Origin of the sequence: Streptomyces sp. NBC_00442 (assembly GCF_036014195.1) — a bacterium.
GTDB lineage: Bacteria > Actinomycetota > Actinomycetes > Streptomycetales > Streptomycetaceae > Streptomyces.
Window position 1 is genome coordinate 1,885,056 of the sequence record NZ_CP107918.1, and the last position, 115,343, is coordinate 2,000,398.

Here is a 115,343-nt window from a genome sequence, read left to right on the forward strand (position 1 = left end):
GACCAGCGCATCTTCTCCAGACCGCCCTCGTACATGAGGTCCACGATCAGCTTCAGCTCGTGGAGGCACTCGAAGTACGCGATCTCCGGCTGGTAGCCGGCCTCGGTCAGCGTCTCGAAGCCCGCCTTGACCAGCGCCGCGGTGCCACCGCAGAGCACGGCCTGCTCGCCGAAGAGGTCGGTCTCGGTCTCCTCGGTGAAGGTCGTCCTGATGACGCCCGCCCGGCTGCCGCCGATGCCCTTGGCGTACGAGAGCGCCAGCGCCAGGCCGTTGCCCTGCGGGTCCTGCTCGACGGCCACGAGGCACGGAACGCCGCGGCCCTCTTCGTACTGGCGGCGCACCAGGTGGCCGGGGCCCTTGGGCGCGACCATGGCGACGGTCACGTCGGCCGGGGGCTTGATGAAGCCGAAGCGGATGTTGAGGCCGTGGCCGAAGAACAGCGCGTCGCCGTCCTTGAGGTTGTCCTTGATGGACTCCTCGTAGACCTGGGACTGGATCGGGTCCGGAACCAGGATCATGATGACGTCGGCCTCGGCGGCCGCCTCGGCGGGCGTCACCACGCGCAGGCCCTGCTCCTCGGCCTTCGCCTTGGACTTGGAGCCCTCGTGCAGACCGACGCGGACGTCGACACCCGAGTCACGGAGCGACAGCGCGTGGGCGTGGCCCTGGCTGCCGTACCCGATCACCGCGACCTTGCGGCCCTGGATGATGGACAGGTCGGCATCGTCGTCGTAGAACAGCTCGGCCACTGGGTTTTCTCCTTGGTGTGCTGGTGTTGCGTCCACCGTATCGGTGGGGGTGAGTAAGGAACGGGTGAGTCTCGCGATACGGGCGGGTCGGAGCCCGTGCCGCGGGGCTCAGGCGCTGCGGTCCAGGGCGCGCAGCGAGCGGTCCGTGATGGACCGGGCGCCGCGCCCTATGGCGATCGTGCCGGACTGGACGAGCTCCTTGATGCCGAACTGCTCCAGCATCTTCAGCATCGCCTCCAGCTTGTCGGCGCCGCCGGTGGCCTCGATGGTCACGGCCTCGGGCGAGACGTCCACGGTCTTGGCGCGGAACAGCTGGACGATCTCGACGATCTGGGAGCGCGTTTCGTTGTCGGCACGCACCTTCACCAGGACGAGCTCGCGCTGGATCGCAGCGCTGGGCTCGAGTTCGACGATCTTCAGGACGTTGACCAGCTTGTTGAGCTGCTTGGTCACCTGCTCCAGGGGCAGGTCCTCGACACTGACCACGATGGTGATGCGGGAGATGTCGGGGTGTTCGGTGACACCGACCGCGAGCGAGTCGATGTTGAAGCCGCGGCGGGAGAACAGCGCGGCGATCCGGGCCAGGATGCCGGGGGTGTTCTCGACCAGGACCGAGAGCGTGTGCTTGGTGGACATGAGCCTCTTACCTCTTCCTACAGCTCTCAGTCGTCTTCGTTGTCGCCGAAGTCGGGACGGACTCCGCGGGCGGCCATGACCTCGTCGTTGGAGGTGCCGGCGGCGACCATCGGCCACACCTGGGCGTCCTCGTGGACGATGAAGTCGATCACGACGGGGCGGTCGTTGATGGAGTTGGCCTCCTGGATCGCCTTGTCGAGGTCCTCGGGGCGCTCGCAGCGGATCGCGTAACAGCCCATCGCCTCGGACAGCTTGACGAAGTCGGGGACGCGGGTGCCGCCGCTCGGCTTGCCGTCGGCGGCGATGCCGTTCTCGGGCCCGGAGTGCAGCACGGTGTTGGAGTAGCGCTGGTTGTAGAACAGGGTCTGCCACTGGCGGACCATCCCGAGGGCGCCGTTGTTGATGATGGCGACCTTGATCGGGATGTTGTTGAGCGCGCAGGTGGTCAGTTCCTGGTTGGTCATCTGGAAGCAGCCGTCGCCGTCGATCGCCCAGACCATCCGGTCCGGCTGACCGGCCTTGGCGCCCATGGCGGCGGGGACCGCGTAGCCCATGGTTCCGGCGCCGCCCGAGTTCAGCCAGGTGGCGGGCAGTTCGTAGTTCACGAAGTGCGCGGCCCACATCTGGTGCTGGCCGACGCCGGCCGCGTAGATGGTGTCCGCGTCCGCGAGTTCGCCGATGCGCTGGATGACGCGCTGCGGGGACAGCGTGCCGTCGTTCGGCTCGTCGTAGCCCAGCGGGTAGGTCTCGCGCCAGCGGTTGAGGTCCTTCCACCAGGCGGTGTAGTCGCTCTTGTGGCCCTCGGAGTACTCGGCCTGGACGGCCTGGACCAGGTCGGCGATGACCTCGCGGGCGTCGCCCACGATCGGGACGTCGACCTCGCGGTTCTTGCCGATCTCGGCCGGGTCGATGTCCGCGTGGATGACCTTGGCGAACGGCGCGAAGCTGTCCAGCTTGCCGGTGACGCGGTCGTCGAAGCGCGTGCCGAGCGCGATGAGCAGGTCCGACTTCTGCAGTGCGGTGACGGCGGTGACCGCACCGTGCATGCCGGGCATTCCCACGTGCAGCGGGTGGCTGTCGGGGAAGGCGCCGAGCGCCATCAGGGTGGTGGTGACGGGCGCTCCGGTGAGCTCGGCGAGGACCTTCAGCTCGGCGGTCGCGCCGGACTTCAGGACGCCGCCGCCGACGTACAGGACCGGGCGCTTGGACGCCACGATCAGCTTGGCGGCCTCGCGGATCTGCTTGGCGTGCGGCTTGGTGACGGGCCGGTAGCCGGGCAGGTCGGTCTGCGGCGGCCAGGCGAAGGTGGTCTGCGCCTGGAGGGCGTCCTTGGCGATATCCACGAGGACGGGGCCCGGCCGGCCGGTCGAGGCGATGTGGAAGGCCTCGGCGATGGTGCGCGGGATGTCCTCGGCCTTGGTGACCAGGAAGTTGTGCTTGGTGATCGGCATCGTGATGCCGACGATGTCCGCCTCCTGGAAGGCGTCCGTACCGATGGCCTTGGAGGAGACCTGGCCGGTGATCGCGACCAGCGGCACCGAGTCCATGTGCGCGTCGGCGATCGGGGTGACCAGGTTGGTGGCGCCGGGACCCGAGGTCGCCATGCACACGCCGACCTTGCCGGTGGCCTGCGCGTATCCGGTGGCGGCGTGGCCCGCGCCCTGCTCGTGGCGGACCAGGACGTGACGGACCCGGGTGGAGTCCATCATCGGGTCGTACGCCGGCAGGATGGCGCCGCCGGGGATGCCGAACACGACCTCCGCCCCGACTTCCTCGAGAGAACGGATGAGGGACTTCGCGCCCGTGACGTGCTCAACGGTCGCGGACTGGTGTCCGCCGTTACGGGGCCGCGGCTGCGGATGGTGGGCCCCGGTGGCCTGCTCGGTCATCGGCATTCTCTTCTCGAAGCTGAGGGTTTTTGCGGGGGTTCGGTCGAGACTTCGGTGGTGCTTGAGGGGTGCCAGTGCAACAAAAAACCCCTCGTGCCGTGAGGCAAGCGAGGGGAGCGCGTCGGGTGCGGTCTGCGGGGCCTGCAGGGGCTCCGCTTCAGCCGACGCGCTTTCCAAGTACGAGAATTCGGGTGCGCATGGCATTGACCCTCCCTCCGGCGCGCGGGTGGTGTCAAGTAGGTGGGACGGGCGTCTCATTATGTGAGCCGAGCAGGGGTCGGCTCCGGCCACTGAACACGGGGAGTGCGGCGGCCCCGCCCGGCACCGGGAATTCGCCGCGCGCCAGGGACCGCCGCAGCCGGTACTCGTCGAGCGGGCCGGAGAACGCCATGCCCTGTCCGTGCGTGCACCCCATGGCCCGCAGCGCCAAGACCTGCTCCGGCACGTCGAGCCCGTCGGCCACGGACTGCATGCCGAGATCGCAGGCGATCCGGAGCAACCCCGCGGTGATCTTGTGCAGCCGGGCCGATTCGACGACGCCCTCGACGAGCCCCCTGTCCAGTTTCAGCAGGTCGATGGGGAGTCTGCGCAGCGCGTTGATGGCCGCGTAGCCGCTGCCGAACCCGTCGAGCGCGATCCGTACGCCCAGCCTGCGCAGCCCCACCAGGCGCCGCTCCAGCTCGTCGAAGGAGATCCTTGGGTCGCTGTCGCCCAGCTCGATGATCAGCGCGCCGGAGGGCAGCCCGTGCCGGGCGAGGAGGGCTTCCAGGACGCCGATCGGCAGCGACTTGTCCAGCAGCCGCCGGGCCGACAGACGCACCGATACGGGCGCCGCGAAGCCCGCGCGCCTGCGTTCGGCGGCCAGTTCCACGGCCTCTTCGAGCAGCCAGCGCCCCAGCTCGGCGGCGCGCTCGCTCTCGTCGGCGACCCGCAGGAACTCCGCCGGGGTGAACAGGATGCCCTGGGCCGACCTCCAGCGGGCCTGGGCGGCGACGGCCGCGACCGCGCCGGTGGTGAGGTCGACGACCGGCTGGTGCAGCACGACGAACTCTCCGTCGCTCAAGGCCGTGCGCAGCCGGGCCGCGAGCTCGGACTTGCGGACGACCTCGGCCTGCATCTGCGGGGCGTACAGCTCGACCCGGTTCTTGCCGCCCTTCTTGGCGCGGTACATCGCGAGGTCGGCGTTGCGCAGCAGCTCACCGGCGCCGACGCCCGGGTCGGCGAAGGCGACGCCGATGGAGGCCGCGACCCGGACCTCGTGGCCGTCGATCCGGTAGGGCTGCGACAGGGTCAGGCGCAGCCGGTCGGCGATCTCGCGGACGTGGTACTCGCGGGCCGCCCGGTCGCGGGTACCGTCGCCGAGGATCAGCGCGGCGAACTCGTCGCCGCCGAACCGGGCGGCGGTGTCGCCCGCGCGTACGGATTCGTGGAGGCGGCGGGCGGCCTGGATGAGCAGTTCGTCGCCGGCCTGGTGGCCGATGGTGTCGTTGACCTGTTTGAAGCCGTCGAGGTCGATGAAGAGCACGGCGGTGCCGGGGTCGGTGGTGCGCCGGCCGCCGAGCGCCTTGCGCACCCGCTTGGTGAACAGGGCGCGGTTGGGCAGGTCGGTCAGCGGGTCGTGCTCGGCGTTGTGCTCCAACTGCGCCTGGAGGCGCACGCGTTCGGTCACGTCACGGCTGTTGAGGATGAGCCCGCCCTGATGGCGGTTGACGGTCGACTCCACGTTGAGCCACTCGCCGGTGCCCGACCTGAAGCGGCATTCGATCCGCGTCGTGGGCTCCTCGGCGGGTGGCGCCGCCAGAAACCGGCGCACCTCGTGCACCACCCGGCCGAGGTCCTCGGGGTGGATGAGCGAGGCGAGTTCGGAGCCGACCAGTTCCTCCGCGTCCCGTCCGTAGACCCCGGCGGCGGCCGGGCTGACGTAGCGCAGCATTCCGGTGGGCGCGGCGATCATGATGACGTCGCTCGATCCCTGCACCAGGGAGCGGAAGTGGTTCTCCTTCTGGGCCAGTTCATGGGTGAGCGCGATGTTGTCGAGCAGCATGATCCCCTGGCGGACCACCAGGGCGAGCACCACGGTGCAGCCGGTGAAGACGACCATCCGGTCGACCCTGTGGCCCTCGATGACGTTGTAGAGGATGCCCAGGGTGCAGACGGCGGCCGCGAGGTACGGCGTGAGCGCGGCGAGCGAGCTGGCGAGCGGCCGGGTCGTCGGCAGGGGGTGCGGGCGGCCTCGGCCGGCGGCGGGCCGCGCGCCGGGCGGGGCCGCGGCCGGCCCGCGCGGCGGCGCGGCGGGGAGCCTGCGGGCGCCCCAGGGTGCGTAGGCGAGCAGCAGGGAGCCGGCGAACCATCCCGCATCGAGGAGCTGGCCCGAGCGGTAGTGCTCGCGCAGCAGCGGCGAGGTGAACAAGGCGTCGCACAGCACGGTCAGGGCGAGCGCCGCGATCGCGGTGTTCACCGCGGACCGGTTGGCCGACGAGCGCCGGAAGTGCAGCGCGAGCACCATGCTGACCAGCACGATGTCGAGCAGCGGGTAGGCGAGGGTGAGGGTGGCGTGGGCCACTCCCTCGCCCTCGCCCTCGTGTGCCGTGCGGGCGAGGGCCAGGCTCCAGGACAGGGTGAGCAGGGAACCGCCGATCAGCCAGGAGTCGAGGCCGAGGCAGACCCAGCCCGCCCTGGTGACGGGGCGTTTGGCGAGGACGAGAAGGCCCACGATGGCGGGCGGCGCGAAGCAGAGGAAGAAGAAGTCGGCGGGCGAGGGGGTGGGCACCTGGCGCCGCAGCACCACCTCGTACCAGCCCCAGACGCCGTTGCCGCAGGCGGCCATGGCGGAGGAGAAGGAGAACAGCAGCCAGGCCGGCCGGAAGCTGCTCTCGCTCTCCGCGTCCCGTGCGTACAGGAAGCAGGAGACCGCGGCGATCAGGGCCGCGCAGGCGAGCCCGAAGTCGCCCATGATCAGCGCGAGTTCCTCGGAACCCCAGCCCAGGAATGCGCCGGTGGCATATCCCGCACAGATCAGTGCGAGGACCAGTTGGGAGACCATGCCGGGCCCGCCGCCGGCGATCGGGGGACGGGTCAGAACCGCACCCGGGGCGCTCACCGGACCGCTCCCCGCCACCGGGCCCGCAGCGGGGTCCGGGCCGGAAGGGGCCGGCCGTCGAAATCGCCGGCCCGCGAGCCGTGTTTCCGGGCGCCGTTCGTCGTTGTTCCGCTTATCGCCCCGGCGGTCGCCGCTCCACCGCGGTGCATCGCTGTGCGGTGTGCGCGGCGGGCTTGCCGCAGGCGGCTCCGCCGCGTCGGATCGTTCGTCCATTGGCCGTGCATCGCCCGTCGCCCCCCTCGCAGTGATCGCTCGCCCGCGCCGTAGACGCACGGCGCCGGCCCCCGGTCGGGACGATACACCAGTCTCGTCACTCAGGGACATAGTCCCTATACGCTCAGTGACAGTGCGCAGTCGTGAGGGCACCCGGTGCACCCGAACCGCTGCGGAGCGTTACTGATCCGTCGTCAGAACCACGTTGGCGAGCGGCTCTTGGGCCACGAAGCGGGTGAGCTGAGCGACGAGCAGGCGCTTGGCCCGGGGCAGGAAGGCCGAGCTCGAACCGCCCACGTGGGGGCTGATGAGAACGTTCGGAGCGGTCCACAACGGGTGCCCGGCGGGCAGGGGTTCGGGGTCGGTGACATCCAGTGCCGCGTGCAGGCGTCCGGACTTCAGTTCGGCCAGCAGCGCCTCGGTGTCCACGACCGGCCCGCGCGCGACGTTCACCAGGAGCGCTCCGTCCTTCATCCGGCCCAGGAACGCGGCGTCCACCAGGCCCTTCGTCCGTTCGGTCAGGGGGGTGCAGACGATGACGACGTCCGCCGGCGGGAGCAGTGCGGGCAGATCGGTCCACGCGTGCACGGCACCGCGCTCCGTGGTGCGCGAGGAGCGCGCGACGCGCGCCACCCGCGCGCACTCGAAGGGCGCGAGCCGGTCCTCGACGGCGGCGCCGATCGATCCGTACCCCACGATCAGGACCGACTTGTCGGCGAGGGCGGGATAGAACCCCGCACGCCATTCGTGCCGCTCCTGCCCCCGGACGAACCCCGGGATCCCGCGCAGCGAGGCGAGCACGAGGGCCAGGGTCAGTTCGGCGGTGGACGCCTCGTGGACCCCGCGTGCGTTGCACAGGCGTACGCCGGGCGGCAGCAGGCCGATGCCGGGCTGTACGTGGTCGATGCCGGCGGTCAGCGTCTGCACGACGCGCAGGCCCGTCATGGCGGCCAGGGGGCGCACCGCGGTCTCGGACGGCTTCATGTACGGGACCACGTAGACGGCGCACTCGGCCGGGTCCGCGGGGAAGTCGGGGCCGCCGTCCCAGACCCGGTAGTCCAGGGAGTCGGGAAGGCCGGGGACATCGGCCGGGTCGAAGGGGATCCACACGTCTGCGCTCATGGTCGGGAGGCTATGCGAAGAGCCGCGGAGGCCAGAGGTTAGTTTGGGGAGCGACGAGGGAGGGGATCCGGCCAGGTGGAGCGCAGGACAATCGGGGCGGGGGCTCTGCGGGCGGGCGCGATCGGGCTCGGCTGCATGCCGATGAGCTGGGGCTACACCCGCTCGCAACAGGACCTGGAACGCTCCGTCGCAGCCCTGCACGCCGCCCTGGACACCGGCGCGAATCTGCTGGACACCGCCGACATGTACGGCCCGTTCACCAACGAGCTCCTGATCGGGCGGGTCCTCAAGGAGCGCAGGGGCGAGGCGTTCGTCGCCACCAAGTGCGGGCTCCTGGTGGGCGGTGACCAGCACGTGGTCGCCAACGGCCGCCCCGGGTACGTGCGTCGGGCGTGCGACGCCTCGCTGCGCCGCCTGGGGACCGAGGTCATCGACCTCTATCTGCTGCACCGCGCGGACCCCGAGGTCCCCGTCGAGGAGACCTGGGGCGCGATGGCCGGGCTCGTGACGGCGGGCAAGGTTCGGGCGCTCGGGCTCAGCGCGATGGGCGCGCGGGCGGTGCGGCGCACGACGCCGGTGGCCGGGGTGCACGGGCTGCACGTGGGCCGCTACGAGTCGACGGTGCGGCTGCTCCAGCGCGTGCAGCAGGTCTTCCCGGTCGCGGCCGTGCAGGCGGAGTTGTCCGTCTGGTCGCGTGAGGCCCTCGACGCGCTGCTGCCGTGGTGCACGCCGCGGGGCGTGGCCCTGCTCGCCGCGATGCCGCTGGGCAACGGGTTCCTGACCGGCACGCTCACCCCCGGGCAGGGCTTCGAGCCGGACGACATCCGGGCCCGGCACCCCCGTTTCACGGCGGAGATGATGGCGGCCAACCAGCCCGTGGTGGCGGGCCTGCGCCGGGTCGCCGAGCGGCACGGGGCGACGCCGGGGCAGGTGGCGCTCGCCTGGCTGCTGCGCCTCGGCCCCCAGGTCATTCCCGTTCCCGGCGCCAAGCGCGAGGAGTGGGTGCGCGAGAACGCCCGCGCGGCGGAGCTCTCCCTCACCCCGCGCGACCTGGCGGACCTGGCGGCGCTTCCCGCGGCTCGCGACTGAGCGGGGCGGCCGCACCGGCCCGGACCCGCAGAATGGGGCCAGCGCATCGACCCCGTCGAAGGGAACCACCACCGTGCGACGAACCACCGTGGCCACCGCCCTGGCCGCAGCCGCGCTCGTGCTCGCGGCCGGCTGCTCCTCCGGCTCCCCGCAGCCGCAGGGCCGGGGCGCGGCATCCGGGACGGGGGCGAGCACCCCGGCCGCGACGCCCACCGTCCGACTGCCGCCCGCCAAGGGCTCGGTCAAGGTGGTCAGGACCGTCGCCCAGGACCTGAAGTCGCCCTGGGGCATCGCCGCGCTGCCCGAGGGCGGACTCCTCGTCGGCTCCCGGGACGACGGCTCCGTCCTGCACGTGGACACCACGACCGGCAAGAAGACCGCCGTGGGCAGCGTGCCGGGCGTCGACCACCAGGGCGAGGGCGGTCTGCTGGGGCTCGCCCTCTCCCCCACGTACGGCGCCGACCACCTGGTCTACGCGTACTTCACCACCGAGTCCGACAACCGCATCGCCCGCATGATCTACGACCCGAAGCGGCCCGCGGGCGAGCAGTTGGGGGCGCCCGACACGATCCTGCGCGCGATCCCCAAGGGCGCCGTCCACAACGGAGGGCAGATCGCCTTCGGCCCCGACCGGATGCTCTACGCCGGGACCGGCGAGACCGGTGACCGCGGGCTCGCCCAGGACAACAAGTCGCTCGGCGGGAAGATCCTGCGGATGACGCCCGACGGCCAGCCCGCGTACGGCAATCCGGACGCGGACTCCGTCGTCTACTCCCCCGGGCACCGCAACGTCCAGGGCCTCGCCTGGGACGGCGCGAACCGGCTGTGGGCCTCGGAGTTCGGGCAGGACACCTGGGACGAGCTCAACTTCATCGAGCCCGGCAAGAACTACGGCTGGCCCGTCGTGGAGGGCCAGGGCGGCAAGCCGGGGTACGTCGATCCCGTCGCCCAGTGGAAGACCTCGGAGGCATCGCCCAGCGGGATCGCGTTCAGCGACGGCTCGGTGTGGCTGGCCGCGCTCAAGGGTGAGCGGCTGTGGCGCGTCCCGCTGAACGGCACCAAGGCGCTCGCCGCCCCCGAGGCATTCCTCACCGGGCAGTACGGGCGGCTGCGCACCGTGCTCGCGGCGGGCGCGGGAAAGCTCTGGGTCCTCACCAACAACACCGATTCGCGCGGCACCCCGAAGCCCGGCGACGACCGCATCCTGGAGCTGGACGTCACGTAGGCGGCACGGCCGGGGCCCTGGGGCCCCGGGGGTGCGCGGTCAGGGGACGGGGGTGACCGCCTCCCCGTCCTGGAAGAGGTTGAGCCGGTGGGCGAGGGCCGCCGCCTCACCGCGGCCCGAAACCCCCAGCTTGGCCAGGATGTTGGAGACGTGCACGCTCGCCGTTTTCGGCGCGATGTAGAGCTCCTCGGCGATCTGGCGGTTGCTGTGCCCCGCCGACACCAGGCGCAGGACGTCCTGCTCGCGGCTGGTCAGGCCGAGCGCCTCCACCGGGTCGGCGGGGTCGTCGGGCACCACCGGGTCCGGGGCCGCGAGCGGAACGCGGGCCCGGCGGGCCAGCAGCTCCAGCTGTTCGCGCAGCGGGCGGGCGCCCAGGCGCTCGGCCTCGGTGTGGGCCTGGCGCAGCAAGGAGGCGACGGTCTCGCGGTCGCCGCCCTCGGCGAGGAGGGCCGCGGCCCAGCGGTGGCAGACCACGGCCAGCTCGTAGGGGCGGTCCAGGGGCCTGAGCACCCGGGCGGCTGCCTCCCACGAGCTCGCCGCGTCGCGGCCGTCGGCGCGGTCGAGTTCCGCGGCGACGACGAGGGCGGACGCCTCCCATGCGGGGGACCCGGTCGGGAGCCTCTTGGCCGCCGTGCGGATGAGGTCGAGGGCGGCGGCCCGGCCCGGCCCGGCCGAGGGAAGGCCCCGTACGTCGGCCTCCATCGTGGCGGCCGCGGCCAGCAGCGGCCAGGCGTAGCGCTGGGTGCCGGGCGGGAAGCCGGGCCCGGTGGCGCGGGCGAGCTCGGCGCGGGCCTCGTCGATGCGGCCCTGGGCAGCCGCGCATTCCAGGGCGATCCGGCTGAGCGGGATGGCGTGCTGGGCCATCAGGTCGTCCTTGCCGAACGCGGCGCGCGCGTCGGCGAGGCAGGCCGCGGCCTGCTCCAGCTCGCCCTGCCACAGGGCGACAAGGGCCCGGTGCCTGAGGGCGCCGCCGAGCGGCTTGGTGCTCACCGCGGTGCGCTGGACCCGCTCGATGGAGTCGAGCGCCTCGTCCCAGTGGCCGAGCGTGAGCAGGGACTCGGCGCGGTTGGTCTGCACCCAGGCCTCGTTGTCGAGCAGGCCGTACTGCTGGGTGAGGCGCACCCCGTCGTCGGCGACGCGCACGGCCTGCGCCGAACGGCCGACGGCCTCCAGGCCGGAGGCGAGGTTCACATGACCGCGGGTCGCCTCGCCCACCAGGCCGAGTTCGAGGGAGCGGTCGATGACCGTACGCATCGTGGCGAGCCCCTCCTCGACCGATCCCGAGTCGAGCTGGAGGGTGCCGAGGGTGAGCTTGACGTTGAGCTCGATCTCCTCGGTCCGCACCAACTGGGCGTAGGCGACGGCCTGTTCGGCCTCGGCGAGGGATTCCCCGCCGGGCTTGCGCAGCATGCGCCAGCCGGCCGCGGTGGCGAGCACCTCGGCATGGACGGGCGACGGCGGAAGGCCGCGCACCAGCTCCTGGGCGGTGACGATCTCGGCCCAGCCGTCGCCGCGCCCCAGGCTCTGCACGAGGCGGGACAACTGGATCCAGAACCAGGCCGCGCGCAGCGGGTCGCTCCCCGCGTGCTGGTCGCTCCCGGAGGACCGGTCGCTCTCGGCGTCGATGAGCCGCAGGGCCTTCTTGGCGAACTTCAGCGCGCGTTCGCGGTCGCCGCTGAGCCGGGCCGCCTCGACCGACTCGGCGAGCAGATCGAGATGGCGCAGCGGCGCCGCGCTGTCGGGGGCGCAGCCGCAGGGCGGGTACGAACCCGCGTGGTCCAGCGGCCTGAGCCCGGCGCGAATCTCCTCGGGGACGCCGTCCCACAGCTCCATCGCCCGCAGGAGCAGCCGCAGTTGCTCCGCGTAGGCGTGCCGGCCGCGGGCCTCGACGGAGGCGCGCAGCACCACGGGCAGCGCCTTGGCGGCGTCGTGCGCGCGGTACCAGTAGGTGGCGAGACGGGTGGTCTGTTCGTCGGGCCGCACCAGCGACGTGTCGGCCTCGAGGGCCTCGGCGTAGCGCCGGTTCAGACGGGAGCTCTCGCCGGGCAGCAGGTCGTCGCTGACCGCCTCGCGCATCAGCGAGTGACGGAAGCGGTAGCCGTCGCCGTCCGGCGCGGGGAGCAGGATGTTGGCGCCGACGGCGGCCCGCAGGGCTTCGATGAGCTTGTCCTCGGGGAGCCGGGTGACCGCGGCGAGCAGCGGGTACTCGACGGTGGAGCCGCCCTCGGCGGCGATCCGCACCACCTGCTGGGCGTCCTCGGGCAGACTCTCGACGCGGACCAGCAGGAGGTCGCGCAGCGAGTCGCTCAGGCCGCGGCAGGCGGTGCCCGCCTCCCCGCACACGACGAGTTCCTCGACGAAGAAGGCGTTGCCGTCGGAGCGCTCGAAGATCTCGTCCACCAGGCGCTGTTCGGGTTCGGCGGCGCGGATCCCGGCGAGCTGGTGGCGGACCTCGGCGCGGGTGAAGCGGGGAAGCTCGATGCGGCGCACGCTGCGCAGCCGGTCGAGCTCGGCGAGCAGCGGGCGCAGCGGGTGACGGCGGTGGATGTCGTCGGCGCGGTAGGTGGCGACGACGACGAGACGGCCGCGCCGCAGCGTGCGGAAGAGGTAGGCGAGCAGATGGCGGGTGGAGGTGTCGGCCCAGTGCAGGTCTTCGAGGACGAGGACGACGGTGCGCTCGGCGGCGATCCGCTCCAGCATCCGCACCGTGAGCTCGAAGAGGCGGGCCGTGCCGTCCTCGCGTGCGGGGACGGGGCCCGGCTTGGCCAGCTCGGGCAGGAGCAGGGCGAGCTCCTCCTCCTGGCCATCGGCCGCGGCGGCCAGCTCGTCGGGCAGCTGGCGGCGCAGCGCGCGCAGCGCGGCCGAGAAGGGGGCGAAGGGCAGCCCGTCCGCGCCGACTTCGACGCAGCCGCCGATGGCGATCACGGCGCCGGCCGCACGGGCCGCGTCGGTGAACTCCTCGACGAGGCGGCTCTTGCCGACACCCGCCTCGCCGCCGATGAGCAGCGCCTGAGGCTCTCCCTGGGCCACCGCGGCGCGGGCGAGTGCTTCGTTCAACGTCCGCAGCTCGTCGGCGCGGCCGACGAATACGGGACTGACTGACCTGGTCTCCACGCCGCCGAGCATCGCACAGGCCGCCGACAGCGGGGCGGACGGTCCGTCCCCGGCAGGGGTGACGGCCCCGGAGGAGGTCGGGGCCGCGGCCGGGGACGGCGTCCGGTCGGCGGTGGCGGGACGGATGACGGGACGGCCCGCGGTCGAGGTGACCGGGCGGGCCGTCGCGGGGGTGAAGGGGCGGGCTGCCGTGGAGGTGACGGGGTGGGGCGGGTGGGTGGCCATCGCGGCGGTCCGGACCGTTCAGGCGGCCCGAGCGAACCGGTTCCGCGGTGAATTCACCTGCCCCTTGGGGTCGTTGTCCCCACTGCGGCGTCCTGCGCGGCGCTCGTCCCGGCGTACCTGGCGTACCTGGCGTGCCAGGCGCTCCTGGTCGGCGCGGCGCAGCAGCTCGGCCTGGCGGTTCTTGTAGATCTCGTAGTCGTACATCTCGGTGCTCCTGGGGTGGTGTGTCGAGGTGGTTCGCCGGGCCCGGTGTTCCGGGCTCCTTGCGATGCCTCAACTCTCGTCTCCCAGGGGTCACTCCCACATCGGGCGAGTGCCGCATCTGTACGGGGGTGCCGCCTTAGGCGGTCCGGATGGTGGACCGGAGCCGTCTAAGGCGGGGGCGCGGGCGCCTTAGGCGGGCTCGGCCCGCCCTGGGCACCCGCGAGAGGGCCGGCCGGGTCTCAGCCCTTGGTGCTGGGCAGGGCCGCGAACAGGTCGAAGTACATGCCCGCCGAGATCAGCAGGCCGACGACGCCGAGGACGACCCCGGCCAGGGCGACGGCCTTGACCCATACCGGCTGCTCGGAGCGGCCCGGCGTCCCGAACGCGGGGCGGGCGAGCACGGCGGCGCCGACGATCAGGGCGAGCAGCGCGAAGACGCCGTTGACCAGGGCGGTGGTGTGCCAGGAGTTGCCGTAGATCTCCTGGATCTGCTGGGCCGCGGTGCCGGTCTGGGAGGTCTTGATCTGCCCGACGAGGGTGGCGCGCTCGGACAGGGTCTTTCCCATCCAGGTGCCGCTGAGCGAGACCGCGCCGAGCGCGGCGGCCACCACGGCGGCGGCGCCCGCGCCGAACCCCGCGCGGGCGGGGAGCGCCGGGGCGTCGAACTCGGCGTCGTGGTCGTCGTGGGCGTCGTCGAGCGCGTCCTCGTCCTGGAGGCGCTCCGACCCGCCGGTGTCCGGGGTGCCGGTGGCGCCGGGGGCCGTTTCGGCGGGCGCTCCCCCGGTGGTGGACACGGCCTCGGTGGTGGACGCGCCCTCGGTCTCGGCGTGCGTCGTGGGCTCGGTCTCGGCGTCGGTCTTCGTCGTGGCGGGGGTGGCGTTCATGCCAGCACGCTAGGGGCCGTTTCTGAGAGCCCGCTGAGAGCCTCCTTAACGCGCCGCCCCCGCACGCGCCCTCGCGCCCGCACGCGCCCCGCGGCCCCCGCGCCCCGTCAGCGTCCCGCGCGGGCCGCCCGCCAGTCGGGGGCGAGCACCGCCCAGATCTCGCTGTCGTGGCGCTCGCCGCGGTAGAGGTAGCTCTCGCGGAGCACCCCGTCCCTGGTCATGCCGAGCCGCTTGGCCACGTCGGTGCTCGGGGTGTTCTCCGCGGAGGCCCGCCACTCGATCCGGTGGATGCCGCGTACGTCCACGGCCCAGTCGATGAGGAGGGTGGTCGCGCGGGTGATCAGGCCGCGCCCGACCGCGGCCGGCTCCAGCCAGCAGCCGACCTCACAGGTGCCCTGCGCCGCGTCGAAGGTCCGGAACAGGACCCCGCCGACGAGGGTGCCGTCGAGCCGGATGCCGTACAGCCGCCCGGTGTCCGTGGCCGCCTTGTCCGCGTAGACCTGCAGGTAGGAGCGGGCCGAGGCCGGGTCGGCCACGAACTCGGGCAGGGGGATGTAGGTGCCGATGAACTCGCGGCCCCGGTCCATGTGCGCGAGGAACTCCTCGGCCTGCCACGGCTCCAGCGGACACAGTTCGGCCCCGTCGTCACCCAGCGATCGTGCGAACATCCCCGCTCCTCCACCCGCGTGCGCCCGCCCGGTCACGGCACGGACGGCTCGGCCCGTTCGGCCGCACCGGAATCTTCGCACGGTCGCACGGGCCCGCTCGGCGCCGGCGGGCCTCGGCGGGGTTCCGCCCAGCCCCCGGCGCCCCCGGGGATCAGCCCGAGACGCTGGGGCGGCCGTTCTCGATGTGCCCCATCAGGCGCCTGCGGAACGCGGTGCCGCCGTCCGCGGTCACTTCGAGGTCGTACCAGCCGTGCGCGTCGGCGGCGGAGTGCACCACGGTGCGGCTGCGCCCCGGCTTGACCGTGACGGTCCGCCGCCAGTCACGCAGGTCGGCCTCGTCCGCGTAGCCGAGCGGCCGGACGGTGAAGGTGACCGGCGCCCGGCCGCGGTTGCGCAGCGTCAGATGGACGTCGCGGTCGTGATGGTCGAGATACGTGGTCACCTCTGCGGCGTCCGTGGCCGCGGCGCCCTCGAACTCCCTCCGGAACCCGTTGGGCCCGGTCACCGTGAACTTGTAGGCCCCGTCGGTCCCGGCGGCCGGGGGCACGCTCCAGTGCGCGGTGCCCCGGACGTCCTTGTGCTGCGGCGCGGCGAACTCCTGGGCGTACGGGTAGAGCGCGAAGTGGGCGCTGGCCCGGCCGTTGTTGCTGAGCTGCACCTGGAGCGCACCCCGGGTGACGCGCGCGCAGGCGTCCGGCTGGTACGGCAGCGGCCGGGCGGGCCGGGTGCCCTCCTCCTGTACGGGCATGTGCTGCTCGACGGGCGGCACGGGCTTCCAGCGTCCGCTCAGCGGCGGGATGGGGCCGGGGTGGGTCACGGCGGGCTGCGGCCTGCCTCGGGTGAAGTCGAAGGCAGAGGTCAGATCGCCGGTGACGGTGCGGCGCCACTTGCTGATGTTGGGCTCGCGCACTCCGGTCCGGTGCTCGAGGAAGCGGATCACGGAGGTGTGGTCGAAGACCTCGGAGCAGACGTAGCCTCCGACGCTCCACGGCGACACGACGAGCATCGGCACGCGCGCGCCGAGCCCGGTCGGGTGCCCCTGCCACTGCTCGTCGGTCACCTCGGGCGGGGCGACGGGCGGCGGGACGTGGTCGAAGAAGCCGTCGTTCTCGTCGTAGTTGATGAGGACGACGGTGTGCCGCCAGACGTCCGGGTGCTTGCCGAGTGCGTCGAGCACCTTGTAGACGATGGTGGCGCTGTGCACGGGCGAGGAGACGCTCGGGTGCTCGGAGTCGAGCGCGGAGGGCACCAGGTAGGAGACCTCGGGCAGGGTGCCGGCGGCCACGTCCTTGCCGAAGGCTTCGGCGAGCGTGCCGGTCGGCACGCGCCTCAACGCCCGCTCGAACAGGCTGCGTTCGGCCTTGGTGAGGGTGGCGACGCCCTGGTCGAGCAGGGCGAGCAGCCGCTGCCGCTCGGCGTCGCCGGGAGCGTCCCGCACGGCCCCGTAGAAGGACTCCATGAACGTGTGCCCACCGGTCTTGGCGAGCGCCTTGCGGGCGATCGCCTTGAACGTGGTGAAGAACTCGATCTGGTTGTCGGTGAAGTTCTCCCACTCGGTGTACGTCTTCCAGCTGCGCCCGGCCTTTTCGAGCCGCTCGGCATAGGTGCCCCAGTCGTACCCCGGGTGGGTGCCCTCGTCGTACGCGTCGTTGCCGACGGCCCGCGCGCCGCCCGGCTCGAACCCGGTCTTCCCGCTCCACAGGTGGTTGCGGTTGGGGCTGGTGGAGCTGTGGATGGAGGAGTGGTAGGCGTCGCAGACGGTGAAGGTGTCGGCGAGCTCGTAGTGCAGCGGGATGTCCTGGCGGTCGTAGTACGCCATGGTCGCCGAGGTCTTGGCGGAGACCCAGTTGTTCATCCAGCCGTCGTTCCAGGCACGGGCGCCGCCGCTCCAGGAGTGGTCGAGGGCGCCTATGTACTGGAGGTCCTTGTGCTGGGCTGCCGCGGCACCGCGCACGGGGAAGGGCAGCACGGTGCTGCCGAGCGGGCCGGGCTGCTCGAACACGGTCTTGCCGTCCGGGAGTTGGAGGGCGTTGCGGTCGCCGAAGCCGCGGACGCCGCGCAGGGTGCCGAAGTAGTGGTCGAACGACCGGTTCTCCTGCATGAGGATCACGACGTGCTTGACCGCGCTCATGCCTCCGGCGGGCGGCCCCGCGGCCATCGCCGCCTGCAGCGAGGGCGGCAGCAGCGAGCCGGCGGCGACCGCGCCGAGGGCTCCGCCGCCCAGGGCGAGCAGGCGTCGCCGCGAGATGCCGTCGCTTGCGTTGTCCGTGGTCAAGTTGACCCTCCCGAGCCGTGTGGTGCGTACGGGGTGAACGGTAATGACCCGGGGTGTCCCCCAGAAGGCCCCGCCCCTTCCCCTCGATGAACGTCCAACCCTTCCTTGCGGAAAGTCCAACTCGGTTTTCCGTTGGAGGGTGGGGCTGGCCCTGCGGGCCGGTCGGGGATGGTGGGGTCGATGGGCCCCGCGGGCCGGTCGGGGCTTGTCGCGCAGTTCCCCGCGCCCCCAACCCCCCTTTCGTGTGCGGACCGTGCCCGCGTCCCCGCGCAGTTCCCCGCGCCCCTTACGGGCGCGGCAGAGGCCACCTCAGCCCGTCACGGGGGGGGGTCCCCTGGCCCTTAAGGCCTTGGGGGAAATTGAGGACGAGCGCCCTTAAGGCGCGAACGGGGTCTGGGGCGGAGCCCCAAGGTGTGGACCTCAGCGCGCTCGCACCCCCGGAGGGTCTCGGGAAGGGGCGGGGTGGGGAGGAAAAACGGAGCGGCCCCCGCCGGGCTCGCTGCCGGCGGGGGCCGCCCCTTCGCGGGGTCGCGGAGACCTAGCCCTCCACGCCCAGCTTCGCCAGAATCAGCTGCTTCACACGACCCGCGTCGGCCTGACCACGCGTGGTCTTCATGACCGCACCGACCAGCGCCCCCACCGCCGCGACCTTTCCGCCCCGGATCTTGTCGGCGATCGCCGCGTTGGACGCGATCGCCTCGTCCACGGCGGCGCCCAGCGCCCCCTCGTCGGAGACGACCTTCAGGCCGCGCTTCTCGACGACCGCGTCGGGGTCGCCCTCGCCCGCGAGGACACCCTCGATGACCTGGCGAGCCAGCTTGTCGTTGAGGTCACCGGCCGCGACCAGCGCCACGACCCGCGCGACCTGCGCCGGCGTGACGGGCAGCTCGTCGAGCGCGACGCCCTGCTCGTTGGCGTTGCGGGCGAGCTCGCCCATCCACCACTTGCGGGCACCGGCCGCGTCCGCCCCGGCCGAGATCGTCGCGACGATCGGGTCGACCGCGCCGGCGTTGAGCATCGACTGCATGTCGTGCTCGGTGACGCCCCACTCCTCGCGGAGCCGGTTGCGGCGCACCCGCGGCATCTCGGGCAGCGCGGAGCGCAGCTCCTCGACCCAGGCGCGCGCGGGAGCCACCGGCACCAGGTCCGGCTCGGGGAAGTAGCGGTAGTCCTCGGCGTTGTCCTTGATGCGGCCCGAGGTGGTGGACCCGTCCTCCTCGTGGAAGTGACGGGTCTCCTGCACGATCGTGCCGCCCGTGGACAGCACGGCCGCATGCCGCTGGATCTCGAAGCGGGCGGCCCGCTCCACCGAGCGCAGCGAGTTGACGTTCTTCGTCTCCGACCGGGTGCCGAACTTCTCGGTGCCGTGCGGACGCAGCGACAGGTTCACGTCGCAGCGCATCTGGCCCTTGTCCATGCGGGCCTCGGAGACGTCGAGCGCCTTGATGACCTCGCGCAGCTCGGCCACGTACGCCTTGGCGACCTCGGGGGCCCGCTCGCCCGCGCCCTCGATCGGCTTGGTGACGATCTCGATGAGCGGGATGCCCGCGCGGTTGTAGTCGAGCAGCGAGTGCGAGGCGCCGTGGATACGGCCCGTCGCGCCACCGACGTGCAGCGACTTGCCGGTGTCCTCCTCCATGTGGGCGCGCTCGATCTCCACGCGGAAGATCTCGCCGTCCTCCAGCTGGACGTCCAGATAGCCGTTGAAGGCGATCGGCTCGTCGTACTGCGAGGTCTGGAAGTTCTTCGGCATGTCCGGATAGAAGTAGTTCTTCCGGGCGAAGCGGCACCACTCGGCGATCTCGCAGTTCAGCGCGAGGCCGATCTTGACGGCCGACTCGACGCCGATCGCGTTGACGACCGGGAGCGAGCCGGGCAGGCCGAGACAGGTGGGGCAGGTCTGCGAGTTGGGCTCGGCGCCCAGCTCGGTCGAACAGCCGCAGAACATCTTGGTTTTGGTGCCGAGTTCGACATGGACCTCGAGGCCCATGACGGGGTCGTACGACGCGAGGGCGTCCTCGTACGAGACCAGATCAATGACGGTCACGGTGAAAAACTTCCCTCTCAGCCCAACAGGACGTCGTCGTCACCGATGCGCTTGAGCTCGCGCAGCAGGAGGGCGACACCGGTGGCGATGGCGGCGGCGGAGACGATGGCGTCCAGGAGCTTCAGCGTGTCGTTGTCGGTGCGGGCCTTCTTGGCCTGCTTCGCGACGCTGATGGCACCGAAGGCGGTGGTGCCGATGGACAGGTACGTACCGGCCTTGGACTTCTTGAAGCCTTTGGCCTTGGTCAGTGCACTCACAGCGACGGAGCCTCCTCGAGCAGCGGGTGTCCCCACTTTTCCACGAAGGCGGCCTCGACGGCGGCACCCACCTTGTACAGGCGGTCGTCCTTCATGGCGGGGGCGATGATCTGGAGCCCGACCGGCAGGCCGTCCTCCGGCGCGAGGCCGCAGGGCAGCGACATGGCGGCGTTGCCCGCCATGTTGGTCGGGATGGTGCACAGGTCCGCGAGGTACATCGCCATCGGGTCGTCGGCGCGCTCGCCGATCGGGAAGGCGGTGGTGGGCGTGGTCGGCGAGACGATCACGTCGACCTGCTCGAAGGCCTTCTCGAAGTCGCGCGTGATGAGGGTGCGGACCTTCTGGGCGGAGCCGTAGTACGCGTCGTAGTAGCCGGAGCTCAGCGCGTACGTACCGAGGATGATGCGGCGCTTGACCTCGTCGCCGAAGCCGGCCTCGCGGGTCAGCGCGGTGACGTCCTCGGCGGACTTCGTGCCGTCGTCGCCGACGCGCAGGCCGTAGCGCATGGCGTCGAAGCGGGCCAGGTTGGAGGAGCACTCCGACGGCGCGATCAGGTAGTACGCGGAGAGCGCCAGGTCGAAGGACGGGCAGTCCAGCTCGACGATCTCGGCGCCGAGCGACGTGAGCAGCTCGACCGACTCGTTGAAGCGCTGGACGACACCGGCCTGGTAGCCCTCGCCCGAGAACTGCTTGACGACGCCGACGCGCATCCCGGCCACCGAGCCGTTGCGGGCGGCCTCGACGACCGGCGGGACCGGCGCGTCGATGGACGTCGAGTCGAGCGGGTCGTGTCCGGCGATGACCTCGTGGAGCAGCGCCGCGTCCAGGACCGTACGGGCGCAGGGCCCGCCCTGGTCGAGCGAGGACGAGAAGGCGACCATGCCGTAGCGGGAGACCGCGCCGTAGGTCGGCTTGACGCCGACGGTGCCGGTGACGGCGGCGGGCTGGCGGATGGAGCCGCCGGTGTCCGTGCCGATGGCGAGCGGCGCCTCGTAGGAGGCGAGGGCCGCGGAGGATCCGCCGCCGGAGCCGCCGGGGATACGGGTCAGGTCCCACGGGTTGCCGGTCGGCCCGTACGCGCTGTTCTCCGTCGACGACCCCATGGCGAATTCGTCCATGTTGGTCTTGCCGAGGATGACGACGTCGGCGGCCTTGAGGCGCTTGGTGAGCGTCGCGTCGTACGGCGGGATCCAGCCTTCGAGGATCTTCGAGCCGACGGTGGTCGGGATGCCCTCGGTGGTGAAGATGTCCTTCAGCGCCAGGGGCACGCCGGCCAGCGGGCCGAGCTTCTCGCCGGCCGCGCGCTTGGCGTCGACGGCACGGGCCTGCGCGAGGGCGCCCTCGCGGTCGACGTGCAGGAAGGCGTGGACCTTCTCGTCCACGGCCTCGATGCGCGCCAGGTGGGCCTCGGTGACCTCGACGGCGGTGAGCTCGCCGGACGTGATCTTCGCGGCGATCTCGGCCGCGGTGAGCTTGATGATGTCCGTCATGGTGATTAGTCCTCCCCCAGGATCTGCGGCACCTTGAAACGCTGCTGCTCCTGGGCCGGGGCGCCGGAGAGCGCCTGCGCGGGGGTGAGCGACGGACGGACCTCGTCCGCGCGCATGACGTTGGTCAGCGGCAGCGGGTGGGAGGTCGGGGGTACGTCTTGGTCGGCGACCTCGGAGACGCGGGCGACCGCGCCGATGATGTCGTCGAGCTGTCCGGCGAAGTGGTCGAGCTCTTCGCCCTTCAGCTCAAGACGCGCCAGCCGGGCGAGGTGGGCGACCTCCTCGCGCGTAATGCCAGGCATGCAGCGATCCTCAGGGGTGAGTGAGTGTGGTGTGGGCCCAATCCTATGGGGCGGGGCACCCTCACCACGAAACGGATTGCCCCTCCCCCCGCATCACCGCCCCGCGCCGCACCCCGGCCCCCTTCACTCCGCCGCCGTTGCACGGCCGGTCAGACAGGTTCCCGCGCCCCTGACCCGCCTCTGCGGACCGTGCCCGCTCCTCGCGCAGTCACCCGCGCCCCTGGAAACCCCGGTTCGTCCGCGGTCCCCAGGAGGTTGGGCCGCGGCAATCCCGTCGGCCCCGGGGGTTCACTGGACGGGCTGGCCCGAGGCTCGGCCTGCCTCGGCCTCGGCCTGGGCGGCCGCCGCGGCGATCTCGGCCGGCCGATGCCACCCCGTGTCTCCCCGGGCAAGCAGCCACGCCGTCGCCTCGGCCGGCGGCATAGCCGCGGCCACCAGCCACCCCTGCACCGCGTCGCACCCCAGATCCCGCAGCCGCTCCCACGTCTCGTCGTCCTCGACCCCCTCCGCGACCACCAGCAGGCCGAGCGAATGGGCGAGATCGACGGTGCACCGCACGATCTCGGCGTCCTCGTTGTCGACGGCGAGCCGGGCGACGAACGACCGGTCGATCTTCAGCTCGCTGACCGGCAGGCGCCGCAGGTGCACCAGCGAGGAGTAGCCCGTGCCGAAGTCGTCGAGGGACATCTTCACGCCGTGCCCGGTCAGCCCGGCCAGGGTGTCGGCGGCCCGCTGCGGGTCTTCGAGCAGGACGTGTTCCGTTATCTCCAGCTGCAGCGCGCCGGCCGGTACGCCGTGCCGGGCGAGCCGGGCGGCGACGGCCCCCGCGAACCCCGGGGTGTGGACGTCGCGCGGGGAGACGTTGACGGCGACGGGCACATTGAGCCCCTGCGCCCGCCACCGCGCCACCTGCGCGAGCGCGGTGTCCAGGACGTACTCGGTGAGGTGCGGCATGAGCCCGCTGGATTCGGCGATGGCGATGAACTCGTCCGGCGCGACCCGTCCGCGCTCGGGGTGCACCCAGCGCACCAGCGCTTCGAGCCCCGCGACCTGCCCGTCGAACTGGACCTTCGGCTGGTAGTGCAGCTCCACGTCGCCGGCGTCGAGCGCCCGCCGCAGATCGCCCAACAGGCCAAGGCGGTCGGGGGTGTTGGAGTCCCGCTTGGACTCGTAGATCTCCACGCCCGTACGGTCCCGCTTGGCCTGGTACATCGCGATGTCGGCGCGGCGCAGCAGCCCTTCGGCGTCGAGCGCGTGGTCGGGGAAGAGGGCGACACCGGCGCTGGCTTCGAGGACGAGGGTGAGCCCGTCCAGGTCGAGGGGCGAGGACAGCTCGGCGACCAGCCCGCGGGCGGTGCGCATCGCGCTGGTCGCGGACTCGCAGACGGGCAGCAGCACGGCGAACTCGTCGCCGCCCAGCCTGGCCGCCTCGGCGCCGCGCGGCAGAGCCGTCTTGAGCCGTTCGGCTATTTGGAGGAGGAGGCGGTCACCGGCGAGGTGTCCGAGGGTGTCGTTCACCGACCGGAAGCGGTCGAGGTCGATCAGGACGAGCGCGGATCGGGTGGCGGTGTTCTCCGCCTCCTCCAGGGCCGTCCAGGTGCGCTCCAGGAGCCACTGGCGGTTGGGGAGCCCGGTCAGCGGGTCGCGCAGCTGCTCCTCGGCGCGGGCGCGGGCGATCCACAGCGTCGAGTCGAGGGCGACGAGCGGCACCGCGAACAGCGGCAGCAGCACCGGCACGGACATGGCGACGACGCAGATCAGCGGGGCGATGCCGAGCAGCGCGACGGCCACGAGGCCCTGCCTGAGCAGGGCGGTGCGGGCCACCGTCCGCAGGCCGCCGCGGGGTGCGAGCGCGTACCAGAGCAGCGTCCTGGTGCACAGCAGATAGGCGCCCGCGGCGAGGACGATCTGGGGGGCGGTGGCGACGCTCCACTGGGTGGGCCACCAGGGATCGGCGACGGAGGGGACGGTGCCGAAGGCGGCCAGGACCAGGCCCGCGGTTCCGATGCCGACGACGTCGACGGCGCCGTGCAGCACGCCCTGGCGCCAGCGGTTGCGCCGGGCCGCGCCGACCAGGACCACCACGGCGAGGCTGACCAGGGCGGCCGGCAGCCAGCCGTAGAGGAGGAGCACGGCGATGGTGAGGGCGGCTCCGGAGCCCGTGCCGCCCCACCAGCGCTCACGGCCGAGCGCGACGAGATGGCCGACGATGATGCCGCTGAGGACGGCGAGCGACCAGCCCGTCGTGCCGCCGGGGAACAGGGCGGTGCCCTGCTGCGCGGCCCGGTAGGCGCCGGTGGCGAGGACCCCGCCCGCGAGGCCGGTGACGACGGCCGTCAGCGTGGACGAAAAGCCCGTGAACCCGCGCAGCCTCACGGCCGGGGCGGTGCTCTCGGTCGGTTTCATTCCCGTCCCTCTCACAGCCGGCTGTGCCCGTGCTCGCGTCGGCCCCCGCTGTCATGCCACCACGACCGGTGTTCCGCCCCCACTTCTCCATGGGCGGGGTCCATCGGCCGTGCACGGCGGGCGCGCATCTCAACAGTAGGCCGCAGAAGGGTCCCTGGGGCAGCGGTCTACAGCTCTTGCCCGAATGCGACCCAGCCACCCGCATCGGTCTGCTATGCGCCGAACGGGTGACTCCGCGCAGCCTCCAGGCCCCCTGTTATTACCCTTGTTTCAGTGTCATTCCCCCTCTGGGGCGTTGGGCACCGCGGCTTCCCCAGCTGCTTCAGGCCCTTGTTCCAGCAAAATGGCGAAGCCGTCCTCGTCGAGAACCGGAACCTTCAGCTGCATCGCCTTGTCGTACTTCGAACCGGGGCTGTCCCCGACGACAACGAAGGATGTCTTTTTGGAGACGGAGCCGGTGACCTTGGCTCCGCGGCTTTGCAGCGCCTCTTTCGCGCCATCTCTGGTGTGCCGCTCAAGCGTTCCGGTCACGACGACGGTGAGACCCTCCAGCGGGCGCGGCCCCTCGTCCTCGCCGCTGCTCTCGTCCTCCATGCGGACACCTGCGGCCTTCCACTTGCGCAGGATCTCCTGGTGCCACTCCTCGGTGAACCACTGCTTGAGGGACGCGGCGATGATGCCTCCCACGCCCTCGACCGCCGCGAGTTCCTCCTCGGTGGCCTGCTCGATGCGGTCCATGGAGCGGAATGCGCGGGCGAGCGCCTCGGCGGCGACCGGGCCGACGTGACGGATGGAGAGCCCCGTGAGGATGCGGGCGAGCGGGCGCTCCTTGGCCGCGGCGATGTTCTCCAGCATCGAGACGGCGTTCTTGCGGGGCTCGCCGTTCATGTTGGCGAAGACGAGTGCGGTCTTCTCCTCACCGGTCTTGGGGTCGCGCTTGGGCAGCCCGCTGTCCTGGTCCAGGACATAGGCCCGGATGGGCAGGAGTTGATCCATCGTCAGGTCGAAGAGGTCGCCCTCGTCGAGCAGCGGGGGCGCCGAGGGTTCGAGCGGCTTGGTGAGGGCGGCCGCGGCGACGTATCCGAAGTTCTCGATGTCGAGGCTCTTGCGGCCTCCGAGGTAGAACAGCCGCTCCCTCAACTGGGCGGGACAGGACTGCGCGTTGGGGCAGCGCAGGTCGATGTCGCCCTCCTTCATCGGACGCAGGGCGGTGCCGCACTCCGGGCACTCGGCGGGCATCTCGAAGGGGTACTCGCTGCCGTCCCGCAGGTCGGCGACGGGGCCGAGGATCTCGGGGATGACGTCGCCCGCCTTGCGCAGCACCACGGTGTCGCCGATGAGGACGCCCTTGGCCTTGACCACCTCCTGGTTGTGCAGGGTGGCGAACTCGACCTCGGAGCCGGCCACGGTGACCGGCTCGACCTGGGCGTACGGGGTGACGCGGCCGGTGCGGCCCACGCCCACCCGGATGTTGACGAGCTTGGTGTTGACCTCTTCGGGCGCGTACTTCCAGGCGATGGCCCAGCGCGGGGCGCGTGCGGTGGAGCCGAGGCGGCCCTGGAGGGGGATCTCGTCGAGCTTGACGACGACGCCGTCGATCTCGTGCTCCACCACCGAGTGCCGGTTCTCGCCCATGTAGGCGATGAACTGCCGTACTTCTTCGAGGGACTTGACGGCCTTGCTGTGCCGGGCGGTGGGCAGGCCCCATCCGCGCAGCAGGTCGTACGCCTGTGAGAGGCGGTCGATGTCGAAGCCCTCGCGGGCGCCGATGCCGTGCACCACCATGTGCAGCGGCCGGGTGGCGGTGACCTTGGGGTCCTTCTGGCGCAGTGAACCGGCCGCCGCGTTGCGGGGGTTGGCGAACGGCTTGTCGCCCGCTTCGACGAGGCGCGCGTTGAGGCCTTCGAAGGCCTCCATCGGGAAGTAGACCTCGCCCCGGATCTCCACGAGGGCGGGGATGCGGTCGCCCTTGAGGCGGGTGGGGATGTCGGCGATGGTGCGCACGTTGGGCGTGATGTCCTCGCCGGTGCGGCCGTCGCCGCGGGTGGCGGCGCGGGTCAGCCTGCCGTGCTCGTACGTCAGGTTCACGGCGAGGCCGTCGACCTTCAGCTCGCACAGGTAGTGGAACGCGGCCGTGCCCACGTCCTTGGCGACCCGCTCCGACCAGGCCGCCAGTTCTTCGTCGTCGAAGGCGTTGTCCAGGGACAGCATCCGCTCGCGGTGCTCGACCGAGGCGAAGTCCGTCGCGTAGGGGCCCGCCACCTTCTGGGTGGGCGAATCGGGAGTGCGGAGCTCCGGGTGCTCGTCCTCCAGGGCTTCGAGGGAGCGGAGCAGCTTGTCGAAGTCGCCGTCGCTGATGACCGGCTGGTCCCGGACGTAGTACCGGAAACGGTGCTCCTCGATCTGCTCGGCGAGGAGCGCGTGCTGCTCCCGTGCCTCCGCCGGCACCACCGCGTTCTGTTCGCCAGCCACCGTCATGTCCTCCCGTTTCCCGTTGTCCCCGTCACTCAGGGTTGTCCGCGAGCGATCTCGCCGCCCGGACGCAGTGGGCGAGCGCGGCCCGAGCGTGGGCCGGGGACGCGCCCGCCATGCCGCATGCGGGGGTGATCACCACGGACTCGCCCACAGTCCCCGGATTCAGCCCCAGCCTGCGCCACAGCGTCCTGACACCCATGACGCTACCGGCAGGGTCTGACAATGGGCCGTCGGTGGCGGGCACCACTCCGACGAAGAGCTTGACGCCGCTCTCGGCGGCCTCACCGATCTGCTCGTCGTCACGCTCGGTGAGCAGGTCGAAATCGAACGACACCCCTGCCGCGCCGGTCCGCCTCAGCAGCGCGAACGGGACGTCGGGGGCGCAGGAGTGGACGACGACGGGCCCGTCGTGCACGGCGACCACGTCGCGCAGGGCGGCCTCGACGACCTGCCGGTCGACGGCCCGGTGGGTGCGGTATCCGCTGGCGGTACGGATCTGTCCGCGCAGCACGGAGGTGAGTGAGGGCTCGTCGAGCTGGAGGACGACGCGGGCGCCGGGCACCCGACGGCGTACGTCGGCGAGGTGGCCGCGCAGGCCCTCGGCGAGCGATCCGGCGAGGTCGCGGCAGGCTCCGGGATCGCCGAGCGAGAGCTCGCCGCTCCTGAGCTCCAGGGCGGCGGCCAGCGTCCAGGGCCCGACGGCCTGCACCTTCAGGGGCCCGGTGTAGCCCTGGGTGAATTCCTCGAGGGCGTCGAGGTCCTCGCCGAGCCAGGACCTGGCCCGCCGGGTGTCCCGGCCCGGCCGGTCGCTGACGCGCCAGCCGCTGGGTTCCACGTGTCCGTACATCTCGACGAGGAGCCCGATGGTCCGGCCGATCATGTCGGCGCCGGGGCCGCGCGCGGGCAGCTCCGCGAGGTGCGGGAAGTCTCCGCCCGCCCCCTCGGCGCCGATCAGCGATCCGGTGACGGTCCGTGCGGTCTCCCGCGCGTCGCCGCCCGGCATCGAACCGACCCCGGTGGCGGGCCCCCAGGGGAAAATGCTCTGTTCGCTCACCCCGGAAGCCTACGCAACCGGGGCCGGGGCCCGGCCCCTGGCCGCTACTTGCCGGGGCGCACGGTGAGGTCGTTGACCTCGGCGTCGGCCGGCAGGTCGATGGCCATGACGATGGTCGTGGCCACGGACTCGGGGTCGATGAACCGGGACGGCACGTACTCCTTGCCCTCCTGCGAGTGCACCTTGGCCTGCATGGGGCTGGCGGTGCGGCCCGGGTAGACCGAGGTCACGCGGACGCCGTTGGGGTGCTCCTCGTTGCGCAGCGCGTCGGCGAGCGCCTTGAGGCCGTGCTTGGAGGCTGCGTACGCGCCCCATTCGGCGTGGGCGCTGAGCCCGGCGCCGGAGTTCACGAAGACCACGTGGCCGCGCGAGGCGCGCAGTTGGGGCAGCATGTGGCGGGTGATTTCGGCGGGCGCGATCAGGTTGACGTTGAGCTGCTGGTGCCAGGTCCTGGGCCGCAGCTCGCCGACCGGGCCGAGGTCGACGACGCCCGCGATGTGCAGCAGCGAGTCGAGATGGTCGGGCATCGGCTGCTTGTCGAAGGCCCAGGTCAGGCGGTCTGGATCGGCGAGGTCGCCGACGAGGGTGCGGGCGCCCGGGTGGCGGGCGGCGAGCTCCTTGGCGCGTGCGGCGTCGCGCGCGAGCAGGATGAGCTCGTCGCCGCGCTCGTGCAGCCGGCGCGCGACGGCCGCGCCGATGCCGGAACCGGCGCCGGTGATCAGGTGAGTAGCCATACCCGCCATGCTCGCACTGGTCGACGCGGCCGTCGTCGCGCCCGTCGTCGCCCTACTGGATGCCGCGGGACTCTTCGAGGTAGGCGAGGGCCGCGACGCCGTCCTCGGCGAAGAACACCAGCTCGGTGAGGGGGACGGGCAGGAATCCCTCGTCCTCCATGCGGCGGAACTGCTGCTTGAGGCCGTCGTAGAAGCCCGCCGTGTTCAGGAGGACGACCGGCTTGGTGGTCTTGCCGTGCTTCTTCAGTTCCAGGATCTCGGTGGCCTCGTCGAGGGTGCCGGTCCCGCCGACCATGATCACGACGGCCTCGGACTTCGCGAGCAGGAGCGCCTTGCGCTCGGCGAGGTCCTTGGCGATGACCATCTCGTCGGCGTTCTCGCGGGCCTTGGCCGCGAGGAAGTCGACCGAGACCCCGACGAGCCTGCCGCCCGCCTGCTGCACCCCGTCGGCGACGACCTGCATGAGGCCGCTCTCGGAGCCGCCCCACACCAGGGTGTGACCGCCCTTTCCGAGGAGTTCGGCGAACTCGCGGGCCGGCCCGGTGTAGCGCTCGTCGAGGTCGGCCGCGGACAGGAAGACGCAGATATTCATGCGACCACCCTACGAGGGAAGAACGGCGGGCCCGCGGGCGCTGCACCTCTTATGACGACAGGACATCGCATCACCATCGAGCAGGGCAGCGAGCATGTGCGGGTCGTTCAGGGCGGGCAGGTGCTCGCCGAGAGCCGGCGCCCGCTGCTCCTTCACGAGACCGGCCTCCCCGTCCGCTACTACCTGCCGCCCGAGGACGTACGGACCGACCTCTTGACGGCGTCGGACACCCACACCTATTGCCCGTTCAAGGGAACGGCCTCCTATTGGTCGCTGCCCGGGACGCCCGACCTGGTCTGGTACTACCCCGACCCGAAGGCGGAGGTCGCCGAGATCAAGGATCACCTCTGCTTCTACGAGGTGGAGAAGGTCGCGGAGTAGCCCCGCGCGCTCAGGCCCGCGCGGCGACCTGGAAGGTGCGCCGGTAGGCCACCGGCGAGACACCGAGCACGGAACGCATGTGCTGGCGCAGCGAGTTGGCCGTGCCGAAGCCCGCCCGGTGGGCCACCAGGTCCACCGGGAGGTCGCTGGACTCCAAGAGCTGGCGGGCCAGTTCGAGCCGTTGCGCGGTGAGCCAGTTGCCCGGCGTCAGCCCCGCCTCCTCGCGGAATCGGCGGGTGAAGGTGCGCAGGCTCATCCGGGCGTGGTCGGCCATCTCGCCGAGCGAGAGCGGCTCCTGGAGGCGTTCGAGGGCCCACGCCCGGGTCGCCGCGGTGCTGGCGAGGGTCGGCTCGGGGACCGGGCGCTCGATGTACTGGGCCTGGCCGCCGTCGCGGTGCGGCGGCACCACGCAGTGCCGGGCGGCCCGGTTGGCGACGGCGCTGCCGTGGTCGCGGCGTACGAGGTGGAGGCACAGGTCGATGCCCGCCGCGGCGCCCGCCGAGGTCAGCACGTCGCCGTCGTCGACGAACAGGACGCCCGGGTCCACCCGGACGCGGGGGAAGGTGCGCGCGAAGGCGGCGGCGTCGCACCAGTGCGTGGTGGCGGGCCGCCCGTCGAGCAGCCCCGCGGCGGCCAGCACGTAGGACGCCGTGCAGATGGACACCATGCGGGTGCCCGGCTCGATCACCTCGAAGGCGCGGGCCAGCGGCTCGGGCAGGGGGCCGCCCCCCGCCATGGCGCCGAGGTCGTAGGTCGGCGGGATCACCACGGTGTCGGCCGAGGCGAGCGCCTCGGGCCCGTGGTCGACCGCGACCGAGAACCCGGCCTCGGTGCGCACCGGACGCCCGTCCGCGGTGCAGACGCTCACCTCGTAGAGCCGCTCGCCCTTCGGGCCCCGGGCGCTGTCGAAGATCCGGGAGGGGATGCCCAGCTCGAACGGGATCACTCCGTCGAGGGCGAGCACCGCGACCCGGTGCGTGGTCGGTCGTACGGTCATGGCCAGATTCTGTCACATCATGGCCAAACGGCCAGCACCATGCGCGGTGCGCGGGGGGCACGCTGGTCTGGCGCCGGTGGCTCCCACCGGCGAAACCCTCCGTGAAAAGGATCAGCCATGTCCCAGACCATGCGTGCCGTCAGCCTCCAGCAGTGGGGCGGTCCCGAGGTGCTCACCGAGACCGAGACCGAGCGCCCCGAGCCCGGCGCCGGCGAGGTCCTGGTCCGGGTGCACGCGGCCGGGGTCAACCCCGCCGACTGGAAGGTCCGCGAGCACGGCGGCATCGCACCGATGAGCCTGCCGGCGATCCTCGGCTGGGACGTGTCGGGCACGGTCGAGGCGGTGGGCCTGGGCGTCACCCACTACGGGGTCGGCGACGAGGTGTTCGGCATGCCGCGCTTCCCGCACCAGGCGGGCGCGTACGCCGAGTACGTCACCGCTCCGTCCCGGCACTTCGTCCGCAAGCCCGCCGGCATCGACCACACCGAGGCGGCGGCCCTGCCGCTGGCCGCGCTGACCGCGTGGCAGGCGCTGATCGACACCGCCCGACTGGCCGCGGGGCAGCGGGTGTTGATCCACGCGGCGGCGGGTGGCGTCGGCCACGTCGCCGTCCAGATCGCCAAGGCGCGCGGCGCGTACGTCATCGGCACGGCGAGCGCCGCCAAGCACGACTTCGTCCGCGGCCTCGGCGCGGACGAGGTGATCGACTACACCGCGGTCGACTTCACCGAAGCGGTGCGCGACGTGGACGTGGTCTTCGACACGGTCGGCGGCGACTACGCGGCGCGCTCCCTGAAGGTGCTGCGCCCCGGGGGCACCCTGGTGTCGATCAACACCCCGGATTCGCCCGAGCTGCTCGCCGACGCGGCGGCCCGTGGCGTGCGGGCCGGGTTCACGCTGGTCGAGCCCGACCACGCGGCCATGGGCGCGATCGCCTCGCTCGTGGCGGAGGGCAAGCTGCGCGCGGAGGTCGACTCGGTGTTTGACCTCGCCGACGCGGCAAAGGCGCACGAGTACGGCGAGCGGGGCCGCACCCAGGGCAAGATCGTGCTGCGTGTGGCGTAGTCCGTCCGGCGGCGGGCGTGCTCTCCATCGCCTGGTGGGGGAGCGGGACCTCGACCGGCGTCCGTGGCACGCGGCGTCAGTGGCGTGCGGCCAGGTCCAGGGTCCACCAGGGGCCGCCGCGACCGCCGGAGCGGCCGACGCCCACGTCGGTGTAGCGGCAGGTGAGGATGATCGCGCGGTGCGGGCGGCTGTGCATCCAGCGCGTCACGGCGGCCGCCGCGGTCGAGACGCCCGACGCGACGGCCTCGCCGGTGGCGACGGCCGGATAGCCGGCGGCCCGCATCCGCGCGGCCGGGCTGCTGCCGCCGGGCCCGGTGTGCGTCAGACGGCGGTGCGCGGCCATGTCGGCGCTGTGCGCCTGCGCGGCCCGCTGGAGCGGCGAGCGCACCCGTACGCGAGGGCAACCGGCCTTCGTCCGGCGCCGGTTGACCTCCCGGACCACGGCGTCACGGGGCGAGCCCCGGGGCCGGGCGGGCGGCCCGAAGGCCGGCTCGGCGGCCGGCCCGTACGCCGGGCCGGTCAGCGGCCACGGACCGGGATCCGGGTCCGCCCACTGCGGAATCCGGTACTCCGTCGGGCCGGGACCGGGTGGTGCGGCCGCCGTGGCGGGGGGCGGGCAGGCGAGGAGCACCGCGAGGACGAGACATCCCGCGTACCAGGCCTTGGCACGGGTTCGCATCACGTTTTTCCCACTTTCCTTTGCTCCCACTTCGAGGAGCAGGGATTTCCCCGGCCTTGATAACGCATCCTTCCGCCATCTTCCCCATGGGTGATCCAGGGGAATTCCGTGTGATTGCGTATGCGTCGTATCGCCGTCGCGCGCGCCGCCCGCGCTGACCCAGGGGCCGCGGGCGCCGCCGGGGTGGCGGCCCGCCGACACACCGCGAACCGAGCCGGGGACCGCCAACGCCCGCTGCGCTTGGGCCTGTTCGGGTCCCCGCGTTGCGGCACCGTCTCCGGCGGCTGTCGTGGGGCCTCGCGGATCGGCCCGCGCCGGCCCGGAGAAAGCCCGCCGGTTTCCCGGGCCGCCCGAATTCCCGGGCCGTCCGCATTCCCGGGCTCAGCGCTTCGGTGTGGCCGCACTCGTGTCGCGTACGAGAATCACTCGGGCGGACGAGACCTCATGCCGTGCACTCGACCGGCCGTCACACCACCTCAGACGCGCGCGGCGGCCCGCTCGGTCGTCGCGATCGTCGCGGAACCCACCACGCGCGTGCCGTCGTACAGGACGATCGCCTGGCCGGGGGCGATGCCGCGGACCGGCTCGGCGAACGTCACCCTCAGGACGCCGTCGACGAGCTCCGCCGTCACCTCGGTCTCGCCGCCGTGGGCGCGCAGCTGGGCGGTGTACGTACCCGCGCCGACCGGGGCGGTTCCGCACCAGCGGGGCTTGATCGCGCCGAGCGCGGTGACGTCGAGCGCCTCGACGGGGCCTACGGTGACCGTGTTGTTGACCGGGGAGATGTCCAGGACGTAGCGGGGCTTGCCGTCGGCGGCGGGGTGACCGATGCGCAGGCCCTTGCGCTGGCCGATGGTGAAGCCGAAGGCACCCTCGTGGCTGCCGATCTTCGCGCCGGACTCGTCGACGATGTCGCCCTCCGCCTTGCCGAGGCGGTCGGCGAGGAAGCCCTGGGTGTCACCGTCGGCGATGAAGCAGATGTCGTGGCTGTCGGGCTTCTTGGCGACCGCGAGGCCGCGCCGCTCGGCCTCGGCGCGGATCTCGCCCTTGGTGGTGAGGGTGTCGCCGAGCGGGAACATGGCGTGGGCGAGCTGGCGCTCGTCGAGCACGCCGAGGACGTACGACTGGTCCTTGGCCATGTCGCTGGCGCGGTGCAGCTCACGGGTGCCGTCCTGGTTCAGGACGACGGTCGCGTAGTGGCCGGTGCACACGGCGTCGAAGCCGAGCGCGAGGGCCTTGTCGAGCAGCGCGGCGAACTTGATCTTCTCGTTGCAGCGCAGGCACGGGTTGGGCGTGCGGCCGGCCTCGTACTCGGCGATGAAGTCCTCGACGACGTCCTCGCGGAAGCGTTCGGCGAGGTCCCAGACGTAGAACGGGATGCCGATGACGTCCGCGGCGCGGCGGGCGTCCCGGGAGTCCTCGATGGTGCAGCAGCCGCGGGCTCCGGTGCGGAAGGACTGCGGGTTCGCGGAGAGCGCCAGGTGCACTCCGGTCACGTCGTGCCCCGCTTCGGCGGCTCGGGCGGCGGCGACGGCCGAGTCGACGCCGCCGGACATGGCGGCGAGGACGCGCAGGGGACGCCCGGAGGTCTGCGGGGAGGGCTGCGAGGAGGGCTGCGGCGAAGTCTGAGTCATAGCACTCGTAAGGGTACGTGGGATCGGGAACCGGGGGCGCGGGAGTATCCGTTGTGCCTGTCGGAGGGGGTCCCATCCGGGATTCCGGGCTCGCGGGGGTGCGGCGGGGCCACATGGGGAGGTACGGGAGCGACGGGGGCGGGACGAATGGCGACCAGCCGCAGAAGGCTGCTGATCGGGGGCGCGGTGGTGGCGCTCGGCACCATCGGATATCTCAACGCGCCGCACGCGCGGCCGCACAGACCGCGCAAGGCCGGAGAGCTGGACTACGCGGGAGCGCAGTGGGTGGCGGCCGCAGGGGCGAACTGGCGGATGGCCGACCGGCCGGACGACTACCGGGTGGACCGGGTGGTGATCCATGTCGTGCAGGGCAGTTTCGACAGCGCCCTGCGCGCGTTCCAGGACCCCGGCCACAAAGCCGCCGCCCACTATGTGGTGCGCAAGGACGGGCATGTGGCGCAGACGGTGCGGGAGCTCGACGTGGCGTTCCACGCGGGCAACCGGGAGTACAACGAGCGCAGCGTCGGCATAGAGCACGAGGGGTTCGTCGACGAGGCGTCCTCGTTCACGGACACCATGTATGCCTCGTCCGCGCGGCTGACGGCGGCCATATGCGCCCGCTACCGCATAGCCGTCGACCGCGAGCACATCGTCGGGCACGTGGAGGTGCCGGGCACCGATCACACCGATCCCGGCCCGCACTGGGACTGGGCGCGCTACATGAGGCTGGTCGGGGCGGCCGGTCCGGCCTGAGGCGCCCCGGCCGGGGCGCTCAGACGAGGCCCGCGGTGCGGGCCCGTTCGACGGCCGGGCCGATGGCGTCGGCGACGGCCGCGACATCGGCTTCGGTGGAGGTGTGGCCCAGCGAGAAGCGCAGGGTGCCGCGGGCCAGGTCGGGATCGGTGCCGGTGGCGAGCAGGACGTGGCTGGGCTGGGCGACGCCCGCGGTGCAGGCGGATCCGGTGGAGCATTCGATGCCCTGCGCGTCGAGCAGCAGCAGGAGGGAGTCGCCTTCGCAGCCGGGGAAGGTGAAGTGGGCGTTGGCGGGGAGGCGGCCCCGCGGGTCCGGGTCGCCGCCGAGGATCGCGTCGGGTACGGCCTTGCGCACGGCCGCCACCAGCTGGTCGCGCAGTCCCCCGGTGTCGCGGGCGAACGCGCCGCGCCGTTCGGCGGCGAGCCGTCCGGCGACGGCGAACGCGGCGATGGCGGGGACATCCAGGGTGCCGGAGCGCACGTGGCGCTCCTGACCGCCTCCGTGCAGCACCGGTACGGGGGTGTACTCGCGGCCCAGGAGAAGGGCGCCGATGCCGTACGGCCCGCCGATCTTGTGGCCGGAGACGGTCAGGGCGGCCAGGCCCGAGGCGGCGAAGTCCACGTCGAGCTGGCCGACGGCCTGGACGGCGTCCGCGTGCAGCGGAATGTCGAACTCCCGCGCCACCGCGGCCAGTTCGGCGACCGGCATGATGGTGCCGATCTCGTTGTTGGCCCACATCACGGTGGCCAGGGCCACGTCGTCGGGGTCGCGCTCGATGGCCGCCCGCAGCGCGTCGGGGTGCACCCTGCCGTACGGGTCGACGGGCAGGTACTCGACGGTGGCGCCCTCGTGCTCGGCGAGCCAGTGCACCGCGTCGAGCACCGCGTGGTGCTCGACGGGGCTGGCGAGGACGCGGACGCGGCGCGGGTCGGCGTCCCGGCGGGACCAGTAAAGGCCCTTGACGGCGAGGTTGTCGGCCTCGGTGCCGCCGGCCGTGAAGACGACCTCGCTGGGGCGGGCGCCGAGCGCGTCGGCGAGTTCCTCCCGGGCCTCTTCGGCGGTGCGGCGGGCCCGCCGTCCGGCGGCGTGCAGCGAGGACGCGTTGCCGGTGGCGGTCAGCTGGGCGGTCATCGCCCGGACCGCCTCCGGAAGCATCGGGGTGGTCGCGGCGTGGTCGAGGTAGGCCATGGTGGGCCCGATTCTACGAGCCGCGCCGGGTGGACCGTGCCGCGGTTCCGGCCGGGGCCCCGGCCGGGGTTCAGCCGCCGAACCCCCACGAGACGGTGCGGTCGGCCATCACGAGGCCGGCAAGGACCACCAGGTCGGCCACGCCCAGGGCCAGGCCGAGCATCGCGCGGCCGCGGCGCCGGGTCCCGTACAGCAGGGAGAGCGAGGCCAGCACGACGGCGATGGGGCCGAGGACGATGTTCATGACGAGCAGACCGAGCAGACCGAGGACGAAGGCCGCCACGGCCATCCCGTCGGCGTCGCGTTCGCGGCTGCGGCGGCGGATCGCGGTGAGTTCCATGGTCAGCCCTTCCGGTGCGAGAGGCGTTCGCGGGCGGTGAAGACGAGCAGCCAGACGCCGATGACGGCGGCGACGGCCAGCGTGACCGGGAGCGGGAGGTGCGCCGCTGAGCCCAGCACGACCCCCAGCAGGAGGAGGGCTGCGACGAGGAAGAACATGGGATCCCTTTCCGTGCGGGTGACGTCGAAGTCGGAGTACGACTGTTCACTGACTACTGAGTCTAGTGTTCCCAACTTCGGCGAACACATGTTTACTGAGTGGTATGAGCCACACTCTCGGGATCCGGCAGGTCCAGAAGCAGAAGACGCGCCAGGCCCTCATGGACTCGGCGCTCCAGCTCCTGGAGCACCAGAGCCTGAGCAGCCTCGGTCTGCGCGAGGTCACCCGGGCCGTGGGGGTGGCGCCCGCCGCGTTCTACCGCCACTTCAAGGACACCGCCGACCTGGGTGTCGCCCTGGTCGAGCAGGCACTCGGATCGCTCCACGACACGATCCGGGCGGCGATCGTCACCACCGGGTCGAGCGACGAACGCATCGACCGGGCGGTCGCGTTGATCGCCGCGCACGTCCGCGCGTACCCCGCGCACGTCCGCTTCATCGCCCGCGAACGGCACGGTGGGGTCGCCCCGGTCCGAGAGGCGATCGGCGTGCAACTGCGGCGCTTCGCGGACGAGGTGGCAGGGGCGCTCGGGGCGGATCCGGAGTCGGCGGGATGGTCTCCGGCCGACCTGCGCATGCTGGCGGGGCTGTACGTCGACCACATGGTGATGACGGCGTCGGCCCTCCTGGAGGACCCGGGCCCCGAAAGCCCGGCCCTGGCGACGGCCCGCGCCCAGTTGCGCCTGGTCACGCTGGGCCGACGTCACTGGCTGGATTAGGGCCTGTCCGGCGGATCCTGTCGGCGCGCGGGGAGCAGGGCGCCGAGTGCGGCGGCGCCGTCGAGGAGGGCCCGGGATCGCGCCGTGATGTCGGCGTCCCTGGCGGCCAGCGCCGAGTCGACGTCCCGCGACCGGTGGGTGCGCCGCAACTGCGGCATGAGGGCCCGCAGGGGCGCGATGCGGTACCCGGCCTTGCGCAGCTGGTGAACGATCCGCGCGTCGCGCACCTGAGCCGGCGTGTAGCGCCGCGTCCCGCGCACGGGGTCACGGTCCGGCACGACGAGAGCCTCCGCGTCCCAGTGCCGCAACGTCGAAGGGCGCACCCCGAGGGCGGCGGCGAGTTCGGAGACGCTCATCGAGTCCGACGCGCGCACGTCCTCGATCGGCTCGCCCGCGATCGCGCGGGCGGCCTCCTTGGCCCGCCGCAGATCCGCGCGCTCCGTATCGAGCCGTGCGTGCGCCGCGTCGAGAAGGGCGAGCGCCTGCGGGACGGGGAGCCGGTGGAACGCCCGGACGATCTTCTTGGCCTCCATCGGCCCGACGCCCGCGGCGAGGGCGCGGTAGGCCTGGGCGGACCGCAGATGCACCTCCGCGTAGGTCCGGTAGCCCGTGGGCGTGCGCGCCGCGGGCGGCAGCACACCGTCGCGTTCGAGGTTGCGGATCTGCTGGACGGAGTATCCGGCGCGCCGCGCGACATCGGCGGTGCGCATGTCCCCCGATTCGAGACTTGCCATCCCACACCCCTTCATCTGCGGCCGTCCGTACCTCAAAGTCTCCACAAGGACTTCAACGCGACGCTTGAGCACATGACCATCGACGAGATCATCAGCTTCGTGGGCGGCCTCGACGGCGTCCTGACCGTACGGCCCGCGCCCGGCGACGGCACACCGGAGATCAGCTGGGGCGACACGTTCTTCTTCTACGCACCCGATGGCGCCGTTCCGGCGACGACCCAGCCGTTCGCGACCGTCGTGACCAAGAACTACCCGGGTGACGAGGCTTCGCGCCTGGACCGGCCGGACACGTTCCGCGTGAACATCGCGGCCGGGAAGGACCTGTTCGTCCGGTGGGCCGGTCACGCACCGCGCGAGCCGGCCCCCGTCGAGGCCGACCCCGCGGCCCCCGACACCGTGATCGCGCATCCCGCCTACGGCACCGCCGGCTGGCTGGCGGTGGTGAACCCGGGCAAGCACACCGAGAGGGCGCTGCGCGAGCTGCTGCGCGCGGCCCATGGCCTGGCACGCGCACGCCACGAGCGACGCGCCGGATCGACGACGCGATGAAGGATCCACGCTCCCCGGGGCACCCACGGGAAAGCCCCGGCCAGGGGGCGCCCTCGGAAAACCTCCCGAGAGCACCCGGGGTATGACCCCTGAGCACCCCGAGGGGTGGCGGCCCTGTGCCGTCAGCCCCGGGGCGCCCGCGCCAGTTGGCGGGACTGCGCGACCAGGCGGTCCGCCGAGTCCCAGACCTCCGCGTCCTCCTCCAGGAAGCCCCCCGCCAGGTTCCGCGTGGTGATGGACACCCGCAGCGGCCCCGGCGCCGGCCGGCACCGGATGTGCGTGGTCAGCTCGACGGTGGGGGTCCATCCCTTGAGGCCGAGCTCGAAGGAGGTGGGCGGCAGCGCGTCGACCGTCAGCAGCAGCGAGATCGGGTCGGCGTCGCGGCCGTCCGCGAGACCGAACCACGCGCGCATCTCGCCCTTCCCCGACGGCGCGCCCACGGCCCAGCCGAGCGTCGTCGGGTCGAGCTTGAGCATCAGCCGGTCGGTGATGGCCGAACTCCCCGGAATCGGCGGCCGGCTGCCGTCGGGTGCGTCGGTCGCACCGATGCAGTGCGAGAGCGGGGGCATCGCGGGCGGCTTCGCGGTGGTGCGTACGTCGTCGGTCAGCGCGTCGAGGTCCCCGTACGAGGCGAGGACCCGGATGCGTTCGACCTCCGCGCCGCTCTCGTCGTACTGGAACAGCGAGGCCTGGCCGGTGGAGAGGGTGCGACCGGTGCGCACCACCTGGGTGCGGATGACCGCGGGCCCCGGCACCGACGGCGTGAGGTAGTGCGCCGAGACGGTGAACGGGTCCGGGTGCGGCAGCGCGTCGCCGAGGGCCCGGCCCAGCAGGGCGAGCAGATAGCCGCCGTTGACGGCCTGAATGATGGTCCAGCCCGCCGAGAGTTCCGCGTCGTAGACCCCCGCTTCGCGCAGGGTGACGGCGGTGTCGCGGTCGAACTCGCTGTCCCCGATCGTGGCGGGGAGTACCGGTGACGATGCCTGTGCCATGGCAGCACCGTACACCGATACATTACTGAGCGGTAGCTTTTCCGGCCGGCCACCGGCCCCTCCGGCCCCCCGCCCCGCCTTCCGCCGGTCTCCCGCCGACCCTCAGACCTCCTCCACCGTCGAGCTGCGCCGGTGCCAGGCGCGCGGCGCCCGCCAGTGGTACTTCAGGGCGGCGATGCGCAGCAGGAACGCCGTGACCACCGCGAGCCCGCTGGTCCCCGCGTTCAGGATGTCGAAGCGGATGAAGAGCACCACCATCGTGGAGCCGACGATCGCCGGCACCGCGTACAGGTCGCGGTCCCAGCGCAGCAGCGAGGGCACCTCGTTGGCGAGGACGTCGCGCAGCACACCGCCGCCCACGGCCGTGGCGAGGCCGAGGGCCGCCGACGAGGTCAGACCGAGCCCGTAGTCGTACGCCTTGGTGGTGCCCGTGACGCAGAACAGGCCGAGCCCCGCAGCGTCGAAGACGTTGACCGCGAGCTGGGTGCGCTCGACCTCGGGGTGCAGGAAGAAGACCAGCACGGCGGCGAGCAGCGGGGTCACGAAGTAGCCGAGGTCGGAGAAGGCGGCAGGCGGGACCGCCCCGATGATGAGGTCGCGGAACAGCCCTCCGCCCAGCGCGGTGACCTCGGCGAGCACCGCGATGCCGAACACGTCGAAGTTCTTGCGCACGGCGAGCAGGGCGCCGGAGATCGCGAAGACGAATATTCCGACGAGGTCCAGGATGTGCTGGACGGAGGGGCTGAACAGTGAGTGGAGCACCCCGTATTTTTACTCATCACGGGGCTCTCCCCGGCACACGCCGGGCTCAGAGAGCGGGCTTGCCGGTGTCGTAGACCCACTTCTGGAACAGGTCGTCGAGCGACTGGCCCGAGACCTTCTCGGCCAGCTCGACGAAGTCCTGGGTGTCGGCGTTGTGGTAGCGGTGCGCCGTGGTCCAGGCCGGGAGCAGCTTGAAGAACGCCTTGTCACCGATGCGTTCGCGCAGCTCCTGGAGCATCATCGCGCCCCGGTCGTAGACGGCGTCGGAGAACATCGTGTCGCGCTGCGGGTCGGCGACCTCGACCTTCCAGAAGGCGTCGTCGGCCGGGATCGAGTTGTAGTCCGCGAGGAAGGAGTCGTGCGCCGTCCTGGTGCCGCGGTGCTCGGACCACAGCCACTGGGCGTAGGTGGCGAAGCCCTCGTTGAGCCAGATGTCGTTCCAGTGGTCGACCGAGACGGAGTCGCCGAACCACTGGTGCGCGAGCTCGTGCACGATGGTCGACTCGGACCGCACCGCCGAATAGCTGGGCTTGGACTGCGTCTCCAGGGAGAACCCGGCCTGCGGCATGTCGTCGACGACCGCGCCGGTCACCTCGAAGGGGTAGGGCCCGAACAGCTTGGACCAGTAGTCGGTGGCCTCGGCGGTCACCGCGTACACGTCGACCTTGTTCTGGTTGGCGAGGACCGGGTCGATGGCCACGTAGATCGGGGTGCCCGCGGGCGTCCTGCCCGTCTTCACGTCGAACTTGCCTATGGAGGCGGTGGCGAGGTAGGTCGCCATCGGCTTGGACTCGCGCCAGTGGTAGTACGAGCGTCCGCCGCGGTCGTGCGAGTCCACCAGACGGCCGTTGGACACGCCGGTGAGGCCCTTGGGGGCATCGATGCGGATGTCGTAGGTGGCCTTGTCGGAGGGGTGGTCGCTGGAGGGGAACCAGGTGGAGGCGGCATTGGGCTCGCAGGCCACGAAGACGCCGTCCTTGGTCTTCATCCAGCCGTAGTCCGAGCCGAAGACGATGGGCCCGTTGAGCGCCTGCGGCACCCCGCCGTAGACGACCGTGACCTCGAACTCGTCGCCCTTGGCGAGCCGGTGGCGCGGGGTGATGACGATGTCGTCACCGGTTCTGCTGAAGTCGGCGGGCTTGCCGTTCACCCGGATCGAGTCGACGGTCAGCTTCTGGAGGTCGAGGTCGAAACGGGAGAGGTTCTGGGTGGCGCGGGCGGTCACCGTGGTGCGCCCGTCGAGGCGCCCGGAATCGGGGTTGTAGCTGACACCGAGGTCGTAATGCAGCGCGTCGAAACCGCCGTTGCCCATGGTGGGGAAGTACGGGTCACCGATGCCCGGGGCGCCCGGTGAGGCGGCGGGCGCTGCGGCGATCGTGAACCCGGCGGCCACCGCGGTGGCGAGGGCGAGCAGCCGGGAGCTACGACGTGCCGAACGGGAGAGTGCCATGAGTCTGCCCTTCGAACGTGTGCCGTTGATGTTGATACGGACACGCAGACTCTGCACTCTCCCGCTTAGTCATGAACATGACTTTGCCGAACTGACATGCCCTACTTGTCGGTTGACTCCTGGACGTCCTCGCCCCCACCGTCCTCGGCGGAGCCGGCACGGGCCCCCTCGGCGGTGTCGGCCGCGTCTGCCGCGTCGGCGGGCTTGGCCGCGTCGGCGGGCTTGGCCGCGTCGGCGGGCTTGGCCGCGTCGGCGGGCTTGGCCGCACCTGCCGCCGTGGCCCGGTCGGTCGCCTTGACGGCGCCGGCCGCCTTGACCGTGTCAGCCGTGTCGGCGGCGCCGGCCGTGTCAGCAGCGCTGGGGGCCTTGACGGCGCCCGGCGCCTCCGGAGCAGTCGGCACCTCGACGGCGCCCGCCGCATCGGCCGGCTCGGCGGGCGTGGCCGTCTCGGCGGGCGCGGCCGTCTCGGCGGGCGCGGCCGTCTCGGCGGGCGCGGCCGTCTCGGCGGGCGCGGCCGTCTCGGCGGGCGCGGCCGTCTCGGTCGCCTCCGCCGGTGTGGCCACCGGGGCCGGAGTGATCTCGATCGTCTCCCTGGCTCCCGGCAGGGCCTCCGCGTTCTCCGGGTGGTGGCAGGCCACCCGCTGGCCCGGCTTCAGCTCGACGAGGGCCGGCTCCTGCGTCTTGCAGATCTCCGTCGCCTTCCAGCACCGGGTGTGGAACCGGCAGCCGCTCGGCGGCGAGATCGGCGAGGGAACGTCGCCCTTGAGCAGAATGCGGTCGCTCTTGGCGCCGCGCCGCTTGGGGTCCGGCACCGGCACCGCCGACATCAGCGCCTTGGTGTACGGGTGCATCGGCGCCGCGTACAGCGACTTGCGGTCGGCCAACTCGACAATCTTGCCGAGGTACATGACCGCGATGCGGTCCGACACGTGCCGGATGACCGACAGGTCGTGCGCGATGATCACATACGTGAGACCGAGCTCCTGCTGGAGGTCGTCGAGGAGGTTGACCACCTGGGCCTGGATCGACACGTCGAGCGCCGAGACCGGCTCGTCCGCGACGACGAGCTTCGGGTTGAGCGCGAGCGCACGGGCGATCCCGATGCGCTGGCGCTGGCCGCCGGAGAACTCGTGCGGATAGCGGTTGTAGTGCTCGGGGTTGAGGCCCACCAGCTCCATCAGCCGCTGGACCTCCTTCTTCACCCCGCCCTCGGGCGTGACGCCCTGGAGCCGGAAGGGGGTGGAGACGATCCCGCCGATGGTGTGGCGCGGGTTCAGCGAACCGTACGGGTCCTGGAAGATCATCTGGACGTCACGGCGCAGCGGACGGATCTTGCCCGCCGACATGTGCGTGATGTCCTGGCCCTCGAACTCGATGGTGCCACCGGTCGGTTCGAGCAGCCGTGTGATGAGCCGGCCCATCGTCGACTTGCCGCAGCCCGACTCGCCGACGACACCGAGGGTCTCCCCGGGGCGCACGTCGAAGGAGAGACCGTCGACCGCCTTGACCGCGCTGGTCGCCCGGCCGAGCAGCCCCTTCTTGATGGGGAAGTGCTTGACCAGCCCCTCCACCTTCAGGAGCGGCTCCGGCGAGGCCTGCGACTGCTTCGGGATCGCCTTCTCTGCTGACTTCTTCTCACTCACAGCTTCGGCGCAATCTCTTCGGTCCAGATACGGGTCCGCTCCTCCTGCGACATGTGGCAGGCCGAGAAGTGACCGCTGCCGCCGTCGCCGTCCCACTCCGTGAGCTCGGGGCGCACGGTCCGGGTGATGTTGTCCTTCGGTACGTCCGCGTACGGGCAGCGCGGGTTGAAGGCGCAGCCGGACGGCACGTTGATGAGGGACGGCGGCTGGCCCTTCACCGGGATGAGCCGGTCGGTCTCCTCGCGGTCGATGCGCGGCATCGACCCCAACAGACCCCAGGTGTAGGGGTGTTGGGGGCTGTAGAAGACCTGCTCGGCCGGACCGCGCTCGATGCAGCGGCCGCCGTACATCACCAGGAGCTTGTCCGCCATCTCGGCCACCACGCCCAGGTCGTGGGTGATCATGATGACCGCGGAGCCGAACTCCTTCTGCAGGTCCCGGATCAGGTCGAGGATCTGCGCCTGGACGGTGACGTCGAGGGCGGTGGTGGGCTCGTCGGCGATGAGCAGCTCGGGGTTGTTCACCAGCGACATCGCGATCATCGCACGCTGGCGCATGCCGCCGGAGAACTCGTGCGGGTAGCCGTCGACGCGCTTGGCGGGCTCGGGGATGCCGACCCGGTCGAGCATCTCGATGGCGCGGGCCTTGGCGACCTTCTTGGTCACGTCGTGGTGGACCCGGTAGGCCTCCACGATCTGCTTGCCCACCGTGTAGTACGGGTGCATCGCGGACAGCGGATCCTGGAAGATCATCGCCATCTTGCGGCCGCGCAGGCGCCGCACACGGTCGGCATCGGCCCCGATGAGCTCCTCGCCGTCCAGCCAGACCTCGCCGGAGATCGTGACGTTGGGCGCGGTGCGGTGCAGACCCATGATGCCGAGCGAGGTGACCGACTTGCCGGATCCCGACTCGCCCACGATGCCCAGGGTTTCGCCGGGCTTGATGTCGAAACTGACACCGTCGACCGACTTGACCACGCCGTCCGGAGTGTCGAAGTGGATGCGCAGGTCCCGTACGGACAGGAACGCGTCCGGGTCGCCGGCCGGGCGGGCCTTCTCCGGCTCGCCGACGGCCGCCGTCGCGGTGGTGGCGACGGTCTGCTCCTTGGATTCCTCGCTCACGAGAGCCTCACCCTGGGGTCGATCGCGGCGTACACCAGGTCCACCAGCAGATTGCAGACAACGATGAAGAAGGCGGCGACGAGGGTCACGCCCATGACGATCGGCAGGTCGTTGTTCTGGATGCCCTCGATCGCGTACGCGCCGATTCCCTTGAGGGAGAAGACGGTTTCGGTGATGACGGCGCTGCCGATGAGCAGACCGAAGTCCATGCCGAAGATGGTGACGATCGGGGTCAGCGCGGCCCGCAGGCCGTGCTTGACGATGACCTTGTTCTCCTTGAGGCCCTTGGCGCGGGCCGTACGGATGTAGTCCTCGCTCATGGTCTCCAGCATCCCGGCCCTGGTGAGCCGGGCGTAGAGCGCGGAGTACAGGAACGCGAGGCTGCACCACGGGATCAGGAGGTTCCAGGCCCACTGGAACGGGTCGTCCGTGAACGGCACGTAGTCGATGCTGTCCCAGATCGGCCACTGCACGGTGAACAGGCCGAGCGCCAGCATGCCGGTGAAGAAGATGGGGAGGGAGACGCCGGCCAGGGCGACCCCCATGAACGTGCGGTCCAGGAAGGAACCGCGCTTGAGCGCCGACACCACGCCCGTGAACACACCGGTGATCAGCCAGATCACGGCGGCACCGATGGCGAGCGAGAAACTGATCGGGATGCGCGAGGTGAGCTGCGGCCAGATCTCGACGTGAGCCTTGAACGAGTAGCCGAAGCAGGGCGCGCTGCAGTGGGAGGCGTCGGGACCGAAGTGGTAGTCCGCGCCGACGAAGATCGCCTTGATGAAGTGCCAGTACTGGGTGTACAGGGGCTGGTCGAAGCCCAGGTTCTTCTTCACCGCGGCGATCGAGGAGGGGTTGGCGTCCTTGCCCACGTACTGCGCCGCCAGTTGGTCGACCGACTGGCCGGCGAGCCTGGGTACCAGGAAGAAGATCGCGAAGGTGACTGCGCTGACGATCAGCAGCAGGAGCACCGCGCCGAAAACGCGTCGAATGAGGTACGCAGCCACAGCTGTCCGGCACTGGTGCCCGCCCGGCCGGGGGTCTCCCGTGACCCGGCGGGCACCAGCGCCTTCACCTGCCTTTCGTGTTTCTGGTGGACGGGGTCCGTGTTACTTGGAGGAGCCCATCAGCAGGTAGTCGTACATGCCGAGGTAGGCCTGCGTCACCGTCACGTTCGTCGCCGACTCGGGGCGGAACAGCAGGTTCTTGCGGTAGACCAGCGGGACGGCGGAGGCGTTGTCCGCGACCATCTTGTCGATGTCGCCCCAGGCCTTCTCACGGGCGTTCTTGTCCGTGTTGCCGATGGCGTCGTTGAGCGCCTTGTTGATCGCCGGGTCGTTCAGCTCCTGGACGTTGTTGCCGCCGGAGGGCTTGATGGCCGAGCCGTTGACGATCTGGTCGAGGAAGCCGAAGCCGGTCGGCCAGTCGGCACCCCACGCGGTCATCAGCATGCCGAGCTTGTGGTCGTGCACGTACTGCGGGTTTCCGGCGAAGTTGGTGAAGTACTTGCCCGCCGGGAAGGACTTGATGTCGGCGTTGACGCCGATCTTCTTCAGCGAGGCCTGCACCGCGGTGGCCATGGCCATCTCGGACGGGCGGTCGGAGCGGGCCGTCAGGCTGGTGGAGAAGCCGTTCGGCTGCCCGCACTGCTTGAGCTCGTCCTTGGCCTTGGCCTCGTCGCCCTTGTCACCGGGGGTCTGGTACTCGTTGAACTTGGTGTACCCGTTGACGGTCGGCGGCAGCAGCGTGGACGCGATGTCACCCTTGGGCGCGCCACCCGCGGCGGCCTGGATCGACGCCTTGTCGATGCCCCACTGGACGGCCTTGCGGCAGTGGATGTTGTCGAACGGGGCGACGTTGACGTTCAGACCGATGTACGAGGTCGCGCCGGCGTAGGAGCTGTCGGTGCGCGACTTCAGCTTCGGGTCGCGCAGGACCTTGGGCTGGGTCTGCGGCGCGACACCCGTGCCGCCCGCGTCGACGGTCAGGTTGTCGGCGATCAGGTCGTTGTCGATCGTCACCGCGTTGATCTTGAACTTGATGACGATCTTGTCCGGAAGCGCCGGCCGGTTCGGGTCGGTCTTCGGGTCCCACTGCGGGTTGCGGACCAGCGTGGCGCCCTTGCCCTCCTCGTACGACTGGACCTTGTAGGGACCGGTGGAGGACATGTTCTGGACGTAGGCGGCGCCCTTGTCCTTCGCGGCCTGCACGGGGGCGGTCTGCGAGAAGGTCGCCAGGTAGTCGAAGTCCGCGAAGGCGTCCTTCAGCTTGAAGACGATGGTGTTGTCGTCCGGCGTCTCGATGGAGGAGATGCCGTCGGGGTTCTTGTCCTTGTACGGGCCCTGGTACTTGTCACCGTCTATCAGGTGAGCCTTGAAGTACGTCGGGCCGTTGGACAGGGCCTCCGGCGCGAAGTTGGAGCGCTCGACCGCGTACTTGACGTCCTTCGCGGTGATCGGCGTGCCGTCGTCGTACTTGAGCCCCTTCTTGAGCTTGTACGTCCACGTCTTGGCGCCGTCGCTGGGCACGCCCAGACCCTCGGCGAGGTCCGGCACGACCTCAAGGCCCGCCTTGCCCGCGGCCGGCTTGAAGGTGGTGAGCGTACGGCTGTAGAGGCGCGAGAAGTTCTGCACCCAGCCGTAGTACGTGTTGCCCGGGTCGAGGGAGTCGGGCACGTCCGACATGTCGAGCGTGAGCGTGCCCCCCTTCTTGCTGGACGCGTTGACCACGGACGTGAGCGCGGCGTCGGCGGTGGACTTGCCGCCCGACGACTTCTTGTCGCCGCCACCGCACGCCGTGGCACCGAGTGCCAGAGCCACGGTCGTGGCGATCACCAGGGTCGCTTTACGAGACTTCACCGGAGGAATGCCCCCTCTAGGGATAAGTGCGGCTGGGATACAGCGGGCCGCGTGCTTACTTGGTGCGCGGGTCGAGGGCATCGCGCAGCCCGTCGCCCAGCAGGTTGAACGCCAGGACCGTGATGAAGATGGCCACGCCCGGCACGATCATGTACTGCGGGTCGGCCGCGTACAGCTCGGTCGCTGAGGTGAGCATGCCGCCCCACGAGGCCTGCGGCGGCGCGATGCCGACGCCGAGGAAGCTGAGGCCCGCCTCGAAGAGGATGTTCGTGGGGATGAGCAGCGTCGCGTACACGAGGATCGGCGCGACGAGGTTCGGCAGCAGCTCACGGAAGAGGATGAACCAGCCCCGGGCGCCCAGGCTTCGGGACGCCTCGACGAACTCGCGTTCGCGCAGGCTGAGGGTCTGGGCCCGCACGATGCGGCCCATGTACGGCCAGCTGAAGAAGCCGATCACGAAGATCAGTACGCAGATCCGGAGCGGCAGTCCCGTGAGACCGAACGCGCCGTCCTGCAGGGACGCCGAGATGGAGATGGCGAACAGCAGCAGCGGGAACGCCAGGAAGACGTCCATGGTGCGGCTGATGAGAGCGTCCGCCCAGCCTCCGTAGAAGCCCGCGGTGACGCCCATGATCACGCCGATGGTGACGGCGAGGAGCGTGGCGCCTCCGGCGACGAGGAGCGAGACCCAGGACCCCTCGATGATGCGGGACATGATGTCTCGTCCGTACTGCGGGTCCACACCCAGGGGGTGGGCCCAACTCATTCCGCCCCAGGCGCCCTTGGGCGCGAGGAGGGCGGGGTCGATCAGATCCTGGTGGAAGGCGTTGGGGTCGAGCCCGAACGCCCACTGGATCGGTTTCGCCAGAACCGCGAGGAGGATCAGCAGGATGACGACAACGCCGCCGGCGACCGCCATCTTGTCGCGCTTGAACCGCGCCCAGGCGATCTGTCCGAGTGAACGGCCCTCGATCTGGCTCTGCTTGGCCCCCGTGAGTACTGCCTCCGGCTGCGCTTCGGCAGCCGAACCGGTGGTCTCGATCGGTGCGGTCACAGTGCCTCTGACCCCTCCCGGCCGGCGGTGGCCGGCCCGTACCAGCCGCTGTGGCGGCTTGTTTCATCAGTGGTGCGGTGAATCTGCGCAGGGCACGCACAGCCCTGTCCGCTCAGCGCGAGACTGGCGCCCCACGGGCCGACCAGCCTTATTGCCGGGAGTCTTCATCGGCGTCGCGATCACCCGCCAGTCCTGACGGCGAAAGTATGCGCAAACGTGATGCGGAATGGGAGTTTCCGTTATGCGGACACGGGTTAACCAGGGCCGGACGTGCGGAAGTTGGGGCGCAGGTGACGCCTCGTCCCATTGCGGTCTTCGCCGCATCAGAACGGACATTCTCCGGGCGTGCGAGGGAAGTTGGCCGGGTCTGTCCCGGTTGCGGCCCCGGGCGGGGCCGGTCTCAGTAGGCGCGCGGGGCGGCCGGCGGGTAGCCGTATCCGGACGTACCGGGCGCGGGGGCCGCGTGGGCCTCGCGGTCGTAGAACGGCCGGGTGTTTGCTTTCAGCCACATGGTGACCGGGTCGTGGACGTCGGACATCGCGACCGTGGACACCGCGAGCCCGTCGGGCACGGCGGCGACGGACTGCCGCATCATGGCCCGCACCGCGTCGACCGACTGGGCGCCGGTGTCGTAGAGGTCGAGACCGATGGCGAGGTAGGGCGAGCCGAGCGCGGGCTGCACCCAGGCGCGGCGCAGCGAGCGGACGGCCGGGGTGCGGTACGCGTTCTGCGCGAGCAGGGCGTAGAACTGCGGGACCTCGACGGCCGGTTCGCAGAGCCGGAGCGGCCCGGCGGGCATCCGGTCGAGCCCGGTGGCGATCCGCCGCAGATCCGTCCAGGGAACGCCGACCCCGCCGCCGGGGGCGTGCGGGTTGAGCCAGATCCCGTACCGGTCGGGGTACAGGGCGCGGGCCACGTCGAGGGCGCCGGCCACTTCGTGCGCCCGGTTCCAGCCGCTGGCGGAGAGCTCCTGCGGGGAGGTCACGCAGGGCGCGTAGGCCACACCGTCGACCTCCATGTTTCCGTACTGCGCGTCCGGCGAGCCCGGCCGGCCGTTCCACAGGAGCATCCAGAGCCGGCCGGACGCGGGGTCGGCGAGGGCGTGCAGCAGCGCCTCGTACATGTCGTAGCGTCCGGGCGTCACCTGGCGCAGCATGTGCTCGACCTGCCCGGCCGCCGCGGTGCCTGACGCGCTCACCCTGGGTTCCGCCCCTCTTCGATCCACCGTGCCGACGCCTGCGCCGCCCCGCGGCCCCGGGCACACGCGTGCGGCTGCGGGGCTGCAAGGGTCATGAAACCAGGTTAAGCCGCCGTACAGACATCGCCATGGCGCGGCGAAGACCTGCCGTGACGTACCCGCCGGTCGCTACTGGACCCGGGTGTAGAAGGGCCGCACCCGGTCGCGCATCCAGGTGGCGACCGGATCCTGCGTCACGTCGAGCAGGACCAGATGGACCGGCCAGCCGACCTCGGCCCGGTCGAGGGCGCGGCCCAGCGCCTCCATCGGGGCGTTGCGGCCCGCGCCGTCCCAGGTGGAGAACTCCACGCCGATGAAGAGCGTGGGCGCCTCGCCCTCGATGGAGGCGAGCGCGCGGCGGGCGCTGAGCACCACGCCGGTCGCCTCGAACTCGGCGGCGGCGGCGCTCAGGAAGTCGACCGGGTCCTCCTGCCAGTCGGGCTCGAAGAGGCGTACCCGGGCGCCGGACGCGGGTCCGTCGAGTGCGGTACGCCCGGTACGGCACAGCTCGGCCACGGCCGGCGGCGGGAGCGGCATCCCTACGGCGCCCTCGGGGTTGACCACGATGCCGAGCTGCGGCGGGAGCCCCCGGGCGAACTCGACTGCGGGCGCCACCGCGAACGACATGTGGGAACCGACACACTGCAGGAACTGCTGCTCGGAGCTGTAGACGGGCACATAGGGGGCGCCGTCGAGCTCCATGGTGGGCAGGTCGAGGTCGGCGCTCTCCTGACTGCCGCCGTTGGGCAGCGGCACCCAGACCGCGTTGCGGCCGAGCACCTCTATCAGCCGCGGGCCCGCGTCGGGCTGCCCGAGGGCCGCGGCCAGCGCCTCTTCGAGTTCGTTGCCCGGCCAGCCTCCGCCGCCGAGCGGATGCGCGAACGCCTGCTCCGGAAAGTTCATGTGTGCTGTCCTTCTCCCCCTGCTGCCTGCCGGCTCGTCCCCCGACCGTCCGCCGGCCCGCACGGCCGTACCCCTCGACCCTAACGCCGTACCCGCGGCGGCGGAAAAGCCCCCGCGAAAGGACCCGGCGCGCGCCACCCGGCGCTACTCGGCGAAGCCGATCCGCCGCACCACGGTGGCGGACTCCCGGTCGAGCAGCACCGCGGTGGCACATCCGGTCGGCAGCCGCCCGGCCTCCACCTGGGCGATGAGGCGGCGGGCCGCGCCGCGGTGCCGGGCGAAGGCGTACGCCGACACCCAGCGGCCCCGGGCGGCCTGCCCCTCGAGGGCGGTGCCGGCGGGTACGTCGAGCACGACCAGGCGCAGCGCCCTTCCCCGGCGCAGCGCGCCCCGGCCCAGCCAGTGCCGCACCCACGCCTGGGTGCCGCAGTCGTGCACGACGAGGCTGTCGCCGGAGCGCAGCGCCCACCAGGTGCGCACGAAGTGCGCGGTGCGGGTGAGCGGGCGGTACAGGGCGTACGGGATCCCGGGCAGCCGGCGCTGCCATGCCACCCGGGTGTCCTGGGAGTCGATGTGGCGGTCGGTGACGGTGCGCCGCATCAGGGTCGTCTTGCCGCTGCCGGGCAGGCCCGACACGACGACGACGTCTCCCGCGTCGAAGAGCAGCTCCGGCGGTGTGCGCTCGGGCCGCCCGCGCAGGTCGCGCACCGCCCCGCGCACCGCGCCCGCCGTGTTCCCGACGCCCGACGCGTTCCCCGCGCCCGCCCCGCGCGGCCCGCTCCCCTCGTGCCGCCGGTTCTCCTCGTGCGCCGCGCCCGCCTCGCGCACGGTCGGCGCCGTGCGCGGCGTCGGCACCGCACGGCCGGGCCCGTTCGGCGCGGGCGCCTCGGGTGCCTCCCGCGGTTCCCACCCTTCCTGCCCCTCCCGCGCCTCCCGCACCTGACCGGTCTTGCGTCCCGCCGTCATGGCACTCCCCCTGTTCGCTTCCGCGTCCCTTGCCCACGGAGTGTAAAGAGTGGGTAATAGGCCGTCGGCGATGTGCCGCTTCCGGGAGGCGTGCAATGATGTGCCCGCCAACTGCATACCGGCCGTTCGAATCCGCGCGGGAGAGTCCTCAGCAGCTGTGAGCTGGGGCGCCGAAGGAGCAAGTTCCTCCCTTGAATCTCTCAGGCCCCGTACCGCGCGGGTGAGGCAGATCTGAAAAGCGGGCCGTCCCCTGCCGGGCGGTCCCACCCAAGGTGCAAGCCGTGCCGCGCAGCGCGCGACGGTGAACCTCTCAGGTTCCGATGACAGATGGGGAGGATGTCCTCGACCGTCATGCCCCGGGACCTTGGAGCACCGTCCATGAGCAACACTCCCCGTCTGACCTCCCTCGATGCCCTGCATCGTGCGCTGGGCGCCACGATGACCGACTTCGCGGGCTGGGACATGCCGCTGCGGTACGGGAGCGAGCGCGACGAGCACAACGCCGTCCGCACCCGCGCCGGCATCTTCGACCTCTCCCACATGGGCGAGATCACCGTCACCGGCGCCGAGGCCATGAAGGCGCTGAACTACGCGCTCGTCGGCAACATCGCCACCATCGGCGTGGGCCGGGCCCGGTACACGATGATCTGCCAGGAGGACGGCGGGATCGTCGACGACCTGATCGTCTACCGCCTGGGCGAGAGCGAGTACATGGTCGTCGCCAACGCGGGCAACGCGCAGATCGTGCTCGACGCGATCACCGAGCGCGCGGCCGGCTTCGACGCCGAGGTCCGCGACGACCGCGACGCCTACGCGCTGATCGCGGTGCAGGGCCCCGAGTCCCCGGGCATCCTGAAGTCCGTGACCGACGCCGACCTCGACGGCCTGAAGTACTACGCGGGCCTGCCCGGCACCGTCGCCGGTGTCCCCGCGCTCATCGCCCGCACCGGCTACACCGGCGAGGACGGCTTCGAGCTGTTCGTCGCGCCCGAGCACGCCGAGCAGCTGTGGCGCGCGCTGACCGAGGCCGGCCAGGGCGCGGGCCTCGTGCCGTGCGGCCTGTCCTGCCGCGACACGCTGCGCCTGGAGGCGGGCATGCCGCTGTACGGGCACGAGCTGACGACCGCGCTGACCCCGTTCGACGCCGGTCTCGGCCGGGTCGTGAAGTTCGAGAAGGACGGCGGCTTCGTGGGCCGCGAGGCGCTGGAGGCCGCCGCCGCGAAGGCCGAGGCCGCCCCGCCGCGCAAGCTCGTCGGCCTGATCGCCGAGGGCCGCCGGGTGCCGCGCGCCGGGTTCTCGGTCGTGGCCGGCGGCGAGGTCGTCGGCGAGGTCACCTCGGGCGCCCCTTCCCCGACGCTCGGCAAGCCGATCGCGATCGCGTACGTGGACGCCGCGCACGCCGCGCCCGGCACGGCCGGCGTCGGCATCGACATCCGTGGGACGCACGAGGCCTACGAGGTCGTCGCGCTGCCCTTCTACAAGCGCCAGAAGTGACGCGCGCCTCCCTCGGGCAGCCCCTTTCCCCGCTCGGCGTCCGAGACACTCGTCGAGACCCCGTCAGCAGCACTCCCCCGCGTACAGGAGAATTCAGGTCATGAGCAACCCGCAGCAGCTGCGCTACAGCAAGGAGCACGAGTGGCTGTCGAGCGCCGAGGACGGCGTGTCGACGGTCGGTATCACGGAGCACGCGGCCAACGCGCTCGGTGACGTCGTGTACGTCCAGCTTCCGGCGGTGGGTGACACGGTGACCGCCGGCGAGACCTGCGGCGAGCTGGAGTCCACCAAGTCGGTCAGCGACCTGTACTCCCCGGTCACCGGCGAGGTCGTCGAGGCCAACCAGGACGTCGTGGACGACCCGTCGCTCGTCAACTCGGCCCCGTTCGAGGGCGGTTGGCTGTTCAAGGTGAAGGTCGCGGACGAGCCGGGCGACCTGCTCTCCGCCGACGAGTACACCGCCTTCGCCAGCTGACCTAGACCACAGGGATACAGGGATCTACTGATGTCGCTTCTGAACCAGCCCCTCCACGAGCTGGACCCGGACGTCGCCGCGGCCGTCGACGCCGAGCTCCACCGTCAGCAGTCCACCCTCGAAATGATCGCCTCGGAGAACTTCGCTCCGGTCGCGGTCATGGAGGCCCAGGGCTCGGTCCTCACCAACAAGTACGCCGAGGGCTACCCGGGCCGCCGCTACTACGGCGGCTGCGAGCACGTCGACGTGGTCGAGCAGATCGCGATCGACCGCATCAAGGCGCTGTTCGGCGCCGAGGCCGCCAACGTGCAGCCCCACTCGGGCGCCCAGGCCAACGCGGCCGCGATGTTCGCGCTGCTCAAGCCGGGCGACACGATCATGGGTCTGAACCTGGCCCACGGCGGTCACCTGACCCACGGCATGAAGATCAACTTCTCCGGCAAGCTCTACAACGTGGTCCCGTACCACGTCGACGAGACCGGCGAGGTCGACATGGCCGAGGTCGAGCGCCTGGCCAAGGAGTCGAAGCCGAAGCTGATCGTGGCCGGCTGGTCCGCGTACCCGCGCCAGCTGGACTTCGCCGCCTTCCGCCGCATCGCGGACGAGGTCGGCGCGTACCTGATGGTCGACATGGCCCACTTCGCGGGTCTGGTCGCCGCGGGCCTGCACCCCAACCCGGTGCCGCACGCCCACGTCGTGACCACCACCACGCACAAGACCCTCGGCGGTCCGCGCGGCGGTGTCATCCTGTCGACCCAGGAGCTCGCCAAGAAGATCAACTCGGCGGTCTTCCCCGGTCAGCAGGGCGGCCCCCTGGAGCACGTCATCGCGGCGAAGGCGGTGTCCTTCAAGGTCGCGGCCTCGCCCGAGTTCAAGGAGCGCCAGCAGCGCACCCTGGACGGCGCCCGCATCCTGGCCGAGCGCCTGGTCCAGGACGACGTGAAGGCCGTCGGCGTCGACGTCCTGACCGGCGGCACCGACGTGCACCTGGTCCTGGTGGACCTGCGCAACTCGGAGCTGGACGGCCAGCAGGCCGAGGACCGCCTCCACGAGGTCGGCATCACGGTCAACCGGAACGCCGTCCCGAACGACCCGCGGCCGCCGATGGTCACCTCGGGTCTGCGCATCGGCACCCCGGCGCTCGCCACCCGCGGCTTCGGCGACGAGGACTTCCGCGAGGTCGCCGACGTCATCGCCGAGGCCCTGAAGCCGGAGTTCGACAAGGACGCCCTGTCGGCGCGGGTGTCCGCTCTGGCCGCCAAGCACCCCCTGTACCCCGGCCTGAAGTAGTTTCGTACGCTTTCGTTCCCGGTTCATTCGGGACGAAGCCCCGGGGCACCGCGCACACTGGGTAGTGAGCGCGGTGCCCCATCCCATTTGCTGTGCCAGCTTTGCTCTGCACTACCCCGGCAGACAACGGCGTCTACCAACCCCCACAAGGAGTCTCCCGTGGCCATCTCGGTCTTCGACCTGTTCTCGATCGGCATCGGCCCGTCCAGCTCCCACACCGTCGGCCCGATGCGGGCGGCCCGGATGTTCGCCGCGCGCCTCAAGAACGAGGGCCTGATCGCGCACACCACGCGGATACGGGCCGAGCTGTACGGCTCGCTCGGCGCGACCGGCCACGGCCACGGCACCCCGAAGGCGGTGCTCCTCGGCCTCGAGGGCGACTCGCCGCGCACCGTCGACGTGGAGAGCGCCGACGCCCGCGTCGAGCAGATCAAGGAGTCGGGCCGCCTCAACGTGCTCGGCATGCACGAGATCGACTTCGCCTACGACGACGACCTGGTCCTGCACCGCCGCAAGGCGCTGCCGTACCACGCCAACGGCATGACGGTCTTCGCGTACGACGTCGACGGCGGGCTGCTCCTGGAGAAGACGTACTACTCGGTCGGTGGCGGCTTCGTCGTCGACGAAGATGCCGTGGCCGGCGACAACCCGATCGTGCCGGACGACACCGTCCTCAAGCACCCCTTCCGCACCGGCGACGAGCTGCTCCGCCTCGCGCGGGACACCGGTCTCTCGATCTCCGCGCTGATGCTGGAGAACGAGAAGGCCTGGCGCACCGAGGACGAGATCCGCTCCGGGCTCCTCGACATCTGGCGGGTCATGCAGGCCTGCGTGGCGCGCGGCATGTCCCGCGAGGGCATCCTGCCCGGCGGCCTCAAGGTGCGCCGCCGCGCCGCCAACACCGCCCGCCTGCTGCGCGCCGAGGGCAACCCCGAGGCGCACGCCATGGAGTGGGCGACGCTGTACGCGATGGCCGTCAACGAGGAGAACGCGGCGGGTGGCCGCGTCGTGACCGCGCCCACCAACGGCGCCGCCGGCATCATCCCCGCGGTCCTGCACTACTACATGAACTTCGTGCCCGGCGGGTCCTCCCAGGAGAAGGAGGACGGCGTCGTCCGCTTCCTGCTCGCGGCCGGCGCGATCGGCATGCTGTTCAAGGAGAACGCCTCGATCTCCGGCGCCGAGGTCGGCTGCCAGGGCGAGGTCGGCTCGGCCTGCTCGATGGCGGCGGGCGCCCTCGCCGAGGTGCTCGGCGGCACCCCCGAGCAGGTCGAGAACGCGGCGGAGATCGGCATGGAGCACAACCTGGGCCTGACCTGCGACCCGGTCGGCGGTCTGGTCCAGATCCCGTGCATCGAGCGCAACGGCATGGCCGCGGTGAAGGCCGTCACCGCCGCCAAGATGGCGATGCGCGGCGATGGCAGCCACAAGGTGTCCCTGGACAAGGTCATCAAGACGATGAAGGAGACGGGGGCGGACATGAGCGTCAAGTACAAGGAGACGGCCCGCGGCGGGCTCGCGGTGAACATCATCGAGTGCTGACGCGACAGGCCCCGACCCGCGCGTCCGCACCGTAGGCACGGTCGGGGCCCTGTCTTGTCCTGCCCCGCCCTTCCGGTCCAGGACGGGCGGCGTGAACGGGCTCAGAAACGATGTGCGGCGGGCCGCTCCTCGGGGGCGGCCGCCAGGGCCTCGGTGATCTCCGCGACTCCGCCGCGCAGGCCGTAGACGGGGGTCGCGGGCTGCTGGCGCCAGGAGTCGTCGATGCCGCCGGCGTCGACGGTGTCGAAGCCCAGCTCGTCGACGAGTTCGCGCACCAGCTTCTTCGCGGCCGCGTCGTCGCCCGCCACCGGTACGGCGATCCGCTCGGGGTCGCCCTGGGGGCGGGGGCGGTCCAGCAGGTCCTGCGCGTACGTGCCGTTGAAGACCTTGATGACCGGGTGGCCGATGTGATGCTCGGTCCAGCGGCTCTCGGGGAGGCCGTCCTCGATCGCGTCGATCCGGCCGTCGCGCTCCTTGGGGTAGTAGTTCCCGGTGTCGATGACGGCGAAGCCGTCGGCCGCCTTGTCGAACAGGCCGCCGGGCAGGTCGGGCACGTTCTTCAGCGGGACGGTGACCACGACGACCTGTGCGCCGTCGGCCGCGTCCGCGACGGTGACCGCCGTGGCGCCGGTCTCCTCGGCGAGGGCGGAAAGGGTGTGCGGGCCGCGGGAGTTGGCGACGGACACCTGGTGGCCGAGCGCGGTGAGGCGGCGGGTCAGGTTGCCGCCGATGTTGCCCGCGCCGATGATGCCGATCTTCATGAGCTGGCCTTCCGGAGAGAGTGCGTTGGCACGCTCCGGCAACCCGCGGATACGGCGGGTTATTCCGGCCCGGCCCCGGTGGCGTACCGCGTCAGCGGACGTACACCACCGGCGCCGTTCGGGGTCACTTGTTCAGCGAGGCCCAGAACTCCTCGAAGGAGAGCTTGCCGTCGCCGTTGGCGTCCTTGGCCTTGATGATGGCCTGGGCCACGGTCTCGGTGACGTGGTAGTCGCCCAGCTGCGCCATGACCGCCTTGTACTCGCTCGCGGTGACGCGTCCGTCGCCGTCGACGTCGAGCTTCGCGAACGCCTTGCGCGCCTCTTCGATGTCCGCCACTGCGGGTCCACCCCTTTGTTGGTGCCACTGCTAGGTGCCACTGCTCGGTGCTTTTCTGACGCCGGTCACATTAGCCGCCCACGTGGGCGCGCAGTGCGGCGGCCAGCCATGGGAAGGCGGCGGCCGAGCCGGGCTGCGGCTCGTACCCGTTGACGATCGCGAGCAGCTGGAAGTAGCGCTCGACGCGCAGGTCGGGGCCGACGCCGACCCGTTCCAGGACCGCCGCCCGGTCCGCGCCCACGCCGAAGAGTTCGTCAAGGAGTGCGTCGGCCTCGGCGCTGTCGGGCGCGACACCCCGCTCCTGGGCTCCGCCGGCGAGTGCGGCCACCTGCTTCGCGAAGGCGAGGTAGGCCTGCGGTTCACGCGAACGCTCCCGGAAATCCTCGGAGTTGCTCGCGGCGATGCGCCGCACCAGCGCACGGAAGCCGTCGTCCTCGACGAGTTCGGCCAGCTCGATCCATGCGTCGACCTGGCGCGGGGTCGGGTCGTCCGGCAGTTCGGCGGCCACGCCGCGGACCCGGGCGTGGAAGTGTGCGTTGGTGTCGTCGAGGCCGGCGAACACGTCGTCGGTGAAGTCGTCGATGATCTGCTTGCGCTCAAGGGCGGAGAGCCGCGCCAGCTTGTTCATGAGTGTCATCTCCTCGGTTCCGGACTGTCTCAGGGCGATGGTCGACAGGACGGCCCGGCTCAGCTTCAGGGACCTGATCTGCGCGTCGAGGGCCGCGACGTGAGCCGCGGCGACCTCGGCGACCGTGACCTCCCGGGCGAGCACCCGGCGCACGTCGTCGAGACCGAGCCCGAGTTCGCGCAGGGTACGCACGAGTTCGAGGCGCCCCACGGAGGCCGCGTCGTACAGCCGGTACCCCCCGGCCGAGCGCCCGACGGGCGGCAGCGCGCCGATGTCGGACCAGTAACGGATGGTGCGCACGGGAAGTCCGGTACGGCGGGCGAGCTGCCCGATGGTGAAGGTTTCCGAGCCGTCGTCGATCACGTCGCCGAGTCTCCCGTTTCCAGTGGGTGGAGACTCAAGGGGCAGCTCAAGGGGCAGGGTGAGAGAAACGGGGACGGCGATGGATCACACGCTCGGGGACATTCTGGCGGCCGCGGCCGCAGGCCACTTCCCGCCGGCCGACGGCGGCACGACGCTCGTGGCGCAGCCGGGGCCGCGCGACGCGGGCGTCCTGGCGTTCACCGCGCACTCGGTGATCTTCCTGGACGAGGACGAGGACTGGCTCCGGGCCACCCTCGCGGCGACCGACGCCGACCCCCTCGGCGCGTCGATGAACCCCGCCTTCCTTGCCGCCCTGATGGCTCGTACCGGCCGGTCGATGAACTGCGTCGACCTGCTGACCTGCGCCCCCGCCCTGCCGGGCGGGCCGCCCCTGGCGCTGCGGGAGATCGAGGATCCGGCGCATCCGCGGGTGGTGCGGGCCTTGAAGTTCCGGGACGAGGTGCGGGTTTGGGCGACGGACGGTGGCGTACTCGTACTCGGACGGGGCGTCGCGGGGCGCTGGGAGGTCGCCCTCGAACTCGACGAGTTCGCGCGCGGCAGCGGTCTCGGTGCCCAACTGGCCCGCTCCGCCCGTCACTTGGTGCCGGGTGGGACGCTTTGGGCCCAGCAGTCGCCGGGGAACGCGCGCAGCGTGCGCACCTTCCAGGCCGCCGGCTTCAGACCGGTCGGCTCGGAGGCCCTGCTGCTCGCCCACTGACCGACGGACTCCGCCGCCCGACCGGCGCGGGCCCGGCACGGGCCTGACTGTTCGAAGTACGCAAACGGTCGCTTTGCGCCACACAAAGAGGAGTTCACGCCATATTCCGATCGCCGGATCCTCACGCTCCGCCACTGGGCGATAACTTCACGCTGTCGTCGCCACACCGGGAGCACAGGGCCCCCAGGGACTAGCGGCGCTGGGGCGTATCGGCTGTGACCATCACAACTGAAGCATTCACCGTGCAGCCCTTCACTCGAAGCTGCCAGCAGATATGGGACGAAGGCGACCACGTCCTCATCGGGGTGAGTCCGGGGAACAGCTATTTCAGCGCCGGCCGCATCACCGACCTCGTCCGCTGGGCTTCGGCACGGTTCACCCGCATCGACCTCATATACGCCGACCTCCATGTGGCCGAGCTGTTCAGCGCGCTCGGCTACGCCCCGGAGCACGCGGCACGCCGCGCCTCGAAGGAGGTGAAGGCGGTGCGCCGCCGGGTGGTGCGCGGCGTCGAGGAGGCGGACGCGCAGGGCACTCCGGTCGGCGTGCACGGGCTCTCGGAGTTCGCCGGACATCCGGTGTACGAGCTGCTGCACCGCCGGGTGCGCCACTTCCTGTCGACCGACCCGGGCTTTCGCACCGCCTGTGAGCGGATGGCGGCGCACTTCCTGTCCACGAAGGCCGGCGGGCCGGTCGCGAGCGCCGCGCAGCTCTCCGCCTGCCTCGACTACATCACCGCCGAGCTCCCCTTCTTCCTGGACACCCCGGGGATCCTCGGTGTCCCGTCCTCGGTGTCGTCGTACCACGTGCCGATCCCGCTGACCGACCTCCTGTACGCGAAGGGCGGCGGCCTGCGCGCGTCCCGCAATCAGGCCTACGCCGTGGTGCGCCCGGAAGGAATCCCCGCATGACCACCGAGACCGTCCTGGACTTCCCGCTCTCCCGGCGCGGCGACGTGCTGCCCGCCGAGTGCACCCGGCTGCGCGAGAAGCAGCCGGTGGCCCGGGTGCGTACGCTCACCGGCGACCCGGCCTGGCTGGTGAGCAGTCACGCCCTGGCCAAGCAGGTCCTGGAGGACGAGCGGTTCAGCCTCAAGGACACCGCGAACGCCGGGGTCCCCCGCCAGTACGCGCTGACGATCCCGCCCGAGGTCGTCAACAACATGGGCAACATCAACAGCGCCGGGCTGCGCAACGCCGTGATGAAGTCCCTGAGCCCGCGCGCGGACGGCCTGGCCGAGCGGCTGCGCGAGCGGGCCGAGGGCTTCATCGAGGCGCTGCTCGCCGAGGGCCCGCCCGCCGACCTGAGGGCTGGGTTCGCCGACCCCTTCTCGGCGGCGCTGCACTGCGACGTCGTCGGCGTGCCGTTCGAGGACTGGCGCAGGCTCATGTCCGGTCTGGACGTGGCCTTCATGACCAGCGCGCACACCTTCGAGGGCGCCGGGCTCAACTGGTACAAGGACCTCGGGTACATGGTGGAGCGGCTGAACGCCCCGGACGTGCCGCCCGAGAGCCTGCTGGGCCGGCTGGGCGCGCTGCGCGAGGACCGGGAGTCGGCGCACCTCACCGACGAGATGCTGGCCACGGTCGCGGTCTCCCTGTTCGGCGCGGGCGCGGTGTCCACCTCCGCCTTCCTGGTACTCGCGATCCTCGCCCTGCTCCAGCATCCGGAGCTGATCGGATACCTGCGCGAGCATCCCGAGCGCATGGGCCGCGCCGTGGAGGAGCTGCTCCGCTGGAACCTGTCGATCGGCGACGGGCTGCCCCGGCTCGCCCTTGAGGACGTACAGCTGGGCGACGTACTCGTCCAGAAGGGCGAGTTGGTGCTCGTCCTGGTCGAGGGCGCCAACTTCGACCCGGAGGTGTTCACCGATCCCGACCGGCTCGACCTGGACCGCGAGCACAACCCGCACCTCTCGTTCGGCGCCGGCCGGCACTTCTGCCCGGCCACCGGGCTCGGCCGGCTGCACGCGGAGACGGCGCTCTCGGTCCTGGTGGACCGGCTGCCGGGGATGCGCCTCGCGGTGCCGGCCGAACAGCTGGTGTGGCGTACGGGCTTCATCAAGCGCCTGCCCGAACGGCTGCCGGCGCTGTGGTGACACCGGGGTGCCCCGGGGCCGACGGGCCCCGGGGCATCGCGCGGCCGTGCGGGGCCGCTCCGGTTCGGCGCGGGACGGCTCGGCGCGGGACGGTTCAGCGGAAGATGCCGGTGTGGCCCAGCGAGTACCGGCCGGGCTGCGGGTAGACGGCGAGTCCGTGCGGTCCCGAGCCGACGGGGATGCGGGCCAGTTCCTTGCCGGTGGCGGTGTCGATGGCGTACACCTCGGCGTTGTAGCGCCCGGACAGCCACAGCACCTTGCCGTCGGCCGAGACGCCGCCCATGTCGGGGCTGCCGCCGTCGGGCAGTTCCCACTTCTTGGTGAGCTTGTTCTTGGTGAAGTCGAAGATGGAGATGGTGCCCTCGCCGCGGTTGGAGATGTACATCTCCTTGGAGTCGCGGCTGATGTAGAGCCCGTGGCAGCCCTTGCCCGTGGGCAGCAGGACCGGCTTGTCGAACTTGTCGCCGTCCAGGACCCACATGCCGTGCGCCATCATGTCGGCGACGTAGAAGGTCTTGCCGTCCGGGGACATCTTCACGTCCTGCGGCATCGCCCCGTCGAAGGGGAGCTTCTGCTGCCCGACGATCTTCATCTGCTCGGTGTCGACCTTGAGGAGTTCGCCGGAGAACTCGCAGGAGACGATGAAGTACCGGCCGTCCATGGAGAAGTCCGCGTGGTTGACGCCCGCGCACGTCACCGGGACGGTCTTGACGCGGTTCATGGTGACCGGGTCGCGGAAGACGAGCTCGCGGTCCATCGAGGCCATGACGATGGCGTACTTGCCGTTGGGCGTGAAGTAGAGGTTGTACGGGTCGGAGACCTGGACGGTGCGTCCGGTCTTGCCGGTCGCCGGGTCGATGGCGGTGAGCGAGTCGCCGAGGTCGTTGTTGACCCAGAGCGTCTTCATGTCCCACGACGGCACGACGTGCTGCGGCTGGCGGCCGACCGGAATCGTCTCGATCACCTTGTACGTGGCCGGGTCGATCACGGAGACCGTGTTGGAGTTGGTGTTGGGCACGTACACGCGCGGCAGGAAGTTCTTCACCGCGGGCTGGAGCGCGTTGGGGCGGTCCGCCGCGTAGGCGTCCTTGGGGTCGAGGACGGGCGGCATGCCCGGCAGGCCCTGCGGCACGGTCTTCTTGACGACGGCGGGCGGGACCGCCGCCTTGGAGCCGAGCGCCTCGTCCTTGTGGTCGGATCCCGATCCGCAGCCGGCGAGGGCCGCGAGCAGGGCGGCCGCCGAGAGCAGCGCGGTGGTCGTCTTCGTTACGGTCGGCATCAGATCAGCAGCTCCGTGGTCGTGACCGCGCGCAGTCGGCGGCGTTCCAGTTCGGCGAGTAGGACGGGCAGCGCGGCGACCGTGTCCGCATAGCCGAAGTGCAGGCTCACCACCGATCCGTTGCGGATCTGCCCGGTGACGTTGCGGGTCACGGCCGAGGCGCCGGGCGAGGTGAAGTCGAGGGAGTCGACGTCGTACGACAGCACGTGCGGGTACCCCGCCCGCCGGGCCAATTTCTGAACGAGCGGCGTCGCGTACTGGGTACGGGAGGGCCTGAACCATGTCCCGATGGAGCCGGTGAGGCGGCGCAGCCGGTCCGCGCAGCCGGTGATCTCGGCGTAGGCCTCCGACTCGTCCATGGTGGAGATGTCGGTGTGGTGCAGGGTGTGGTTGCCCAGTTCGTGGCCGCCGTCCAGGATGCGGCGGGCCATCGCGGGCTGCTCGTCGAGCCAGGTGCCGACGGCGAGCACGGTGACCCTGGCGCCGGCCTTCTCCGCCTCGTCGAGCAGGGTGGTGGCGATCTTCGGATCGCCCTGGCCGTGGAAGGTGAGCGCGACCTGGGGGCGACCCGGAGGGCCGCTGCTGATCTGGACCGGCTGCCCGGGGAAGGAACGGGGGGCCGGCGCGGGATGGGGCGCCTGGGGGCGGGCGGCGGCCGCCGCGGAGGCGGACGGCGGCGTCGGGGACCCGGACGGCGTGTGGCCCGCCCGGTCGTCCGAACAGCCTGCCGTCAGCGCCCCCGCGATGGCCGCGCCCGCCCCGGCGCGCAGGGCGCTGCGGCGGTCGACCGCACGGGGTGATGGATTCAGCACATGGACATTTAAGTGGCCCGAAGGGCTGTTTGTAATGATTGACCCACTTTCAGGACCTTTGCGGGTCGCACCCGGCACGCAGGGGGCGACGGCGCTCCGCTCGATGATTCACTCAGCGGCCTCGATATTTATTCATGCTTTGGAAGGTACGTGCTCTAACTCACCTACGATTCACAGCTAAACTGTGATGGTTTATTGCTTTATGTCCGACTAGGGACTTTTGAGGATGGGCCGCCCATCTGTCATAGTCGGAGCCACGACCCCCATTGACCCGGGCCAGGTCGTCTTCAGTCGCCGTGGACCACACCCCCCTCGGATCCGCGGCGCTCCCCAGAAGCCCCCGTCGGCGCCGCACCCCGGCAGCCGGGGGGCTTCTGTGATGTCGGCCGCCTCAGCGGTCGGCGACCCGCATCTCGAACCAGGTGGTCTTGCCACGCGGCAGCAGATCCACTCCCCAACGGTCCGAGAGCTTGTCGACGAGGAACAGTCCGCGGCCGCTGACGTCGAGCTCGTGCACCGGCATCAGACAGGGCAGCCCGCGCGAGGGGTCGCGGACCTCGACGCGGATCCAGCCCCGCCGGCGCAGCATGCGCAGACCGAAGACCCGGGCCCCGGTGTGGCGCACCGCGTTGCCGACGAGTTCGGAGACCAGCAGCACGGCGTGCTCGGCGAGGGTCGGCGAGAGCGCCCACTGGCGCAGGACCACGGACTGGGTGATCCGGCGGGCGGTCGCCGCTGACTCCGGCCGCGACGGGAGGCGCACCTCGCCCTCCGTCGGATTCCCGAACAACTCCAGTGCTTTCAGCGCCAGTTCGTCGTCGGCGGACGGCATCCATCGCGCCGCGGTCGCACTCACGCGCTGCGCCGGTTGTTCCACACCCTCCAGCCCCGCCATGCCACCATCATGGCGGCCCGGGGCGGAATCCGGGGGCGTTCCGAAGGAATCGCGCCTCCGGAACACGACGTTCCGGAGGCGCGGCATGGCATATGACGGAGGCAGAACGAGCCTTGGAACACCCCTTCTGACCTGCGATGACGTGACGCGTTCGGTTGATCACCAAGCGTTCCGCAAGGGTTTTCGTTAAGACTCCCTTAAGGCTGCGCTAATCTCCCCACAGGGTGTACACACCGCCATCACATGTACAGACCGAGTCGGCCGGGTGCCTCAACTTCGGTGTCCTCAGAGGAACTTGGCCTTGCCCGGACCCTCCTCGACGAAGCTGCGCATGCCCCGCTCGCGGTCCTCGGTGGCGAACAGGCCCGCGAACCAGTTGCGTTCGATGGCGAGGCCGGTGTCGAGGTCCGTCTCCAGACCGGCGTCGATCGACTCCTTGGCCGCGCGCAGCGCGATGGCCGGGCCCTTGGCGAGGCGCGCGGCATAGGCCAGGGCGTGCTCGTACACCTCGGCGGCCGGCACCACCTGGTCGACCAGGCCGATGGCGAGCGCCTCGTCCGCCTTCACCTGCCGTCCGGTGAAGATGAGGTCCTTGGCCCGGGACGGGCCCACCAGGCGGGCCAGGCGCTGGGTGCCACCTGCGCCGGGGATGAGGCCGAGCAGGATCTCGGGCTGGCCGAGCTTGGCGTTGTCGCCGGCGATGCGGACGTCGGCGCAGAGCGCCAACTCGCAGCCGCCGCCGAGCGCGTAGCCGGTGACGGCCGCCACGACGGGCTTGGGGATCCTGGCGACGGCGGTGAAGGACTCCTGCAGCGCGCGGCCGCGCACGACCATGGCGGCGTGGTCCATCGCCTGCATCTCCTTGATGTCCGCGCCCGCCGCGAACAGCTTCTCGCCGCCGTACAGGACCACGGCCCGTACGTCATCGCGCCGGGCCGCCTCCTCGGCCAGCTCGCGCAGCCTGTCCTGGGTCGCGACGTCGAGCGCGTTCATCGGAGGCCGGTTCAGGCGGATCGTGGCGACGCCTTCGGAAACTTCGAGGTTCACAGTCATGCAGGCAGGTTAACGCTCACTAACGACACCGGGCCCGGCGCGTGCGCGGTAGGGGGGTGCTCCCCCCCCCTGCCGCCGCACGCTCCGGGCCCGTAGGCGCCTCGCGTCGAGGGAGTGTCGGAGGACTATGTGGTCCACTGCGACCAGGACAGGTTCCAGCCGTTGAGACCGTTGTCGGGCTGGATGACCTTGTCCTTGGAGTTCTTCACGACGACCACGTCGCCGATCAGGGAGTTGTTGTAGAACCAGGCCGCCGGCGTGGACGGGTCACCCGCACCGCGCGCGTCCCGCAGGCCGACGCAGCCGTGGCTGGTGTTGGCCGAGCCGAACACCGAGGGGGCGCCCCAGTAGTTGCCGTGGATGAAGGTGCCCGAGCTGGACAGGCGCATCGCGTGCGGCACGTCCTTGATGTCGTACTCGCCGCCGAAGCCGACGGTGGCGCCGTTCATGCGCGTCACCTCGTACTTCTCACTGATGACCATCTGCCCGTTGTACGTGGTGTTCTGCGGGGAGCCCGCGCTGATCGGGATGGTCTTGAGGAGCTTGCCGTCGCGCTCGACCTTCATGGTGTGGGCGCTCGCGTCGACCGTGGAGACCTGGGAGCGGCCGATGGTGAAGTGGATGGTGCGGGTCTGCTTGCCGTAGACGCCGGGCCGGCCCTCGACGCCGTCCAGGTTCATCTTGACGGTCACCTTGGTGCCGGGTGCCCAGTAGTTCTCGGGGCGGAAGTCGAGCCGGTCGTTGCCGAACCAGTGGCCCTCGACGGGGACGGACGGCTCGGCCGTCACGGTGATCGCCTTCTCGACGGCGTCCGGGTTGGTGATGCCCCGGCTGAAGTTGAGGGAGACGGGCATGCCGACGCCGACGGTGGAACCGTCCTCGGGCACGTACTGCCCGATGAACGTGTTCTTCGGGACGAGGGTGGTGAAGGTGGTGTCCTTGGCGGACTCGCGGCCCTTGGCGTCCTTGGCGACCGCGTGGACCTTGTACTGCGTCGCGGAGGCGAGGTGCTGGTCGGGAACCCAGCCGATGCCGTCCGCGGATATCTTGCCGGCGACCGCGTTGCCCTTGCTGTCGGCGACCGTGACCGCGGTCAGTCTGCCCTTGTCGGCGGATATCTTCAGCGCGCCGTTGGTGGCGACGTCCTTGGCGTTGTCCGCGGGGACGATGCCGACCACGGCCTCGGACGCCTTGGTGTCCTCGGCGCCGCCGCCCGGCTTCGACGTGGCACTGCCCGAGCCGTCGCCCCCGCCACACGCGGTGACCAGGAGCAGCAACGCGCCGACTATGAGGGCCAGAAGTGCGCCGCCCCGGCGCCCGCGCCGTCCGGCAGCGGCCGGAACGCCCGAAATTGGCTGCCCGTTCAAGACTGTTTCTCCCCTCGCACGGCGTGGCCCCGCCACCGCCCGCACTCACTCACCCCCGCGCGCGTCCACGCGCACGCACGGGGCAAGACAATCACACCGGAACGGCCTGTGACCTCCCCTTCCATGTCACCGTTCAGTCCCAAGTTCTCCTGTGACCTCATGGGTGAAACACAGGAACCGTTCCCGGTCGCCGGGGCCGGGAACGGTCGTGGGCCGTGCTTTCGTGGGTGCCGGGAAATGTCCTGAAGGCGCCGGGGGGATCAGGAGATCGCGGACCCCGCCTTCCACTTCGGCCAGTCCATGTTCCAGCCGCCGAGCCCGTTGTCCGGAGCGACCTGGCGGTCGTGGGAGTTGACCACCTCGACGATGTCGCCGATGAGGGTGCGGTCGAAGAACCAGCCGGCCGGGGTGTCCGAGCTGCCGCCCTTCACATCGCGCAGGCCCACGCAGCCGTGACTGGTGTTGGTGTTGCCGAACGTGCCGGAGGTCGCCCAGTAGTTGCCGTGCAGGAAGGTGCCGGTGTTGGTCAGGCGGATGGCGTGCGGCACGTCGGGGATGTCGTACTCGCCGCCGAACCCGACGGTCTGGCTGTTCATCCGCGTCACGTCGTACATCTCCGTGACCACCATCTTGCCGTTGTACGTGGTGTTCTTCGGCGACCCCGCGGAGATCGGCAGGGTGGAGACCAGCTCGCCGCCGCGCCGCACCTCCATGGTGTGGGCCTCGGCGTCCACCAGGGACTCCTGGGCCCGCCCGACGGTGAAGCCCACCGTCTTGTCCTGGATGCCGTACACGCCGGGCGCCGCGACGACGTCGCGCAGCCGCATGTCGACGGTGACCTTGGTGCCCGGCGCCCAGTACTTCTCGGGCCGGAAGTCGAGCCGGTCCTTGCCGAACCAGTGGCCCCTGACCTCCACCGGGGGCTGCGAGGTGATCCTGATGGCGCGCTCGACGGCCGCCCGGTCCTTGATCGCCTGGTTGAAGTTGAAGGAGACGATCATGCCGATGCCGACCGTGGACCGGTTCTCGGGCTTGAAGTAGCCGATGAACCGGTGCTCGGGCACGAAGGTGGTGAAACTGGTGTGGCGGGCCTGGCGGCGGCCGTGGCCGTCGAGGGCCACGGAGTCCACCGTGTAGAGCGCGGCCAGTTGCAGCGCCCCCGCGTTCGGCGTCCACGTCAGACCGTCCTCGGAGATCTTGCCCGGCACCTCCTCGGGCTGCGCGTCCTCCGTCTTCATCACCTTGACCCGCTCCAGGCGCCCGCCCGGCACCCGCACCTCCACTTTCTGGTCCGCCGCCACTGCCTTGGCCCCGTCGTCCGGGGTCACCAGGATCGCCTCCTGCGGCGTCAACGGCTTGCCCCCGATGTCACCGATGTCCAGGGCGCCGCCGGAGCACCCGGTCAGCGCGGTCACCAGGACCGCCGTCAGTCCTGCCCATGCCAGGGCGGCGGCCGTGCCCGCCCCTGCCCGCTTCAGTACGTCTCTCACGACCGGCCCAACGACCGCCCCCTGCCGGGGGAAACGTGAGTACGAGGGCTGTTGCGGGAAGAACTAGGGGAAGGACACGCACGGGAGCCGCGGCCGGGACGCCGCGGCTGCCCTGTGCCGAGCCGCGGGAGGCCGTCAGGTGTCGAGCGCAGCCGAGCAGGAGGCAGTGCGGGGTGCCGCCAGGAGCGCACCCGATGTCAGGGGCGCGCCCGACCGGGAAGGGAGCCGGAAGGGACAGGGCCACCGGGGTGAACCGGGGGCCCTGCGCCCCCCTGTCTGGCCGGGTGCGCCCACCCCGCTCGGGGCCCGCTTCCGGGTCGGCCCCGACGGGGTCGCGGGCACCAACTTCGCGCTGTGGGCGGGGGGCGCCGAAGCGGTCGAGGTGTGCCTCTTCGACCCGGCGGGCACCGAGACTCGGCTCGCGCTGACCGAGCTGACCCATGAGATCTGGCACGGCTTCGTCCCCGGGGTGCGCCCCGGGCAGCGGTACGGGTTCCGGGTCCACGGACGCTGGGACCCGTGGACGGGGGCCCGCTGGAACCCGGCGAAGCTGCTGCTCGACCCGTACGCGAGGGCCGTCGACGGCGACTTCGTGCTGCCGCCCGAGGTGTACGGGCACGTGCGCGACTGGCCGCAGCAGCAGGTCGCCGACACCGTGCGCGACGACCGCGACTCGGCGCCGCACGTACCCAAGGGCGTGGTCGTGCAGGACGACGACGACTGGGCCGACGACCACCGGCCCAAGACGCCCTGGTCCGACTCCGTCATCTACGAGCTGCACGTGCGCGGCTTCACCCGGCTGCACCCCGATGTTCCCGAGCATCTGCGCGGCACCTACGCGGGGCTCGCCCATCCGGCCGCGATCGAGCACCTGGTGCGGCTCGGCGTGACGGCGGTGGAACTGCTTCCGGTGCACCAGTTCGCCCACGAGGACCATCTGCTGCGGCGCGGCCTGCGCAACTACTGGGGCTACAACTCGATCGGCTACTTCGCCCCGCACGCCGCGTACTCGGCGAGCGGGACCACCGGGCAGCAGGTCGGGGAGTTCAAGCGCATGGTGCGCGCGCTGCACGCGGCCGGCATCGAGGTCATCCTCGACGTGGTGTACAACCACACCGCCGAGGCCAGTGAGATGGGGCCGACGCTGTCCCTGCGCGGCATCGACAACCGCGGCTACTACCGCCTCCAGTCCGACGCCCGCCGCTACGCCGACTACACCGGGTGCGGCAACACCCTCCATGTGGTCCAGCCCCATGTGCTGCGTCTGATCACCGATTCGCTGCGCTACTGGGTGACCGAAATGGGGGTGGACGGCTTCCGCTTCGACCTGGCGGCGGCGCTCGCCCGCTCGATGCACGACGTCGACATGCTCTCCCCGTTCCTCGCCGTGATCGCCCAGGATCCGGTGCTGCGCCGCGTGAAACTGATCGCGGAACCGTGGGACGTGGGCAACGGCGGCTACCAGGTCGGCTCGTTCCCCCCGCTGTGGACGGAGTGGAACGACCGCTACCGCGACGCCGTGCGCGACTTCTGGCGCGGCGCGCTGCCCGACGTGCGCGACCTCGGCTACCGCCTCTCGGGCTCCAGCGACCTGTACGCGTGGGGTGGCCGGCGGCCGTACGCGTCGATCAACTTCATCACCGCGCACGACGGCTTCACCCTGCGCGACCTGGTCTCGTACGAGCGCAAGCACAACGAGGGCAACGGGGAGGGCAACCGGGACGGCACCAACGACAACCGCGCCTGGAACTGCGGGGCCGAGGGCGAGACCGACGACCCCGGCATCAACGCGCTGCGCCGCCGCCAGCTGCGGAACCTGCTCACCACCCTGCTGGTGTCGACGGGCGTGCCGATGCTGGTCGCGGGCGACGAGATGGGCCGCACCCAGGGCGGCAACAACAACGCGTACTGCCAGGACGGCGAGGTGAGCTGGGTCGACTGGTCGCTCCTGGACCAGCCGGGCTCGCGCCGGCTGCTCGAACTGACCACCCGGCTCGTGGAGTTGCGGCACCGGCACCCGGTGCTGCGGCGCCGCGCCTTCTTCTCCGGCCGGGCGCAGGGGGCGGACGGGCTGCGGGATCTGGCCTGGTTCACCGCGCGGGGCGAGGAGATGACGGAGCGGGACTGGTACGCGCCGGCCGCGACCCTCGGCCTGTACCTCTCCGGCCGCGACATCCCCGGGCGCGACGCCCGCGGCGCCCCGGTGACCGACGACAGCTTCCTGATCCTGCTGCACTCCGCGGACCGCCCGGAGAGCTGCGTCCTGCCGGGGCCGCCGTGGGCCGCGTCGTACGAGGTGGTCGTGGACACCTCGGAGGAGGAACAGGCGGCGGCGCCCGGACGGGTGCACCGGGGCGGCACCACGGTGACCCTTCCGGCCCGGTCGGTCCTCGTCCTGAAGGTGGCGGAGTAGGGCCGGGGGAGGCCGCGGCGGCTAGCCGAGGATCTTGCGGTCGTACGCCACCGCGACCGCCGCGGCGCGGTCCTTGACGCCCAACTTGCCGTAGATGTGGGTGAGATGGGTCTTCACGGTGGCCTCGCTGATGAACAGGGCGCGGGCGATCTCCCGGTTGGAGGTGCCCTTCGCGACCAGTTCGAGGACCTCGCGCTCGCGGCCGGAGAGCGGCTCGCCCGCGGGGGCGGCGGGCGTGCGCACGGCCGTGACCAGGCGCGAGGCGACGGCGGGCGAGAGCACCGTGCGCCCCTCGGCCGCGGCCCTGACCGCGGTGAACAGCTCCTCGCGCGGGGCGTCCTTGAGCAGATAGCCGGTGGCGCCGGCCTCGATCGCGGGCAGGGTGTCGGAGTCGGTGTCGTACGTGGTGAGGACGAGGACCTTGGAGCGCAGCCCGCGCCGGGTGAGCTCGGCGATCGCGGCCACTCCCCCGCCGCCCGGCATGCGCAGGTCCATCAGGACGACGTCCGGGTCGAGCCGCTCGGCGAGGTCGACTCCCTCGACGCCGTCGGCGGCCTCGCCGAGGACCTCGAAGCCGTCGGCGGAGGCGAACATGCCGCGCAGACCGTCCCGCACTACGGGGTGGTCGTCGCAGATCAGGAGGGTGATGGTGGCGTCAGTGGTCATGGGGGACCAACGGTACGCGGGCCGACACGGCGGTGCCATGGCCGGGCTCCGATTCCACGACGACGCTGCCCGCGATACGTTCGGCGCGGGCCCGCATGCCGTCGAGGCCGAAGCCGCCCGTGCCGGAGCGGGCCGGCAGGTCCAGCGGGTCGAAGCCCCGGCCGTCGTCGCGGACGTCGAGGGAGACCTCGTCGCCCATGAAGGACAAGGTGACGCCGATGCGGGAGGCGTGGGCGTGGCGGCTCGCGTTGGCGAGGGCCTCCTGGGCGATGCGGAGCAGGGTGGCCTCGATCTCGTCGTGGAGCTGGACGGCGGTGCCGGTCACGGTGAAGTCGGCGCGCACCGCGTGGCGGGTGCCCCATTCGGCGACGGTCTTCTTCAACGCCTCGTGCAGCAGGTCGTGTTCGAGGTCGAGGGGGCTGAGGTTCTGCACCGAGCGGCGGGCCTCACCGAGACTGTGCCGGGCCAACGCCTGGGCGCTGGCGAGGTGTTCGCGTACCAGAGCGGGGTCGTCGCTGCTGGTGACGACCTGGAGCTGGGCGATGATCCCGGCCAGGCCCTGCGCGATGGTGTCGTGGATCTCGGCGGCGAGCCGGCGCCGCTCGTCGGCGACCCCGGCCTCCCGCGCCTGGAGCAGGAGTTGGGCGTGGAGCGCGGCGTTCTCGTCGAGGGCCTGCTGGAGGCGGGCGTTGGTGATCTCCAGGGCGGCGATGGTCTCCACCTGCTCCCGGGAGCGCTCGTCCTCCTGGGCGGCGAGATGGCTGAACACCGTGAGCAGCACGCAGTTGATGACGAGCACCGCACCGAACACCACCCAGCCCATGGTCCCCTTGGGGGGAAGCCCGCCGGACTGTGAGCCGGCCATGGTGACGGCGGTCGCGAACAGGCCGATCCGCACCAGGCGCCGGGGCAGCAGCGCCTGGGCACCGAAGTAGCCGCAGACGGCGAAGAAGGCGAAGAACGGGTTGAGCCAGGTGAGGACGAAGGCGAGGCCCCAGCGCAGGAAGTAGTAGGCGGCCCCCGCGGGGCTCGGCCCCGGCCGGGTGCGGCGCCGGCGGTCCCAGGCGACCTGGAGCAGCAGGGCGGCGCCGACCAGGGCGAGGGCGCTCCAGCGGGCGTCCGGGCTCATCAGCAGGTCGGCGGTGGCGGCCGCGGCCAGGCAGCCGATGAACAGCAACCCGAAGGGGCCCCAGCGGTGGAACACCTCCCAGCGTTCCTCCACCAGGTCCCGCTTCGCCTCGTTCGCCCCGTCGCTCATGGCTCCAGTCTCGTCCACACCGTGGGGGCCGCAGGTACCGCCCCAGCGGGCGATCGCCGTCATTCCCACCGGAACCAGCGGGTCGCGGCCGCCGAGAGGAGCACCGTCCACAGGGCGAGGACGCCGAGGTGGTCCCAGCCGGGCCAGTGGCCGGCGGCGGCCCCGGTGAGGGCCTGGGCGGCGGCGCCGAAGGGCAGCAGTTCCACGATGCGGCCCAGCGTGTCGGGCATGGCCTGGACGGGCAGCCAGACACCCGCGCTGAACATCATCGGGAAGAACACCGCGGAGCCGATGGCGTTGGCGACCTTGGAGGTGCGCGAGAGCGCGGAGATCAGGGCGCCGAGGGCGAGCGCGCTCAGGACGGCCAGCAGCAGCGCGAGGGCGTATCCGAACAGCTGGTGCGGGAGCGCCACGCCGAAGACGAGCCGGCCGACGGTCAGGGAGAGGGCGGCGGAGATCAGGGCGGCCGCGCCGTGCAGGCCCACCTGCGCGCCGAGCACGGCGGAGGGGCGCACGGGAGTGGCCGACATCCGGCGCAGGATGCCGCGCTCGCGGTATCCGGTGATGACGGGCGGCATGGCCTGAAGCCCGGCCATGATCATGGAGAGGAGGACGGCGACGGGGACGTAGGCGTCGACGAAGCGGATGCCGCCGAGTGCCTTGTCCGGGTCGCGAAAGCCGGGGATCGAGCCGAGCACCACCAGGAGGACGGTCGGGAAGACCATGATCCAGAAGAGTCCGGCGGGCTCCCGGCGGAAGAGCGTGGCCTCGGTCCTCAGTACGGCGACGGCGGCCGGGCGGGAGGCGCGGGCGGCGCGGTTCGGGCGCGGCGGGGTGAGGGTGCTGGTCATGCCGAGGCCTCCGTCAGGTCCAGGAACGCGTCGTCGAGGGTCGCCTCGGAGACACGGAGTTGGTGGGCGGTGATGTGGTGCCGGGCGAGCAGGGTGATCACGGCGTTCACGGTCTCGTCGGTGCCGTGGATGGTCACCCGGCCGTGCTTCTCCTCCACGGCGGCGGCCTGCGGCAGCCCGCCGAGCGCCAGGTCGTCGAGGGGGGCCGAGGGGGTGAACGAGATGACGGTGGACCCCGCCGCCCGCCGGATCAGGCCGGAGGGGGTGTCCAGGGCGGCGATCCGCCCCTTGTCGATGACGGCGACGCGGTCGCAGAGGCGCTGGGCCTCCTCCATGAAGTGGGTGACGAGCAGGACGGTGACCCCGCCGGCGCGCACGTCCTCGATCAGCTTCCACGTGTCGCGGCGGGCCCGCGGGTCCAGACCCGTGGTGAGTTCGTCGAGCACCACCACCCGCGGGCTGCCGATGAGGGCGAGCGCGATGGACAGGCGCTGCTTCTGTCCGCCGGACAGCTTCGCGAAGCGGGTGGTCAGCTTCTCGGCGAGCCCGAGGCGCTCGGCGAGCGGACGCCAGTCGGCCGGGTTCGGGTAGAAGGCGGCGTACAGCTCCAGCGCCTCCCGCACGGTGAGCTTGGGCTGGAGCTCGCTCTCCTGGAGCTGCGCGCCCAGGACGCGGGTCACCTCGTCGTGGTCGGCGACCGGGTCGTACCCGGCCACCCGGATCGTTCCGGCGTCCGGGACGCGCAGCCCCTCGATGCACTCGACGGTGGTGGTCTTGCCCGCGCCGTTGGGGCCGAGGATCCCGAAGATCTCGCCCTCCTCCACGGTGAAGCTGACGCCGTCCACAGCGGGCCTGCGGCCGTACGCCTTGCGCACCGCGTTGACTTCGATGATTGCCATGCCTTGAGAATCCCGGCCGGCGGGGGTCGGCCGCATCGCCCATCGCGCTCGACACCGCATCAACCGATCGGTTGACGGGCCCTACGACCTCGCGGCGCGCGAGCGGTCCTAGGACCAGGGGACCAGCGGGACCCGGTCGAAACTCAGTGGGCACTGTCGGTGCCCGTCCGTAGGCTCGGCTCTGATGTCCGAAACACATGCAGCCTCCAAGAACCCGTCGGCCACGCGCTCGCTCCTGCGCCTGTGGCCATACGTCCGACCCGTGCGAACGCGCCTGTTGAGCGCGGCATTTGTCGCGATCGTCGCCTCCTGTCTCGGTCTGGTGATCCCGCTCGTCCTGAAGTGGATCGTCGACGGGCCGGTCGCCGAGCACGACCCCGGCGGGGTGTGGCTCGGCGCGCTGTACCTGCTGCTGCTCGGGCTCGTCGAGGCGGCGCTCTTCGGGTTCCGGCGCTGGCTCGTGGCGCGGCCGCTGGCACGGGTCGAGGCGGACATGCGGGCCGATCTGTACCGGCACGTCCAGCGCCTGCCGGTCTCCTTCCACGACCGGTGGGCGTCCGGCCAGCTCCTGTCGCGCGGCACCACGGACCTCATGCTGCTGCGGATGTTCCTGGCGTTCCCGCTGACCTTCCTCGTGGTCAACGCGGTGACGATCCTCGCCGGGTTCGCGATCCTGCTGTCACAGCAGTGGAGCCTCGGCCTCGTGCTGCTCGTGCCGGTGATCCCGCTGGTGGTGATCTGCTCGCTCTTCGAGACCCGCTACTCGCTGGTCGCCCGCAGGGCCCAGGATCAGGTGGGCGATCTGACGACGGTCGTCGAGGAGAGCGTGCTCGGCATCCGCATCATCAAGGGGTTCGGCCGGCACCGCAGCCAGGCGGTGGCCTTCCGCGACCTCGCGGGGCGGCTGCGCGGCACCGAACTCGCCAAGGCGCGGCTGCTCGCCGGGATCTGGGGCCTGATCACCACCATCCCCGAACTGGCCATCGGCGCGGCGCTGGTGCTCGGCACGGTGCAGGTGGCCGACGGAGGCCTGTCGGCGGGCACCCTGGTGGCGTTCCTGTCCACGGCGCTGGCCCTGCGGTGGCCGGTGGAGTCGATCGGGTTCCTGCTGGCGATGAGCCAGGAGTCCGCGACGGCGACGGCGCGGTTCTTCGAGGCGATGGACGCCCCGGAGGAGGCGGAGGCGCCGGGCGCCTCCACGAGCCACCCCTCCGGCGAGCTGCCCCCGGACCCCCGCTCCTCAAACGCCGGAGGGGCTGAATGGGACGCGTCCAGCGCCGAGTCGGGACCCCTCGTCGCCGGCCGGGCGACCGGCGCCCCAGCCGCACCCGGAGCGCGCGACGCCGATCGAACGGCCGGCATCCGGTTCGAAGGGGTCACCTTTCGCTACCCGGACGCCGCCGAGGGCAGCCCGCCCGTGCTTGACCGTATCGATCTGCACATCCGGCCCGGCGAGACCATGGCCCTGGTCGGCGGGACCGGGTCCGGCAAGACCACGCTCACCGCGCTCGTGCCGCGGCTCTACGACGTCAGCGGCGGGCGTATCACGCTCGACGGGCAGGACATCGCCGCGATGTCCCGGGACCGGCTGCGCGGGCTCGTCTCCATGGCGTTCGAGGAGCCCACGCTGTTCTCGGCGACGGTCGGTGACAACGTCCTGATGGGCGGCGGGAGTGCGCGGGACCTGGAGCGGGCCCTGGAGATCGCGCAGGCGCAGTTCGTGGCGCGGCTGCCGCAGGGCGTGGACACCCAGGTCGGCGAGCAGGGCCTCAGCCTGTCGGGCGGGCAGCGCCAGCGGCTCGCGCTCGCGCGGGCCGTCGTGGGACGGCCGAGGTTCCTCGTCCTCGACGACCCGCTCTCCGCCCTCGACGTGCACACGGAAGCGCTGGTCGAGGCGGCGCTGCGGCGGGTGCTCCAGGACACCACCGCGCTCGTCGTCGCGCACCGTCCCTCGACGGTGATGCTCGCCGACCGGGTGGCGCTCCTGTCGGACGGCCGGATCGAGGCCGTCGGCACGCACCAGGAACTGTTGCGCACCAACGCCGCGTACGCCTGGCTGATGTCGGGCGCCGATGACCACAAGGACGAGCGGGAGGACGGGCGATGACCACCACGGTCGGGGAGAAGACGGCCACCGGCACACAGCCGGAGGCCGAGCCGGACGCGCACGTCGATCCGTTCGACCGGGACGAGCTGCCGGCGCCGCCGGGTGCGACCGGCGCGCTGTTGCGGTCCCTGCTGCGGCCGCTGCGCGGGCGCGTGGTGCTCGCGACGCTGATGCTGGTGGTGCAGCAGGCCGCCGCGCAGGCCGGCCCGCTGCTCGTCGCGTACGCCATCGACCGGGGCGTGCCGGCGTTCCGGGCGCACGACTACGGGCCGCTCGTCGCCGTGGGCGTCGGGTACCTGGTGTGCGCGCTGGGCTCCGGGGTCTTCCAGTACGCCTTCGTCCGGGCGGCCGCACGGGTCAACCAGGACGTCCTGCTCGACCTGCGCGGCCGGATATTCCGCCACGCCCAGGCGCTGAGCGTGGACTTCCACGAGCGCTACACCTCGGGCCGGCTGATCTCGCGCTCCACCACGGACGTCGAGTCGTTGCGCGAACTGCTCAGCGAGGGACTCCAGGAGCTGATCGGGGTGGTCCTCTCCTCGGTCTACATCTGCGCGATGCTGCTCTGGCTGGACTGGGGCATCGGCGCGCTCGCCGTCGCCTCCTACGTTCCGCTGCACTTCCTGATCCGGTCCTACCAGCGCCGGGCCGGCGCGATCTACGGCGCGAGGTCCACGGCGATCGCCGCGGTGATCGTCAAGTTCGCGGAGACCCTCAACGGGATCCGGCCGGTGCAGGCGTTCCGGCGCGAGCGCGCCAACGACGCGGAGTTCCAGGAGCTGAACCGGCGCCACGAGCGCAGGAACGGCGACGCGCTCCTGGAGATGGCGCGCTATGTGGTGGGCTCCCGGCTCGTCGCCAACACCGCGGTCGCGGCGATGGTGCTGTGGGGTGCGACGCGGGTCGCGGACGGCACTCTGGCCCTGGGCGTGCTGGCCGCCGCGGTCCTGTACCTGCGCCGCCTCTACGACCCCATCGACCGGCTCGGCATGTTCCTCAACTCCTACCAGTCGGCCGCCGCGTCCCTGGAGAAGGTGGCCGGCCTGCTCGCCCAGGTCCCGTCCGTGCCGGAGCCGGCCGAGCCGACGCCATTGCCGGAGCCCGCCGGCGAACTCCCGGGCCGGCGCGTCGATTTCGAGCAGGTCAGCTTCGCGTACCGGACCGGGGGCGAGGTGCTGCCCCGGTTCGATCTGACCATCCCCGCCGGCCAGACGGTGGCCGTGGTCGGGTCGACGGGCGCGGGCAAGTCCACCCTCGCCAAGCTCCTGGCCCGCTTCTACGACCCCTCCCCCGCGGCCGGCCCCGAGCACGGCGGGGCGCCGGCGGGCCGCGTGCTGCTCGACGGCACGGATCTGCGCGAGCTGTCCGTACGGGATCTGCGGCGCGGGGTCGTCATGGTCACCCAGGAGGCGTTCCTGTTCTCCGGCACGGTCGCGGAGAACATCGCGATCGGCCGCCCGGACGCCACCCGCGAGGACATCGAGCGGGCCGCGCGGCAGATCGGCGCGCACGACTTCATCGCGAGCCTGCCGGACGGGTACGACACGGACGTACGCAAGCGGGGCGGCCGGATCTCCGCGGGCCAGCGCCAACTGGTCGCCTTCGCACGGGCGTTGCTCGCCGACCCGGCGGTGCTGATCCTCGACGAGGCAACCAGTTCCCTCGACGTCCCGGGCGAGCGCGCGGTGCAGCGCGCCATGCTGACGGTCCTGAACGGGCGTACCGCGGTGGTCATCGCGCACCGCCTGTCCACGGTCGAGATCGCGGACCGGGTCCTGGTGATGGAGCACGGCCGCATCGTCGAGGACGGCTCCCCCGCCGACCTGATCGCCGGCACGGGCCGCTTCGCCGATCTGCACCGGGCGTGGCGGGACAGTCTGGCCTGAGCGCGCGGCGCCGCCCCTTCGCCCCACCTGCCGCCGCCCCGCCCGGGACGGGTTCGTAGGATCGGGGGGTGGCAACGGCAACGGGGATCGGCTGGGCGGCGCCGACGGAGACGGAATGGCTGCTGCACAGCGCGGGGCTGCGCGGCGACACCGAGGCGCAGCTGCGGGTGCTCGCCCGCGAGGTGCTCTACATCGCCGCGCCGAAGGCCGAGGTCGACGCGCGGCCCGACCGGGTCCGCTGGCCCGCCCACCGGGACGCGGCGGGGCGGCCCTGCAAAGCGGTGTTCACCCGGGGCATGCTGCCGCCGTGGCACCCGGACTGGGTGTTCCACGGCGTCTCGCTCGGATGGATCGCCGATTCGGGCCTGCTCGGCGGGCGGACGCTGCTCGCCGTCAACGCGGGCACCCCGGCCCAGTTGTTCCTGCCGACGGGCGCCGAGCAGCTGGCCCGGTGGCGCCGGCTCCACGCGGAGGCCGAGCGCCCGGAGCGGCTGACCGGGCTGCGGCACGGGCCGCTGCACGGGCCGCTCGCCTACGGCCTCGCCTGTGGCGCGCATCTCGCGGTCACCCATGACGTGCCGTGGAACGAGGTGGGCTCCCTCTACCAGGAGTACACCGCCGAGCTGCGGATGCTGCGCGACTCCTGGGGCATCACGGACCGTGCGGGCTGGCGTCAGCAGGTGGACGCCCTGCTGGACGCGCGCAACAGCCCCGCCGAGCCGGACTTCGTGCTGCGCGTGCGCGAGGAGCTGCGGGCCGGTCTTGACGAGGCGCCGCCGGCCGAGCTGTGGCGCGAGACGGCCGCCGGGCACGCCCAGGACATCGGGGTGGGCCACGCCGCCGTCCGGGACATCGAGGAGCTGGTGCGGCGCATCCTCCGCTACGAGGCCCGGTTCCGGGCGGACGGACTGCTCCCGCCGGACGGCCGGGTCACCACGGCCGTCGCCTACGACTACGGGCGCGCGGTGAACCTGGCGCGCTGGGGGCTCTCGGCCCGGTACTGCACGCCGCACGAGGCGGAGCAGGTGATCGTGCACGCGGGGGCCCTGAGCAAGGCGGCCCACCGCTCGTGGGAGGAGTTCTCCGCGGGGTACGCGCTCGGGCGGGTGCTGCGCTTCGACGAGGAGTCGTACGGCAGCTTCTACCAGCAGAACGTGAGCGCCCACCGGATCCTCACCGGGCACGAGGGCAGCCCCTGGCGCAACATCCCCTGGCGCTGAGCGGGGCGGGGGCGGTTCGGGCGGGGGCGGTTCAGGCGCCGACGGTTCCGTCGATGCCCTCGCGCAGGAGGTCGGCGTGGCCGTTGTGGCGGCCGTACTCAAGGATCATGTGCAGCATCACCATGCGCAGCGACACCTCCTCGCCCCAGCGCGGCTGAAGGCCCGAAAGGTCGAGTGACGCGGCCTCCCGCTCGACCCGCCGGGAGTGCTCGACCTCGGCCTCCCACGCGGCGAACGCCTCGGAACGGGTCGCGCCTTCGGTGTCGTACGCGGCCTGGAAGTCGATCTCGTCCGACCACACCATGGGGATGTCGTGATCCTCGAACACCCGGCGGAACCAGGTCCGTTCGACCTCGGCCATGTGCCGCACGAGGCCGAGCAGCGTGAGCGTGGAGGTCGGCATCGAGCGCCGCCGCAGCTCCTCGTCGCCGAGCCCCGCGCACTTCATGGCGAGCGTCGCTCGGTGGTAGTCGAGGAAGGCGCGGAGGGTTTCGCGTTCCGGGGCGTGGTGGGGCGGGCCTATGCGGTCGTCGTTCACCGGGGTGGCTCCTGGCTCGGGGATTGGGGCGGCCCGCACAGTACCCCGACCAACCTTCGCGCAGTTCCCCGCGCCCCCAATCCCCGCAGCGAACCCAAACCCACACCCAACCACCCGCCCCCCAAGCGGCGCGGGGAACCGCGCGAAGCCCGGCTCACCCCACCCGCCCCGCCGCCCGGCGCTCGCGCAGAAGCAGCAGCGCCAGCACCCCCGCCCCCACCATCAACCCCGCCGCCCCCAACGCCGCGAAATCCAGCCCCCGCGTGAACGCGGCGTACGCCGAGGAGGCCAGCCCCGTGTCCCCGCGCGAGAGCGCCACCGCCGCCCCCAGCGTCTCCCGCGCCGACGCCGGCGCGCCGGTGTCGGCCATGCCGTGGCGGTAGACCGCCGCGCCCACCGAGCCGAGGACCGCCATGCCGAGCGCCCCGCCCAGCTCCTGGCCCGATTCCAGGACCGCGGCCGCGGAGCCGGCCCGCTCGGGCGGCGCCGCGCCCAGGGCGAGTTCGTTGGCCAGGGACATCGCGGCCACGAGGCCGCAGGTGTACACCGCGCAGGCCACCAGGGTGAACCAGAGCGCCGAGTCCGGGCGGACCTGGGTCAGCGCGAGGAAGCCGCAGGCGGAGACGGCGAAGCCGGCCGCCATGACGGTCCCCCGGTCGTGGCGCCGGGCGAGGGCCGCCCCGCTCGGCGCCCCCACGAACGCCCCCACCGCCGGCACCAGGCTCCACAGCGCCGCGTGCAGGGGGCTCTGGCCGAGCACCGACTGGAGGTACTGGGTGAGGAACACGGCCATGCCCACGGTCGCCGCGATCGCGAAGAGATTGGCGAGCACCGCCCCGCCGTAGGTGCGCCTGCGCAGCAGCTCCAGGTCGACCAGGGGATGGGCGAGGCGCGACTGGCGGCGCACGAAGACGTACAGGAGGGCGAGCCCGCACAGGACGGACACGGCGGGCATCAATTCCGCTCCGTCGCGGGCGAGTTGCTTGACGCCCTGGATGAAGGGGAGCAGCCCGGCGAGCGACAGCACCGCACTCGGCAGGTCGAAGCGGCCTGCCGCCGGGTGCTTCACCTCGGGCAGCAACAGCGGCGCCAGGACGAGCAGGAGGAGCATCGCGGGAAGGTTGATGAGGAACACCGAGCCCCACCAGAAGCGTTCGAGCAGGGCTCCGCTGACGACCGGCCCGAAGGAGATACCGACGGTCATGACGCCGGTCCAGGCGGTGACCGCCTGGGCGCGCTGGCGCTCGTCGTGGAAGAGGTTGCGGATCAGGGCGAGGGTGGAGGGCATCAGGGCGGAGCCGCCGACCCCGAGCAACGCGCGTACCGCGATGAGCAGTTGGGGCGAGTCGGCGTAGGCCGCGGCGACCGAGGCGAGGCCGAAGACGACCGCCCCCGCCAGCACGAGCCGGCGCCGCCCGATCCGGTCGCCGAGCGCGCCCATGGTGATGAGCAGCCCCGCGAGCACAAAGCCGTACATGTCGAGGATCCACAGCTGCTGGGTGGAGCTGGGCGTGAGGTCCTCGCTGATGAACGGGATGGCGAAGTAGAGGATGGAGACGTCCATCGAGACGAGCAGCAGGGGCAGCATGAGGACCGCGAACGCGGTCCATTCCCTGCGTCCGGCGCGCGGCGCGCCCGGTGTCGTGGGGCCCGCGAGGGAGCCGGTGGTGGTGTCCATGAGGGGAGGGAAGCAGGGGTACGCGTACGGCGCCATCGACGACCTAGTGCACCGTCCGCACACCCCGTGGATACCGGGCGGGACGCCGTTCGGCGCCCTAGTACACTCCCGTCGTGACCGACCCCGCGCCCTACCTCTCCATCGCCGCCGGCATCCGGCGCCGCATCGCTTCGGGCGAGCTCGCCCCCGGTGCCCGGGTGCCTTCGACCCGGGCCATCGTGCGCGAGTCGGGGGTGGCGATGGCGACCGCCACGAAGGCGCTCGCCGTGCTCGCGAGGGAGGGCCTGGTGCGAGCGGTGCCCGGGGTCGGCACGGTGGTCGCCGATGCGGTCCCGGCGCGCGGGCAGGACCAGGGAGCGCCTTTGAGCCGGGCCGCCGTCGTGGCCGCCGCGGTCCGCATCGCGGACACGGAGGGGCTCGCGGGGCTCTCGATGCGGCGGGTCGCGGCCGACCTCGGGACCTCCACGATGGCGCTCTACCGGCACGTGCCGAGCAAGGGCGAGCTCGTGCGGCTCATGACGGACGTGGGGTTCGCGGAGGCGGATCCGGGCCACCCGGCCGGTGACTGGCGCACACAACTCACCCATGCGACACGGCAGTTGTGGGCCGCGTACCGGGCGCATCCGTGGATGGCGCGGGCCATGGCCTCCTTCAACCGGCCCGAGCCCATGCCCTGGGCGATGACCTATACGGAGTCGGTACTGAGGGCCCTGCGCGGCACGTCACTGAGCGCGCACCAGGTGATGCTCGCGCATCTCACCCTCATCGCGTTCGTCCAAGGCCTGGGCCTGGCGATGGAGTTGGAGGATCACGCCCTCCAGGACACCGGGGTCTCCAACGGCGAATGGATGGAGCGGCACGGGGGTCGGTTTGCGGCCATCGTGTCGCGCGGCCACTACCCCGTGCTGACCACCCTGTTCGAACACGAGCCGTTCGCGATGGACTTGGACTCGCTCTTCGGTTTCGGCCTCGACCGACTCCTCGACGGCATCGCGGTGAGCATCCGCGAAACGTCCGCTTAACGAACGACGACCTTCGGACAACGGACGGTTTTCGGCCAACTTGTTGACGCGCTCCTGACACAGGTTCTCCGCTGCTGGCACTCTTCCCCCGTTCCTCGCACACAGTTTTCACGCACAACATCTCGTTGCCGCACATGCTCCGCTTTGCTCTGCCCGGCCGACCCCACCCAGTCGCCCGGATCCCCCTCGCAGAAGGAGTTCGCGTGAGATCCACGCATCGTCGTCGTGCCACCGCCACCGGCGCCCTGATCGCCGCAGCCGCCATGCTCAGTGTCGGCTTCCAGGCCGGGACCGCCAGCGCACACCCCGACGACTCCGCGGCCACCGCGGCCCTCAAGGCCCAGGCGGTACGCAATCCGGGCGCCCTGCCCGCGAGTCTCACCCCCTCCCAGCGCGCCGAGCTCATACGCCAGGCCAGCGCGACCACGGCGGACACCGCCAAGTCGCTCGGCCTGGGCGCGCAGGAGAAGCTCGTCGTGCACGACGTGTCGAAGGACCAGGACGGCACGGTCCACACCCGTTACGAGCGGACCTACCAGGGCCTGCCCGTCCTCGGCGGCGACCTGATGGTCGACACCGCGGCCGGCAGGACCAAGGACGTCATCAAGGCGAACAGCGCGCAGCTGCAGGGCATCTCCACCACCGCCCCCGCCGACGCCCCGGCCACCGCCGCCGCCCAGGCCCTCAAGGCCGCCAAGGCCGTGGGCTCGAAGGCCGACAAGGCCGACAGCGCCCGCAAGGTCATCTGGATGGTCAAGGGCGCGCCGACCCTCGCGTACGAGACGGTCGTGGGCGGTCTCCAGGACGACGGCACCCCGAACCAGCTGCACGTCATCACGGACGCCAAGACGGGCGCCAAGCTGCACCAGTGGCAGGGCATCGAGACCGGCGTGGGCAACACCCGCTACAGCGGGCAGGTCACGCTGAGCACCACGCACACCGGGTCGAACTACACGCTGACCGACGCCACGCGCGGCGGCCACAAGACGTACAACCTGAACCACGGTTCGTCCGGCACCGGTTCGCTGTTCACCCAGACCACCGACACCTGGGGCGACGGCACCAACTCCAACGCGGCGACCGCGGGCGCCGACGCCGCGTACGGCGCGGGCGCGACCTGGGACTTCTACAAGAACGTCTTCGGCCGCAGCGGCATCCGGGGCGACGGCGTCGGCGCCTACTCCCGTGTCCACTACGGCAACGCGTACGTCAACGCGTTCTGGGACGACAGCTGCTTCTGCATGACGTACGGCGACGGAGCCGGCAACAACGACCCGCTGACCGCGCTCGACGTGGCCGGCCACGAGATGTCGCACGGCGTCACGGCCGCCACGGCCGGCCTGGAGTACGCGGACGAGTCGGGCGGTCTCAACGAGGCCACCTCCGACATCTTCGGCACCTCGGTGGAGTTCTACGCGAACAACTCCTCCGACCCGGGTGACTACCTCATCGGCGAGAAGATCAACATCAACGGCGACGGCACCCCGCTGCGCTACATGGACAAGCCGAGCAAGGACGGCGGCTCCGCGGACAGCTGGTACTCCGGCGTCGGCAACCTCGACGTCCACTACTCCTCCGGCCCGGCGAACCACTGGTTCTACCTGGCGTCCGAGGGCAGCGGCGCCAAGGTCATCAACGGCGTGAGCTACAACTCGCCGACCTCCGACGGCCTGCCGGTCACCGGCATCGGCCGCGACAAGGCCCAGCTGATCTGGTACAAGGCGCTCAGCACCAAGTTCAACTCCAGCACCGACTACGCGGGTGCCCGCGCGGGCACCATCGCCGCGGCGACCGAGCTGTACGGCGCGAACAGCGCCGAGGTCAACAACATCACCGACGCGTGGGCGGCCATCAACGTCGGCGCCCGCCACGGCGGCGGCACCGACCCCGGCGGCAAGGTCTTCGAGAACACGGCGAGCGTGGCCATCCCGGACTACCCGGGTGCCGCGGTGACCTCGCCGGTCACCGTCTCGGGCATCACCGGCAACGCGCCGGCCGCCCTCCAGGTCGGCGTGAAGATCACGCACACCTACATCGGTGACCTCCAGATCGACCTGGTGGCCCCGAACGGCACGTCGTTCCGCCTCAAGAGCTCCTCCTCGGACTCGACGGCGAACCTCAACAAGACGTACACCGTGAACGCCTCCAGCGTCGCCGCCAACGGCGTGTGGAAGCTGAAGGTCCAGGACAAGGCGAAGCAGGACGTCGGCACCATCACCGACTTCAAGCTCTCCTTCTGAACCCTGGCGTCACCGAACGACCGAACTTCCGCACAGAGCAGTGAAGTTCACCTTCGTGGAACTCATCTTTCGGCCGGGCGACCGGCTCGAAGGTGAAGGTGCCCGGAGCCCCTGTGGGGCTCCGGGCACCGCCCGTTTCACGGCCGTACGGGGCCGGGGCTCAGCGCATGAGCACGCCCGCGCCCTCCCCCGTCGCCTCCGTCGGGCCGGCGACCAGGCCGAGTTCCGCATGGGTCGCGAGGCCGGGGTGGGCCGGCAGGACCCGGACCGTGTAGCCGAACGGGCCGGTGCGGTCGAGGGCGAGCGGGCCCTCGTAGATCCAGCGGCCCTCCAGGTCGGGTCCGCCCGCCGGTTTCAGCGGGAAGACGGCCGCGTCCGCGATGGAGTCGGCCGCGTCCACCCGGCCGGCCACCGCCTGCACCTCGACGTCGTCGGGCCCGAGCTCTCCCAGGGCCACCCGTACCCGCAGCGCCAGCGTGGAGCCGAGCTCCGCGGTCCCGTTCTGCGCCGCCGCGTCGGGCGCCGCCGCCTCGACGTGGTCGACCGCGACCCGCGGCCAGGCGCCCCGGACCCGCGCCTTCCACTGCGCCAACTCCCGTGCGGTGGACGGGTCGAGGGAGCGGTGGGCGGCCGCGGCCGGCGCGTAGAGCCGGGTCACGTACTCCCGCACCATGCGTCCCGCGAGCACCTTGGGGCCGAGCGTGGTGAGGGTCTGGCGGACCATCTCGATCCAGCGGTCCGGAAGGCCCGCCGCGCCCCGGTCGTAGAAGCGGGGGGCGACCCGGTCCTCGATGAGGTCGTACAGGGCGTTGGCCTCCAGCTCGTCGCGGCGGTCCTCGTCGGTCGCCGCGCCGTCCGCGGTCGGGATGGCCCAGCCGAAGTCGGGCTCGAACCACTCGTCCCACCAGCCGTCGAGGACGGACAGGTTGAGGCAGCCGTTGAGAGCGGCCTTCATTCCGCTCGTCCCGCAGGCCTCCAGGGGGCGCAGCGGGTTGTTGAGCCAGACGTCGCAGCCCGGGTACAGCTTCTGCGCCATCTTCATGCCGTAGTCCGGCAGGAACACGATGCGGTGGCGCACCCGGGGGTCGTCGGCGAACTTCACCAGCTCCTGCACGAGCCGTTTGCCGCCGTCGTCGGCGGGGTGCGCCTTGCCCGCGACGACGATCTGCACCGGCCGGGTCGGGTGGAGCAGCAGCTCCATCAGGCGCTCGCGGTCGCGCAGCATCAGCGTGAGCCGCTTGTAGGAGGGGACGCGCCGGGCGAAGCCGATGGTGAGCACGTCGGGGCTCAACACCCCGTCGATCCAGCCGAGTTCGGCCGAGCCCGCGCCGCGCTGGCGCCAGGAGGCGCGCAGCCGCTCCCGCACCTCGGTGACCAGCTGTTCGCGCAGGTCCCTGCGCAGCTCCCAGATCTCCGCGTCCCCGATGTCGGCGACCGCGTCCCAGCGGTCGGAGCCGCCGACCGCGAGCGCGTCCTCGGCGCGGCCCGTGCCGATCTGGCGGGCGCCGAGCCGCAGGACCTCGGGCGCCACCCAGGTGGGGGCGTGCACGCCGTTGGTGACGGAGGTGATCGGCACCTCCTGCGGGTCGAAGCCGGGCCACAGGCCCGCGAACATCTGCCTGCTGACGGCGCCGTGCAGGGTGGAGACTCCGTTGGCGCGCTGGGCGAGCCGCAGCCCCATGACGGCCATGTTGAAGAGGTTCGGTTCGCCGCCGGGGTAGGTCTCCATGCCGAGCTGGAGGATCTTCTCGACGTCGACGCCCGGCAGCTCGCCGTCGTCGCCCAGGTGGCGGGCGACCAGCTCGCGGTCGAAGCGGTCGATGCCGGCCGGCACGGGGGTGTGGGTGGTGAAGACGGTGCCGGCCCGGACCGATTCGAGCGCGGCGTCGAATTCCAGCCCATCGCCGGCGAGTTCACGGATGCGTTCGAGCCCCAGGAACCCGGCGTGCCCCTCGTTGGTGTGGAACACCTCGGGCGCGGGGTGCCCGGTGAGGCGGCAGTACGTCCGTACCGCGCGCACCCCTCCGATGCCGAGCAGCATCTCCTGGAGGAGCCGGTGCTCGCTGCCGCCGCCGTAGAGGCGGTCGGTGACCTCGCGTTCGCCGGGGCCGTTGTCCTCGACGTCCGAGTCGAGCATGAGCAGCGGCACCCGGCCGACCCTGGCCTGCCAGATCGCGGCGCGCAGGGCGCGGCCGCCGGGCAGCGCGAGCGAGACCGTGGCGGGGGTGCCGTCCGGCTCCCGCAGGAGGGACACGGGCAGCTCGTTGGGGTCGAGCAGGGGGTAGTGCTCCTGCTGCCAGCCGTCGCGCGAGAGCGACTGGCGGAAGTAGCCGTGCCGGTAGAGGAGGCCGACACCGATGAGCGGCACGCCGAGGTCACTGGCGGATTTCAGATGGTCGCCGGCGAGAATGCCGAGGCCGCCGGAGTACTGCGGAAGGGCGGCGGTGACACCGAACTCGGGTGAGAAGTAGGCGATGGCGGACGGGAGTTCACCGCTCTGGTCCTGGTACCAGCGGTGGCCGTGCAGATAGTCGTCCAGGTCGTCGGCGGCCGCGGTGAGGCGGCGCAGGAAGCGGCGGTCCTGGGCGAGCGTGTCGAGCCGGGCGGCGCCGACGGCGCCGAGCAGCCGGACGGGGTCCTCACCCGCCGCCCGCCAGCCGTCGGGGTCCAGGGCCTTGAAGAGGTCTCGGGTCTCCGCGTGCCAGGACCAGCGCAGGTTGCGCGCGAGGTCGCCGAGCGGACGAAGGGGGTCGGGCAGGACAGGGCGCACGGTGAATCGACGGATTGCCTTCACGCTTCCACCTTCGCAGGGGACGTACGTAGCGGGGCGGCCACACCGCGATGTGCGCCCCTCCTTCACTCCCGAAGGTAGTGCCGGTGCGCCCCGTGCCACGACTGTGCCCCGCGGTCCGGAGCCATGGATTCCGGGAGTTCCCGGCGTGCCGCCCCTTTCCCTGATGGGACGTCACCTCACCTTGGCGCAGGCAAAGTTTGGGCCGTTGTCGGCCACGGTCCGGGCGGATTCGTTGCCTGAACCGTTACGCGCAGGTAGTTAACAAACTGCCGGAATGCCCACCCGCACACCGTGGAAGGCTCACTCGGTACGCCTTCCCACAGTCTTTCCCGCACGCCATTCGAGTGAACGCGGACAGGAGCGGCCATGCCCGCAGCCGGTCAGTCGCCAAGGGAGCAGCTAAAAAGGACAGACTCCCGCAAACGCGGCAAACCATACCAATCATCCGCAGGTGAACCCGTGAACCCGAACCCGTCCATCGGACGCATCCCCGTTCTCGACGTGCGCCCCGCCGTCGAGTGCGGCAGCAGGCCCGCGAAGGCGGTGGCAGGGGAGAGTTTCCAGGTGACCGCCACCGTGTTCCGCGAGGGTCATGACGCCGTGGCCGCCAATGTCGTCCTTCGTGACCCCGGAGGGCGCCGGCGCCCCTTCACCCCGATGCGTGAGCTCGCCCCCGGCACCGACCTGTGGGGCGCCGAGATCACCCCCACGTCGGAGGGCCACTGGACGTACACCGTCGAGGCCTGGGGCGACCCCCTGACCACCTGGCGCCACCACGCCCGCATCAAGATCCCGGCCGGCCTCGACACCGAACTCGTCCTCGCGGAGGGCGCCGCGCTGCACGAGCGGGCCGCGGCCGGGGTGCCCAAGGCCAAGGGGCGGCGCGAGGCGGTCCTCGCGGTGGCGGACGCCCTGCGCGACACGGGCCGCTCCCCCGGCGACCGGCTGGCCGCCGCCCTGGACCCGGCCGTGGACGCGGCGCTCTCGGCGTATCCCCTGCGCGACCTCGTGACCTCATCCGCTCCGATGCCGCTGCTCGTGGAGCGCCGCCGAGCGCTGTACGGGTCCTGGTACGAGCTGTTCCCGCGCTCCGAGGGTGCCGTCGTCACCGGCGACGGGCCGCCGGTCTCCGGCACCTTCCGCACCGCCGCAGCGCGGCTGCCCGCGGTCGCCGCCATGGGTTTCGACGTCGTCTATCTGCCGCCGATCCACCCCATCGGCACCACCCACCGCAAGGGCCCCGACAACAGCCTGGAGGCCGGGCCCCTCGATGTCGGCGTGCCCTGGGCGATCGGCTCCGCCGACGGCGGCCACGACGCCGTCCACCCCGATCTCGGCACCCTGGACGACTTCGACGCCTTCGTGGGCGCCGCGCGCGACCTGCGTCTCGAAGTGGCCCTCGACTTCGCCCTCCAGTGCTCCCCCGACCACCCCTGGGTCGACAAGCACCCCGAGTGGTTCCACCACCGGGTGGACGGCACGATCGCGTACGCCGAGAACCCGCCGAAGAAGTACCAGGACATCTACCCGATCGCCTTCGACCAGGACATGCCGGGCCTGGTCGAGGAGACGGTGCGGCTGCTGCGGTTCTGGATGGGGCACGGCGTACGGATCTTCCGCGTGGACAATCCGCACACCAAGCCGGTGGTCTTCTGGGAACAGGTCATCGCCGAGATCAACGACACCGACCCGGACGTGATCTTCCTGGCCGAGGCGTTCACCCGGCCCGCGATGATGCGCACCCTCGCCAGGATCGGCTTCCAGCAGTCGTACACCTACTTCACCTGGCGCACCTCCAAGCGGGAGCTCACCGAGTACGTCACCGAACTGGCGACCGAGACCGCTCCTTACATGCGGCCCAACTTCTTCGTGAACACTCCGGACATCCTGCACGGCTACCTCCAGGACGGCGGCCGTCCCGCCTTCGAGGTGCGGGCGGTGCTCGCCGCGACGCTCTCCCCCTCCTGGGGTGTCTACGCCGGATACGAACTCTGCGAGAACGTGCCCGCCACGGCAGGAAGCGAGGAGTACCTGCACTCCGAGAAGTACCAACTGCGCCCCCGCGACTGGGAGTCGGCCGAACGCAAGGGCCGCTCCATCGCCCCCCTGATCACCGCGCTCAACCGCATCAGGCGCCGCCAGCCGGCCCTGCGGCAGTTGCGTTCGGTCCACTTCCACGACACCGACAACGACGCGTTGATCGCGTACAGCAAGCGCTCGGGATCGAACACCGTTGTGGTGGTCGCCAACCTCGACCCCCACCACACCCAGGAGGCCACGGTCTCGTTGGACATGCCGGAGCTCGGCCTCGCCTGGGACGAGTCCTTCCCGGTGCGCGACGAGCTCACCGGAGAGACCTACCACTGGGGCAGGGCCAACTACGTGCGCCTGGAACCGGGCCGAGCGCCCGCGCACATCCTGGTCCTGCGACCGTCCCCGCCGATCGGAGGGTCACCCACACCATGATCGTCAATGAGCCCGTCCACGACACCTTCGAGGACACCCCCGCCAAGGATCGCGACCCCGAGTGGTTCAAGCGCGCGGTGTTCTACGAGGTGCTCGTGCGGTCCTTCCAGGACAGCAATGGCGACGGCGTCGGGGATCTCAAGGGCATCACCGCCAAGCTGGACTATCTGCAATGGCTGGGCGTCGACTGCCTCTGGCTCCCGCCGTTCTTCAAATCACCGCTGCGCGACGGCGGTTACGACGTCTCGGACTACACCGCGGTGCTCCCCGAGTTCGGCGACCTCGCCGACTTCGTGGAGTTCGTCGACGCCGCCCACCAGCGCGGCATGCGCGTGATCATCGACTTCGTCATGAACCACACCAGTGATCAGCACGAGTGGTTCCAGGAGTCGCGCCGCGACCCGGACGGCCCCTACGGCGACTACTACGTCTGGGCCGACGACGACAAGCAGTACCAGGACGCGCGGATCATCTTCGTCGACACCGAGACGTCCAACTGGACCTTCGACCCGGTCCGCAAGCAGTACTACTGGCACCGCTTCTTCTCGCACCAGCCCGACCTCAACTACGAGAACCCGGCCGTGCAGGAGGAGATCGTCTCCGCGCTGCGCTTCTGGCTCGACCTCGGCATCGACGGCTTCCGCCTCGACGCCGTGCCCTACCTGTACCAGGAGGAGGGAACCAACTGCGAAAACCTTCCGGCAACGCATGAGTTCCTCAAGCGGGTGCGGGCCGAGATCGACGCGAGCTACCCGGACACGGTGCTGCTCGCCGAGGCCAACCAGTGGCCGGAAGACGTCGTCGACTACTTCGGCGACTACGCCAAGGGCGGCGACGAGTGCCACATGGCGTTCCACTTCCCGGTGATGCCGCGCATCTTCATGGCGGTGCGCCGCGAGTCGCGCTACCCGGTCTCGGAAATCCTCGCCAAGACCCCGGCGATCCCGCGCAACGCCCAATGGGGCATCTTCCTGCGCAACCACGACGAGCTCACCCTCGAAATGGTCACGGACGAAGAGCGCGACTACATGTACGCGGAGTACGCCAAGGATCCCCGCATGCGGGCCAACATCGGCATCCGGCGCCGGCTCGCCTCGCTCCTGGACAACGACCGCAACCAGATCGAGCTGTTCACCGCGCTGCTGCTCTCGCTGCCCGGCTCGCCGATCCTGTACTACGGCGACGAGATCGGGATGGGCGACAACATCTGGCTCGGCGACCGTGACGCGGTGCGCACCCCGATGCAGTGGACGCCCGACCGCAACGCGGGCTTCTCCTCCTGCGACCCGGGCCGGCTCTTCCTGCCCACGATCATGGACCCCGTCTACGGCTACCAGGTGACCAACGTCGAGGCCGCCATGGCCTCGCCGTCCTCGCTGCTGCACTGGACGCGGCGGATGATCGAGATCCGCAAGCAGAACCACGCCTTCGGGCTCGGCTCGTACACCGAGCTGGCGTCCTCCAACCCGGCCGTCCTCGCGTTCCTGCGCGAACACGGCGACGACCTGGTGCTGTGCGTGCACAACTTCTCGCGCTTCCCCCAGCCCACCGAGCTGGACCTGCGGGCGTTCAACGGGATGCACCCGGTGGAACTGATCGGCGGGGTGCGCTTCCCGGCGATCGGCGAATTGCCGTACCTGCTCACCCTGGCGGGCCACGGCTTCTACTGGTTCCGGCTGCGCAAGGACCCCACTCCTCCCGCCGCCGTCTGACCGGGGACCCGGGCGGAGCGGTTTCCAGCGCTCCGCCCGGGGCACTCTGAACCCCGAACCCCGCGCGCCGCCGGACAGCTTCTGTTGCAATCCGGGACACTCTGCGCAACTCGATGTGTGCCCGGGGAAAGGATGCGCCGCCATGCCCAAGGCCGCACCGCCCCGTACCACCGGCCTCCCACTCACTCTGCTGACCTCCCTCGCCCCTCTGCTGCACGAATGGCTGCCACGGCAGCGCTGGTTCGCGGGCAAGGGGCGGCCCGTCACGGACTTCGCGCTGCTCACCGCGACGGAACTGCTGCCGAACCTGCTGCACCTGCTCGTACGCACCGAACACGCCACCCCCTCCTTGCCGGGCGGCACCGCACAGGCGGCGCCCGCCGACTGCTACCAGCTCCTGCTCGGGGTGCGCGACCAGCTGCCGCCGCGTCTCGCGCCCGCCCTGATCGGCCGGGCGAGCCAGGGCCCGCTCGCCGGGCTCGCGGTGTACGACGCCCTCCAGGACCCCCAGTCCGCGGCCCTGCTCCTGGAACGCCTGCGCACCCCGGGAAGCGTGGGCCCGCTGTCCTTCGACCGTGATCCCGGGGTCACGGTCGCGGCGGGTCTCGCGCCACGGCTGCTCGGCGTGGAACAGTCCAACTCCTCACTGGTGTACGGAGATACGTTCATTCTCAAGGTGTTCCGGCGGGTGCAGCCCGGTGTCAATCCGGACCTCGAACTGCCGTGGGCGCTGGCCCGCCAGGGCTGCGACCGGGTGCCCGCGCCCGCCGCGTGGTTCGGGACCTCCCACCCCCAGGAGACGACGCTCGGTGTGCTCCAGCCGTTCCTGCGCGGCGCCGACGACGGCTGGACCCTGGCGCTCGCCTCGCTCGCGGACGGGCGCCCCTTCTCCAAGGAGGCGTACGAGCTGGGGCGGGCCACCGCAGATGTGCACCTCGCGCTCGCCGAGGCGTTCGCACCCGTCTCGCTCGGCCGGCCGCAGACCGCGCTGATCGCGGCCGCCATGACCGAGCGTCTGGACGCCACCGCCCAGGCGGTCCCCGCGCTCGCCCCGTACGTCCCCGGTCTGCGGGCCGCGTTCGACGCGGTCGCCGCGCTAGAGACGGCGGGCTCCGCCCAGCGCATCCACGGCGACCTCCACCTGGGCCAGGCCCTGCGGGCCGCCGAAGGCCCCTGGTCGGTGATCGACTTCGAGGGTGAACCCAGCCGCCCGCTCGCCGAGCGGCGCCGCCCCCAGCCCCCGGTGCGCGATGTGGCGGGCATGCTGCGCTCCTTCGACTACGCGTCCTGTTCCGCCCGCCCGAACAACCCCCGCTGGGCCGAGGAGTGCCGGGCCGCGTACTGCGCGGGCTACGCGGCGCGCTCGGGCCGCGACCCCCGCGAATCGCCCGAGCTGCTGCGCGCGTACGAGACCGACAAGGCCGTGTACGAAGTGCTCTACGAAGCCCGGCACCGCCCCGACTGGCTGCCCGTGCCGATGGCGGCGATCCACCGCCTGGCCGGGCACTGAAACCACCCGCGCACCACGCCCTTCGAGGAGGCAGTCCCCGTGACCCCCCGCCCCGCCCGCAACTCCTCCCAGCCCGCCGCCGGCGCCGCCGCACCCGCGGCGACGGCGGCGAAGCCCGCCAAGACGCCTCCCGCGCCCCGCCGGGCCGCGAGCCGCGGCGTGCGGCCCGCACCCGCGCTCAGCGCCGCGGACCGGGGGCGCCTGCTCGCCGGCGGACACCACGATCCGCACGCCCTGCTCGGCGCGCACCCGGTACGGGGCGGCGTGGCGATCCGCACCCTTCGCCCGTACGCGCGCGCCGTGACCGTGCTCGGCAAGGGGCTGCGGGCCGAGCTGCACGACGACGGCGACGGTCTGTTCTCGGGGGTGCTGCCGCTGCGTGAGGTGCCGGACTACACCCTGCTCGTCACCTACGACGACAACGAGATCGAGGTGCACGACCCCTACCGCTTCCTGCCCTCGCTCGGCGATCTCGATCTGCACCTGATCGGCGAAGGGCGCCACGAGGAGCTGTGGACGGCGCTCGGCGCCCGCCCGATGGTGCACCAGGGCGTGACCGGCACCCGCTTCACGGTGTGGGCGCCGAACGCCCAGGGGGTCAGGGTCAACGGCGACTTCACCTACTGGGACGGCACCGCCCACCCCATGCGCTCCCTCGGCTCGACCGGGGTGTGGGAGCTGTTCCTGCCCGGCGTCGGCGACGGCGCGCTGTACAAGTTCGACATCATGCGCCCCGACGGCAGCCACACCCTGCGCGCCGACCCGATGGCGCGGCGCACGGAGGTGCCGCCGGCCAACGCCTCGATCGTCACCGAGTCCCACCACGTGTGGCGCGACGAGGAATGGATGGCGCGCCGCACCGAGCGCCCGGTGCACGAGGCGCCGTTCTCGGTGTACGAGGTCCACCTCGCCTCCTGGCGGCCGCGCCTGACCTACCGTCAGCTCGCCGACCAACTTCCGGCGTACGTGAAGGACCTGGGCTTCACGCATGTGGAGTTCCTGCCGGTGTCGGAGCATCCCTTCGGCGGTTCCTGGGGCTACCAGGTCACCGGCTTCTACGCCCCGACGTCACGGATGGGCACCCCCGACGACTTCCGCTTCCTGGTCGACGCGTTGCACGAGGCGGGCATCGGCGTGATCGTGGACTGGGTGCCCGCGCACTTCCCGAAGGACGACTGGGCGCTCGCCGAGTTCGACGGGCGCACCCTGTACGAGCACGAGGACCCGGCCCGCGCCGAGCACCCCGACTGGGGGACCCTCGAATTCGACTACGGCCGCAAGGAGGTCCGCAACTTCCTGGTGGCGAACGCGACGTACTGGTGCGAGGAGTTCCACGTCGACGGGCTGCGCGTCGACGCGGTGGCCTCGATGCTGTACTTGGACTACTCGCGCGAGGACGGCGAGTGGAGCCCCAACGAGCACGGCGGCCGCGAGAACTTCGACGCGGTGGCCTTCCTCCAGGAGATGAACGCGACGGTCTACCGGCGCTGCCCGGGGGTGGTGACCATCGCCGAGGAGTCCACCGCCTGGGACGGGGTGACCCGGCCCACCGACCACGGCGGCCTGGGCTTCGGCCTGAAGTGGAACATGGGCTGGATGCACGACTCGCTCGGCTACGTGCAGCACGAGCCGGTGCACCGCAAGTACCACCACAGCGAGATGACGTTCTCGATGGTGTACGCCTACAGCGAGAACTACGTGCTGCCGATCTCCCACGACGAGGTGGTCCACGGCAAGCGGGCCCTGGTCTCGAAGATGCCCGGCGACTGGTGGCAGCAGCGCGCCACCCACCGCGCCTACCTGGGCTTCATGTGGGCCCACCCGGGCAAGCAACTCCTCTTCATGGGGCAGGAGTTCGCGCAGGGCGCCGAATGGTCGGAGGAGCACGGGCCCGACTGGTGGCTGCTGGATCCGTCGTACAGTGCCGAGCCCGACCACCGCGGCGTACGGGATCTGGTGCGCGATCTGAACCGCGCCTACGCGGCCCAGCCCGCCCTGTGGGAGCGCGACACGGACCCGGCGGGCTTCTCCTGGCTCGCGGGCGACGCGGCGGAGGACAACGTCTTCGCCTTCCTGCGCCACGACGCGTCCGGCGCGCCCCTCCTGTCGGTCTCCAACTTCTCGCCGGTGGTCCGGGCCGAGTACCGCCTCGGCGTGCCGGACACGGTGCCCGCCTGGCAGGAGGTGCTCAACACCGACGAGGCCCGCTACGGCGGAGGCGGCGTGGGCAACCCCGGCCCGGTGAAGCCCGACCCGACGCCGTCCCACGGCCGCCCGGTTTCCCTCAGCCTGACCCTGCCGCCGCTCGCCACGATCTGGTTCCGGCCGGTGTGAGCCCGAAGGGCCCCCGCGCCCCGGCCGGGGCGCGGGGGCCCACCCGGCTACGCCCGGACGAACCGCAGGGTCCGCAGCTCGAACGGGCGCAGGGCCACCTCGACCGCGCCATCGCTCAACTCGGCCTCGGACAGGGTCCGTTCGAGGAGGTCCGTCACCGTGACGCCCGCCGCGGCGAAGCCGGGCGTCACGGTCGCGCGGGCGCGGCCGCCGTGTGCCTCGTGGAAGCGGACCACCACGTCGCCGCTCCCGTCGTCCGCGAGCTTCACCGCCGTCACCACGACCGCGTCGTTGTCGACGGTGACCAGGGGCGCGACCGGGCCCGCCCCGGACAGCGTCCGCTCCGGGAGGTTCACGACGTACCCCTCGCGCACCGCGTCCCCGATGGACGCGCCCGGAACGAGACAGTGGCGGAAGGAGTGCGGGCCCTGGTCGGTCTCCGGGTCCGGGAAGCGGGGGGCGCGCAGCAGCGAGACCCGCAGAGTCGTCGTGGTACCGGAGTCCTCGGGCCGCACGGTACGCGTCACGTCGTGGCCGTACGTCGAGTCCGTCACCAGGGCCACGCCCCAGCCGGGCTCCTCCAGGTGCACGAAGCGGTGGTTGCACGCCTCGAACTTGGCGGACTCCCAGCTCGTGTTGGTGTGCGTGGCCCGGTAGAAGTGGCCGAACTGGGTCTCCGACGCATACCGCTCGGCGTGGACGTCCAGCGGGAAGGCCAGTTTCAGGAACTTCTCCGTCTCGTGCCAGTCCACCTCCGTGAAGATGTCCAGGCCAAAGGCCCCGGGGGCCAGGGTCAGGGTCTGCGTCACCTTCGACGAGCCGAACGACCGCACCACGCGCACCGACGCGCCGTCGCCCGCCGTCACCTCGTCCGCCTCGACGAGGTCGGTCACCGTGTTGCGGTAGAACGCGTCGACGTCCCACGCGTCCCACATGTTCGGGAAGTCGGGGTGGATCTGGAGGAGGTTGGCGAAACGGCCCGGGGCGATCGTCTCCCGGGTGGCCTCGATGTCGTACGCGGAGACGACCAGGCCGCGGCCGTCGATCTCCACCCGCAGGCGTCCGTTGGACAGCACGAAGCCGCCGTCCGGGCGGGCCGACAGGCCGGCGGCCTCGTCGGCCGCCGCGACCGCCGCGCCGCCGGCCGCCACCCCGTGCCGCGCGTGCGGGGCCGCATTGAACACCAGGGGCTCCGTGCCCGCCCCGGCCAGCGCGCGCTGAGCCTTGTCGATGAGGCCGGTCAGCTCGGCCGCGACCGCCGCGTACGTCTTCTCCGCCTCGCGGTGCACCCATGCGATGGATGAGCCGGGCAGGATGTCGTGGAACTGGTGCAGCAGGACCGTCTTCCAGATGCGGTCCAACTCCGCGTACGGATAGGCGAATTCGGGGTTCCGGACGGCCGCCGTCGCCGACCACAGCTCGGCCTCCCGCAGCAGGTGTTCGCTCCTGCGGTTGCCCTGCTTCGTCTTGGCCTGGCTGGTGAGCGTGGCCCGGTGCAGCTCCAGGTACAGCTCGCCCACCCACACCGGCGGGTTCGCGTACTCCGCCTCCGCCTTCGCGAAGAACGCGGCGGGCGTCTCCCAGACCACCTGCGCGCTGCCCTCCAGGTTCCGCAGGCGCGCCGCCTTCGCGATCATCTCCCGGGTGGTGCCGCCGCCCCCGTCGCCCCAGCCGGTCGGCGCGAGCGAGTGCCGGGCGACACCCTTGTCCTTGAAGTTCTTGGCCGCGTGCGCGATCTCGCTGCCCTTCATCGCGCAGTTGTAGGTGTCGACGGGCGGGAAGTGGGTGAAGATCCTCGTCCCGTCGATGCCCTCCCACTGGAAGGTGTGGTGCGGGAACTTGTTGGTCTGGGACCAGGAGATCTTCTGGGTGAGCAGCCACTTGGAGCCGGCCGCCTTGATGATCTGCGGGAGGCCCGCGGCGAAGCCGAAGGTGTCGGGCAGCCACGCCTCGTCGTTCTCCACGCCGAACTCGTCGAGGAAGAACCGCTTGCCGTGGACGAACTGGCGGGCCATCGCCTCCGAGCCCGGCATGTTGGTGTCGGCCTCCACCCACATGCCGCCGGCCGGCACGAACCGGCCGTCGGTCACCGCCTTGACGACCTTCGCCCACACCTCGGGCCGGTGTTCCTTGATCCACGCCCACTGCTGGGCCTGCGACATCGCGAAGACGAACTCGGGCTCGTCGTCCAGGAGCGCCGTCATGTTGGAGGTGGTGCGCGCCACCTTGCGTACGGTCTCGCGCAGCGGCCACAGCCACGCCGAGTCGATGTGGGCGTGGCCGACCGCGCTGATCCGGTGGGCCGACGGCTCGGCGGGCGAGGCGAGGACCCCGGCCAGCTCCGAACGGGCCGCGGCCGCCGTGGCGTTGACGTCCTGGAGATCGAGCGCGTCCAGGGCGCGGTCGACGGCCCGCAGGATGTCCCAGCGCCGCCCCGACTCGACGGGCAGCTCGTGCATGAGCTCGCCCAGCACCTCCAGGTCGATGACCAGACGCCACACCGTCTCGTCGAAGACCGCGAGGTCCATCCGGGTCAGCCTGTACAGCGGGTCGGTGTGCGCGGTCTCGATGTCGCCGAGCGCGGTCGGCACGAAGGGGTGGTAGTCGAGCAGGACGGGGTTGGAGGCGGCCTCGATGTGCAGGCACACCTCTTCGCCGCCGTCGACGGGGGCTCCGATGCGCACCCACTGGTTGCGCGGGTTGAGTCCCTTCACCGGGGTGCCGTCGGGCCGGTACACCAGACCCTCGCACTGGAAGCCCGGCATGTTCTCGTCGAATCCGAGGTCGAGGATGGCCTCGACGCAGCGGCCCGCCCATTCCTGGGGCACCCGTCCCTTCACCCGGAACCAGCTGGTCCCCCATGGTGCGCCCCACAGGTCGCCGACCGCGACCGGCGTCACCTCGGCCGCGAGCCCCTCCTCGACCGCCACAGTTGGGGAGGCCCCAGTCCCCGGCGCCACCCAGACGGCGACGTCCAGCGGCACCGACTCCGGGTACACGGCGGGACGGATGCGTTCGTCCAGAACGCGCTTGAGGCGGGCTTCGACCAATCCGCGGTCGTCATGCATGGGGGTGCTCCGTTTCGGAAGGGGTGGAACTACCGGGTCTTGGCTCTCTCGAAGGTCTTGGCTCTCTCGAAGCATGCCGACTCGGTGCCCGGTTCGGGTACTGGCGGGAGCGTCAGAGGACCTGGTCGGGGGTGACGACGGCGGTGATGCCGCGCGCGGCGAGATGCTCCCGGTCGCCGGCGCGGCTCGTGAGGACGGTGGTGGGGCGGGCCCCGTCGGCGGTGAGCCGGAAGAACGCCTCGAAGACCGGGCCGCCGGGGGCGCACAGGGAACGGAACGCGGGGGCGTCGGGGACCATGAGTGCGGTGGCCCGGGGGGCGGGGGCGTAGGCGCGGGTGCCTTCGCGGAACGCCGCGGCGGTCCGGGAGATCACGCCCGCGGTGTCCTTGGGCCGCCCGTCGTTGGTCAACAGGCCGAGCCCGTATTCGAGTTCGGGGAAGTCGGCGAGGTCGCGCGAGACGTCGTGCGAGCACCACCAGGTGATGCCCCACAGGCCGGGGCAGTCCAGGGCGTTCTCGACGGTCGCCTCGGTGAAGGCCGCGGCATGCGGCGGCGGGACCAGCGGCGCGGGTGCCCCGACCTCCTGGAGCCAGACCGGGCGGTGCGGGTCGGCCGCCCAGGCCTTGGACAGCTCGACCAGGTAGGCGGCGTGGTGCTCGGTCGGCACCGAGAGCCGTCCGTGGAGTTGCGCGGTGCCGTTGAAGACCCAGGAGTGGACGGCGGTGACCGCGCCGCGCCGGGCCGCCTGGGCCGGGGTGAACGGCATGTCGTCCTGGTACCAGCACGCGTCGTACTCCGCGTGCAGGTGGAGCCGTCCGGGCGCGCCCTCCTCGCAGGCCGCCAGCATCCGCTCCAGCCACGCGTCGACCTGCTCGGGAGTGGCCCGGTCGGGGTCGGGGTGGGGGCTCGCGGAGAACTGGTTGATCTCGTTGCCGAGGGTGAGGCCGATGAAGTTGGGCCGGTCGGCGAGGGCGGCGGCCAGGGTGCGCAGATAGGCGGCCTGTCCGTCGACGACGTCCGGGTCGGTGAACAGGTTGCGGCGGTGCCAGGTGCGGGTCCAGGCGGGCAGGAAGTCGAAGCTCGACAGGTGTCCCTGGAGCCCGTCCACGTTGACGTCGAGGCCGCGCTCGGCCGCGGCGTCCGCGAGGTCGAGGAGGTGCTCGACCGCGCGGGGCCTGATCAGGGTGCGGTTGGGCTGGAAGTAGGGCCAGAGCGGGAAGACCCGTATGTGGTCGAGGCCGAGCGCGGCGATCGCGTCGAGGTCGGTCCGCACCGCGTCCGGGTCGTAGTCGAGCCAGTGGTGGAACCAGCCTTGGCTGGGCGTGTAGTTGACGCCGAAGCGCGGGGCTGCCATGGGGTGAGCTCCAAGGTAGTTCTGGCAGGGCAGATCTGGTGGGCGGTGCCGGCGGGCGGTTCCGGCCGGGGGCGCGGGGAGGCTGCTATCCCTTCACCGCGCCCTCGCCGACGCCGCGGAAGAAGAACCGCTGGAGGCAGGCGAACAGCACGATCAGCGGGGCCACGGCGATGATGGTGCCCGCCGCGACGACGCGCTGGTTGTCGGAGAACGTGCCGTGCAGGAAGTTCAGGCCGACGGTGAGCGTGAAGTGTTCGGAGTCGGAGAGCACGATCAGCGGCCACAGGAAGTCGTCCCACGCGCCCATGAAGGAGAAGATCGCGACGACCGCGAGGGTGCCCTTCACCGCGGGCAGCGCGATACGGGTGAAGCGCTGCCAGACGTTGGCGCCGTCGATGACGGCGGCCTCTTCGATCTCGTACGGGAGGTTGTCGAAGGCGTTGCGCATCAGGAGGACGTTCATCGCGCCGATGCAGCCGGGCAGCACCACCGCCACCAGGGTGTTGTTCAGCTCCAGGGAGCGCATCGTCGCGAACTGGGCCAGCATGGTCGCTTCCGTCGGCACCAGGAGGGCGAGGACGAAGACGACGCCGGCGGCGCCCCGGCCCTTGAAGCGGAGCCGGGAGAGCGCGTATCCGGCCATGGCGGCGCCGACGACGTTGGTCGCGACGTTGCTGACGGCCACCTTCAGGGAGTTCAGGACGAAGTCCCAGACGGGGATGATGTCGGCGACGTCGCGGTAGTTCCCGAACGTGGGGTGCGCGGGCAGCAGCCGGGGCGGCGAGGTGTAGATGTCCTCGGTGGTGCCCTTGAGCGAGGTGGACAGCTGCCACAGGAACGGGCCGATCATGATGAGCAGCACGATCACGAGGGCCGCGTAGCGCAGGGCCTTGCGCCAGCGGGGGGCGCGACGGGGTGCGGCGGGATGCCGCGTGGGGGCGGGGTGCTGGGCCACGGCCGTCATCAGTCCTTGTCCTTCCGGTCGGCCCGCAGCACGAGCAGCATCAGGACCAGGGTCAGCAGGAACAGCACGATCGACATGGCGGAGGCGTAGCCGGTGCGGCCCTGGAGCCCGGTGCCGGCCCGCTGGATGAGCATGACGAGGGTGGTGTCGGCACCGCCGGGGCCACCGGTCGGTCCCGCGATCATGAAGACCTCGCTGAAGACCTTGAAGGCGGAGACCGCGGAGAGCGCGCCGACCAGGACCATCGTGGAGCGCACGGAGGGCATGGTGACGGAGACGAAGCGGCGGATCGGTCCGGCGCCGTCGACCTCGGCCGCCTCGTGGAGTTCACGGGGTACGTTCGCGAGTGCGGCCAAGTAAATGATCATGTAGTAGCCGAGGCCCTTCCACACGGTCAGGGCCATCGAACTGAGCAGCAGGAGCCACTGGTTGGACAGGAACGGCACCGGGTCGACGCCCAGCATGTGGAGCACACCGTTGACGAAGCCCCGGTCGTCCAGCATCCACACCCACATCAGGGCGACGACGACCACCGACGCCACGACCGGCGTGTAGTACGCGGACCGGAAGAAGGCGATGCCGGGGATGTGCCGCTGGACCAGGAGCGCGAGGAGCAGCGGCAGCAGGACCAGACACGGCACGACGAGGACCACGTACAGCGCGCTGTTGCGCAGGGCGACCCAGAACTGGTCGTCGTGGACGAGCGCCGTGAAGTTGTCGAAGCCGACGAAGCTGCCGGGGGTGAGGGTGCGGGCGTCGGTGAACGACTTCCACACCGTGGCGAGGAACGGATAGAGGTTGAAGACGAGGGTGATCAGGAGGCCGGGCGCCAGGAAGAGCCAGGGAGTGAGGGCCCGGTGGGTGCGGCCCGCGGGGCGGCCGGCGACGCGGCCCGCGCGGCGGCCGGGGGCGGCGGTGCGCGGGCGGCCCGCGGCCCCCTTGGTGACGGCCGGGGTCGAGGCGCTCACGGGCGAGCCCGCCGGGCCGGGGCCGCGGTGTTCGCCGGGCGGTGGCGCGGGGTGGGTGCGGAGGTGTTCATGTCTCGGTCCACCGGGTCACTTCTGCTGGATCAGCTTGGTCATCTGGTTCGCCGCGCTGTCCAGGGCCTCCTTCGGGGACGCCTTGCCCTGGAGGCACTTGGCTATCTCGTTGCGCAGGATCGTCTTCATCTCGTCGCTGAACAGCACCGGCGTGTAATTGACCGCGGTCGGCAGCATCTTGGCCGAGGCGACCCGGATCCTGCCCTCCTCGGAGCCGTCGGCCTTGGTCCAGTAATCCTTGTCGAGCGAGCCCTTGGTGCTGGGGAAGACGGCGACCTTGTGGCCGAAGTCCTCCTGGTTCTTCTGGTCGGTGACGAAGTGCGCGAAGGCGAGCGCGGTCGCGGCGTTCTTGCTCCGCGAGTTGACCGAGAGGCCCTGCAAGTACATGTTCTGCTTGCCGGTGTTGGTCGGCACGTCGGTGATGCCGAGGTTGCCGTAGAGCGACGGGGCGTTCTTCTTGAACGTGTCGAGGTCGTGGGCGCTGCCCGGGTTCATGGCGACCTCCTGCTGGAGGAACTTCTGCCCGGCCGTCTCGGCGGTGAGCGTCAGGGCCTGCTTGTGCAGCCCGCCCTCCTTGAACATGTTCTGATACTTCGTCAGGAAGTCGACACCCTTGGCGTCGTTGAAGGTGAACTTCGTGCCGTCCTTGCTCATGATGTCGACGCCGTACCGGCCGAAGTCCTCGACGGTCGGCGGCTGCGCGAGGGTCGCCTTGCCCTTCGCCGCCAACTGCCGCGCGTCCGAGAAGAGTTCGTCGAAGGTCTTCGGCGCCTTCTCCGGGTCGAGCCCGGCGTCCTTGAACATCGACTTGTTGTAGAAGAGCGGGCCGGTGTTCAGATACCAGGGCAGCGCGTACGAACCGTCGAGCCCCGGCATGCCGAAGCCCTGCCAGGCCCCGTCCAGGTACTCGGGCTTGAACGCGGCGGCGACCTTGTCCTTGTCGAGGTTGAGCAGGGTGCCGGCCTTCGCGAGCGGATAGGCGAGGTCCGGGGAGAGGTTCACGACATCGGGGAGGGTGCCGGCGGTGGCGTCGGCGCTCAGCTTGTCGGCGTAGTTGTCGGCGGGCTGGTCGACCCACTTCACCGTGGTGCCCGGGTTGGCCTTCTCGAAGTCCTTGATGACGCCTTCGAAGTAGTCCTTGAAGTTGGCCCGGAGGTTCCAGGTCTGGAACTTGATCTCGCCCTCGATCTTCCCGTCGGTGGCCGAGCCCTTGCCGCTCCCGCCGCCACCGCACGCGGTGAGCAGGGTGAGCGAGAGGGCCGCGCCGAGTCCGACGGCCGTCCGGATCGCGACACTGCGATGAATGGACATGAGTGGCTGACTCCTTCGCCTCGTCCCGATGACGTTGCCGCACACCATGCAGCGCGCATTAATTGACCGTCAATACCGAATAAGCGACCCGATTGACTAAACCAGCAGTTCAAGGCAACTAAAAAGGACTAAAGTCCTGAATGTTGCAGGAGAACTTACGCGGTTTAGTGACCTTCAACTAAACCGCGTTACCATCGCCGCATGAGCGAGATCGAAAGCGATGCGCCACCGCCCCGCCGCCCGACGATGAAAGACGTGGCCAGAGAGGCGGGCGTCTCCACGAGCGCGGTCTCCTTCGCCCTCAACAACCGCCCCGGCGTGTCCGATTCGACCCGGCGCCGGGTCATACGGGTCGCCGACCGGCTCGGCTGGCGGCCCAGCTCCGCGGCTCGGGCGCTGTCCGGCGAGAACGCGGGGGCGATCGGGCTCGTCCTCGCCCGCCCGGCGGACAGCCTGGGCGGCGAGTCGTTCTTCCTCCAGCTCGTCTCGGGCATCCAGGCGAGCCTCGCGCCGCGCGACCGGGCGCTGGTGTTCCAGATGGTCGACGACGTCCAGGCGGAGTGCGAGCTGTACCGGCGCTGGTGGGCGGAGGGCCGGGTCGACGGGGTCATCGTCGTCGACCCCCGGGTCTCGGACCCGCGCCCCGAGACCCTGGCGGTACTCGGCCTGCCGGCCGTGGTCATCGGCGGGATGGAGGCGCCGGGGAACCCCGGGGCACCCCAACTCCCGCGCCGGGCAAGGCTGTCCAACATCTGGGCCGACGACTCCGGAGCGATGGACCTGATCGTGCGTCACCTGTACGCGCTCGGGCACCGCCGCATCGGACACATCGCGGGCACGCCGGGCTTCGCCCACACCGCGCGCCGGATCGCCTCGCTGCGGGCGGCGGCGCGGCGGCTCGGCCTGGAACACGCCGTGTCCGTGACGACGGACTTCACGGACCGCCAGGGCGCGAAGGCGGCCCGGAGGCTGTTTTCGGCGCCGGTGCCGCCCACCGCCCTCATCTGCGACAACGAGGTCATGGCGGTGGCGGCGGTCAGCGTCGCGGCGGAGCGGGGGCTTTTGATCCCGCGGGACGTGTCGGTGGTGTCCTGGGAGGACTCCGTCATCTGCCACACGCTGCACCCGCAGTTGACGGCGTTGGTCCGCAAGGCGGACGAGTTCGGGCACCGGGCAGCCGCGCAGCTCCTGGAGCTGCTCGATGGTGGCGCTCCCCGCCAACTCCAGGATCCGCTCCCGCGCCTGCAACCCCGCGAAAGCACGGCCCCGCCCCCGGCCCCATGACCCCGATGGTGCGACGATGCGGGGATGCCCGAGGTCCAAGAGCTGGTCGACGTCGACGATCCGGCCTGGCCGGTCCTTCTTGAGGAGTTGGCCAGTACCAGTGTTCCCGTCAAGGTTCTGCCCGGTGACGCTGCGGTAGGCCGCGCCTCCCTGTGGCAACTGCAGGTCTCCGCCCGGTCGAACCTGGGCGGGATCGTGCTGAACTGCGGCGGTCTGCTCGTGGACGGCGGATGGCTGCGGATCTTCGGCAGTCCCCTTGGCAGCGACGCCGAGGGGCTGCCGAGCCTGGCCGAGGTCAACGCGATGCCCTCGACGTTCGATCCGGCATGGCGGCCGGGGGCGGGACTTGTGGTCGCGCACGATGCGCTGGGCGGGGTCTTTGCCCTCAACGGGGGCAACCCCCGTGCGGCCGGTCGGCCCGGCGAGCCGGGCGAGGTCGTCTACTTCGCCCCCGACGCCCTCGGGTGGACACCTCTGGGCGCCGGCCACTCGGCCTGGCTGTCCTGGATCCTCGCGGGAGGCCTCCATGAGTTCTACGGGGACCTGCGGTGGGACGGATGGCGCACCGACGTCTCCGTGCTGACCGGGCGGCAGGGGCTGTCGTTCTTCCCGCCGCTGTGGTCGGCCGAGGCCCGCCGGGACCTTCTGGCGGCCGGCCGTCGTGCGGTCCCCATGGCGCAACTCCTGGCCCTGAGCCGTGACTCGTGCCTGCAGTTCGACGGCGCCGACCCCGGCTTCCTCGGCGCCGCATGAACCAGGGCCCGTCGGGCGGATCTTGTGGCCGCGTAACGTGCGGGCATGGCACCCTCACTTGATCGCCACCCGTTGCAGGCCGATGAGCGCACCGCGCTCATCGGCTGGCTGGACCTCCAGCGGCAGATCCTGCGATGGAAGTGCGACGGTCTGAGCGAGGCCGACGCGCACCGTTCCGTAATCCCGACCTCGCCGGCGACGACGATGGCCGGGCTGATCAGCCACATGCGGTGGGTCGAGCACACCTGGTTGGAGGTGGTTTTCCTCGGCGGCGACAAGACACAGAACCCGTCCTTCGACCGGACGGTCGAGGGCGCCGACTGGCGGGCCGACGGCGTTCCGCTGACGCAGCTGCTCGTGCGGTACGAGACCCAGTGTGCCCGCAGTAACGAGATCGTGGCCGCGGCTTCCCTGGACGACGTTGGCCGCCACCCCGACTTCCGCGACGCCGGCGCCAACCTCCGCTGGATACTCATCCACCTCGTCGAGGAGACCGGGCGGCATGCGGGACACGCGGACATCGTGCGGGAGCTGCTCGACGGGGTGAAGGGGTACTACTAGACCGCCCCGGCAGACTGCGACCGGAGCCGAAGCCTGGTGGAGACGACGGTGCCGGTGCCGTGGAAGACGTAGGCGCGCTCATCCGTTTCACTCTCCGTACTCCTTGAGGAATTCATCTCCCAGATCCCCAAGCGCCCCCGGCAGCTCCCCCACGTGCAGCACCCCGAGCCGCTGCGTCGCCCGCGTCAGCGCGACGTACAGGTCGCTGACCCCGTACTCCCCCGGCTCGACCACCAGCACCGTGTCGAATTCCAGGCCCTTCGCCTGACGCGGGTCGAGGAGCACGACCCCGCTCGTCAGGTCCGGCGTGGCACCGGACGACGCGTCGGGCAGGGCCGCCAGAAGCGCCGGGTGCAGATGCCCCGGGGCGATCACCGCGAGCCGGCCCGCGCCCGCACCTACGCCCCGCTCCGCATCCACCGCACGAGCCACCGCCCCCGCGAGCGCGTCGCCCTCGACGCGCCGGGCCCAGGGACGTACGCCCGTGGACCGCACGGAACGCGGCGGCACGAACGACGGGTCCGCCGCACGGCACACCTCCGCCGCGACCTCCATGATCTCGGCGGGCGTACGGTAGTTGACGCCGAGCCGCACATGCTCCCAGCCGTCCTCTGCGACGTACGGCGCGAGGATCCGCTCCCACGAGCCCACGCCCGCCGCGTCCGCGGTCTGCGCCGGGTCGCCGACGAGGGTCATCGAACGGGTCGGGCAGCGCCGCATGAGCAGCCGCCAGGCCATCGCCGAGAGCTCCTGCGCCTCGTCGACGATGACGTGCCCGAACGCCCAGGTCCGGTCGGCCGCGGCCCGCTCTGCCGCGCTGCGGTGGTCTGCCTCCTCGTGCCGCTCGGCCATCCGCTCGGCGTCGATGATGTTGTGCGCCGCGAGCACCTCGGACTCCTCGTCCTCGAACTCGTACGTCTCCGAACCGGCCGAGAGGTCGAGGACGCCCTGCGCGTAGGCGATCCGCTCCTGGCGTTCGGCCTCGGCGGCGGCCCGCGCCGCGCTGTCGTCCTCGCCGAGCAGTTCCGCCGCCTCGTCGAGCAGCGGCACGTCGCCCGGCGTCCAGACGCCGTCCTCGCGCCGGATCAACTTGGCTTCTTCGTCAGGGAGATGGACCGGCTCCGCGAGGAAGTCCGACACGAGCTCCTGGGGCGTCAGCGTCGGCCAGAACTCGGCGATCGCCGCGTGCACCTCCTGGCTCGTCGCAATCTCCTTGCCCATCTGCGCCGCGTCGTCGGGACCGAGCAGGTTCGGCCCGCCGAACGGGTCGGCGCCGATGCGCTCCACGAGCTGCGCGGTGAGCGCGTCGATGATGTGGAAGGCGAAGTGCGGCCGGGCCAGGTTGTGCGGGAGCCCGCTCTCGCGCGCCTTCCACCGGGCGTCCTCCGCCATCGCCCGGTCGAGCTGGAGCGTGCCGTATCCGTCGTGCGGGATGTCGACGGCCCGCTCGGGCACGGTCTGGCGGTCGCGCACCGCGGCCGCGAGCACGTCGGCCATCGCGGCGCGGCCCTTGATCTCGGCCGCCTCGGGGGTGTCGGTGCCGGTCGCGCGCACGCCGGGGAAGAGTTCGGACAGGGTCGAAAGGAGCACCCCGGTCTCGCCGAGCGAGGGCAGGACGTCGCCGATGTAGCCGAGGAAGGCCGGGTTGGGCCCGACGACGAGCACGGCCCTGCGGGCCAGCAATTCCCGGTGCTCGTACAGGAGATAGGCCGCTCGGTGCAGGGCGACGACGGTCTTACCGGTGCCGGGGCCGCCCTCGACGACGAGGACCCCGCGGTGCGGGGCGCGGATGATGCGGTCCTGCTCCGCCTGGATGGTCCGGACGATGTCGTGCATCCGTCCGGTGCGGGCGGCATCGAGCGCTGCGAGCAGCACCTCGTCGGCGCTGGCGCCCTCGTGGCCGGTGCGCTCGGCGTCGGTCAGGTCGAGCAGTTCGTCGTGGAGCGCGGTGACGGTACGGCCCTCGGTGGTGATGTGCCGGCGGCGGCGCAGCCCCATCGGGGAATAGCCGGTGGCGAGATAGAAGGGGCGGGCGACTTCGGCGCGCCAGTCGATGACGACAGGGGTGCGTTCCCGGTCGTCCCTGCGGATTCCGATGCGTCCGACGTGATGGGCCGTGCCGTCCCGGAAATCGAGCTTTCCGAAGCACAGCCCGTTCTCGCCGGCGTTGAGGGCGCCGAGCAGCCCGGACTGTTCGGCGACCAGCACATCACGCTCGAGGCGCGCCTGGAGACCCGTCCCGGCCTGCGCCAATGCCGACCGCGCGGCGGCCTCGGCCTGGTCGCGCAGCTCATCGAGGCGGGCGTAGAGACCGGTGATGAATTGCTGTTCCTTCCGGAATTCCTCGGTTGACAATTCCACTCCTGACGCGATACAGTGCCTACATAGAACTTCTTCGTGACTTTGTTATGCCAAAGACACGAAACATCCAATATACGCAAGGCAATGCCCCGGATGTCAATTCATCCGGGGCATTTTCTTTGCCGCTTCCACGGGGGCCGGCCCCGCGCGGATGCCGCTCGGATCACGTCGTCGAGCTGCCGCTCAGATCACGTCGTCGAGCTCCTGCGCCAGCCGGCGCTTGGGTCGCGCGCCGACCATCGACTTCACCGGTGTCCCGTCGACGAAGACCATCAGAGTGGGCATCGACAGGACGCCGTACTTCGTCGCCGTCTCCGGGTTCGTGTCCACATCGATCTGGACGATCCTGAGCCGGGCCGCCTCCTCGGCCGCCAGCGCACCGAGCACGGGTGCGAGCTGCCGGCACGGCCCGCACCAGTCGGCCGTGAACTCCACCAGGACCGGAAGAGCCGCCCCCAGCACCTCGTCGGCGAACGTCCGGTCCGTGACCTCGTCCACACCTGCCGCCTTGATCATCGCGTCATCCTCTCGCTCACCCTTCGGCTCACCCGGTCACTCCGGGCTCAACTCGCAGCGCGGCTCCGGACCGCCCGGGACCTCCGCCGTCGCCATCACCTCGGCCCGCGCCATCACCTCGGCCCGCGCCAACTCCGCCCCGACCTGGGCGCGTACGGAACCGAGCTCGTCGATCAGCGCGTCGAGCTCGGCCAGCTTGCGGCGGTACACGGCGAGCGACGCGGGACAGGTGTCCCCCGCCGAGTGGCCGGCCCGCAGGCAGTCCACGAACGGACGGGTCTCCTCCAGGTCGAACCCGAAGTCCTGCAGCGTTTTGATCTGCCGGAGCAGCCTCAGGTCGTCCTCGTCGTACGTCCGGTAGCCGTTGCCCGTGCGTCGCGCGGCCAGCAGGCCGCGCGACTCGTAGTACCGAAGCGTGCGGGTGGTCGTCCCGGCCCGCGCCGCGAGCTCTCCGATGCGCATGACAAGGACGGTAATCGTTGACGCCGACGTCAAGGCAAGGAGCCGGGGCGAAGGGCCGGGGCAAGGAGCCGGGGCGCGGGGGATCCGGCGCGGTGGGCGGGCGGGGTCAGACCGGGAGGCTCTCGCGCTCCTCGACGCTCTCGCTCGGCCGCTCGTCCCCCTTGTCGCGACGCGGCAGGAGCACGGCGACCAGCACGGTTCCGACGCCCAGGATCACCGCGCCGACGAGGCTGGTGCGGGCGACCGCGTCCGAGAAGGCGGAGCCGACCGCGTGGCTCATCTGCTGGGCGCCGGCGGCGAGTTGCTCGGCCTGGGCCTTGAGCTGGGCGGCCTGCTGCGGGGTGCCCGCGTGCAGCGCCTGCGCGCCGAGCTGCCTGGCCTGGTCGCCGATGCCCTGGGCCACCGCGTATCCGGCGCCGACCGAGTCCTGGGCGGTGGCGAGGGCGGATGCGGGCAGCTTCGTGCCGGCGGTCGCGTCCGCGAGGTGCGAGGAGTACGACTTGGCGAGCACCGAGCCGAGGATGGCGATGCCCAGCGAGCCGCCGAGTTCGAGCGAGGTGTCGTTGACGGCGCCGCCGACGCCGAGTTCGGCCTCGGGGAAGGCGCCCATGATGGCGTCGGTGCAGGGCGACAGGGCGAGTCCGATCGCGACACCGAGGATGATCAGCGGGGCGAGGAAGTCACCGTAGCCGGAGCCGGAGTCGACCTGGGTGAGCAGCGCGAGCGCGACGGTTCCGGCGACCATGCCGGCGGTGACCGTGACCTTCATGCCGAGCCGCGGGGTGAGGAACCCGGTGAGCGCGGAGCCGACGAAGACCGCGCCGGCCAGCGGCAGCATGCGCACGCCGGTCTCCAGCGGGGTGTAGCCGAGCACGAACTGGAGGTGCTGGGTGAGGTAGTAGAACGCGCCGAAGACCGCGAGGAAGAACAGCGCGACGGCGAGCAGCGAGCCGGAGAACATGCGGTGCGCGAAGCGGCGCACGTTCAGGACGGGCCGGGGGTGGCGCAGCTCCCACAGCACGAAGACCACGAAGCCGAGCCCGGCGACGACGGCGGCGCCGATCGCCTTGGCGTCCCAGCCGAAGTGCGGACCCTGAATGATCATGTAGACGAGCGCACCGACGGAGACCACCGAGAGCAGTCCGCCCACGTAGTCGATGCGGTCGTGGTGCGCGGCCCTCGACGGCGGTACGAGGACGAACGCGCCGACGACGGCGAGCAGCGCGACCGGCACGTTGATGAGGAATGTCGAGGCCCACCCGTGGTTCTCCAGGAGCGCGCCGGCGACCAGGGGGCCCGCGGCGATGGCGATTCCGGCGGTGGCGGTCCACAGCAGGATCGCCTTGGCGCGTTCGGCGCGCGGGAACGTCGAGGCGAGCAGCGACAGGGTCGCGGGCATGATCAGAGCGGCGCCGACGCCCATGACCGCGCGGGAGGCGATGACGCCCGTGGAGCTCTCGACGAGCGAGCCGGCCACGGAGGCGCCCGCGAAGACGAGGAGCCCGAGCACGAGCGCGCCCCGGCGGCTGTACTTGTCGCCTATCGCGCCGAGCAGCAGCATCAGCGCGGCGTACGGCACGGTGTAGCCGTCGATGACCCACTGGAGGTCGGAGCTGCTGAGCCCGAGGTCCTTGGTCATGTCGGGCGCGGCAACGGTGAGGGCGGTGTTCGCCATCACGATGATCAGCAGGCTGAGGCACAGCACGAGCAGTGCCCACCAGCGCCGCCGGTAGGGCGCCTCCATCGTTTCGACGGGCTCCTTGATGACGAGACCCACGATGTCTCACCCTTCCTCGGTCTTGCTGTTCCCCGCTCGGGGAAGATCCACTTGCACATCGCTGTGCAATTACACAGTGCTGTGCAATTTACGCCGCTGCACGACGCTGTGCAAAATGGGGCCGTGACTGCTACCCCTGCCGCCCCCTCGGGGGGCCGCGCCGACGCGAATCGCCGCCGCATCATGGAGGTGGCCTTCGCCGAGCTGGTGCGCGACCCGGACGCGTCGATGGACCACATCGCGCGGGCGGCGGGCGTGGTGCGGCGCACGGTGTACGGGCACTTCCCGAGCCGGGACGCGCTGATCGCGGCGCTGGTGGACGAGGCGGCGGAGACCGTCGCGGACGCGCACCGCGAGGGCCGCGAGGGCGTCGCCGACCCGGCCGAGGCGCTCGCCCGCGCGACCCTCGCGGTCTGGGAGATCGCCGACCGATACCGGCTCCTGGTGGCCCTGGCCCAGCGCAGCGTCACCATGGCGGGCATCAAGCAGCGCCTCGCCCCGGTCCGCAAGGAGTGCGTGGACCTGCTCCAACTCGGCCTGCGCGAGGGCGTGTTCGCCTCACCGCTGGCCCCGGCGGCCCTCGCCTACGTACACGAGCAGTCCCTGTTCGGCCTCATGGAGGCGGTGAACGAGGGGGCGCTGCCCGCCTCGGAGGCCGGCCGCGCGGCGGCGACGACGCTCCTGCTCTCGGCGGGGGTGCCGGCGCGGCGCGCGGCCGATGTGGTGGCGGCGGCGCTCACCCGGTAACCGCGCCGGGCCCCGCCGGAGTTGGGGGCTGCTGGGCGTCGGCGGCATCGGCGAGGGCCTGGGCGAGTTCGCGGGGACGGGTGGCCATCGGCCAGTGGCCCGAGTCGAGGTCCACGTACGAGACACGGACGGCGCGCGCGAGTTCCGGGCTCTCGCCGCCGGCGATCCACTCCTTCGCCTGGGCGGGGGTGAACTCCGGGCACACCACCACGACGGGGACCTCGAAGCGGCGCTCGTCGCCGAGACGTACGACCCCTCTGGCGACGGCCTCGGGTACCGGGATCGCGGCGGACGCGATGCGGTCCCGGGCCGCCCGGTCCAGGTCGGCGGCGTCCGGCCCCTCGAAGGGAGCCCAGCCGGGGAAGGGCATGAGGCCGCCCTCGATCGCGAAGAAGTCGGCGTAGGCCCGCCCGTCGGGGGCGGGGAAGCCGCCGACCAGGGCGACCCCTGCGACCTCGTCCGGTCGCGCGTCGGCGGCGAGCCAGGCCAGGCTCGCCGCGGCGGAGTGCCCCACCACCAGGGGCCTCCCGGCCGCGCCGTCGATGGCGGCGAGCACGGCCGCCAGCTGGTCGTCGAGGGTCGCGGAGGCATTGCCGTCGCCCTGTCCGGGCAGCGAGAGGGACACCGGCCGGTGGCCGAGCGCGGCGAGTTCCGGCACGACGTCGTCCCACGCGGATCCGTCGAGCCACAGGCCGGCGATGAGCAGGATGTCCATGATGGGTCCCTCCGGATACGGAAGTTGAAGCACGCTGGGCGGGACGCTATCGGGAGCCTCCGACAGGAGAGTTCCACGACTGCGTTCGCGGGGCCGGCCCCGGGCCCGTCGCCGGACGCGCCCCGGCCCCGAGGGCACGGCTCCCGCGTCTTTCAGGCTCCAGTGAATCTGTAGCGCGCGCACAGCCCGTGGGGCCAGAGTGACGGCACGTCAATTGCTCTTCCCCTCACGGAGGTTCAGGATGCGCCGTCGTACCACCACTCTGGGCATGACCGCCGCCGCGGCGCTCACCCTCGCCGCTCTGGCCACCGCCCCGGCCCAGGCCGCCCCGGCCGACAAGGCGCAGGTGCTCTCCTCCTTCACGCAGACCAGCGCGAGCAGCTCGAACGCGTTCCAGGCCGCCCGCGCCAACCAGGCCCACTGGTCGGCGTACGGCTTCGACTGGTCGACGGACTACTGTTCCAAGTCCCCCGACAACCCCTTCGGCTTCCCCTTCAAGGCCTCCTGCGCCCGCCACGACTTCGGCTACCGCAACTACAAGGCGGCGGGCCAGTTCCCGGCCAACAAGCCCCGCATCGACAGCGCCCTGTACGAGGACCTCAAGCGCGTCTGTGCGGCGTACAGCGGCGCGACGAAGACCTCGTGCGACGCGACGGCGTGGACGTACTACCAGGCAGTGAAGGCCCTGGGCAACTGACCCGACCCCGACCCCGGGTTCGCCCCGGGGTCGGTGGCTGTGCCAGCATCCAGCCCTACGCCAAGGGTCGGAGGTCGGCCCCGGCCTCCGACCCCACCCACTGGGCGCGCAGGCCGGCGGCCCGGGACTTCTGGACAGGCCCCCTGCCGCACTGCCGTCACGAAGCCCGACACGCGTTCACACAGGAAATTACCTCGCCCCGGCCTGGCGCATGAGTTCGGCTGCTTCTGCGCGGTCCTGCAAGTACGGTGCGAGCAGGCGTAGGTGGTGTGCCTGCGATTCCAGGGATTTATCGTCCGTCAGGAAGGCGAGTGCAGCGCGGACCGCTGTCCCGAACTCCGTGTGGACGCTGCCTTTGCGCTTGCCCATCTTCCGCCTCCTGGTCGATTCGGTGGGGCTGCGTCAGGGCCCGCCCTTGGCTGGGACGACGAGCGTCCCGTCGAGGTCGGCGTCCTGAGCATGGCAGGGCACCCATACGAGGGGCGGTCCGCGTACACGTCCGGCCCCCGGCAGCCGCCCCGGTTCGCCAGCGCTCGGCCGGGGCGACAGCATGGGCACCGTGACGCACGTACCGCATGACGCGCCCGAGCCCTGCCCCGCGCCCGAGCCCGACGGCGCCCCCTTGCCCGCCTGGCGGCGGGTCACCCGGGGGGAGCCGCGGTGGGCCTCCGCGGTGGCCGTGCTCGTTGCCGTCGCCCTGCAATGGACGCTGCCCGCCCGGCTGACCGTCCACCCCGGGTGGCTCCTGCCCGCTCTGGAGGTCGCGCTCATGGCCGCCCTGATCGCGGCCAACCCCGTGCGGGTCGAGCACACCTCACCGCTCTACCGGCCTGCCGGGCTCGTGCTGATCGCCTGCATCAGCGCCGCCAACGGCTGGTCGGCGGTGCGGCTCGTGGTCGGGCTCGTACGGGGGCAGGAAGGGCACGATGCCGCCGCCCTGCTGGTGACGGGCGGCGGCATCTGGCTGACCAACGTGATCGTGTTCGCGCTCTGGTACTGGGAGTGGGACCGCGGCGGCCCGCTCGCCCGGATGCGGGCGGACCGCGCCTACCCCGACTTCCTCTTCCCGCAGATGCAGAGCCCCGAACTCGCCCCGCCCCACTGGGAGCCGGCGTTCCCGGACTATCTGTACCTGTCGTTCACCAACGCCACCGCGTTCAGCCCGACGGACGTGATGCCGCTGAACCGGTGGGCGAAAATGCTGATGATGCTCCAGTCGGCGGTCTCGCTCCTCACGGTGCTGCTCGTCGTCGCACGCGCCGTCAACATTCTCAACTAGCGGCGCTGGAAGCCGACTTCGCCTCCACGCGCGGCTCCGGCACCTCGGGCTCACCCTCCCCCACCGTCAGCATCCGCTCGTCGAACGGGAGCCGGCCCGCCAGGACCTCCCCGACCCGGGCCTTGTCGATCTCCTTCGTCCAGGTGCCGACGAGCACGCACGCGACCGCGTTGCCCGCGAAGTTGGTCAGCGCCCGCGCCTCGCTCATGAAGCGGTCGATGCCGACGATCAGGCCCACGCCGTCGACGAGTTCGGGGCGGTGCGACTGGAGGCCGCCCGCCAGGGTGGCGAGACCCGCGCCGGTGACGCCCGCCGCGCCCTTCGAGGCGATGATCATGAACAGGAGCAGGGAGATCTGCTCGCTCGCGCCCAGCGGCTTGCCCATGGCGTTCGCGATGAACAGCGAGGACATCGTCAGATAGATCGCGGTGCCGTCGAGGTTGAAGGAGTAGCCCGTCGGCACCGTGATGCCGGCCACCGAGCGGCTCACCCCCAGGTGCTCCATCTTCGCGATCAGCCGCGGCAGCGCCGACTCCGACGAGGACGTGGACAGGATCAGCAGGAACTCCCTGGCCAGGTACTTCAGGAGGCTGAAGATGTTGACGCCGGTCAGCAGTTTCAGGATCGCGCCGAGCACGACGAAGACGAACAGCGCACAGGTGACGTAGAAGCCGATCATGATGACCGCCAGGGCCTTCAGGGCGTCCACGCCGGTCTCGCCGACCACGCCCGCGATCGCGCCGAACGCGCCGATGGGCGCCGCCCACATCACCATCGCCAGGATGCGGAAGACGAGCCGCTGGATGTGCTCGACGCCGCGCAGCACCGGCTGCCCGGCCGAGCCGAGGGCCTGGAGGGCGAACCCGGCGAGCAGGGCGATCAGGAGGGTCTGGAGGACCTGGCCCTCGGTGAACGCGGACACCATGGTCTTCGGGATGATCGAGAGCAGGAAGTCCGCGGTCGATTCGCTGGTGCCCGCGGCCTGCTTGGCGCCGGCGTGCCGGACGGCCTCGGTCAGATGGAGGCCGGAGCCGGGCTCCAGGATGTTGCCGACGACCAGGCCGATGGCGAGGGCGACGGTCGACATGACGAGGAAGTAGCCGAGCGCGAGGCCGCCCACGGCGCCGACCTTCGCGGCCTTGCGGACCGAGCCGACGCCGAGCACGATCGTGCAGAAGATGATGGGCGAGATCATCATCTTGATCAGGTTCACGAACCCGGTGCCGATCGGCTTCAGCTGGACGGCGACCCCCGGCGCCGCGAAGCCCACGACGATGCCGAGCACCACCGCGCCGATCACGGCCAGATAGAGGTAGTGGGTCCG

General features: G+C 71.4%; 94 protein-coding genes and 1 riboswitch (2 of these 95 cut by a window edge). Of the genes, 30 read left to right on the forward strand and 64 right to left on the reverse strand.

The features are described 5' to 3' along the window. The 5 genes from ilvC to OG432_RS08355 form a co-directional block, all read right to left on the reverse strand. A protein-coding gene (ilvC, locus tag OG432_RS08335; RefSeq protein ID WP_328309275.1) for a ketol-acid reductoisomerase crosses the window boundary here: on the reverse strand, positions 1–749 show its 5' portion. Its footprint begins 253 nt before the window's first position; only the first 749 of its 1,002 coding nucleotides appear in the window; it begins with the start codon at positions 747–749; the stop codon falls past the left edge of the window. A 108-nt stretch (positions 750–857) separates the two neighbouring features. Beyond that, on the reverse strand, positions 858–1,385 hold the full coding sequence (gene ilvN / locus OG432_RS08340; RefSeq protein WP_100577584.1) for an acetolactate synthase small subunit: 528 nt from the start codon (positions 1,383–1,385) through the stop codon (positions 858–860). A 26-nt stretch (positions 1,386–1,411) separates the two neighbouring features. Then, positions 1,412–3,280, reverse strand: a complete 1,869-nt coding sequence (locus tag OG432_RS08345) for an acetolactate synthase large subunit (protein WP_328309278.1) — start codon at positions 3,278–3,280, stop codon at positions 1,412–1,414. 226 nt (positions 3,281–3,506) lie between these two features. After that, positions 3,507–6,374 carry a putative bifunctional diguanylate cyclase/phosphodiesterase gene (locus OG432_RS08350; protein ID WP_328309279.1) on the reverse strand — a complete coding sequence of 956 codons (2,868 nt, stop codon included), beginning with the start codon at positions 6,372–6,374 and terminating at the stop codon, positions 3,507–3,509. A 393-nt stretch (positions 6,375–6,767) separates the two neighbouring features. Then, positions 6,768–7,709, reverse strand: a complete 942-nt coding sequence (locus tag OG432_RS08355; RefSeq protein ID WP_328309281.1) for a 2-hydroxyacid dehydrogenase — start codon at positions 7,707–7,709, stop codon at positions 6,768–6,770. A 75-nt stretch (positions 7,710–7,784) separates the two neighbouring features. On the opposite strand from OG432_RS08355, the gene OG432_RS08360 reads away from it, so the two are divergent. Together OG432_RS08360 and OG432_RS08365 are read left to right on the forward strand one after the other, a co-directional pair. Next, positions 7,785–8,798 carry an aldo/keto reductase gene (locus OG432_RS08360; protein WP_328309283.1) on the forward strand — a complete coding sequence of 338 codons (1,014 nt, stop codon included), beginning with the start codon at positions 7,785–7,787 and terminating at the stop codon, positions 8,796–8,798. A gap of 73 nt (positions 8,799–8,871) precedes the next feature. Further along, on the forward strand, positions 8,872–10,023 hold the full coding sequence (locus tag OG432_RS08365) for a PQQ-dependent sugar dehydrogenase (protein WP_328309285.1): 1,152 nt from the start codon (positions 8,872–8,874) through the stop codon (positions 10,021–10,023). Positions 10,024–10,062: 39 nt separating this feature from the next. Here the strand turns inward: OG432_RS08365 and OG432_RS08370 are convergent, their stop codons facing one another. The 14 genes from OG432_RS08370 to OG432_RS08435 all read right to left on the reverse strand — a co-directional run bounded on the left by OG432_RS08370 (position 10,063) and on the right by OG432_RS08435 (position 28,750). Continuing rightward, on the reverse strand, positions 10,063–13,149 hold the full coding sequence (locus tag OG432_RS08370; protein ID WP_328315040.1) for a helix-turn-helix transcriptional regulator: 3,087 nt from the start codon (positions 13,147–13,149) through the stop codon (positions 10,063–10,065). Between the two features lie 231 nt (positions 13,150–13,380). Then, positions 13,381–13,566, reverse strand: coding sequence for a hypothetical protein (locus OG432_RS08375; RefSeq protein ID WP_328309287.1), 186 nt, complete (start codon positions 13,564–13,566; stop codon positions 13,381–13,383). A 239-nt stretch (positions 13,567–13,805) separates the two neighbouring features. Next, positions 13,806–14,450, reverse strand: a complete 645-nt coding sequence (locus tag OG432_RS08380) for a hypothetical protein (RefSeq protein ID WP_328309289.1) — start codon at positions 14,448–14,450, stop codon at positions 13,806–13,808. Between the two features lie 107 nt (positions 14,451–14,557). Next, complete coding sequence (locus tag OG432_RS08385) at positions 14,558–15,118, reverse strand: GNAT family N-acetyltransferase (protein WP_328309291.1); 561 nt, start codon at positions 15,116–15,118, stop codon at positions 14,558–14,560. A gap of 151 nt (positions 15,119–15,269) precedes the next feature. Beyond that, positions 15,270–17,366, reverse strand: a complete 2,097-nt coding sequence (locus OG432_RS08390; RefSeq protein ID WP_328315041.1) for a phosphocholine-specific phospholipase C — start codon at positions 17,364–17,366, stop codon at positions 15,270–15,272. 565 nt (positions 17,367–17,931) lie between these two features. Beyond that, entirely contained in the window at positions 17,932–19,440 is a 1,509-nt protein-coding gene (gene gatB / locus OG432_RS08395) for an Asp-tRNA(Asn)/Glu-tRNA(Gln) amidotransferase subunit GatB (protein ID WP_328309293.1), read from the reverse strand. Positions 19,441–19,457: 17 nt separating this feature from the next. Next, positions 19,458–19,697, reverse strand: a complete 240-nt coding sequence (locus tag OG432_RS08400; RefSeq protein WP_100577574.1) for a hypothetical protein — start codon at positions 19,695–19,697, stop codon at positions 19,458–19,460. Beyond that, on the reverse strand, positions 19,694–21,187 hold the full coding sequence (gene gatA, locus OG432_RS08405) for an Asp-tRNA(Asn)/Glu-tRNA(Gln) amidotransferase subunit GatA (protein ID WP_328309296.1): 1,494 nt from the start codon (positions 21,185–21,187) through the stop codon (positions 19,694–19,696). Before gatA ends, OG432_RS08400 begins: the two co-directional genes overlap by 4 nt. Before the next feature lie 5 nt (positions 21,188–21,192). Then, the gene (gene gatC, locus OG432_RS08410; protein ID WP_003966094.1) at positions 21,193–21,489 is read right to left on the reverse strand and encodes an Asp-tRNA(Asn)/Glu-tRNA(Gln) amidotransferase subunit GatC; all 297 of its coding nucleotides are present in this window, start codon (positions 21,487–21,489) and stop codon (positions 21,193–21,195) included. A gap of 288 nt (positions 21,490–21,777) precedes the next feature. Then, positions 21,778–23,895 carry a putative bifunctional diguanylate cyclase/phosphodiesterase gene (locus tag OG432_RS08415; protein ID WP_328309298.1) on the reverse strand — a complete coding sequence of 706 codons (2,118 nt, stop codon included), beginning with the start codon at positions 23,893–23,895 and terminating at the stop codon, positions 21,778–21,780. Between the two features lie 276 nt (positions 23,896–24,171). Then, entirely contained in the window at positions 24,172–26,367 is a 2,196-nt protein-coding gene (gene ligA, locus OG432_RS08420) for an NAD-dependent DNA ligase LigA (protein ID WP_328309300.1), read from the reverse strand. Positions 26,368–26,398: 31 nt separating this feature from the next. After that, on the reverse strand, positions 26,399–27,424 hold the full coding sequence (locus OG432_RS08425; RefSeq protein WP_328309302.1) for a methionine synthase: 1,026 nt from the start codon (positions 27,422–27,424) through the stop codon (positions 26,399–26,401). Between the two features lie 44 nt (positions 27,425–27,468). Continuing rightward, the gene (locus tag OG432_RS08430) at positions 27,469–28,167 is read right to left on the reverse strand and encodes an SDR family oxidoreductase (RefSeq protein ID WP_328309304.1); all 699 of its coding nucleotides are present in this window, start codon (positions 28,165–28,167) and stop codon (positions 27,469–27,471) included. A gap of 43 nt (positions 28,168–28,210) precedes the next feature. After that, positions 28,211–28,750, reverse strand: coding sequence for a TIGR00730 family Rossman fold protein (locus OG432_RS08435; RefSeq protein ID WP_328309306.1), 540 nt, complete (start codon positions 28,748–28,750; stop codon positions 28,211–28,213). A 51-nt stretch (positions 28,751–28,801) separates the two neighbouring features. Here OG432_RS08435 and OG432_RS08440 point away from each other — a divergent pair, with 51 nt between their 5' ends. Then, entirely contained in the window at positions 28,802–29,131 is a 330-nt protein-coding gene (locus tag OG432_RS08440) for a DUF427 domain-containing protein (RefSeq protein ID WP_328309308.1), read from the forward strand. Between the two features lie 10 nt (positions 29,132–29,141). On the opposite strand, the gene OG432_RS08445 is transcribed toward OG432_RS08440, so the two are convergent. Further along, positions 29,142–30,128 (reverse strand): GlxA family transcriptional regulator, encoded by a 987-nt coding sequence (locus OG432_RS08445; protein WP_328309310.1) that lies wholly within the window; start codon positions 30,126–30,128, stop codon positions 29,142–29,144. 117 nt (positions 30,129–30,245) lie between these two features. Between OG432_RS08445 and OG432_RS08450 the strand changes: the two genes are divergently transcribed. Continuing rightward, complete coding sequence (locus tag OG432_RS08450) at positions 30,246–31,193, forward strand: NADP-dependent oxidoreductase (RefSeq protein ID WP_328309312.1); 948 nt, start codon at positions 30,246–30,248, stop codon at positions 31,191–31,193. Between the two features lie 76 nt (positions 31,194–31,269). Here OG432_RS08450 and OG432_RS08455 read toward each other — a convergent pair whose 3' ends face one another. After that, positions 31,270–31,872, reverse strand: a complete 603-nt coding sequence (locus OG432_RS08455; RefSeq protein ID WP_328315042.1) for a CAP domain-containing protein — start codon at positions 31,870–31,872, stop codon at positions 31,270–31,272. A 476-nt stretch (positions 31,873–32,348) separates the two neighbouring features. Further along, positions 32,349–33,506, reverse strand: coding sequence for a tRNA 2-thiouridine(34) synthase MnmA (gene mnmA / locus OG432_RS08460; protein WP_328309314.1), 1,158 nt, complete (start codon positions 33,504–33,506; stop codon positions 32,349–32,351). Between the two features lie 147 nt (positions 33,507–33,653). Here mnmA and OG432_RS08465 point away from each other — a divergent pair, with 147 nt between their 5' ends. Then, positions 33,654–34,259, forward strand: coding sequence for an N-acetylmuramoyl-L-alanine amidase (locus OG432_RS08465; protein WP_328309317.1), 606 nt, complete (start codon positions 33,654–33,656; stop codon positions 34,257–34,259). A gap of 19 nt (positions 34,260–34,278) precedes the next feature. Here the strand turns inward: OG432_RS08465 and OG432_RS08470 are convergent, their stop codons facing one another. The 3 genes from OG432_RS08470 to OG432_RS08480 all read right to left on the reverse strand — a co-directional run bounded on the left by OG432_RS08470 (position 34,279) and on the right by OG432_RS08480 (position 35,946). Next, positions 34,279–35,448, reverse strand: a complete 1,170-nt coding sequence (locus tag OG432_RS08470; protein ID WP_328309319.1) for a cysteine desulfurase family protein — start codon at positions 35,446–35,448, stop codon at positions 34,279–34,281. 70 nt (positions 35,449–35,518) lie between these two features. After that, complete coding sequence (locus OG432_RS08475; protein WP_328309321.1) at positions 35,519–35,788, reverse strand: DUF4190 domain-containing protein; 270 nt, start codon at positions 35,786–35,788, stop codon at positions 35,519–35,521. Between the two features lie 2 nt (positions 35,789–35,790). Continuing rightward, positions 35,791–35,946, reverse strand: a complete 156-nt coding sequence (locus tag OG432_RS08480) for a hypothetical protein (RefSeq protein WP_328309323.1) — start codon at positions 35,944–35,946, stop codon at positions 35,791–35,793. A 104-nt stretch (positions 35,947–36,050) separates the two neighbouring features. Between OG432_RS08480 and OG432_RS08485 the strand changes: the two genes are divergently transcribed. Next, on the forward strand, positions 36,051–36,665 hold the full coding sequence (locus OG432_RS08485; RefSeq protein ID WP_328309325.1) for a TetR family transcriptional regulator: 615 nt from the start codon (positions 36,051–36,053) through the stop codon (positions 36,663–36,665). Here the strand turns inward: OG432_RS08485 and OG432_RS08490 are convergent. Further along, a complete protein-coding gene (locus OG432_RS08490; RefSeq protein WP_328309327.1) occupies positions 36,662–37,399 on the reverse strand; it encodes a MerR family transcriptional regulator in 738 nt (245 codons plus the stop codon). The two genes, OG432_RS08485 and OG432_RS08490, sit on opposite strands and share 4 nt — an antisense overlap. A gap of 72 nt (positions 37,400–37,471) precedes the next feature. Between OG432_RS08490 and OG432_RS08495 the strand changes: the two genes are divergently transcribed. Further along, the gene (locus tag OG432_RS08495; protein WP_328309329.1) at positions 37,472–37,948 is read left to right on the forward strand and encodes a DUF6194 family protein; all 477 of its coding nucleotides are present in this window, start codon (positions 37,472–37,474) and stop codon (positions 37,946–37,948) included. A gap of 122 nt (positions 37,949–38,070) precedes the next feature. Here OG432_RS08495 and OG432_RS08500 read toward each other — a convergent pair whose 3' ends face one another. The 11 genes from OG432_RS08500 to OG432_RS08550 all read right to left on the reverse strand — a co-directional run bounded on the left by OG432_RS08500 (position 38,071) and on the right by OG432_RS08550 (position 50,823). Beyond that, entirely contained in the window at positions 38,071–38,940 is an 870-nt protein-coding gene (locus OG432_RS08500; RefSeq protein WP_328309331.1) for a thioesterase family protein, read from the reverse strand. A gap of 102 nt (positions 38,941–39,042) precedes the next feature. Beyond that, positions 39,043–39,702 carry a trimeric intracellular cation channel family protein gene (locus OG432_RS08505; RefSeq protein ID WP_328309333.1) on the reverse strand — a complete coding sequence of 220 codons (660 nt, stop codon included), beginning with the start codon at positions 39,700–39,702 and terminating at the stop codon, positions 39,043–39,045. Between the two features lie 46 nt (positions 39,703–39,748). Continuing rightward, positions 39,749–41,152, reverse strand: a complete 1,404-nt coding sequence (locus OG432_RS08510) for a M1 family metallopeptidase (protein WP_328309335.1) — start codon at positions 41,150–41,152, stop codon at positions 39,749–39,751. 101 nt (positions 41,153–41,253) lie between these two features. Beyond that, positions 41,254–42,795 carry an ABC transporter ATP-binding protein gene (locus OG432_RS08515; protein WP_328309337.1) on the reverse strand — a complete coding sequence of 514 codons (1,542 nt, stop codon included), beginning with the start codon at positions 42,793–42,795 and terminating at the stop codon, positions 41,254–41,256. Next, complete coding sequence (locus OG432_RS08520) at positions 42,792–43,916, reverse strand: ABC transporter ATP-binding protein (protein WP_328309339.1); 1,125 nt, start codon at positions 43,914–43,916, stop codon at positions 42,792–42,794. Before OG432_RS08520 ends, OG432_RS08515 begins: the two co-directional genes overlap by 4 nt. After that, entirely contained in the window at positions 43,913–44,923 is a 1,011-nt protein-coding gene (locus OG432_RS08525; RefSeq protein WP_328309341.1) for an ABC transporter permease, read from the reverse strand. The genes OG432_RS08520 and OG432_RS08525 overlap by 4 nt, the downstream gene beginning before the upstream one ends. Before the next feature lie 102 nt (positions 44,924–45,025). Then, entirely contained in the window at positions 45,026–46,774 is a 1,749-nt protein-coding gene (locus OG432_RS08530; RefSeq protein ID WP_328309343.1) for an ABC transporter substrate-binding protein, read from the reverse strand. 55 nt (positions 46,775–46,829) lie between these two features. Next, positions 46,830–47,828, reverse strand: a complete 999-nt coding sequence (locus OG432_RS08535; protein ID WP_328309345.1) for an ABC transporter permease — start codon at positions 47,826–47,828, stop codon at positions 46,830–46,832. A 400-nt stretch (positions 47,829–48,228) separates the two neighbouring features. Then, complete coding sequence (locus OG432_RS08540; protein ID WP_328309348.1) at positions 48,229–49,026, reverse strand: enhanced serine sensitivity protein SseB C-terminal domain-containing protein; 798 nt, start codon at positions 49,024–49,026, stop codon at positions 48,229–48,231. A 168-nt stretch (positions 49,027–49,194) separates the two neighbouring features. Beyond that, complete coding sequence (locus OG432_RS08545) at positions 49,195–49,968, reverse strand: enhanced serine sensitivity protein SseB (protein WP_328309350.1); 774 nt, start codon at positions 49,966–49,968, stop codon at positions 49,195–49,197. Between the two features lie 144 nt (positions 49,969–50,112). Further along, positions 50,113–50,823 (reverse strand): AAA family ATPase, encoded by a 711-nt coding sequence (locus OG432_RS08550; RefSeq protein WP_443058560.1) that lies wholly within the window; start codon positions 50,821–50,823, stop codon positions 50,113–50,115. A 238-nt stretch (positions 50,824–51,061) separates the two neighbouring features. Beyond that, positions 51,062–51,159: riboswitch (glycine riboswitch) on the forward strand. A gap of 153 nt (positions 51,160–51,312) precedes the next feature. On the opposite strand from OG432_RS08550, the gene gcvT reads away from it, so the two are divergent. From gcvT to OG432_RS08570, 4 genes are all read left to right on the forward strand, one after another. After that, positions 51,313–52,428: a glycine cleavage system aminomethyltransferase GcvT gene (gene gcvT, locus OG432_RS08555; protein WP_328309354.1), complete on the forward strand. Its 1,116-nt coding sequence runs from the start codon at positions 51,313–51,315 to the stop codon at positions 52,426–52,428. Between the two features lie 100 nt (positions 52,429–52,528). Then, on the forward strand, positions 52,529–52,903 hold the full coding sequence (gcvH, locus tag OG432_RS08560) for a glycine cleavage system protein GcvH (protein WP_328309356.1): 375 nt from the start codon (positions 52,529–52,531) through the stop codon (positions 52,901–52,903). Between the two features lie 30 nt (positions 52,904–52,933). Further along, positions 52,934–54,193: a serine hydroxymethyltransferase gene (glyA, locus tag OG432_RS08565; RefSeq protein WP_328309357.1), complete on the forward strand. Its 1,260-nt coding sequence runs from the start codon at positions 52,934–52,936 to the stop codon at positions 54,191–54,193. A 159-nt stretch (positions 54,194–54,352) separates the two neighbouring features. Then, on the forward strand, positions 54,353–55,735 hold the full coding sequence (locus tag OG432_RS08570; RefSeq protein WP_328309359.1) for an L-serine ammonia-lyase: 1,383 nt from the start codon (positions 54,353–54,355) through the stop codon (positions 55,733–55,735). Between the two features lie 101 nt (positions 55,736–55,836). Here the strand turns inward: OG432_RS08570 and OG432_RS08575 are convergent, their stop codons facing one another. From OG432_RS08575 to OG432_RS08585, 3 genes are all read right to left on the reverse strand, one after another. Further along, a complete protein-coding gene (locus tag OG432_RS08575; RefSeq protein WP_328309361.1) occupies positions 55,837–56,538 on the reverse strand; it encodes an NADPH-dependent F420 reductase in 702 nt (233 codons plus the stop codon). Positions 56,539–56,620: 82 nt separating this feature from the next. Next, positions 56,621–56,833: an EF-hand domain-containing protein gene (locus OG432_RS08580; protein ID WP_328309363.1), complete on the reverse strand. Its 213-nt coding sequence runs from the start codon at positions 56,831–56,833 to the stop codon at positions 56,621–56,623. Positions 56,834–56,903: 70 nt separating this feature from the next. Beyond that, the gene (locus OG432_RS08585) at positions 56,904–57,824 is read right to left on the reverse strand and encodes a helix-turn-helix domain-containing protein (protein WP_328309365.1); all 921 of its coding nucleotides are present in this window, start codon (positions 57,822–57,824) and stop codon (positions 56,904–56,906) included. Between the two features lie 79 nt (positions 57,825–57,903). Between OG432_RS08585 and OG432_RS08590 the strand changes: the two genes are divergently transcribed. The 3 genes from OG432_RS08590 (at position 57,904) to OG432_RS08600 (ending at position 60,640) form a co-directional block, all read left to right on the forward strand. Then, on the forward strand, positions 57,904–58,542 hold the full coding sequence (locus OG432_RS08590) for a GNAT family N-acetyltransferase (protein WP_328309367.1): 639 nt from the start codon (positions 57,904–57,906) through the stop codon (positions 58,540–58,542). Between the two features lie 215 nt (positions 58,543–58,757). After that, positions 58,758–59,453 carry a tRNA-dependent cyclodipeptide synthase gene (locus OG432_RS08595; RefSeq protein ID WP_328309369.1) on the forward strand — a complete coding sequence of 232 codons (696 nt, stop codon included), beginning with the start codon at positions 58,758–58,760 and terminating at the stop codon, positions 59,451–59,453. Further along, complete coding sequence (locus OG432_RS08600) at positions 59,450–60,640, forward strand: cytochrome P450 (protein ID WP_328309371.1); 1,191 nt, start codon at positions 59,450–59,452, stop codon at positions 60,638–60,640. Before OG432_RS08595 ends, OG432_RS08600 begins: the two co-directional genes overlap by 4 nt. A gap of 94 nt (positions 60,641–60,734) precedes the next feature. Here OG432_RS08600 and OG432_RS08605 read toward each other — a convergent pair whose 3' ends face one another. The 6 genes from OG432_RS08605 to OG432_RS08630 form a co-directional block, all read right to left on the reverse strand. Further along, positions 60,735–61,919, reverse strand: a complete 1,185-nt coding sequence (locus tag OG432_RS08605; protein WP_328309373.1) for a YncE family protein — start codon at positions 61,917–61,919, stop codon at positions 60,735–60,737. Then, the gene (locus OG432_RS08610) at positions 61,919–62,728 is read right to left on the reverse strand and encodes a polysaccharide deacetylase family protein (RefSeq protein ID WP_328315043.1); all 810 of its coding nucleotides are present in this window, start codon (positions 62,726–62,728) and stop codon (positions 61,919–61,921) included. Before OG432_RS08610 ends, OG432_RS08605 begins: the two co-directional genes overlap by 1 nt. 394 nt (positions 62,729–63,122) lie before the next feature. Further along, entirely contained in the window at positions 63,123–63,626 is a 504-nt protein-coding gene (locus OG432_RS08615; RefSeq protein WP_328309375.1) for an ATP-binding protein, read from the reverse strand. 285 nt (positions 63,627–63,911) lie between these two features. Then, a complete protein-coding gene (locus tag OG432_RS08620; protein WP_328309377.1) occupies positions 63,912–64,679 on the reverse strand; it encodes an enoyl-CoA hydratase/isomerase family protein in 768 nt (255 codons plus the stop codon). Between the two features lie 125 nt (positions 64,680–64,804). Then, complete coding sequence (locus OG432_RS08625) at positions 64,805–66,046, reverse strand: L,D-transpeptidase (protein ID WP_328309379.1); 1,242 nt, start codon at positions 66,044–66,046, stop codon at positions 64,805–64,807. Positions 66,047–66,306: 260 nt separating this feature from the next. Then, a complete protein-coding gene (locus tag OG432_RS08630; RefSeq protein ID WP_328309381.1) occupies positions 66,307–67,536 on the reverse strand; it encodes a L,D-transpeptidase in 1,230 nt (409 codons plus the stop codon). Positions 67,537–67,675: 139 nt separating this feature from the next. On the opposite strand from OG432_RS08630, the gene glgX reads away from it, so the two are divergent. Then, positions 67,676–69,949 (forward strand): glycogen debranching protein GlgX, encoded by a 2,274-nt coding sequence (gene glgX, locus OG432_RS08635; protein WP_328309383.1) that lies wholly within the window; start codon positions 67,676–67,678, stop codon positions 69,947–69,949. Between the two features lie 21 nt (positions 69,950–69,970). Here glgX and OG432_RS08640 read toward each other — a convergent pair whose 3' ends face one another. From OG432_RS08640 to OG432_RS08655, 4 genes are read right to left on the reverse strand one after another with little or no spacing between them, the layout of a single operon-like run. Then, positions 69,971–70,615 (reverse strand): response regulator transcription factor, encoded by a 645-nt coding sequence (locus tag OG432_RS08640; RefSeq protein ID WP_328309385.1) that lies wholly within the window; start codon positions 70,613–70,615, stop codon positions 69,971–69,973. Then, positions 70,605–71,873: a sensor histidine kinase gene (locus tag OG432_RS08645; protein WP_328309387.1), complete on the reverse strand. Its 1,269-nt coding sequence runs from the start codon at positions 71,871–71,873 to the stop codon at positions 70,605–70,607. The genes OG432_RS08640 and OG432_RS08645 overlap by 11 nt, the downstream gene beginning before the upstream one ends. Positions 71,874–71,932: 59 nt before the next feature. Then, the gene (locus OG432_RS08650; RefSeq protein ID WP_328309388.1) at positions 71,933–72,724 is read right to left on the reverse strand and encodes an ABC transporter permease; all 792 of its coding nucleotides are present in this window, start codon (positions 72,722–72,724) and stop codon (positions 71,933–71,935) included. Beyond that, positions 72,721–73,623, reverse strand: a complete 903-nt coding sequence (locus tag OG432_RS08655) for an ABC transporter ATP-binding protein (RefSeq protein WP_328309390.1) — start codon at positions 73,621–73,623, stop codon at positions 72,721–72,723. Before OG432_RS08655 ends, OG432_RS08650 begins: the two co-directional genes overlap by 4 nt. A gap of 184 nt (positions 73,624–73,807) precedes the next feature. Between OG432_RS08655 and OG432_RS08660 the strand changes: the two genes are divergently transcribed. The 3 genes from OG432_RS08660 to OG432_RS08670 all read left to right on the forward strand — a co-directional run bounded on the left by OG432_RS08660 (position 73,808) and on the right by OG432_RS08670 (position 78,836). Further along, complete coding sequence (locus OG432_RS08660; protein ID WP_328309391.1) at positions 73,808–75,730, forward strand: ABC transporter ATP-binding protein; 1,923 nt, start codon at positions 73,808–73,810, stop codon at positions 75,728–75,730. Then, a complete protein-coding gene (locus OG432_RS08665) occupies positions 75,727–77,616 on the forward strand; it encodes an ABC transporter ATP-binding protein (protein WP_328309392.1) in 1,890 nt (629 codons plus the stop codon). The genes OG432_RS08660 and OG432_RS08665 overlap by 4 nt, the downstream gene beginning before the upstream one ends. A 68-nt stretch (positions 77,617–77,684) precedes the next feature. Next, positions 77,685–78,836 carry a DUF1266 domain-containing protein gene (locus tag OG432_RS08670; RefSeq protein ID WP_328309394.1) on the forward strand — a complete coding sequence of 384 codons (1,152 nt, stop codon included), beginning with the start codon at positions 77,685–77,687 and terminating at the stop codon, positions 78,834–78,836. A gap of 31 nt (positions 78,837–78,867) precedes the next feature. Here the strand turns inward: OG432_RS08670 and OG432_RS08675 are convergent, their stop codons facing one another. Next, a complete protein-coding gene (locus tag OG432_RS08675; protein ID WP_328309396.1) occupies positions 78,868–79,374 on the reverse strand; it encodes a DinB family protein in 507 nt (168 codons plus the stop codon). Positions 79,375–79,528: 154 nt separating this feature from the next. Then, positions 79,529–81,052 (reverse strand): MFS transporter, encoded by a 1,524-nt coding sequence (locus OG432_RS08680; RefSeq protein ID WP_328309398.1) that lies wholly within the window; start codon positions 81,050–81,052, stop codon positions 79,529–79,531. A gap of 113 nt (positions 81,053–81,165) precedes the next feature. Here OG432_RS08680 and OG432_RS08685 point away from each other — a divergent pair, with 113 nt between their 5' ends. After that, complete coding sequence (locus OG432_RS08685; RefSeq protein WP_328309400.1) at positions 81,166–82,074, forward strand: TetR/AcrR family transcriptional regulator C-terminal domain-containing protein; 909 nt, start codon at positions 81,166–81,168, stop codon at positions 82,072–82,074. 203 nt (positions 82,075–82,277) lie between these two features. Then, positions 82,278–84,314, forward strand: a complete 2,037-nt coding sequence (locus OG432_RS08690; protein WP_328309402.1) for a M4 family metallopeptidase — start codon at positions 82,278–82,280, stop codon at positions 84,312–84,314. Between the two features lie 160 nt (positions 84,315–84,474). Here OG432_RS08690 and glgP read toward each other — a convergent pair whose 3' ends face one another. After that, a complete protein-coding gene (glgP, locus tag OG432_RS08695; RefSeq protein WP_328309404.1) occupies positions 84,475–87,108 on the reverse strand; it encodes an alpha-glucan family phosphorylase in 2,634 nt (877 codons plus the stop codon). 366 nt (positions 87,109–87,474) lie between these two features. Here glgP and OG432_RS08700 point away from each other — a divergent pair, with 366 nt between their 5' ends. The 4 genes from OG432_RS08700 (at position 87,475) to glgB (ending at position 95,130) form a co-directional block, all read left to right on the forward strand. Beyond that, positions 87,475–89,574, forward strand: coding sequence for a maltotransferase domain-containing protein (locus OG432_RS08700; RefSeq protein WP_443058352.1), 2,100 nt, complete (start codon positions 87,475–87,477; stop codon positions 89,572–89,574). Continuing rightward, positions 89,571–91,286, forward strand: coding sequence for a maltose alpha-D-glucosyltransferase (treS, locus tag OG432_RS08705; RefSeq protein ID WP_328309408.1), 1,716 nt, complete (start codon positions 89,571–89,573; stop codon positions 91,284–91,286). Before OG432_RS08700 ends, treS begins: the two co-directional genes overlap by 4 nt. Before the next feature lie 142 nt (positions 91,287–91,428). Further along, positions 91,429–92,796, forward strand: a complete 1,368-nt coding sequence (locus tag OG432_RS08710) for a maltokinase N-terminal cap-like domain-containing protein (RefSeq protein WP_328309410.1) — start codon at positions 91,429–91,431, stop codon at positions 92,794–92,796. A 39-nt stretch (positions 92,797–92,835) separates the two neighbouring features. Further along, positions 92,836–95,130 carry a 1,4-alpha-glucan branching enzyme gene (glgB, locus tag OG432_RS08715; RefSeq protein ID WP_328309412.1) on the forward strand — a complete coding sequence of 765 codons (2,295 nt, stop codon included), beginning with the start codon at positions 92,836–92,838 and terminating at the stop codon, positions 95,128–95,130. Between the two features lie 47 nt (positions 95,131–95,177). Here the strand turns inward: glgB and OG432_RS08720 are convergent, their stop codons facing one another. From OG432_RS08720 to OG432_RS08740, 5 genes are all read right to left on the reverse strand, one after another. After that, positions 95,178–98,198, reverse strand: coding sequence for an alpha-mannosidase (locus OG432_RS08720; RefSeq protein ID WP_328309415.1), 3,021 nt, complete (start codon positions 98,196–98,198; stop codon positions 95,178–95,180). A gap of 112 nt (positions 98,199–98,310) precedes the next feature. Next, entirely contained in the window at positions 98,311–99,552 is a 1,242-nt protein-coding gene (locus OG432_RS08725) for a glycoside hydrolase 5 family protein (protein WP_328309417.1), read from the reverse strand. Positions 99,553–99,637: 85 nt separating this feature from the next. Next, a complete protein-coding gene (locus OG432_RS08730) occupies positions 99,638–100,516 on the reverse strand; it encodes a carbohydrate ABC transporter permease (RefSeq protein WP_328309419.1) in 879 nt (292 codons plus the stop codon). Beyond that, entirely contained in the window at positions 100,516–101,484 is a 969-nt protein-coding gene (locus OG432_RS08735; protein ID WP_328309421.1) for a carbohydrate ABC transporter permease, read from the reverse strand. Before OG432_RS08735 ends, OG432_RS08730 begins: the two co-directional genes overlap by 1 nt. Positions 101,485–101,571: 87 nt before the next feature. Next, on the reverse strand, positions 101,572–102,867 hold the full coding sequence (locus OG432_RS08740) for an ABC transporter substrate-binding protein (protein ID WP_328309423.1): 1,296 nt from the start codon (positions 102,865–102,867) through the stop codon (positions 101,572–101,574). 210 nt (positions 102,868–103,077) lie between these two features. Between OG432_RS08740 and OG432_RS08745 the strand changes: the two genes are divergently transcribed. The 3 genes from OG432_RS08745 to OG432_RS08755 are packed head-to-tail and all read left to right on the forward strand — an operon-like array spanning position 103,078 to position 105,465. Further along, positions 103,078–104,151, forward strand: a complete 1,074-nt coding sequence (locus OG432_RS08745; RefSeq protein WP_443058561.1) for a LacI family DNA-binding transcriptional regulator — start codon at positions 103,078–103,080, stop codon at positions 104,149–104,151. Between the two features lie 24 nt (positions 104,152–104,175). Beyond that, positions 104,176–104,904, forward strand: a complete 729-nt coding sequence (locus tag OG432_RS08750) for a DUF2625 family protein (protein WP_328309427.1) — start codon at positions 104,176–104,178, stop codon at positions 104,902–104,904. Positions 104,905–104,949: 45 nt separating this feature from the next. Next, entirely contained in the window at positions 104,950–105,465 is a 516-nt protein-coding gene (locus OG432_RS08755; RefSeq protein ID WP_328309429.1) for a DinB family protein, read from the forward strand. Positions 105,466–105,552: 87 nt separating this feature from the next. Here OG432_RS08755 and OG432_RS08760 read toward each other — a convergent pair whose 3' ends face one another. From OG432_RS08760 to OG432_RS08775, 4 genes are all read right to left on the reverse strand, one after another. Then, complete coding sequence (locus tag OG432_RS08760; protein WP_328309431.1) at positions 105,553–107,820, reverse strand: HelD family protein; 2,268 nt, start codon at positions 107,818–107,820, stop codon at positions 105,553–105,555. A 189-nt stretch (positions 107,821–108,009) separates the two neighbouring features. Further along, the gene (trxA, locus tag OG432_RS08765; RefSeq protein WP_328309433.1) at positions 108,010–108,342 is read right to left on the reverse strand and encodes a thioredoxin; all 333 of its coding nucleotides are present in this window, start codon (positions 108,340–108,342) and stop codon (positions 108,010–108,012) included. Between the two features lie 36 nt (positions 108,343–108,378). Beyond that, the gene (locus tag OG432_RS08770; protein WP_328309435.1) at positions 108,379–108,804 is read right to left on the reverse strand and encodes a MerR family transcriptional regulator; all 426 of its coding nucleotides are present in this window, start codon (positions 108,802–108,804) and stop codon (positions 108,379–108,381) included. A gap of 106 nt (positions 108,805–108,910) precedes the next feature. Continuing rightward, positions 108,911–110,581: an MFS transporter gene (locus OG432_RS08775; protein ID WP_328309437.1), complete on the reverse strand. Its 1,671-nt coding sequence runs from the start codon at positions 110,579–110,581 to the stop codon at positions 108,911–108,913. Positions 110,582–110,764: 183 nt separating this feature from the next. Here OG432_RS08775 and OG432_RS08780 point away from each other — a divergent pair, with 183 nt between their 5' ends. Next, positions 110,765–111,328: a TetR/AcrR family transcriptional regulator gene (locus tag OG432_RS08780; RefSeq protein WP_328315044.1), complete on the forward strand. Its 564-nt coding sequence runs from the start codon at positions 110,765–110,767 to the stop codon at positions 111,326–111,328. On the opposite strand, the gene OG432_RS08785 is transcribed toward OG432_RS08780, so the two are convergent. Continuing rightward, a complete protein-coding gene (locus OG432_RS08785) occupies positions 111,318–112,043 on the reverse strand; it encodes an alpha/beta fold hydrolase (protein ID WP_328309438.1) in 726 nt (241 codons plus the stop codon). The genes OG432_RS08780 and OG432_RS08785 overlap by 11 nt on opposite strands. 241 nt (positions 112,044–112,284) lie before the next feature. On the opposite strand from OG432_RS08785, the gene OG432_RS08790 reads away from it, so the two are divergent. Then, positions 112,285–112,740, forward strand: coding sequence for a phospholipase (locus OG432_RS08790; RefSeq protein WP_328309439.1), 456 nt, complete (start codon positions 112,285–112,287; stop codon positions 112,738–112,740). A gap of 550 nt (positions 112,741–113,290) precedes the next feature. Next, entirely contained in the window at positions 113,291–114,019 is a 729-nt protein-coding gene (locus OG432_RS08795) for a hypothetical protein (protein WP_443058353.1), read from the forward strand. On the opposite strand, the gene OG432_RS08800 is transcribed toward OG432_RS08795, so the two are convergent. Further along, positions 114,012–115,343: the 3' portion of a cation:dicarboxylate symporter family transporter gene (locus OG432_RS08800; protein ID WP_328309443.1), read on the reverse strand. The gene runs 33 nt beyond the window's last position; the window shows 1,332 of its 1,365 coding nt (coding positions 34–1,365); its start codon lies off the right edge, out of view — the gene reads right to left on this strand; its stop codon occupies positions 114,012–114,014. The genes OG432_RS08795 and OG432_RS08800 overlap by 8 nt on opposite strands.

Bases quoted from the DNA above. Each gene is read 5' to 3' on its own strand.
- ilvN (WP_100577584.1), bottom strand. From the start codon at position 1,385: ATGTCCACCAAGCACACGCTCTCGGTCCTGGTCGAGAACACCCCCGGC.
- OG432_RS08345 (WP_328309278.1), bottom strand. From the start codon at position 3,280: ATGCCGATGACCGAGCAGGCCACCGGGGCCCACCATCCGCAGCCGCGG.
- OG432_RS08355 (WP_328309281.1), bottom strand. From the start codon at position 7,709: ATGAGCGCAGACGTGTGGATCCCCTTCGACCCGGCCGATGTCCCCGGC.
- OG432_RS08370 (WP_328315040.1), bottom strand. From the start codon at position 13,149: ATGCTCGGCGGCGTGGAGACCAGGTCAGTCAGTCCCGTATTCGTCGGC.
- OG432_RS08375 (WP_328309287.1), bottom strand. From the start codon at position 13,566: ATGTACGACTACGAGATCTACAAGAACCGCCAGGCCGAGCTGCTGCGC.
- OG432_RS08380 (WP_328309289.1), bottom strand. From the start codon at position 14,450: ATGAACGCCACCCCCGCCACGACGAAGACCGACGCCGAGACCGAGCCC.
- OG432_RS08385 (WP_328309291.1), bottom strand. From the start codon at position 15,118: ATGTTCGCACGATCGCTGGGTGACGACGGGGCCGAACTGTGTCCGCTG.
- gatA (WP_328309296.1), bottom strand. From the start codon at position 21,187: ATGACGGACATCATCAAGCTCACCGCGGCCGAGATCGCCGCGAAGATC.
- gatC (WP_003966094.1), bottom strand. From the start codon at position 21,489: ATGCCTGGCATTACGCGCGAGGAGGTCGCCCACCTCGCCCGGCTGGCG.
- OG432_RS08415 (WP_328309298.1), bottom strand. From the start codon at position 23,895: ATGAAACCGACCGAGAGCACCGCCCCGGCCGTGAGGCTGCGCGGGTTC.
- OG432_RS08430 (WP_328309304.1), bottom strand. From the start codon at position 28,167: ATGGCGGGTATGGCTACTCACCTGATCACCGGCGCCGGTTCCGGCATC.
- OG432_RS08435 (WP_328309306.1), bottom strand. From the start codon at position 28,750: ATGAATATCTGCGTCTTCCTGTCCGCGGCCGACCTCGACGAGCGCTAC.
- OG432_RS08440 (WP_328309308.1), top strand. From the start codon at position 28,802: ATGACGACAGGACATCGCATCACCATCGAGCAGGGCAGCGAGCATGTG.
- OG432_RS08445 (WP_328309310.1), bottom strand. From the start codon at position 30,128: ATGACCGTACGACCGACCACGCACCGGGTCGCGGTGCTCGCCCTCGAC.
- OG432_RS08450 (WP_328309312.1), top strand. From the start codon at position 30,246: ATGTCCCAGACCATGCGTGCCGTCAGCCTCCAGCAGTGGGGCGGTCCC.
- OG432_RS08455 (WP_328315042.1), bottom strand. From the start codon at position 31,872: ATGCGAACCCGTGCCAAGGCCTGGTACGCGGGATGTCTCGTCCTCGCG.
- mnmA (WP_328309314.1), bottom strand. From the start codon at position 33,506: ATGACTCAGACTTCGCCGCAGCCCTCCTCGCAGCCCTCCCCGCAGACC.
- OG432_RS08465 (WP_328309317.1), top strand. From the start codon at position 33,654: ATGGCGACCAGCCGCAGAAGGCTGCTGATCGGGGGCGCGGTGGTGGCG.
- OG432_RS08470 (WP_328309319.1), bottom strand. From the start codon at position 35,448: ATGGCCTACCTCGACCACGCCGCGACCACCCCGATGCTTCCGGAGGCG.
- OG432_RS08475 (WP_328309321.1), bottom strand. From the start codon at position 35,788: ATGGAACTCACCGCGATCCGCCGCCGCAGCCGCGAACGCGACGCCGAC.
- OG432_RS08480 (WP_328309323.1), bottom strand. From the start codon at position 35,946: ATGTTCTTCCTCGTCGCAGCCCTCCTCCTGCTGGGGGTCGTGCTGGGC.
- OG432_RS08485 (WP_328309325.1), top strand. From the start codon at position 36,051: ATGAGCCACACTCTCGGGATCCGGCAGGTCCAGAAGCAGAAGACGCGC.
- OG432_RS08490 (WP_328309327.1), bottom strand. From the start codon at position 37,399: ATGGCAAGTCTCGAATCGGGGGACATGCGCACCGCCGATGTCGCGCGG.
- OG432_RS08495 (WP_328309329.1), top strand. From the start codon at position 37,472: ATGACCATCGACGAGATCATCAGCTTCGTGGGCGGCCTCGACGGCGTC.
- OG432_RS08500 (WP_328309331.1), bottom strand. From the start codon at position 38,940: ATGGCACAGGCATCGTCACCGGTACTCCCCGCCACGATCGGGGACAGC.
- OG432_RS08510 (WP_328309335.1), bottom strand. From the start codon at position 41,152: ATGGCACTCTCCCGTTCGGCACGTCGTAGCTCCCGGCTGCTCGCCCTC.
- OG432_RS08545 (WP_328309350.1), bottom strand. From the start codon at position 49,968: ATGAACTTTCCGGAGCAGGCGTTCGCGCATCCGCTCGGCGGCGGAGGC.
- gcvT (WP_328309354.1), top strand. From the start codon at position 51,313: ATGAGCAACACTCCCCGTCTGACCTCCCTCGATGCCCTGCATCGTGCG.
- gcvH (WP_328309356.1), top strand. From the start codon at position 52,529: ATGAGCAACCCGCAGCAGCTGCGCTACAGCAAGGAGCACGAGTGGCTG.
- glyA (WP_328309357.1), top strand. From the start codon at position 52,934: ATGTCGCTTCTGAACCAGCCCCTCCACGAGCTGGACCCGGACGTCGCC.
- OG432_RS08590 (WP_328309367.1), top strand. From the start codon at position 57,904: ATGGATCACACGCTCGGGGACATTCTGGCGGCCGCGGCCGCAGGCCAC.
- OG432_RS08600 (WP_328309371.1), top strand. From the start codon at position 59,450: ATGACCACCGAGACCGTCCTGGACTTCCCGCTCTCCCGGCGCGGCGAC.
- OG432_RS08605 (WP_328309373.1), bottom strand. From the start codon at position 61,919: ATGCCGACCGTAACGAAGACGACCACCGCGCTGCTCTCGGCGGCCGCC.
- OG432_RS08615 (WP_328309375.1), bottom strand. From the start codon at position 63,626: ATGGCGGGGCTGGAGGGTGTGGAACAACCGGCGCAGCGCGTGAGTGCG.
- OG432_RS08620 (WP_328309377.1), bottom strand. From the start codon at position 64,679: ATGACTGTGAACCTCGAAGTTTCCGAAGGCGTCGCCACGATCCGCCTG.
- OG432_RS08640 (WP_328309385.1), bottom strand. From the start codon at position 70,615: ATGACCACTGACGCCACCATCACCCTCCTGATCTGCGACGACCACCCC.
- OG432_RS08645 (WP_328309387.1), bottom strand. From the start codon at position 71,873: ATGAGCGACGGGGCGAACGAGGCGAAGCGGGACCTGGTGGAGGAACGC.
- OG432_RS08650 (WP_328309388.1), bottom strand. From the start codon at position 72,724: ATGACCAGCACCCTCACCCCGCCGCGCCCGAACCGCGCCGCCCGCGCC.
- OG432_RS08655 (WP_328309390.1), bottom strand. From the start codon at position 73,623: ATGGCAATCATCGAAGTCAACGCGGTGCGCAAGGCGTACGGCCGCAGG.
- OG432_RS08660 (WP_328309391.1), top strand. From the start codon at position 73,808: ATGTCCGAAACACATGCAGCCTCCAAGAACCCGTCGGCCACGCGCTCG.
- OG432_RS08665 (WP_328309392.1), top strand. From the start codon at position 75,727: ATGACCACCACGGTCGGGGAGAAGACGGCCACCGGCACACAGCCGGAG.
- OG432_RS08680 (WP_328309398.1), bottom strand. From the start codon at position 81,052: ATGGACACCACCACCGGCTCCCTCGCGGGCCCCACGACACCGGGCGCG.
- OG432_RS08700 (WP_443058352.1), top strand. From the start codon at position 87,475: ATGCCCGCAGCCGGTCAGTCGCCAAGGGAGCAGCTAAAAAGGACAGAC.
- treS (WP_328309408.1), top strand. From the start codon at position 89,571: ATGATCGTCAATGAGCCCGTCCACGACACCTTCGAGGACACCCCCGCC.
- OG432_RS08710 (WP_328309410.1), top strand. From the start codon at position 91,429: ATGCCCAAGGCCGCACCGCCCCGTACCACCGGCCTCCCACTCACTCTG.
- OG432_RS08720 (WP_328309415.1), bottom strand. From the start codon at position 98,198: ATGCATGACGACCGCGGATTGGTCGAAGCCCGCCTCAAGCGCGTTCTG.
- OG432_RS08725 (WP_328309417.1), bottom strand. From the start codon at position 99,552: ATGGCAGCCCCGCGCTTCGGCGTCAACTACACGCCCAGCCAAGGCTGG.
- OG432_RS08730 (WP_328309419.1), bottom strand. From the start codon at position 100,516: ATGACGGCCGTGGCCCAGCACCCCGCCCCCACGCGGCATCCCGCCGCA.
- OG432_RS08740 (WP_328309423.1), bottom strand. From the start codon at position 102,867: ATGTCCATTCATCGCAGTGTCGCGATCCGGACGGCCGTCGGACTCGGC.
- OG432_RS08750 (WP_328309427.1), top strand. From the start codon at position 104,176: ATGCCCGAGGTCCAAGAGCTGGTCGACGTCGACGATCCGGCCTGGCCG.
- OG432_RS08755 (WP_328309429.1), top strand. From the start codon at position 104,950: ATGGCACCCTCACTTGATCGCCACCCGTTGCAGGCCGATGAGCGCACC.
- trxA (WP_328309433.1), bottom strand. From the start codon at position 108,342: ATGATCAAGGCGGCAGGTGTGGACGAGGTCACGGACCGGACGTTCGCC.
- OG432_RS08770 (WP_328309435.1), bottom strand. From the start codon at position 108,804: ATGCGCATCGGAGAGCTCGCGGCGCGGGCCGGGACGACCACCCGCACG.
- OG432_RS08780 (WP_328315044.1), top strand. From the start codon at position 110,765: ATGGAGGTGGCCTTCGCCGAGCTGGTGCGCGACCCGGACGCGTCGATG.
- OG432_RS08785 (WP_328309438.1), bottom strand. From the start codon at position 112,043: ATGGACATCCTGCTCATCGCCGGCCTGTGGCTCGACGGATCCGCGTGG.
- OG432_RS08790 (WP_328309439.1), top strand. From the start codon at position 112,285: ATGCGCCGTCGTACCACCACTCTGGGCATGACCGCCGCCGCGGCGCTC.
- OG432_RS08795 (WP_443058353.1), top strand. From the start codon at position 113,291: ATGGGCACCGTGACGCACGTACCGCATGACGCGCCCGAGCCCTGCCCC.